This window comes from Hymenobacter negativus (genome assembly GCF_016056375.1).
Classification (GTDB): Bacteria; Bacteroidota; Bacteroidia; order Cytophagales; family Hymenobacteraceae; genus Hymenobacter; species Hymenobacter negativus_A.
This window is the reverse complement of sequence record NZ_JAEDAE010000003.1, coordinates 1-114,130: the sequence shown is the minus strand read 5'-3', so window position 1 is coordinate 114,130 and position 114,130 is coordinate 1. Positions and strand designations below refer to the sequence as shown.

The window sequence follows — 114,130 nt, the reverse complement described above, 5'->3', positions numbered from 1 at the left end:
TGCGTGCTGCGGAACATGCCGGTACGCATGGCCGAGTTGAAAACGTAGTAAAAGGCCAGCACCAGCAACAAGCTCACGCCCAGCGTGCTCCAGCCTACAAGCGAGAATAAATCCGTTTTATACAAGCCGTAATCGGCCGGGCGCTGGCTTTGGAAAATGGAAATCAGGGCCGAGTACAGGCTGGTGAAGAAGGTTTGCATAGGTTGAAAAAAGGGAGTTTAGAGCTCAGAACCGAGAACTCAGCGCTTAGACGAAAGACCTTAAATCCATGCTTCCGGATTCTTAAGCTCTCAGTTCTATGCGCTAAGTTCTAAAATCTCATTTATCGTTTTTAAGCGGCAGCTGGACCGTGAATACGGCCGGCAGCGTGGTTGGATACGATTGGCGGACGCCGGCCAGGATTTGGTCGAGGCCAAACGTGCGCGGGGCGGGCGTATTGTCGTTGGTGGTGCTCCAGGCCGCAACCCAGTCCGGCGTTTCCGGCGCGGGCAGGCTCACGGTGAGCGTGGCCGTGGGGCTGGCCAGCTTGCTCACCCGCAGGCGCACCACGTGGGTGTAGGGCGCGAGCACCGGCTGGCCGCTCTGCTCCTCATCGGTGAGCGGGCGCACCGAATTGGGCAGCAGGCTGGCCTGGCCGTTGGGCAGGCGCACCTGCAGATGTTGGGCCAAAAATGTCGGTTTCTGCCACGCGGCGGGCAATTCCTTCAAATCTAGGCCCACCGAGAAATCCACCGGGTCGTCGGAGGGGTTCAGGGTCAGCCCGTTGTTTTCGGCGTACACCGTGCCGCCGCTCGATTTTAATTTCGGGTCGGTGAGCTTGGTGAGCAGCGGGGCGAAGGCGGGCGTCTTGGTTTTCAACCCGAAAAATGCCTGCTGAGCCGGCGCATTCCGAAACACCTCGGCGGCGTAGCGGGCCACCTGCGCGGGCGGGCCAATCACCCACACATAGTAGGGCACTTTCTCGCCGTTGAGCGTGCGCTTCTGCACCGGCGTCTTCACGGCCGGGAAGTAGCTGCCGTAGAAATGCGAGGTTTCGCCGAACACGGCCACGGCCAGCTGCTGCTGGCTCACGGGCGCAATGGACGTGCGAATCAGGTTCGGCAGCTGCGAAAAGTCAGACTTGCGCGCCGGGCCGTAAATGAAGTCCGAAATCACCACGCTAACCTCCTCCCCGGCTTTGGGACGGTTCAGAATTCCTTCTAACATCTGGGGCAGTTCGGTGCCGAGGGCCGCCTGGCTCACCTCGCCCTGCACCACGTCGCGCAGCTGCTCAAACTTCACGGGCCGCGGTGCGGCGTTTTCGCAGAGGTAGTATTTGCGCTCGGCCACGGCGCCGCTCACCTGGGTTTCGGTGATGAGCGCGCCGATGCGCTGCTGGAATTCGGTGGCCGGCTTATCGGCTCCCCCGCGCGGCACGAAGCCTTTCATGCCCCCTGAATATTCCAGAAAAACACTGACGTGCAGCGGCGCGGCTTCGGCACTGGCTGGCGCTTCGGCCGGGGCTTTTGTGCCTTTGGCGGGCTTGCCGGCGGTGGTTTCGGCGGGCTCCGAGCCGCAGGCAGTCAGCAATGAAATCGTCCCAAAAAACAGGCTGGCAAGCCGGAAACAACGAAACAGACGCGGCGCGGGCACGCCCGCAAAAACGGAAATCGGCATAGAAGAAACGCTAGGCAAGGTTTTGGGGCGAAGTATAGGCATTACGCAGCGAACTCCCCGCCGGCCGAAAACCAGCCCCTTAAACGCCGGCTATCGGCAGGTGGTACGTGTACATTTGCTGCCGGCCAAAATTTTCTGCTTTCCGTAGGTGTTTTTTCCGGCCCCAGCCGCCCGGGGCGGCGGTGCCGCTGGCACATTTGCCATTTATTTCCTTCATGCCGCTCATGCGACTCATTGCCTTTCGCCCCGAATACCAGATTACCGCCGAGCCGAGTCGCAACCGCATATTTTACAAGCACTTCGCTGAGACAGCCGAAGCCCAAGAGCTGCCCGAATACCTCCACGACTGGCAGCAGGCGCTGGATGCGATGAAGCCGGGCTTCACCATTCTCAGCGACATGACCGAGCTGGACGACGTGTCGGGGACCCTGGGCCAGCTGTTCCAGCAAGTGCAGCAGCGCCTCGAGGGCCTGGGCCTGCGCATGATTGCCACCGTGCACGCCCCCGGCAACTCCCACGCGTTCGAGGCCGAAACTCCCGAGCTGCCCCGGCGCATCTTCACCGACTTATGGGAGGCCGACAAGTTCCTCGACGAGCTGGCCACCGAAGCCTAGATTCAACGGCTTTCCGACCAACGTTTTCGCGCGCCGGGCTGTTATAAACCGGGCCGCCGATTGGCGGCCCCGACCCCGACCCGTACCTTTGCGCCAACGGCCTCCTACGTTGTGGCCGCTTCAAAGCCGACGCCCGGTTAAAGGCACTTAACACTTTTATGTCCAACACCATTTCCACCGATATCTGCATTATCGGGGCCGGCCCGGTCGGTCTGTTTGCAGTTTTTGAAGCGGGCTTGCTCAAGCTCCGCTGCCACGTTGTTGATGCCCTGCCTCAGCCTGGCGGGCAGCTCTCCGAGATTTATCCGAAGAAGCCGATTTACGACATTCCGGGCTTCCCAGAAGTGTTGGCCGGCGACCTGGTCGACAATCTGATGAAGCAGATTGAGCCCTTCCACCCCACCTTCACGCTGGGCGAGCGGGTGGAGCGGTTTGCCAAGCTCGACGACGGCTCCTTCCAGCTCTTCACCACCGACGGCACCGAAATCCACTGCAAAGCCGTGGCCATTGCCGGCGGCCTGGGCTCGTTTGAGCCGCGCAAGCCGGCCGTCGAAAACCTGGAGCATTTTGAAGGCGGCAAAGGTGTGCACTACATGGTGCGCGACCCCGAGCACTTCCGCGATAAGAAAATTGTCATCGCCGGCGGCGGCGACTCGGCCCTCGACTGGACCAATTTCCTCGCCAACGTGGCCTCCGACGTGACGCTCGTGCACCGCGGCACCACCTTCCGCGGCGCGGCCGACTCGGCCGAAAAAGTGCAGAAGCTGCACGAAGCCGGCAAAATCAAGCTCGTGCTCAGCTCCAACGTGACGCACCTGCACGGCAACGGCGAGCTGAAGGAAGTGACCATCACCGGTAACGACGGCAAGGCCGAGAAGGTCCCGCTCGACTGCTTCATCCCGCTGTTCGGCCTCACGCCCAAGCTCGGCCCCATCGGCGAGTGGGGGCTGGAAATCGAGAACGATGCCGTGAAAGTGGACACGCTCGACTACAGCACCTCGCTGCCCGGCGTGTTTGCAATCGGCGACATCAATACCTACCCCGGCAAGCTCAAGCTCATCCTCTGCGGCTTCCACGAGGCCGCGCTAATGTGCCAGGGCGCATTCAAATACATTTTCCCCGACAAGAAGTACACCCTGAAGTACACGACTGTGAACGGGGCACCCAGCATGTAAAAAGGGTAAGAGGGTATGGGGGTAAGAGGGCAGGAATTTTTACGTCCTTCCACCCTCCTACCCTCTTACCCCCATACCCCTATACCCTGAATATGGAAAACGACATCCGCATTTACGTCGAAGACGCTCCCGGCCAGCGCACGGAGCTCACCGGCCCCACCGACATGGGCCTGAGCCTGATGGAGCTGCTGAAAGCCAGCGGCTACGACATCATGGCTACCTGCGGCGGCATGGCGCTGTGCGCCACCTGCCACGTGGAGGTGCTGGCTGGCCCCGCCCTGCCCGAGCCCAAAGACGCCGAGCTCGACATGCTCGAAACCCTGCCCGTGGTGCATGAAGGCTCCCGCCTGAGCTGCCAAATCCGCCTTACGCCCCGCACCGATGGGCTGGTGGTGCGCCTGGCCCCAACGGGCGCGTAAGCTGCGCCGTTCTCTTACTGCGACCAACCTGATAATTGAAAAGCCCCAGCTCTGGAATAGAGTTGGGGCTTTTACATGTTGAAGTGGATTTGTGACATCCTAAGGCTAGTTGCACGGAGAGGACGGATTGCCGCGCTTCGCTCGCAATGACAGGACGGCGCGTTACCCAGCCGCGACCAGCCGCTCCCGCATCCTTTCCTTCGCGGCTTCCGACAATACCGGGCCAGCCGTGGCACGCGCACTGGCCGAGGCCCGTGCCCACTCCGCAATCAGCACGGTTTGCTGGGCGTAGCGGTTGCAGTAGGGGCAGTAGCGCAAATGCAGCCACAGGTTCACGCGCTGCTCGCGGGCCAGGGCCTGGTCGGCTTGCTGCTCCAGTAGCATGGTGGCGTTTTGACAGTTGATAAGTCGTAGCATAGCGAATAGTTAGTTTTTGCCGAGGCCGTGCTTTTCGAGGCAGCGGCGCAGCTGGAGCTTGGCCCGGTGCACAATAACCCAATAATTGGCCGAGCTCAAACCCAGCTCCTGACAAATTTCTTCGGCCGATAATTCCTCCACGAAACGCAGGGCAAACACTGCCTCCTGCTGCGGCGGCAGCCGGTCCTGGCAGCGCTGCAGAATGTCGTGCAGCTCCTGCTGCTCCAGGGCGGCATCGGCCCGGAGCCAGCTGGCGGGAGTCTGCGGGCCGGTCCAATGGCCGTTTTCGGGCACGAAGAAGTCGGCTTCGGTGGGGCCGCCGGCCTCGATTTCGTCCAGCCCGACATGGGTGGCGCGGGCCTGCCGCCGGTAGTGGTCGATGATTTTGCGGCGCAGAATCACAAACAGCCAGGTGCGCTCGGAGGCCTCGGCCCGAAACGTGGCCAAGCCATCCAATGCGCTGAGGAAGGTTTCCTGCACCAGCTCTTCGGCCGTTTCCGAATCGGAAACGCGGCTCAGGGCAAACCGGTAAAGCTCGTCGCCGAAGCGGGCCGGCCAGGTGGCCGGAACGGGGGTATCTGGGGTCATGCGGGGCGACGGCTGGATGGGCAAAGGTCGCGTTGCAGTAATACGCTTTGCGGGATGCGCAGTTTCGCCCTTGCTGAGCGCAGCGCCGGATTAATTGCCAACCGCTGCCGTGGCCGCGCCCACTATGCGGTGCGAGGCCAGCTCCTGCACCAGCACCACGGCCCGCAGGTTGGGGCGCTTCCATTCGGCCGCCAGCTTCAGGGCCGGGCTGGCGGCAAAAGTGCCGTCGGCCCCTACCCGGCCCAGCGGCAGCAACTGGCGCACCACAGCCGCGTGGTGCAGCAGCAGGCCCGAATTTTCGCCCCGGCCAATCTGCGAACTCAGGCCGCTTTCGGTGATGGCCAGCAGCACTTCGGCGGCGGGAGTACCGGGTGGCAGGCTGCTCACGCGCACCGTGGCCATGCTGCCGGCCAGGGCCACGGCCACGGCGGCTTGCGGGGCTTTGGCGGCTTTGGCCACGGCGGCGGCCAAATCGGCGGTGCGGCTGCCCACCAGCTCGTAGCGGCCATTCACCACAGCCTGGGGCGTGTAGGAGCCCGTACCAAAGCCCTTGGCGTACTGGCGCTGCCGCTCGGTGTAGGACGGGGCCGAGAAGGCATCTTTCCACCCCAACCGGTTCCAGTAGTCGACGTGCTCCCCCAGCACAATAACCTCTGCGCCGGGCACCGACTGGGCTTTTTCAAGCTGGCGCAGCGCCGCATCGGCCGCCGGGCAACTCGAGCAGCCCTCGGAAGTGAAGAGCTCGACAATGACAGGCACCCGGCTGACTCCTGACGCCGGGGTCGTGGGCAGGGTTGGCCCCAGCGCCGCGCCGCCACTTACCAGCGGAATTGCGAACAACCAAATTAGTGCTTTCATAACAACCGAAAATAAGCAGAAACGAAGGCCATCGCGTGCAGCTGCGGTCGTTGCCTCCTCCGCCCGGCCAGACGCGACGCAGGGACTGACCTTACAACCTGTTCCAAAAAAGCCCCCAGTTCGCCGGGGCGCGCTGGGGGCTTTTCACATAAAGCGGGACCGCAAAAACTGCCGTCGGGCAAGACCGGAACTACTGGCCGCGCTTGGCCGGAAGCTGGCCGGTGGTGCCCGCCGGCACAGGTGCCGCCGCAGCTTTAGCGGCTTCGGCCGGGTTGGGGGTGAAATTGAACATCTCCAGCACAATGCGCCAGCCGGCATCGGCTTCGCGGCGCCAGATGCGCAGGAAAGTGCCGTTTTCCTCGGGGTGGTTGGTGCTGGCCGGGCGGTGCAGCGAGCCCACCACGTAGCCCAAGTCGCCGGCGGCGGCTAGGTAGCCGGTATTAGCAATGAAGAGATAGCCGCCGTCAATATTTTTCATGTTGGCCGAAGCCGCCGCGCCCTGCATCATCGACAGGCCCGAGCGGTAGAGGCGGGCTTCGGCGCTCAGGTACTGCTGGTAAGTGGCGCCCGGCTTCATGAGTTCGGCGGCGGCAAACTTGCTGTCGACTTCGAGCACAATATTGGACGGGGCAGTGCTGGGCGTAGCGGCGGCCGCTATCAGGCGGGGCCGGGCCACGGTGGCGGGCTGCGCGGGTGCGGCCCCGATGCGCTCGATGCCCATGTCCACGGCAAATTTCCACCGGCCATCCAACTGCTTGCGCCAGATGGTCACGTACTCGCCGGCCGCCACCGGGCGGTTGTTTTGCAGCATGGTCCAAGGTCCGGTGGTGTAGCCCATGTCGCCCGACTGGGCCGCGTCGGCCAGCACCGGGTACCAAGTGAGCTTGCTGCCGGGGCGCGAGGGGCGCGTGCGCCACACTTCCTGGGCATTGGCCAGCTTGCCGTTTTCGGTCACCAAGGCCGTGGGTGCACTATTGGCCAGAAACGCGGCCTCTGTACTAGTTTGCGTGGCCTGGGCCGCAAATGCCTGTTCGGCGGCTACTACTACGTCGTGGGGCGACTGGCCGAAAGCGGCCATTGGTAACAAAAAGGCTACTGCAGCACCTATAGTCAACTTATTCTTCATAAGACACAAGTAAAAGTAATTCCTGACGCTAAGGTACGCGGTACGGTATAATTATACTTTGGGTACAATTTCCACTTCGCCTTTCTGTGCCGAACTTGCGGCCCTATTGGCCTCACTAGGCCGGTTTTGACTTTTTGACGCTCTCCATTTATTCGTTTTTTTCCTTGCTTTCATGAAATTACCAGACCTCACTGCCCGGGCTCGCCGCATTCGCCTGGTTCTCACCGATTGCGATGGCGTGCTGACCGATGGCGGCGTGTATTACTCCGAGCGGGGCGAGGAAATGAAGCGGTTCAATATCCGCGATGGCATGGGCGTGGAACGCCTGCGCAACCACGGCATCCTGACGGGCATTATGACGGGCGAAATGTCGCCTTCTGTGCGCACCCGCGCCGCCAAGCTGCGCATCGAGGAGCTGCACCTAGGCATCAAGGACAAACCCGCCTGCCTGCACGAAATACTGGCCCGCACCGGCCTGACGGCCGAAGAAGTGGCCTTCATCGGCGATGACACTAACGACGTGGAAATTCTGGGCCTTGTCGGTTTATCGGCCTGCCCCGGCGACGCCACTTCCTTTGCCCGCGCCGTGGCCGACTTTCATTGCCAGACCGCCGGGGGCTACGGCTGCTTCCGCGAGCTGGCCGAATTCATCATTGCCGCGCAACGAGTAACTGAGTGAGGGAGTGACTGAGCGAGGGTTGAAAAGCACTCAGTCACTCCCTCGCTCAGTCACTCGCTACTCCGGCAGCAGGCCTTGGCGCGCGGCCATCTTGATAAGGGCAGCCGTGTTACGGGTCTGGGTTTTCTCCATGATGTTCTGGCGGTGGGTTTCGACGGTGCGCTTGCTGGTAAACAGGCGCAGGGCGATTTCGGCGTTCGTGAGGCCTTCGGCCACCAGGCTCAGCACCTCCATTTCGCGCTTGCTCAGGCCCATGCTCAGGCGGGCGGCGGTGCCGTCCACGGGCTTAGCTAGGTAGAGCCGGCTCAGCAAGGCCAGGCCGAGGGCCGAGCATAGGAAAGGCCGGCCGGCGGCTACCGTGCCCAGGCTGTGCAACAGTTCCGACAGCAGCGAATTTTTGAGGATGTAGCCGTTGGCCCCCAAGTCGAAGGCCCGGGCCACGTAGTGCTCATTGGTGAGCTCGCCCCGGGCCAGGATGCGCAGTTGGGGGTACTGTTCCCGCAGGGCCGCCAGCACCGCAAAGGCATCGGGGCCGGGCAGGCTCAGGTCGAACAGCACGGTTGTGGGGTTCAGGGTAGGCAGCTGGGCCAGCAGTTCCTCGCCGGTAGCGGCTTCGCCCACTATTTCCAGGCCTACGGCAGCTCCCAAGCCAATGCGCAGTGTTTCGCGGGTGAGGGTATCGCCATCGGTAAGAAGCAAACGAATCATGAACGAAAAAAAGGTCGAGCCGGCTGCTGAAATATATTAAATCCTCAAGATACTAATTAGCAAAATGAGAATAAACAACCCGAAACTACCGTTTTTGCTAAGCTCAACTATAATTGGCGCACTAAAAACAGTATAAATCCCTTCAAAATCCGCGATTAGTCCTGACGATTTAGTAGAAATACGTAGCGCCACATTACGTACAATAGAAAGCGCCCAACTTTGTCGCGTGGGGTTCGTTCTGCTTACTCCCAACTCTCCTGCTGCTATGACCAGACTTCTTCTTGCCGATGACCACACCATCCTGCGTGATGGCATTCGCGCCCTCCTCTCTGCCGAACCCGACCTCGATGTGGTGGGCGAGGCCAGCAATGGGGCCGAGGTGCTGGCCCTGCTCGAAACCACGCCCGTAGATGTGGTGCTGATGGACGTGCAGATGCCCGTGCTCGACGGCTTTGCCACCGTGCCGGAGCTGCGCCAGCGCTTTCCCGACGTGCGGGTGCTGGTGCTCACCATGCTCGACCACGAAAACTACGTGGCCCGCATGCTGGAAGCCGGCGCGCTGGGCTACGTGCTCAAAAACGCGGCCATCAGCGAAATCACCCACGCCATCCGCACGGTGTCGGCCGGCAACCCGTTTTTGTGCACCGAAATTGGCTTGAACATGCTTTATAAGGCCGTGGCCCAGCGCGCCGGCGCCGAAGACTCGGCCGCTGACGGCCACTCCGGAGCCGACCTCACAGCCCGCGAGCTGGAAGTGCTCAAGCTCATTGCCGAAGGCCTGACCAACGGCGAAATCGCCGACAAGCTCTTCACCAGCAAGCGCACCATCGAAACCCACCGCCAGAACATCATCGCCAAAACGCAGGCCAAGAACACCGCCGCCCTCATCAAGCTAGCCGTGAGCCGGGGGCTCATTTCCTGAGTTAAGAGTTAAGAGTTAAGAGTTAAGAGTTAAAGGTTAAGAGTTACCGGAACGACAACCGTTAACTCTTAACTCCTAACTTAATTAAGCATGCCGCCGATGGTGCCGATGGTAAGGGCCACAATGACGGTGTTGAAGATGAAGGCGATGAGGCCGTGCAGCAGCGCCGCGGCGCGCAAGCCGCGGTTGCCGATGCCGATGTCGGCGGTTTGGGCCGTCATGCCGATGATGAAGGAAAAGTAGGCGAAGTCCACGTAGTTGGGCGTGAGCTTGGGGGCCTTGTCCTGGCCCTGGTCGTCGGGGAATACGAGGCCGCCGGTGTCCAGGCCGGTGTCTTCGTCGGCATCGTAGTAGCTGTGGGCATAGCGGAGGGTGAAGACGAGGTGCACCAGCGTCCAGGCCAGTACCACGGCGGCCACGCTTAGGATTACGTGTACTTCGCGCAGGTCTTTTGAAAGGCCTTTGAGGGAGCCCATGAGACCCACCACGGCGCCCAAGCTAGCCATGGCCGCGCCCACCACCAGCACGAAAGCCTGGGTGCGGGGCAGGTCTTCGGAGGCGGCCACGCGGCGGATGTCGTCGGTGTCGGCCTGCCACATGCCCAGGATTATGAGCGCCAGGTCGGTGGTGGCGAAGCCTACCCAGCCCACCACCACGCGGGCCAGCGTGCCCAGCAGGTGCGGGGCCAGCAGCGCGGCCGCCACACCAACTATTATCGCCAGCGCCAGCCGCCAGCGCACGTCCATTGCCCGCGCCCACACACTTGGGCGCGGGCTTTTTATGTTCTTTTCACTCATTTGGCTGCCAAGGTAGTACGGCCCCGCCGATGCCAGCGCAGCGGCTGCCCCGGCCAGAATAGCCGCCGCGCCGTAAGCGAATGCGTCGTTTCGCTGTTAATTCGTTCTATGAATGCTGCTCCCCTCTCCGGCCTCTACGCGCCCTCGCTCGCCCTCGTCACCGACTTATACCAGCTCACAATGGCCTATGGCTACTGGCAGCAGGGCTTGCAGGACCGCGAGGCGGTGTTTCACCTCTATTTCCGCAAAGCTCCGTTTCAGGGAGGCTACGCGGTAGCGGCCGGGCTGGCCCTGGCGGTGGACTGGGTGGAGAACCTGCAATTTTCGGACGATGACCTGGCCTACCTCGGCAGCCTGCGCGGCAGCAAGGGCGGCGCAATGTTTCCGCCCGAATTTCTGCGCTACCTGCGCGAAATGAAATTCACCTGCGATATCGATGCCATGCCCGAGGGCACGGTGGTGTTCGGCAACGAGCCCATTATGCGGGTGCGCGGGCCGCTGCTGCAAGCCCAGCTACTGGAAACGGCCTTGCTCACGCTCATCAATTTCCAGACGCTGGTGGCCACCAAAGCGGCCCGCATCCGCGAAGCCGCCGGCCCCACCGACCAGATTCTGGAGTTTGGCCTGCGCCGCGCCCAGGGCTTCGATGGTGGCCTGGGGGCCAGCCGGGCGGCCTACCTGGGCGGCGGCGATGCCACCAGCAACGTGCTGGCCGGGCAGCGCTACGGCATTCCGGTGCGCGGCACCCACGCCCACAGCTGGGTAATGGCCTTCGAGAGCGAAGTGCAGGCCTTCTCGGCCTACGCGCAGGCATTTCCCGACGACTCGGTGTTTCTGGTGGATACGTATGACACGCTGGAGGGCGTGCGGCAGGCCATTCATGTGGCTCGCGACATGCGCGCCAAGGGACACGAGCTGGCCGGCATCCGGCTCGATTCGGGCGATTTGGCCTACCTCAGTCGCGAAGCGCGGGCCGTGCTGGACGAGGCTGGCTTTACGGAAACGCGCATCGTAGCCAGCAACGACCTGGAGGAAAACCTCATCACCAGCCTGAAGCAGCAGGGCGCGCGCATCGACACTTGGGGCGTGGGCACGCAGCTGGTGACGGCTTACAACCAGGCGGCGCTGGGGGGCGTGTACAAGCTGGCGGCCTTGCGCAAGGCCGATGATTCGGGCTGGGACTTCACCATCAAGCTCTCGGAGCAGGTGGCCAAAACCAGCATTCCGGGCATCTTGCAGGTGCGCCGCTTTCTGAATGAGCACGGCAAGGCCCGCGCCGATATGCTCTATAATACGGCCGAGGACCTGCCCATTCACCTCATCCTGATTGACCCGGCCGACAGCACCCGCCGCCTGCCCATCCGGCCCGAAACGCAGTACCGCGAGCTGCTGGAGCCGGTGTTCCGGCGCGGCCAGCGCGTGCTCGACCTGCCCACCCTGGCCGAAAGTCGCGCCCTTGCCCAGCGCGAGGTGCAGGCCCTGGACCCCAGCGTGCGCCGCTTCCTCAACCCCCACACCTTCCCCGTGGGCCTGGAAATGGGCCTTTACGAATACCGCACCCGCCTGATTCTGGAGAAGCGTCCGGTACGCCCGGCGTAGGCCTTCGGGCTAAGCCCCGCCATTGCACCTAAAGCCCCGGTGTTCTGATGCAGAACGCCGGGGCTTTGTGCTTCTACATGAGCTCGGGTCATTCCTCAATTCATTTGGAATGCGCGAAAAATTATTTTCTGCCATAGGCTATGGTATGCAGCCACTTAGGCAATAGATTTACGCGCCGCCTTGTGCGCCCAACAGCCGGTTCGTTCTTACCAATATTCCCACCCCCGCTCTTCATCCTTCACTTCACCCAATTCCTCTTTCACATGAAAAGAAGTTTTACGCGTTTGTTTAGGCCCCTGCTGTGTGCGCTGGGGGTAGGAATGAGTTACCAGGCCCAGGCCGGGTTCACGCCGGTCACCGTCACCGGCTTCACGGCCGATGTTGTGGCCAATGGCACGGGCACGGTGATGTCGTCGACCACGTCGGACATGGACGGCGGGGCGGTGAATTCGCGCTTCGCCTTCGTAGCGCCCAATTTTGTGAGCCCGACGGGGGCCACGCCCACCTCGTCGTTGCCCGCCACGGGGCTTATCAATAGCGTGGCTACTTCCGGGCTGTCGTTTCAGCTAGCGTCCTACTCGGCCAACAACTCGTTGCGCATTGCCGCTACGGGCTCGGGCACGCTCACGCTGGCCACGCCGCAGTCGGCCGGCGAAATCTACTTCCTCGCTTCCTCGGGCAATGGGGCGAGTACGGTGACCGTGACGGTGACTTTCACGGACCAGACCACGCAGGTATTTGCCGGGCAAACCGTGGCCGATTGGTTTGCGGGCAGCGGGTTTGCCATTCAGGGCATCAGCCGGGTGAACTACGACAACAACACCATCGAAAACAGCACCACCGACCCGCGCCTCTACCAAATCCGGCTGGCGCTGGCCGCCGGCAACTACACCAAGCAAATCCAGAGCATCGGCTTCGCCAAAACGTCGACCACCGGGGTGCTCAACGTGATGGCCATTAGCACCAATGCCTTGTGCACCGCGGCTCCCACGGCAGGTACGGCGGTGGCCAGCGTAACCAGCGTGTGCGCCTCCACGCCCGTGGCTCTGTCGCTCACGGGCAGCAGCGCCGATGCCGGCATCACTTACCAGTGGCAGGCCTCTACCAACGGTGGCACGACGTGGACCGATATTGCCGGGGCCACGGCCAGCACCTACACGGCCACCGGCCAAACGGTGACCACGCAGTACCGCGCCCGCCTCACCTGCACCAGCACGACCCAGACGGCCACCTCTACGGCCGTGACCGTGACGGCCACGCCGCCCACCTACGCTACCCTGCCGGTGGTGCAGAGCTTCGAGACTACCTGGATTGACGTGTGCAACACCCGCGATGCGCCCTCGGCCAGCTGGCGCAACAGCCCGGCCACGGGCAACGGCTCGTGGCGGCGCGAAGACGACGGGGCCGCCGCCGCCTGGACCAGCGTCACTTACGGGGCTTATTCGCCGGTGAGCAGCCAAGGGCTGCATTCGGCGCGCTTTCACTCGTCGTATGCTACTTCGGGCACCATCGGCACGCTGGACCTGTACGTGAACCTAAGCGCGGCCGGGGCCAAGCGCCTGAGCTTCGACTTTGTGAATACCTCGGGCAGCGACTCGCTGATTGTGCAGCTTTCGAACGACGGCGGGGCCACTTTCAGCCGCCTGGATGGCTACAAGCTCAGCGCCACGTTTGCCACGCAGGTACTGCCCATCAGCAGCACGTCGGCCACGGCGGTTATCCGCTTCCGCGCCCGCGCCGACTATGGCTCGACCGATATCGGCCTCGATAACATCATCCTCGAATCGGCCACCGGCTGCCTCACCCCGGCCAGCCTGACGGGCACTACCACCACCACTACGGCCAGCCTCTCCTGGCTGACGGGCGGCACCGGCACTTACACCGTACTCTACGGCCCCACCGGTTTCGACCCCACCCAGTCCTCCTCTACGGCCAACCCCTACACCACGGTAACGGGCCTCACGGCTCCGCCCTACAACATTACGGGCCTGGTGCCGGGCACTACCTACCAGTTTTATGTTACGCAGAACTGCTCGGCTACCACCAATTCCGGCCTGGCCGGGCCGGGCGTGTTCACGACTCAGATTGTGAACGACGACCCCTGCGGCGCGACCACCCTCACGGTGAACAATACCTGCACGGCTCTCTCCACCACGTCGCTCGGCGCGACTCAGACGGCCAGCACGGTGTATGGTACCGGCGGCCAGGGCACGGGCTGCGGCTCGATTACCGCGCCGCACGATGTGTGGTTTAAGTTCACCACGGCGGCCACTGGCCCCACCAGCACGGCCGTTCGCATCTCGGTAACGGGCGGTGCGGCCAGCGTGGTGCGCGGCTACTCAGGCACGGCCTGCGCCGGGCCGCTCACCTACATCAACTGCGCGGGCACGGCCAGCAACACGGCCGCCCCCAACCTCGACCTGACCGGCCTCACGCCCAGCACCACCTACTACGTGCGCGTGAACGAGTACAGCACCACCGGCACGCTCGGCAACTTTACCATCTGCGCCACGCCGGTGCCCAACTGCCCGGCCCCGACGGGCCTCACGGCCGGCACCCTCACCAACAACACCGCTACCGTGAGCTGGGCTTCTACAACCACGGGCAGCACCTATACCGTGATTTACGGCCCCACGGGCTTCACGCCGCCGGCCGGAGGCACCACCATCACGGGCCTCACGGCCACCAGCACCACGCTCACGGGCCTCACGGCAGCCACCAATTACTGCTTCTACGTGCAGCAGGTGTGCGGTGGCTTCAATGGCAGCAGCGCGCTGGTGGGGCCGGTTTGCTTCACTACCCCACTCACGGCCCCGGCCAACGACGAGCCCTGCGGGGCGCTGGCACTGGGCTCGGCCACGGTTTCGTCGTCGAACAGCGGCGCGACCACCAGCGTCCAGAACGGCATCAACACGCCGAGTTGCGCGGGCGGCGCCCTGCCCAAGGATGTGTGGTTCACCTTTACTCCTACCGGCACCAGCACCACGCTCACCTTCACGGGCACTTCGGCGGGGGCGCTGCGGGTATTCACCAGCCCCAACTGCTCGGCCGGGCCGTTCAACGAAGTGTTCTGCCGGGGCTCGAATACGGCCAACACGGCCCTGGGTGCCGTTAGCGTAACCGGCCTCACGGCGGGCACGCGCTACTACATGGCCGTGAGCGGCTTCACCGCCTCCGATACGCCCGGCACCTTCACGCTGGGCGGCACCGGCCTGGTGACCAGCACCAAGGCCCAGGCAGATACCGATGCCCTGCTGGTGTACCCCAACCCGAGCAACACCGGCCAGCTCACTCTGCGCCTGAACGGGCTGAGCGGCACCGGCCAGGCCACGCTGCTCAACGCCCTGGGCCAGGTGGTGAGCGCCAAAGCCCTGACTCCGGTCGCCGAGCAAACCCTGTCCACCCGCGCCCTGGCCGCCGGCCTCTACACCCTGCGGGTGACCGTGGCGGGCCAGACCTACACGCGCAAAGTGGTGCTGGAATAGCCTGCATCAGATTGAGTTGAATGAAAAGGGCCGCCCACTTGGGCGGCCCTTTTTTTGTATCGTGAATGGACGTGGCCTCGATTATCCTACGCCGAGGCCGGGCAGGCAGTACCTCGCACCGTGCCATCGGCTGAGACGCCCGGATGATACTCTTGGGTCAACCCGACACGAAAAGCAAGCAGGCAAACAACGAAAGTATTACTCCCATTGCGAGCAGTATAACCCCCATAAACTTTGTTGCAGCATTCGATTCCTTCAGCAACTTGTAGGCTGCAAAAAGTAGTAGCCCGCCCATCACCAAAGCCACGAATCCAACAGTGTTGAAAATCGGTGCTAATGAACCCAGGAGCAGAAAAGGCGTCATTGAGAACGGAAGTTATTGCAGTACTGACTATACGCCTCAACCCACTGGGTTGCTATGCATACCTTAGCTCACCCGCACCCACGCGCAGCGTCACGCCGGGCTCGGCGGTGAGGTGGCCCGCTACCTGGGCCAGGTAGCCGCTGGCGCGCAACGAGGCCACCACGGCTTCGGCCGAATCTTCATCCGTCACGAGGAGCATGCCGGTGCCCATGTTCCAGTAGAGGTAGGCGGTTTCGGCGTCGAGGCCGCCGATTTCGCAGAGCCGTTGCATGGCGGGGAAGGGCTCGAAAAGATTGTCCAGCACCGCGCCGAGGCCGTTTTTGAGCACGCGCTTGAAGTTGTCGGCCACGCCGCCGCCGGTGATGTGGGCTACGCCGTGCAGCGGCAGGCCGGCATCGAGCAGGGCGGCTACACCGGGCGAGTAGATAAGCGAGGGCTCCAGCATGGCTTCGCCCCAGTTAGCAAACTGGTCGGGGCCGTCGTAGGGTGCGTCGTGCCAGTTATCGCCGAAGAGGCGGGTGAGGGTTTTACGAGCCAGCGAGTAGCCGTTGGAGCGGAACGAGGGCGAACGCAGGGCCACCACCGCGTGGCCAGCCTGGGCAGTTTTGCCGCTTAGGGGCTGGGCCAGGCTGGGGTGCAGCACGCCGATGGCCGTGGAGCACCAGTTGAAGTTCATTTTGGCCCCCGGCCAGCCGCCGATGCGGTTGCCGAGCTCCGCGATTTCGCCGCCCGTGATGGCCACGCCCGCGAAGTTGGCGGCATCGTGCAGGCCGCGCATCAGTTGGTCCACCACGTCGTAGTCGAGGTGGTTCACGTCGATGATGTTGGAAAGATTGGTGGGCACGAAACCGGCGGCGATGAGGTCGTCGGCCGTCATGGCGATGAGGTCGTAGCCCAGCGAATCGTACTTGTTCAGGCGCTCAGCCACCTCAATCTTGGTCCCGATGCCGTCGGAGCTGATACCGAGGCGCTCGGCCCCGAAGCGAATTTCGTTGGAGAAGCCGCCATCGAGGTCCTGGGCGGGCTCGCCGGGCTTGCCACGGCGGTTAGCGAAGGTTTTTTTCGACCAGTTGTAGGCGTTGCGCGAGGCGGCATTGCCTTCTTCGATGGAGTAGCCGGCGGGGTTATTGTTGGTGTCGTTCATGCGGAGGGCCTCACCCCCCGGGCCCTCTCCGAGGGAGAGGGAGCCACGGTGGCGCTGGCGTTAAATTGATTTAACAGCTTACCTAATCAGGAAAGAACTTGTGACGATTCAGGAGAAATGACTACGGCTCTAGGGACTCTGTCGCGGTATATGAAGCCGCTGATGCCACCACCGTAACTTTTTTGGCTATAACGGTTTTTTATATAGGGCCGCCCGCCATCACCGGGGGAGAATTCTGTATTTAGATAGGCTTGCTCCTTCGCATTTAGTTCGCGCACAGTTCCATCAGACTCAACATACACAAATGGAAATCCCTGCTCTTTCCGCAGCGGAACAAAATACCTCAAGTAACCAACTACTGCTATTACAATTATCACAGCAATCAAATACAGGAATGCCGTTTTCAGGAACATGAGCGGGTGTTCCAGACTAATAAACGCCCTGATAACGACCATGCCAATAACCGATGCAAGCACGTTACCAATAACTTTTTTCGCAAACCAGCCCATTACCAAAACTTAGGTTAATGCTCCGTGGGCGCGGGCGCCTTCGCGCTCACCGACTTCTTGTCCTTTTTCTTGTCGCCCCGGTGGCTGGCGCGCTCCTCTTGAATGTGGCGCAGGTAGTGCGTCACGTCGCCCGTCGGGTACTTGCCCGAGAAGCAGGCGAAGCAGCTGCCGCCGTGGCCTTTTTCTTCGGCAAACAGCTCCTCCAGGTCGGCCAAATCCTGGTAAATCACCTTATCGGCTTCGATGTAGCGGCAGATTTCATCCTCCGTGTAATTAGCGGCAATCAGCTCGGTGCTCATGGCCATGTCGATGCCGTAGATGCAGGGCGACACGATGGGCGGCGCGCTGGAAATGAAGTACACCTCCGCCGCCCCCGCCTCGCGTAGCAGCCGCACGATGCGGCGGGAAGTGGTGCCGCGCACAATGCTGTCGTCGACCACGGCCACCTTCTTGCCCTCCACAAACTCGCGGATGGGGTTTAGCTTCTTCTTCACCACGTCCTCGCGCCCGGCCTGGGTGGGCACGATGAACGAGCGGCCCATGTGGTTGTTTTTCACCAGCGCCCGGCGGTAGGGCACCCCTATGGCCTCGGCTAGGCCGGAGGCCGCGAAGTAGCCGGAACTGGGCACATCGATTACCATATCGGGCTTCAGACCGGCATCGACCACCTTGCGGGCCAGAATTTTGCCCAGCCGCACCCGCTCCCGCGCCACCAGCCGGCCATGAATCACGGAATCTTCGCGGGCGAAGTAAATCTGCTCGAAGGCGCAGAAGTTCTTTGGCAGCGCATACTTGTTTTTGTAGTGCACCTGGTAGTTGTTGTCGATGAAAATGGCCTGGCCGGGGCCGACATTCTCTACGAACTCAAAGTCCAGGTAATCGAAGCAGGTACTTTCCGACACGAAGGCGTACACCGGGCCGTTGGGTGTTTCGCGCCGGCCCAGCGCCAGCGGCCGAATGCCCAGCGGGTCGGTGAAGGCCAGCAGGCCGTGCCCGGCAATGACGGTGATGGTGGCGTAGGCGCCCTTCACCAGCTCCTGCGTCGTCTCCACAGCGTCGAAAATGTCCACTACCGAGAGGTGGTCCAGGTCCTTCACGCGCAGCTCCGAGGCGAAGGTGTACATGATGAGCTCCAAGTCGTTGGTAGTTTTGGGCAGCACGTGGTACTTGTCGTGCAGGCGCTTGGCCACGTCGCGGAAGTTGATAACGTTGCCGTTGTGCACCATGGCCAGCCCGAAGGGGTAGCTGGTGGTGAAAGGCTGCGCCAGGTCCGAATCGTTGGCGCCCTGGGTGGTGTAGCGCACGTGGCCGATGCCGAGGTTGCCCGTGAGCTTCTTCACGTGCTTGGGCTTGAACACGTCGTTGACGAGGCCCTGGCCCTTACAAAGGTGAAACGAGTCGTCGAAGGTGGCGATGCCGGCCGCATCCTGCCCCCGATGCTGGAGGGCGGTGAGGCCGATTATCATGTCGCCTACGACGTTATCGGGACCGTGAAAACCTACTATTCCGCACATAGGATGGGTTGGTTATTTTGTACGAGAGGGGTATCTGTCATGCCGAGCGCAGCGAAACATCTTTACCGCTTCGTGGCATCAGCATTGATTACTAATGAGGTAAAGATGCTTCGCTGCGCTCGGCATGACGGCCGTGGTTGATTAGCTCAGCCAGCGCGCGGGCGTATAGTTCGTGCTCCACGGCCAGGCCGCGGCGCTCGACTTCCTGCAGCGTGTCAGCCCCGCGCAGGTCCACGGTTTGCTGGGCGAGAATGGGGCCGGTGTCGAGGCCTTCGTCAACCAGATGCACGGTGATTTTGGTTTCGGGCAGTTTGTTTTCAAACGCCCACTCATAAGCATGCAAGCCCTGGTGCTGATGGGTATCCGCCGGGTGAATATTGATGATGCGGCCCGCAAACGGCTGAATGAAAGCCGGCGACAAAATCCGCATATATCCCGCCAGCACCACCAAATCGGGCTGGTACTGCTGGAGCAATGCTACTGCGTCGGCATCGTAGGCTTCGCGCTTGCGGCCCTGGCTGGGCAGCGAGGCAATGGGGCAACCCAGAGCCGCAGCGGCTTCGAGGCCGAAGGCATCGGGCTTGTTACTGAACACGACTACGACTTCGGCCAGGCCGTGCAGCACGCCGGTTTTGGTAGCTTCCAGCAGCGCCAGCATATTGGAGCCACGGCCGGAAAGCAGAATGACCAGGCGCGCCGGCCTTCGCTCCTTCCCCTCGCCAAACGAGAGGGAATCCTGCTTGAATTGCTCGAAGGAGGCGAGGAGCTTCATCAGTTTTAATTGGGCTTCTGGTCTCAATTTACAACGGTGGCGGTGAGGACCGGCGCGGGACGCTGGGCGATGTCGGGGCGGAAATACGCATTCTGAAACGTGACGCGGGCGCAGGCTTCGTAGGCCCGGGTGGTGGCTTCTTCCAAATCATGGCCGTGGGCGGTGAGGACAAGGACGCGGCCGCCGTTGGTTACCAGCTCGCCGGCCTCGTTGCGCCGGGTGGCCCCGTGGTAGGCCCGCACGCCGCTGGGCAAATTATCGAGGCCGGTAATGGGGAAGCCGGTGGGGAATTTCGGGGCCGGATAACCACCCGAAGCCAGCACTACGCCCACGAAGGCGCCCGGCCGCTGCCGCACGCCCTGCTGGGCGAGGGTGCCATCGAGGGTGGCTTCAATCAGCGTGAGCAGGCTGCTATCCAAGGCGGGCAGCAGCACTTCGGCTTCGGGGTCGCCGAGGCGCACGTTGTATTCCAGCAGCTTGGGGCCGGTGGGCGTGAGCATGATGCCGAAGTACAGAAAGCCCCGGAACTCAAACTGTTCGGTTTGCAGGCCGCGCAGGGTGGGGTCCACGATGTCGCGGCGGATGGCGGCCAGCACGTTGGCATCGGCGAAAGGCACGGGGCAGTAGGCGCCCATGCCGCCGGTGTTGGGGCCCTGGTCGCCGGCCAGCAGCTGCTTGTGGTCCTGCGAGGTCGCCAGCAGGCGGATAACGTGTCCATCGGTGAGGCCGATGATGCTGATTTCGGGGCCGGTCAGCTTCTCTTCGAGCAGGAAGGAAAACCAGCCCGAATAGCTCGTTTGCAGGTCATCAAAAGCCGCCTCGGCTTCGGCCGGCGACGAGCACACGTACACGCCCTTGCCGGCGGCCAGGCCGTCGTACTTTATCACCACGTGCCCGCCCAGCTCGGTCGCTTTGGCCCGGGCCGCCGCGATGTTGTCGCTGCGGAACGGCCACGCCTGCGCGGTAGCCACGCCATGGCGGCGCATGAATTCCTTGCTCCACACTTTCGAGCTTTCGAGCCGCGCCGCCGAGCGGCTCGGGCCAAATACTTTGATATCTGACCCGGCAAAAAAGTCGGTAATTCCCGCTGCCAGCGGCGCTTCCGGCCCCACCACAATCAAGCGGGAATCGTGGGCCTGCGCGAAGGCGCGCACGGCCTCAAAATCCAGCGGATTTGCCTCGGGGTGGCTGTTGGGGATGCCGGCGTTGCCGGGCAGCACGTGCACCGTGGCCCCATCGCGGGTCAGCTTTTCGGCCAAGGCGTGCTCGCGCGCGCCGGAACCGAGGAGGAGAAGGGTTTGGGGAGATGTCACAGGGTTGCGGAATGTAGAGACGCAATATTTTGTGTCTCGTCGTTGAACATCGTCGTTGCACGGCGCGGTACCGCTCGTTCAACGACAAGACACAAAATATTGCGTCTCTACAGTATTTTAGCTGCTTCGTCGACGGGCAAGTCCGTCGCCTCGCTTACTACAGCGTTTTTTAACAGGCCGGCGGCCGCCAGGTTGGCCACTAGGCGGGCACGCACATCCTCACTATCGGCAGTGGGCAGGGGCTCACCCACGATGCGCTCGTAGATGTCGAGGTAGCGACGGGTGGCTTCCTGGGTTACTTCGGGCGTGAGGGCGCGGGGGTATCGGTCGTCTTTTTTATTGGCAATGAGCCACTGACGCACGTACTCCTTATCCATCTGCTCGGCCGTTTCGGGGTTGCGGGCGTAGTCCTCGGCGCTCCAGAAGCGCGACGAGTCCGGCGTGTGCATCTCGTCAATCAGAATCAGCTCACCGTTCAGCAGGCCAAACTCATACTTGGTATCCACCAGAATGATGTCCTTCTCGGCCAGCAGCTCGGAGCCGACCCGGAACAGCGCCAGCGACTTCTCCTTCATCTGCTCGTACAGCTCCCGGCTCACCCAGCCCTCGCTCACCAGGTTTTCGGGCGTGATTTCGCGGTCCGATTCTTCCTTGGTGGTCGGCGTCACGATGGGCTGCGGGAAAGCCTGGTTTTTGGTCAGCCCGTCCGGTACCGTCACGCCCGAGAAAGTGCGCTGCCCGGCCTGGTAGCCGCGCCACATCGAGCCGGTTAGGTACTGGCGCACCACCATTTCTACTTTAATGGGCTGGGCTTCCTTCACCAGCATGGCGTTGGCATCCACGAGCTTGAGGACGTGGTTCGGAATGATGTGCGAAGTCTTGTCAAACCAGAAGTTCGCTAGGCCATTCAGCACCGCGCCTTTGTGCGGGATGGCCGTTTCCAGCACCGAGTCGAAGGCCGAGAGGCGGTCGGTGACGATGATGAGGCGGTCGCCGCTGGGCGCACGGAGGCTGTCGCGCACTTTGCCGCGGTGCAGCAACGGGAGTTGGGGAGAAGCGAAGTGGGTGAGGGTGTTCATAGTTGTAGCCCCACCCCCCGGCCCCCTCCCCTGTGGGGGAGGGGAAGCCTGATGGCTGTTTTGTGGGGTGTGGTTGGTTAGCTGAAATGAATGCTTCGGTTTTAATCTTACTGCTTTTGCTAGCTGCCGTAGTGGGATTACGCGGAGGCTAATTCATGCTGTATTCTTTGAATTACCTGCGGCAACTCATTCAACACTTGCTGGTTGGTGAAGCGAATAATTCGGTAGCCGTGTTCTTGCAGCAGTTGGGTGCGCCCATGGTCATAACCGGCCTGGTCGGGTTGGTCATGAATCTCGCCGTCAACTTCTACTATCAGTTTGTCAGCCAGTGTCACGAAATCCACGATATAACCAGCTATGGCATGTTGTCGGCGAAAAGCAACGCCCAATTTTTGGCCGCGCACTTCCTGCCATAGCACATCCTCGGCAGGCGTAGGCGCCTTACGCATCTCACGGCTGAACTGCTTCAACGCCTGCCATTTACCACCAGCGCCCGCCGTAAATACGTCGTGCTCAATGGAAGTGTGCAGTGATTCTTCGCGCCGCTGCCGCCGCTCATAATACGGCCGCCCTTCCTCCGCCACGAAATGCCCATCTGGCCCCCCCTCTCCCGCAGGGGAGGGGGCCGGGGGGTGGGGCTTGCGGATGTGCGCCACGATGTTCTTGAAAATTTGCAGCCCCTCCCCTTCCTCGCTCGCGCCGGGGTTCTGGCGGCGGCGGCGGGCCCAGTCGGGGTGGTTGTAGGCGGTCAGGAAGGCTTCGGGATGCGGCATCAGGCCGAACACCTGCCCAGTGGGGTCGGTGAGGCCGGCGCAGTTCAGGTCGGCGCCGTTGGGGTTGAGGGGGTACTCGCTGGTGCCGTCACCGTTGGCGTCGATGTAGCTCAGGCAGTTCAGGCCAGCGGCTTCGATGGCAGCGCGGGTGGCTTCATCGGGCACTACCAAGCGGCCCTCGCCGTGGCGCACGGGTACCTCCAGCCGGTCGATGCCGGTGAGGAAGGGCGTGCGGGCGGCGGGATTCACGCGGAGCGTCACCCACCGGTCTTCGTAGCGGCCGCTGGCGTTGTGGGTCAGGGTCACTTCGGGGGTCACGTCGCCGCCCAAGTTGGGCAGCAGGCCCAGCTTCACCAGCACCTGGAAGCCGTTGCAGATGCCGAGCACGAACTTGCCGTCGGCAATGAACTGCTTGATGTCGTCGAGCAGCGTGCGGCCGTCGGCGCTGGTTTGGCGGTAGCGCAGCTTGTTAGCCAGCACCACGCCTGAGCCCAGGTCGTCGCCAAAGGAAAAGCCGCCGGGGAAGTTCAGTACGTCGAAATCGTGGATGCTCACCTGCCCGTGCAACACTTGGTTGAAGTGCACGATGGTAGCTTCGGCGCCAGCCAAACGGTAGGCAGCAGCAAATTCTTCCTCGCAGTTGATGCCAAAACCAGTCAGCACCAGCGCCCGCACCGGGTCGGCTTGTACTTCCGATTGAACTTTATGTGCTCCTTGAGCCGAGTCTTGTACCATTTCGAAAGTCTTTTGGGCCTATGGAAAAGGGTCTTGTGCTTTTAGAGCGAATTAGAGTGGCTGAGGTTGTCATTCGAAACCACGCCCAGCAGATTATTGACCGGCCCGTTGGTCCAGGCGGCGCGCAGAGCGGCGCTGTCAGCGGCAATAACCGTCTGGCCGTCGTGGCGCACGGTCAGCTTGCCGTCATTCGTCACGCGGCCGAGGCGGGTGGCGCGCTCGCCGAGTAGCTTCTCAAACGCCACCACGTCCTCGGGAGCCACCGTGGCCACGAAGCGCGAGTGCGACTCCGAGAAAAGCTGCGTAGCCAGCGGCAGGCCCGTGGCGGGCAGCTCGACATCAGCCCCGCAGCCGTAGCCGAACGTGGTTTCGGCCAGCGCCACGGCGAGGCCACCGTCGCTCAGGTCGTGGCAGGACTGGATGAGGGTTTGGTCGTTGGCCTGGCCTACCAGGGTGTAAAGGGCCTTGGCTTTTTCAAAATCAACCTTGGGCACATTGGCCCCCAGCTGCCCGTGCAGGGCGTAGAACTCGGAGCCGCCCAACTCATCGTAAGTCTCACCGAGCAGGTACACCACGTCGTCGGCCTGCTTGAAGTCGGAGGTGATGGCGCGGCGCACGTCTTCCATCTTGGCAGTCATCGAGTAGAGCACGGTGGGCGGCACCGAAATCTTCACGCCGTCGGCCTTGAAGTCGTTCTTCATCGAGTCCTTGCCGCTGGTGAGCGGGATGCAGTAGGCCGCCGTGGCATCGCGCAGGGCCTCACACATGCGCACCAGCTTGGCTAGCTTCTGCTTGCCGTCGGGGTTGCCGGTGGGGTCGTACACCGAATCGGGCACGCAGAAATTGTCGTTCACCGACCAGAAAATGCCGTCGCCGGGTGTCAGATTCGGGAGCTTCCCTCCCACCGCAATAATCTGGCGCACGGCCTCGTCAAACGAGCCGGCCGACATGTCATACGCGTCCAAATCGCCGTAGCGGGGCAGGATGCCGTTGCTCACGGCCACGCCTTCCCAGCTCTCGAAATTGAAGCGCACCACGGCCGCGTCCTGCGGAGCTTGGCCGGTGGCGCCCATCAGCGGCTTCACAATCGTGCGGCCCTTCACCTCGTGGTCGTACTGGCGAATCACGGATTCACGCGAGCAGATGTTGAGCGAGCCCAGCAGCTTGATGAGCGTTTCCGTGTAATCAAGAGAGGAAGGGATTGTAGGTTCAAATCCTTCTGGTTTGGTCCACTCCGCTTCAAGCACCTTGCGGGGCACTCCCTCGTGCAAGAATTCCATATTCAGCCGGGCCACCGGCGCACCGTCGAAGCGCACGTCCAGGAAGCCGTCGGCGGTGAAGAAGCCGATGTCGGTCAACTCCACTTCCATTTCCTGGCCCAGCGCCAGTAGCTCGGCCATTTTGCCGGGTTCCACCACTAGCGTAAACCGCTCCTGCGACTCGCTTACGAAAATTTCCCAGGGGCGCAAGCCGGGGTACTTCAGCGGCACGCGCTTCAACTCCACCACCGCGCCGCCCGAGATGCCCGCCAGCTCGCCCACGGAGGACGAGAGGCCGCCCGCGCCGTTATCGGTGCTGCATTTCAGCAGGCCGCGACGGGCCGCCAGCAACAGGAAATCCATGGCCAGCTTCTGGGTGATGGGCGAGCCGATTTGCACGGCCGTGGCGGGCGCGGTTTCGTCCAGCTCGATGCTCGAAAACGTGGCGCCGTGGATGCCGTCTTTGCCCACCCGGCCACCGGCCATGATGATGCGGTCACCGGCATTAATCTTCTTCTCCCACGAGTCCAGCCCGGCAAACTGCATGGGCATCACCGCGCCGGTGCCGCAATACACCAGCGGCTTGCCGGCGTACCGGTCATCAAATACAATCGCGCCGTTCACCGTGGGCACGCCCGACTTATTGCCACCGTCTTCAATGCCTTTGCGTACGCCTTCCAGAATGCGGCGTGGATGCAGCTGCCCGGTCAGCAGTTGCCCGTCAAATTCCGGATTGCCGAAGCACAGCACGTTGGTATTAAACAGCAGCCGCGCGCCCCCGATGCCAGTGGCCAAGGGGTCGCGGTTGTTGCCCAGAATGCCCGTGATGGCCCCGCCGTAGGGGTCGATGGCCGAGGGCGAGTTGTGCGTCTCCACCTTCCACACAAACAGCGACTCGGGGTTGATGCGCACCGCGCCGGCATTGTCCGAAAACACCTTAATGAGCCAGTCGTTGCCGTTGGCGCGCAGCTGCCGGTCCACTTCAGCCGTGGCGTTTTTGATGTAAGTTTTGAAGAGCGAGTCAATCTGTTTTTCCTCGCCCGTCTCAGTGTCTTTGTAATTGATGACGGCCGCAAACTCCTTGTGCTTGCAGTGCTCCGACCACGTCTGGGCAATGATTTCTAGCTCGCAATCCGTCGGGTCGGCGGGCAAGCCCGCAGCCTTCCGCTCGGCCTGCGTCTCCGCAGCGGCGAAGTAGTCGCGCACGGCGCGCATTTCCTCCAGATTCAGGGCGTAGATGTTTTCCTTCGAGAGCTGCAACAGCTCGACATCGCTGCGGCCGTTCAGGGCCACCACCTCAGTGATGGCCTCGGCGCCGCCGCCGGGGCGCGGCGTGTAGTCGCGGATGCCGTCGGCCACGCGGCCCACTTCCAGCCAGTTGATGAGCTTGTTGCCGAGTAATTCTTCCGCAATGCGGCGCAGGTCGTCGGTCGGCAAGTCGTTTTCGAGCAAATAGAGCTTCTTGCTGAAAATATGCTGAGTGTGCACGTCCAGCGGCTCGTTCAGCAGGTCGGCCAGGGCGTTTTGGGCCGAGGTGCCCTCGTCGTCGGTCACGCCGGGGCGGCGGGCCACCAGGATGTAGGTGGCGTAGCCCTCGGCGCCGGCCAGCGCGTTCAGGCGCACGTCGTGCAGCACCGGGTCGGCCAGGCAGCGGGTGGCGAAGTCGCGCAGCTGGGTTTCGCTCAGCGGGTAGCGCACGGTGTAGAGGGCGGCGCTGCGCACGCGGCCGGTGCGCAGGCCGAGGTGGCGGGCGGCGGCTTCGGCCACGCGCTGGCCGTCGCCGTCGTGCTGGCCGGGTTTCAGCGTGAGCTGGATGGTGTGGGTGGTGTTGTCGGACATTGACAATAGTGGAACGTCAGAAAAACAACGTCATGCTGAGCGAAGCGCAGCGAAGTCGAAGCATCTCTACCCCATTAGTAAATCTTATCAATTGCAACGAAGCGGTAGAGATGCTTCGGCTTCGCTCAGCATGACGTTTAGCTGAGCCCAAATTTCAACTACTTAAAACGCCTTCTCCGGCCGGCTGCCGGGCTTCACCACCGGCACACCGGCGGCACACAGCGGGCAGCTTTCCGGCGCATAGGTCGCGGCTTGCACCGAAAGCAGCGCAAAATGCGGAAAATCCAGTCCTCCCTGGCCGCCGGTGCGGTCGATGAGCGAGGCCACGGCCAGCACTTCGGCACCCATTTCGCGCAGCACTTTGGCCACTTCCAGGGTGCTTTTGCCGGTCGTCACCACGTCTTCGGCAATGACTACCCGCTCGCCTGGCTCGATGGTGAAGCCGCGGCGCATGGTCATCTGCCCATCGGCGTCGCGCTCGGTGAAGATGCCGGGCACGCCCAGCTGCCGGGCCAGCTCGTAGCCAATCACCACGCCGCCCATGGCGGGGCCTACCACCACATCGGGTTGCAGGCCGGCGGCCTGAATCTGCCCGGCCAGCGCGGCGGCGGCCGGCGCGGCCAAATCGGGCCGGCGCAGGAAGCGGGCGCACTGCACGTAGGCATCGGAGTGCAGGCCCGACGACAGCCGGAAGTGCCCGCGCAGCAGGGCGTCTTCCTGACGCAGCTGCTGCTCCAGCAGCTCGGCGTCGAGGGCAATGGGCGAATGGGGGTTGGTGGTTTCAGTCATCTGATTCAGAAAAACTAACATGCAAAAAGCCGCGGTGAAGCGGCTTTCTGGCTCAGGTGTGGGTTGGGCTCGTCACGGCCCGGAATTCGTTGATTTGTTCTTGCAATTCGCGCGCGGCGGCACCCGCGTCCTTCGCCTGCCAGATGCCGCGCGAGGAGTTTATCAGCAGGCCGCTGCCGTCGGCGCGGAGGCCGGCGCGGAGCGTGGCAGCCAGGTCGCCGCCCTGCGCGCCGATGCCCGGCACCAGAAACCACTGCTCGGGGCAGGCGGCGCGTACTTTGGCCACGGCGGCCGGCTCGGTAGCGCCCACCACGAGGCCGATGGTGGATTCGGTCAACTCCTCGTCCATCAGGCGGGCCAGGCGGGCGGCCCAGTCGCTGATGGAGCCACCGCGCGTCATGGCGGCGTCTTGCAAGCCGTGCAGGGGCTTGTTGGAGGTTTTGGCGAGCGAGAACACCATCTTGCCGGGCCGGGCGAAGGGCCGGATGGTGTCGTCGCCCATGTAGGGATTCACCGTCACGGCGTCGGCCCCCACGATGTCGTAGGCGAAGCGGGCGTACTGCTCGGCGGTGTTGGCGATGTCGCCGAATTTACCATCCAGAATCACCGGGATGTCCTGCGGGATGCTGCGCACGGTGTCGCGAAGCATGGCCACGCCGTTTTCGCGGCTCAGGAAAAAGGCCAGGTTGGGCTTGAAAGCAGCCGCATAGGGCGCGGTTTCGGCAATGACTTCGCGCAGCCGCTGTGTGGCCTGGGCGTCGTCGCCCGTGGGGTCGAGGCCCACGCACAGCAGGGAATTAACAGTTTCGACGCGGGTGAGGAGCTTTTGCATGGCGGGGTGCGAAGCGGGTTTGGGTGGGATTTGAGGAGAGTGTTGAGCAGTTATCGAGTGGCGGAAACGGTGTGGGCTACTTCGGCAGCCAGCCGCGCCGTGAGGCCGGGCGACAACCATTCGCCGCTGGCTACCTGCACGGCCTGGGCTCCTACGCGCAAGTAGTCCTGCACATCGCGCAGCGTGAAAATGCCACCCGTTCCAAATATGGGAAGCTGTAGTTTTTCGTCATTGACCAGTTCCCACACGCAGCGTAGCGACAAGGGCCGCAGTGCCTCGCCCGAGAGCCCGCCTACCAGCGGCGCGGCGGCGGGGTCGGCGGGCAGGTGCAGCACTTTCAGGGTGTTGGTGGCGGCCAGGGCGGTGGCGCCACCTTCCTGCGCGCCCAGGGCCAGGCCCCGGATGTGGTCGGGCCACGGCGGCAGCTTCACAATCACGGCCGCGTCGGGGCGCAGCTCGTTGCGCACGGCCTCGGTCGCTTCGCGCACGAAGCGGGCCGTCACATCGGCCCCGGCGCCGGCGGGCGGCACCGTGATGTACACTTCCAGCCCGGCCAGCTGCGCGCCAGCCTCGCGCTGCAGGTAGCGCGCAATCTTGCGGAAGCCCGGCACGCCCGGCGCCGTCACGCTCACAAACACCGGCACGCCGAAGCGGCGCAGGCGCGGCAGGTGCTCCTGCACCAGCAGCTCGGCCCCCTCGGTGCGCAGGTCGGTGCGATTGAGCAGGGTTTGGTCGGCCACTTGCAGGATGCCTTCGTCGCCGGGCAGGCCAGCGCGGGGCTCCATGGTCACGGTTTTGGTGAAAATCGCGCCCAGTTGCTCATAGCCTTCGCCGGCGAGGTCCCAGGGTGCCGCCGCCAGGCATACGGCATTCTGTAAGGTAATGGCGCCGAGTTTCATATCAGGAGTTGTCAGTGGTTGGTTGTCAGCGGCCTGGCCCGATACCCACAGCTGGCTTCGCTACTATAAGTTAGCACCGCGGGGGAAATAATTACGGTTTGTCAGTTGTCGGCTCGGATTGGGACCAGCGCCCAAAGGCGCAGGCAGGCTCGGTTTTTTGGCAGAAAAAAAGCCACTCCGAAAAACGAAATGGCTATAGGCAATGCGTCGGCACGACGGCCGGGCTGGGCACAAAAAAACCGTTTCGGAAAACCGGAACGGCAACGGGACAAAGACCAGAAAAAGCAGCAGAAAAATCGACAAAACCGGCGGGCGACAAGACCTGTTGGTCTCGCTGCGGAGCGTCGGGGCCGAGCATTCCGCACTTCATCAATTGGTTATTGGGGTGAAGCACGATGCAAAATTAACGAAGCATTACGCCCAGCCAATCTTTGATAATGTTAATTTTTTATTGCGCCGTTCTTTCCAGGTTTTGTTTCGGCTGTAACTGGCTAATCAGCGCGTATTTCACGGCGATTATTGGCCAATAAAAATTTTCAGCCATCTGTAACGCATTGCGCTGCAACCACAACCCACCGTAACTTTGACTGTTTATCCCAGAGAGGAAGCCGCCGGCCGCACTTGTCAGGCAATAAAAAAGGCCATGAAATACAGCGTATTTCATGGCCTTTTTTGCTTAGCGGGTAAGCGGGCTTCAGGGTCGCAACAAACCGACCCGACGCCTCCGCAGAACTACAAATCAGCTCGTAGGGCCGGTGTCAACTTTCGACTCAATTGTGGCCTGCACGGTGCTGCTCACGGCCGAGAGGATGTTGTAGCCCGTGGCCGACTCGATAGCGTCGACGGTGGTGCGGTAAGCGCCCCAGCTTGTGCCGATGGAGTTGGTGTTGGGCATGTTCACGGCGATAACGCGGGTGCTGGTCGTCACACGGCTGGCGTCGGAACTGCCTTCGGGCAGCACCACCATCACCTTCCAGCAGTTGCTGGGCACGGTGATGCGGCCCGCATCGATGGTGGTAGCGTAGCCGCTGGAGCCGGTGCCGCCGCTGCCGTAGCTGCCGGCAATGATGTAAATTTCGTAGCCCTGGCCCACCAGGGTGCGGGCGTAGTTTTCGAGGCCGGCCCAGGTTTGCTGGTTATTGGTGGGGGCCTGAGGCATCATGTTGCTCATCAGGAACGTGGCCGTGTTATCGGCCACCGAGCCGGTGCGGTCGGCGCTGGGGCAGTTGTGGCCGCGGTCGAAGCCCGAGCCGCTGTAGCTGGTGCTGCCCACGTGGTACCACGAAGAAGGCAGGGTAGCATCCGCCGCGAAATTGTCCTGGCGAGCAGTGCTGCCCAGCCAGGCGCTGCTCAGGTGCCAGCTCACCCAGTTTGGCTTGCCCTTGTCGCGGCTATACGACATGGTGTACTGGGTTTTGGTCATCAGGTAGTTGTTGGGCGAGTTGGTGGCGTCGGTCACGGCGCCGCTGGGGTTGCCCATGGCCAGGTTGCTGTCGCGGGTGGCGTCCTGGTTTACGGTGGCGGCGGTGGGCTGCTGGCTCGGGGCCACTTGCTCGGTGCGCGAACACGACGCGGCCAGGGCCAGAAGCAGCGCGGCGCTGCTGATGCGGGTAATCGTTTGCTTCATAAAAACAGGTTGAAAATGGGAGTTGATGAACAGTGACCGCAAAATTCCTGCGTTGGAATTGCCTCACTGCCACCGTAATGTTACCGCTATGTTACCAATCAACTAAATATGAGACCATCAAGATTTTGGCATTTTGCCTCCATCCACATACAATCATATTTATCCCTGCTATTATTCAGCAAAAGCCATCAAATCACGCCATATTCATTGCCATTATTGCATAAAAACCAATACATACTTATCAATTCCGTCAGACGCATCGTGCTTATGCACGAAAAAGTCCCGTTGGCTCTGCCAACGGGACTTCCTAAACTGAAGCAGCAATGTTATCGGCCGCTTACCATCAGCCGCTGCGTAGCCAGGCGCTGCCCGGCTGCATCGCGTAGCACTACGTGGTAGAGGCCGGGGGCCAGCCCGGGCAGGGCCAGCCCGGTGGTGGCTGCGCCCACGGGCTGCTGGCTCACCAGCTGGCCCATTTCCGAGTACGTTTGAACCAGGCCACCGTCGGCGGGCATATTGCTGAAGCGAACCTGCACGGCCTGGGCATTGGGGGCGGGGTTGGGGTAGGCTTCGAGCTGCGGCACGGCCATGGCTTTGCTCACCGATACCACTACCACGGGCGAGAAAGACTGGGTACCGTCGTGGTCTACCTGCCGCAGGCGGTAGTAGAGCGTGGCAACGCCCAGGGTGCCGGCTTCAGCATCGCGGAGCTTGTAGGCCAGCGGGCTGGTGCTGCTGCCGGCCGCTGCTACCTGGCCCACGGCTTTGAAGGCGGCTTCGCTGCCCGTGGAGCGTTCCACGGCAAAGTAGCTGCTGTTCTTTTCGGTGGCAGTGGTCCAGCTCAGCTCGGCCGCGCCATTGGTCCACTTGCCCACAAAGGCCGTGAGCTCTACGGGCAACGGGATGATGGTGCTGATGAGGCCGCTGGCCAGGTTGTCGGCGAAGGCCTGATATACATTGATGTTCACCCCAAGGGCCGCCGTGGAGGCCGCGCTGATTTGGACGGAAGCAAAGTTTTTGGTGGTCAGAAACGATACTTCCTGCCGGCCATCGGGCAACAGGTTCAGCGACAGGAGCGACGAGCCCGAGGCGCTTTCCAGCAGGTTGCCGGCCGCATCATACGTACTTAGGGTGAGGCGGCTAAGCAGGCTGGCATCGAGCAAGCCGCTGTTGTTGCTGATAATCATGCCGGCGCGGTAGCCTGCTTGTCCCACATCGGTTTTCACCGTGCTGCCCGGGGCACGCAGGTCCAGCTTCAGCTCGGCCGTGGAGGCGATGCCGCCGCCAATGTTGATGACGGCTTTCGTGGCGGGGTCGTTGTCGGCCGCGCCGGCGGGGTTGCTCACGCCGCAGCCAGCGCACACCACCGCCGAGGTGTTGGTGGCGTAGTTGGTGTTCGATACCGGCTGCCCAAAATCTGACAGGTAGCGCGTGGTGCCCGTGAAAGCAGCCGGCTCCACGCCAAAACCGTAGTAAATATCCAGGTTATCGAGGGCCGCCAGCGCGCCAATCTGCTCAATCTTCACCTCATCAAACGCAGACTTGGTGGGAAAGCTCACCTGGTATTTGCCATCGGGCAGCAGCTTCACATCCAGCAGGTTGGCGCCGGTGGCCGATTCCTGCTTCACCGACACCCCGTTGATGGTCTTATAAGTAGTAATGCGCAGGGCCGACAGCGCCGCCAAATCGATGATGCCGGAGCTGCCCAGCACAAAGCCCGCGTAGTAACCGGCCGGGGCCGTTTTCGAGCTTTCGAGCTTGACGCTGAGCGACGAAGGGCAATTGACCGAAATGAACGTGCCGAACGTAGCGTGGTTGGTCAGGCTGTTATCAACGGCATACTCCGGGTTGTAAATATTGGTATTGCCGCACACACTCACCACATCGCCGGGCGTGATGGCCGTGTTGTAGTAGGAAGAAAGGTCGCTGGCCGGAAAGTGCGACGTGAGCCCGCGCACCGGCTGCTGCACCAGCGACTGTATGGCGTAAGCATAATAAACATTGAGGCGATACAGCACGTCTACCGTCCCGCCTACTTCCAGCTCAATGTCATCGAATGCCTGCTTGGCCACAAACTCTAGCTGCATCGGACGGTCGGTGCCTGCCACCAAGCGCAGGCTTTGCACTACGGCCAGCGAAACCACCTGCGTTTCGACGGCGGTGGTGCCACCACGCAGATAGGTGCGCAGCGTGTACGTACCCAGCGCACTCACGCCCGCCAGGCTGGCCGGCGGAGCTACCAGCATGCCGACACGGTCGCCGGCGCTGGCCTGGCGGTCGAGCCCCAGGCGCAGGCTCACGCTTTTACCAGCGGTGACAAACTTTGTAATGGTAGCATAATCGGCCGTATTAGAGCCATTGGCGGCCTGCCCCGGGTTGGTTACTCCCCCACCCAGCAGGCTGCAAAGCGCGGGCACCAGGCAGCTGCTGCTGGCCGAGGCGACCCCACCCGTGGAATAAATTGGGTTGCCGGCGGCGCTGGCAGTGCCCATTGCCAGCACCACGAGCAGGCTGGCAAGCAGCCACGCCCGAAACCGAACCAGTGAAGCGGAAGTTAGAGTAAGGGATTCCATAATGATTAGCAAAAAATATTTAACTCTTTGGCACTGTGCCTGCCACATCCTTGCAATTCCGTGGCCATGTCGGCTCAACCCCATTCCTGGCCAACTGGCTGATTATATATAATTCTCAATATGTTTAATCTATTTCCCAATTCCGGAAAATTGTCCTAAAATGGGAATTTATTAATAATAACAGCGCAATCCGATTGCATTTTGACTTCGTATATGCCCCGTTAATGGCCTTTTTTAGCCTAATAAAATTTTTGTTACGTATTTTTGCAATATAATTTTTCCAATGAAACGCTTGTAGTATTTGTCTTGCTTCAGCGTTTCAACCGGTAGTTTTCGACTAGCGGGGCGTTATTTCGGGCATCCACACCCCTTTCTGCATGAACTCAGCTCTACCTTTCAAAATTTTTGTCGTCGAGGACAATGAGTGGTATGGCGAGTTGCTTCTGCACCGCCTGAGCCAGAACCCCAACCATAGCGTAACACGCTTTACCACGGCCCGGGCGTGCCTGGAGCAGCTGGGCGAGAAGCCGGATTTTATTACGCTCGATTACTCGCTACCCGATGCCAAGGGCGAGCAGGTGCTGCGCCAGATTCGGGAGCGGCTGCGGGGCACCGAAGTCGTGGTGATTTCAGGCCAGGAAGACGTGAGCACGGCCGTCAACATGCTCCAGCAGGGTGCTTATGACTACCTGGTGAAAGACGAGAATACCCTCGACCGCCTCTGGAACCTGGTGGGCAAGGTGGAGCAGCAGGTGAGCCTGCGCCGCGAAAACACCCAACTCCGCCAGCAGATTGGGGCCCGTCACGGGGCCGGCCAAGCCATTCTGGGCGAGCACGCGTCGATGCAGGCCGTGCAGAACCTCATCACCAAAGCGGCCCGCACCACCATCACGGTGAGCGTGAGCGGCGAAACCGGCACCGGCAAGGAATTGGTGGCCAAGGCCATCCATTTTCAGTCGAGCCGGGCCAGCCAGCCCTTCGTGGCGGTGAACATGGCCGCCATTCCGCGCGAGTTGGTGGAGAGCGAGCTGTTTGGGCACGAGAAAGGCGCGTTTACCGGGGCAGTGGCGCGCCGCGTGGGGCGGCTGGAAGAAGCGACCAGCGGCACCCTGTTTCTGGACGAAATTGCCGACCTCGACCTGAGCCTGCAGGCCAAGCTGCTGCGGGTGCTGCAGGAGCGGGAAGTGACCCGTGTGGGCGGCAGCCAGGCCATTCCGTTCGATGTGCGCCTGATAGTGGCCACGCACCGCGACCTGCTGACCGAAGTGCAGGCCGGCCGCTTCCGCGAAGACCTGTATTACCGCCTGCTGGGCCTGCCCATTGCCCTGCCCCCGCTGCGCCAGCGCGGGGCCGATGTGCTGATGTTGGCCGAGGTGTTTGTGCGCGACTTCTGCCAGCTCAACAACCTGCCGCCGCGCCAGCTCACCGACTCGGCTCGCGAACAGCTTAAGGCCCATCCGTTTCCGGGCAACGTGCGCGAACTGAAAGCCGTGGTGGAGCTGGCCACCGTGCTGGCCGACGGCGAGTTTATTCAGGGCGAAGACCTCCCCCTGCGCCCCGGCAAGGCCACCATCGGCCCCGGCAGCCAGCTTTCGCTGCGCGAGCAAACCACGGCCATCGTTCAGAACTGCCTCGATGAGATGAATGGCGACGTGCTGGCGGTGGCGGCCCGGCTGGGCATCGGAAAGTCCACTATTTATCGTATGTTACAGCAACGGGAGCTGCACATTGCCTAAGCACCGCATGGCGGGCCGGCGAGTCTTCGCCGGGTTTATTAGTCCGCATTTTATTTGCTTGCGACATTATTTACGCTTAGTCCTTTTTTGATGCGTCGCTCCCGCTATCCTCGTCTGGCCCGCCGGACAGCTGTGCCGGCTGCCCGGCGGGTAGCCGAGCGCACGATGCAGCTACCCACGCCCACCGGCAGCACCGCCCGCCAGAACGCGGGCCCGCCGGCGCAGGTGCTGGCCGACCGGGTTCCGCTTATCCTGTTCAGCTACGACTTGCGGCACCGCAAGCTGGTGCACTGCAACCGGCATTGCCACTCCGTGCTGGGCTACTCGGCGCAGATGCTACTGGACCTGGGTCCGGGCCTGACGCAGCATGTGCTGCACCCTGATTCTCTGGCGCAGCTCTTAAAATCGGACGTCAGGCAGCTGCTGGCGCGCAACAAGAAGGCCACCTGGGACTGCCGCGTGCGCCACCACGACGGCAGTTGGCGCTTGTTGCGCCTGCAGGTGCAGGCCAGCGTGCTGGGCCCCGAGGGCCAGGTTTGGGAAATTATGGGCAGTGCCGAGGACGTGACCCGCCACCGCGCCGCCGTGGATGAGCTGCGCCAGAGCCGCCACCTGCTGCGGCAGGTGCTGGACGTGGTGCCCAACCTGGTGGCTGTGTTCGACCTGCACCAGCAGCGCCCGACCTACGCCAACCGCCGCATCGAAACCTTGCTGGGCTATACCAGCCATGAGATTATGGCTTTCCCTCCGGGTGGCCTGCTTCCGCATCTGCTGCCGCCCGATTCGCTGGCGCGCTACACGGCCACCATGCAGGCAATGGCCCAACTGCCCGAGGGCCAGATGAAAACCATTGAGTTTCCGGCCCGCCACCGCGACGGCTCTATCCGCTGGCTGCACAGCACCCTGGCGGCTTTTGGCCGCGATGCCAACGGCCTGACCAGCAGCATTCTCAGCGTAACCGACGACATTACCGAGCAGCGGGCCGCCGATGAGCAGCACCGCCTCGCCACTACGCGCCTCACCGAGCAGCACCGCCTGTTCCGGCAGGTGATTGATGCGCTGCCGCATCCCATTTACCTGAAGGATGAGCACGGCAACTACCTGCTGGCCAACCGGGCGCTGGCGGCGCTGTATGACCTGACGCCCGACGAGCTGGTGCGCGCCGGCAAACCCGATATTCCGATTACGGCAGACACTGCCCGCTACCGGCAGCAGGACCTGCACGTGCTTACCACCGGCCAAGACCTGACGCTGGAAGAATCTTTTACGAACCCTGATGGCCGCATCGAGTGGTTTAGCAGCGTGAAGCGGCTCTTTGTGCAGGACGACGGCACGGCCCAGGTGCTGGGCGTGGATAGCAACATCACCGAACTCAAAAGCACGCAGCAGGCCCTGGAAAGCGCCATTGCCACGGCCCAGGTGGATGCCCAGGCGAAAGAGGATTTTCTGGCCAACATGAGCCACGAAATTCGCACGCCGCTGCACGGCATTCTGGGCCTGACGGGGGTGCTGGTGAAAACCACGCTCAGCCGCAGCCAACACGACTACCTGCGGTTGCTGGGCGAATCGGCCGAGCACCTGCTCAACGTGCTGAACGACGTGCTGACCACCGCCCGCCTTGGCGCGGGCAAGCTCCAGCCCGAGGCCATGCCCTTCGCCCCCAGCGAGCTGCTGCGCGGCTGCGCGGCCCTGCTTCGCCCCCGCGCCCGCGAAAAAGGCCTGCGCCTGCGCATCGAGAAGCCCACGCTGGCCGTGCAGGTGCTGGGCGATGCCCACCGTCTGCGCCAGGTGCTGCTCAACCTGGTCAGCAACGCCATTAAGTTCACCGAAACCGGCACCATCCGCCTGCGCTGCCGGGTGGTGCCCGCCCCCCGCCAACACACCGAGCCGGCGGGCACCGTGTGGCTGCAGTTTATGGTGAGCGATACCGGCCTGGGCATTGCCCCCGACACGCTGGACAAAATATTCGAGCCCTTCACCCAGGCCACCGCCAGCACCGACCGCGAGTACGGCGGCACGGGGCTGGGCCTGAGCATTTCGGAAGGCCTTGTGAAGCTCATGGGCGGGGCGCTGCGCGTGTGCAGCGAGGTGGACCAGGGCAGCACCTTTGCCTTCATCCTGGCCTTCCAGCCGGTGGCTACGGCCAGCTCCGTGCCCGCCGAAACCCCAGCCGAAGCTGTGCCTTTGGCCGAGGCCGGCCGCATTTTGCTGGTAGAAGACAACTTAGTAAACAGCCTGCTAGCCGAAACCGTGCTGCGCAACTGGGGCTGGCAGGTGACCACCGCCGCCAGCGGCCCGGCCGCCATCAAGCTGTTCGAACATCGCACCTTCGACCTGGTTTTGATGGATATTCAGATGCCGGGCATGGATGGCGAAATGGCCGCCCGTGCCCTGCGCGAGCACCCCGACCCCAACCAAGCTGCCACCCCGGTCATCGCCCTCACGGCCCGCGCCCAGGTCGGCGAGGCCGAACGCCTGCAGGCATCCGGCTTTGCCGGCTACCTTGCTAAGCCTTACCGCGAAGAGCAGCTTCTCGAAACCATGCACGCCGTGCTGGCGAGCCACCGCCAGGTGAGCGAACCTGCCCCTACTTACCACACCACTCCTTCTATGGCTTCTGCTCCCCCCCTCTACAACCTGAGCAACGTGCGCCAACTGGTACGCAACGACGAAACCATTGTGCGCCGCCTGGCCTGGGCCTTCATCGAAACCACGCCTGCCATCCTCACCGCCCTCGACGAGGCCCTGACCAAAGCCGACTGGGAAGCCCTCGGCGACGCCGCTCACCACCTCAAAAGCTCCCTCGATGGCCTGGGGGTAGAGAGCCTGCGCCACGTCATCCGGGAGGCGGAAGCCTATGGCGAAACGCCCCCGGCCCCGGCGCATGCCGCCCAGCAGGTCACCCTTATCCGCACCGTTACGGAGCAGGTGATGGCCAGCCTGCGCACAGAATTTCCGGAGCAGCAGGCTTAGCACTCATGCCGTTCCCTGTGCCCCCAGCCACGCCGGCCCCGCTCATTTATACCGATACCCTGGTGATTGGGGCGGGCCAGGCCGGGCTGGCGGCGGCTTACTACCTGCAACAGCACGGCGTCGATTTTCGGGTGTTGGATGCGGCCCCCACCGCCGGCCACGCCTGGGATGCGCGCTACGATTCGCTGCGGCTGTTCTCGCCGGCCTGGGCCAGTGGGCTGCCCGGCCGGCCCTGGCCCGGCAACCGGCTGCGCTACCCCACCCAAGCCGAGACCAGCGCCTACCTGCGCGATTACGCCGCTCATTTCGGGTTTCCAATCGATACCAACCAGCGCGTGACCCGGCTGATGGCCGCCCCCGGCCGGCCTGGCTACCACGCGCACACCGCCGCAGGCCGCACCTACGCGGCCCGACGCGTGATTGTGGCCACCGGCCCTTATACCACCCCCAAAATCCCGGCTTGGGCCGCCCAGCTGCCGGCCGCCGTGGCCCAGCTGCCCAGCCGCGACTACCGCCGCCCGGGCCAGCTGCCCGGCACCGGCCCGGTGGCCGTGGTGGGCAGCGGCAACTCGGCCCTGCAAATCGCGGCCGACATTGCGGCCACCGGGCGGCCGGTTTTCGTGGCCTTCGATGAGAAAACCCCAGCCATGCCCAACAACCAGCTTATGTGGGCCGCGATGGCCCTCACGGGCACTATGCGCTTCTCGCGCCACACGGCCCTCGGCCGCTGGATGATGGCCCAGACCGAGCCCGTGGTGAGCGGCGACCTGGCACGCCTGCGCCGGCTGCCGGCGGCCACGTTTATCGGCCGGGGCGTGGCAGCGCTGGCCACCGGGGCCATTCAGGGCCAGCGGGCAGCTTCGCCCCCGCTCGATGCCGTGGTATGGGCCACCGGCTACCGCCCGGATTACGGATGGATAGAATTGCCCATTCTTGAGCCCGATGGCCAGCCCCGGCACCACCGGGGAATCACGGCCGCGCCCGGCGTGGCTTTTCTGGGGCTGGGCTGGCTCGACAGTCGCAACTCGGCCTTGCTCAACGGCATTGGGGCCGATGCCCGGCGCGTGGTGCGGGCGCTATTGCAAATGCCCTAATTTTATTGAAACCCGGCCGCGTCTTTCGGGGTTGAACACCTCAGATGCAGCTTGCTGAATCTGGCTGCTTTTTATCCACCCGATTTTTCTGTCGCATTATGTTTATTTTCATGCTTGGCCTCTTGCTGGTCACCGCCATTCTCGCGCTCAAAACAGTGTCCAACGTCGAGAAAATGCTCACCCCCATCCCGGTGCGGGCCCGGTAATTTCTCCGTTTTTGACAATAAAAAAAGCAGCCCGAAAGCTGCTTTTTTTATTGTCTGATAATTGACCGAATTTGCGGTTAGCGAATAACCAATTTGCACATCTGGCTGGTATTGTCCGACTCGAGCCGCACGTAATACAAGCCGTTGGCGAACTTGCTCAAATCAAGCGTCCGCGAATATTTGTCGTTGAATTCCGTTACGGTTTCGTGGTACAACACCGAGCCGATTACGTTCAGCACGCTCAGCTCCACTTTCTTGCCCTGCAAGTTGTTGATGGTGAGGTGAACGATACCAGTACTGGGGTTAGGGTACACCAGCAGGTTTTTGTCGTCTCCGGGCCGGGCTTGCTGGCCGTGCCGGCTCGTGGCGGCAGCCGAAGCAGTGGACGTGGTGCGCATTAATGGCCCCATTCCGAGGCTAAGACAGACAAATAATAACAGAGGTAAAAGTAAGCGTTGCATCATAGTAGTAATTAGTGGGTTGGTAGAAAGAGCGGCGGGTGTTGAAGTAACGAAAAAAGTTGCTTTTGGTTGACAAAGGTACGGTGCTTATTCAGTAAGCTACACCAGAATATCCAAAAACCTCGATAGACTACGCTACTTTCGCTTCCATTGTTCGTATTCTCCCGACCAATTAAATGGACATTTTATTGATTGGCGGTGGCTTAGCCGGCCTGGCGGCAGCTCTCGACCTGGCCCGGCGCGGCCATCAGGTGGCGGTGGTGGAGCGCAAGCAGTACCCGTTCCATAAAGTGTGCGGCGAGTACGTGAGCAACGAGGTGCTCCCCTACCTGCGCCGCCTCGGGGCCGACCCGGCCGAGCTGGGGCCGGCGGCCATTTCCCGGTTTCTGTTGTCATCGCCGGGCGGCCGCATCCTCACCAGCCCGCTCGACCTGGGCGGCTTTGGGGTGAGCCGCTACGTGCTCGATGACTTTCTCTACCAGAAAGGCTTAGCGGCGGGCGTCACCTTTCACCTCAAAAGCACAGTAACGGATGTGGCCTTCGACCCCGCCGCCAACCGCCACACCGTGACCCTGGCCGACGGCCGCACCCTCGCGGCCCGTGTGGTACTGGGCACCTATGGCAAGCGCGCCAACCTCGACCGGCAGCTGCAACGGCCGTTTTTTGCGCAGCGCTCGCCCTACCTCGGGGTGAAGTACCACCTGCGCCTGCCGGGCTTTCCGCGCGATGTAATTGCGCTGCACAATTTTGCCGACGGCTACGCCGGCATCTCGGCCATTGAGGAAGACAAGCTGTGCTTTTGCTACCTGAGCACCCGCCAGAACTTGAAGACCCACGGCACCATTCCGGCGCTGGAGCGGCAGGTACTGGCCCGCAATCCGCGCCTGCGCGAAATCCTGGACGCGGCCGAAGTGCTGTACCCGCAGCCCGAAGTCATCAACGAAATATCCTTCGCGCCCAAGCAGCCCGTGGAGCAGCACGTGCTGATGTGCGGCGACGCGGCAGGCCTCATCACGCCGCTGTGCGGCAATGGCATGGCCATGGCGCTGCACGGCGCGGCGCTGGCAGCAGCCGCGGCCGACGGTTTTTTGGCGGGCCGCACCAGCCGGGTGCAGATGGAAGCGGACTACGCCCGGGCCTGGCAGGCCCAGTTTGGGGCGCGGCTGCGGGTGGGCCGGGCGGTGCAGCAACTTTTTGGCGGGCCACTGCTGAGCGAGGCGGTGGTGGGCGGCCTGCGCTACTGGCCGGGGGCCGTGCGGGCGCTGATGCGCCGCACCCACGGCCAGCCGTTTTAGCGCCGGCTGCAACGCAGGCCAGAATGTTGTTGGCGCTTTTTTGCGACGGCGGGCACTTCTGGCACTTCTTTTACCGTAGATTAAAGCAATATTAAAACCTGCCGCACGGGCCAGTAGTTGCCCCGGCAGACTTTCCGCTACCTGACTTCCTAATTTATTTCCGGCATGCCGAGCTATTTAGGTGCCATCGGCACTGCCAATCCTGCCCACCGCATCGCGCAGCCACAAATTGCCGATTTCATGGCCCAGGCCCTGCAATTTGGCGAGGACGACACGCGCAAGTTGCGGGCGCTGTACCGGGTTTCGGGCATTGCGCACCGCTACTCGGTGCTGCCCGACTACGGCCGGGCCAACGGCGACTACACGTTTTTTCCCAATACGCCCACCCTGGAGCCCTTCCCGAGCGTGGGCCAGCGCATGGCCGCGTACCGCCGCGAAGCCCTGCCGCTGGCCACCGAGGCCGTGCGCGAATGCCTGCGCCAGGTGCCCGACGCGACGTCGGCCAGCATCACCCACCTGGTGACGGTGAGCTGCACGGGCATGTACGCACCGGGGTTAGACATTGAGCTGGTGCAGGCCTTGGGCCTGCGTTCCGACGTGCGCCGCACCTGCGTGAACTTCATGGGCTGCTACGCCGCCGTGAATGCCGTGAAGCTGGCCGATGCTTTCTGCCGCGCCGATGCCGAGGCCCGTGTGCTGATTGTGAGCGTGGAGCTGTGCACACTGCACTTCCAGAAAAGCCGGGAGGAAGACCACCTCGTTAGCAACGCGCTGTTTGGCGACGGGGCGGCGGCCTGCCTGGTGCAGAGCACACCGCTGCCCAATGGCGTGCCCAGCCTGGCATTGCAGGCCTTCCATTGTGGGCTGGAACCCGATGGCCACGACGACATGGCGTGGCACATCAACGACTTTGGGTTTGAGATGACGCTAAGCAGCTACGTGCCGAAACTGATTCAGCGCGGCATCCGCAGTCTGACGGATGGGCTGCTGGCCAGTCTGCCCGTGGAGTTGGGCGACATCCGCCACTTCGCCATCCACCCGGGTGGGCGCAAAATTTTGGAAACCATCGAGGCCGAGCTGGGCCTTACCCACGACGACAACCGCCACGCCTACCGCGTGCTGCGCGACTATGGCAACATGTCGTCGGCCACGGTGCTGTATGTGCTGCGCGACGTGCTGGCCCACGCCACGCCGGCCGATAATGGCGCGCCCGTGCTCAGCTTCGCTTTCGGCCCCGGCCTGACAATGGAGGCCATGCTGCTACAGGTTTCATTCAACAATTATCATTCAACATTTAACAAGCAGGAAAGCGAGGAAGGCATTGATTCACAGGCTAACAGCGCAGTTGCTACGTCGCCACTCGAACTGTTAAATGTTAATTGATAAATGTTAAATGAACGAGCCGCCGGCCCGGAGCTGATGGACGACCTGACGCTGGCCAATGACGCCCTGCGCCAGAACCTCGACGAGCTGGAAACCATCAATACCTGGCTGGGCGGCTATGCGCCGGTGCTAAACGCGCTGCAACGCCTGAAAAGCCGGTTTCCGGCCGCCCGGCCCCTGCGGCTGGCCGACCTGGGCAGCGGCGGCGGCGACACGCTGCGCCACGTAGCCCGCTGGGCGCGCAAAAACGGCGTTTCCCTTGAACTGACAGGCATTGATGCCAACCAATTCATGCTGGAATATGCCACGGCCAAAAGCTGGGAATACCCGGAAATTAGCTACCAGCAGTTCGATATTTTCGCCCCGGAATTTCAGGCCCAGCTCTACGATGTGCTGACGTGCAGCCTGTTCTGCCACCATTTCACCGACGAGGAGCTGGTGACGCTGCTGCGGCAATGGCAGCAGCAGGCCGGCGTAGCCGTCGTCATCAACGACTTGCACCGGCACTGGCTGGCCTACCACAGCATCAAGTGGCTGACGCGGCTGCTGGGCGGCTCCTACCTCGTGCGCCACGATGCGCCGCTGTCGGTGGCCCGGGCCTTTCGGCGCCAGGACTGGGTGGTACTGCTGGCGCAGGCCGGCATCACAAATTATGAGTTGCGCTGGCGCTGGGCCTTTCGCTGGCAGGTGATAATTAGTGGTTAACGGTTAGTGGTTAACCACTAATAAAGCCCAGCCGCCACGCGGTAGGTATTGGCGTGGGCTTCCACAATGTCGATGATGCGCTCGGAGTAGCCGCCGCCCATGCACACCACCACGGGCAGGCGGTGGTGGTGACAGAGGCCAAGTACCAGCTCGTCGCGCTGGCGGCAGCCTTCGCGGGTGAGGGCCAGGTGGCCGAGCTTGTCGGTGGCCAGCACGTCCACGCCCGCCAGGTAGAACACGAAATCGGGCTGCACTTCATCAATGAGGCGGGGCAGGGTTTCGGTTAGCAGCTTTAGGTAGTGGGCGTCGTCGGTGCCATCGGGCAGGGGCAGGTCGAGGTCGGAGGTTTCTTTGCGGGCGGGGTAGTTGCGGCCGCCGTGCATGGAGAAGGTAAACACCCGGGGGTCGTGCTGAAAAATGGCGGCCGTACCGTTGCCCTGGTGCACGTCGAGGTCTACGATAAGGACCTTGCGCGCGTAGCCGTGGGCCAGCAGCCACGCGGCAGCCGCGGCCTGGTCATTCAGCAGGCAAAACCCTTCGCCCCGCGCCCTAAACGCGTGGTGCGTGCCGCCCGCGATGTTGAACGCCACGCCGTGCGCCAGCGCCCGCCGCGCCGCCTCAATGGTGCCGCCCAGGATGGTGATTTCGCGCTCAACCAGGTCCGCCGACCACGGGAAGCCGGTGGCCCGCTCTTCCTGCCGGGTGAGCTGGCCGGTGCGCAGGCGGTGGTAATAGTCGGCATCGTGCACCCGCAGAATATCCGCATCGGGCGGCGGCTGGGCCACGAAAAAATCGGCGGCTGTGGCGGTGCCTTCGTGCAGGAGCTGCTCGGGCAGCAGCTCGTATTTGAGCATGGGAAAGCGGTGGCCGGCGGGCAGTGGGTGGGCGTAGCAGGGCGCGAAAGCAATGGGCAGCATCAGGGCAAAAGTCGGTAGTACGGCCCGGGAACAGGCTGCGCAATTTTATAACATCAGAACCGGGCTGAAATGCTTGTCTTTGTGCGGCCCGGTGTGCTTCTTGCTGCTGTGAATACGGCCACCAGCTGCTGGCAAAGCTGAGGAAACCCCAGAGACATCAAAAAACGCCCCGGCGGCTGAAGTCGGGGCGTTTTCATTTGCTTTTAGCGAGGGGGGAGTGAAGTGTTAGGGCTGCTCGCCCACGCGCCGTTTCCATTCGGCCTGCGCCGCCGCGCCATACCATACCGTGCACCGCGTGAGCAGCGCGGGGTTGCCGGGCTCGGCAAACAGCTCCAGCGGCCCGATGCCCAGCAGCGGCACCTCGTCGCGGCTCACGAGGTGGAATCCGTCCAAGGCGGTGTCGATGAAAACACTGGCCGCGTAGTCGTAGAGCAGTTCCGCGTCCTCATCGGGCACGTACTCGCCGGCCGCCAGCAGCACCCGGCGCAGGGCCGTGGCCAGCGGATACTGACGGTGCCGCAGAATAGCATCGGCGAGCAATTGCTGCTCAGCGGTGACTTCGGCCATTTTTTATAACAGATTCCCCATGTCGAACAAGCCCCGCTGGTGGCTGCGGCCGCAATAAGCAAGTGCCCGGCTACCCAAACGGCGAGGCCATCGTTAACAACCCTCGGCCCCAAAAGTACCAGCCCGAAGGCCAATGCCTGGGATTGGCGCCGAAAAAGCCTTGCCGCACATTAGGCCAACCGCCCCAGGCTCAGATGTGGCGCCTATTTTCACCGCTGTTTACGGCAACACACCGGCACCACGTCGCGGGCTTCTTGCCAGGCGGCGGGCGTAGTGGTTTTCGTGCGCTGGTTACTTTTTCAGCAATTTCCCATGGCAAATAAATCAACGCTGCTAGTGCTGGTGAGCCTGGCGGCTGCCGGGTGCGGCCGGGCAACCGATGAGGAGGCCGCTATTCGGCAGGTGCTGGAACGGGAGGCGGCCACCTGGCGGGCCGGCGATGCGCCGGGCCACGCTGCCTGCTGGCACATCCAGCCCTACAGCCGCATTCTGGTGTCGACGGCCGAGGGCAAGGCGCTGGATATTCCCCCCGCCCTGATGGTTTCGGCATCGCCGGCAATGGGCCAGGGCGGCAAAGCAGTGCAATCCAACTTCAAGATGAGCATTGCCGGCAATAGCGCCTGGGTGAGCCACGACGAAGAATCGACGGCCCAAAACGGGCAGAAAACCTTTTCCCACGAAATCCGGCTGCTCGAGAAAATTGATAACCAATGGAAGCTCGTAGGGCAGTCTATTCATGCCTACAAGCCCTAAGAGGCCCAGCCCAACGAGGAAGGAAGCACCAAACCCTATCCGCGACAAAACCGGGGGCAAACAAATAAAAAACCCTCACTGCGCCGTGCAATGAGGGTTTCCGTGAGGCGTATTGGGCTCGAACCAACGACCTCCACCGTGTCAGGGTGGCGCTCTGAACCAACTGAGCTAACACCCCGGAGCCGGCCATGCCCGTGGGCCGCTGCGCCAAAGGTAGCGCCGCCTGGCGCATAGCGCGAAACGAGCCCCTTTTTTCAGGGTAAAAAGTGAAGTCAGGCAACCTTCTGGTCCCGGCAAAGTATAGGGGCAAACGGGAATAGTAATCTTCCCTGGCTTCTGGCCCATTACCCTCACTTCATTTCACCCATGAAAAAGACTCTCCTATTGTTGCTGCTGGCCATTACTTCAGCCTCTTCTGCGTTTGCCCAGGCGGCTCCCGGTGGTGCTCTTTCTTCGAAAGACTATACCGGTGGCAAAACCACCGACTCGCGCAATACCGGCTTCGGCGTGAAGGGCGGCTATAACCTCAACGGCCTGCGCGGCGATGATGTTAAGGGCATCGACCGCAACTCGCACAGCGACTTCCATGCCGGCGTGTACGGGCAGTTTGGTTTCGATGACTTCTCCTCAGTGCAGGTGGAGCTGCTGTACTCGCGCCTAGGCTTCACGGCCAATACTGGCGCTGGCAAAGCCCAGCAAACCTACCGCACTACGTACATCCAGCTGCCCATCATGTACGTGGGCAACTTCACCGACAACCTAAGCTTTCACGTAGGCCCGCAGGCCTCGCTGCTTATCAATGCCACGAAGGACGGCTCGACGCTCGGGCTGGCCGACAACGGCTTCAATACCTTTGATTTTGGCGGCGTGGGCGGTTTGGAAGCACGCATTGGCCCAGCCCGCGTAGGAGCCCGCTACAACCTAAGCCTGGGTAAGTTGTTTGAAGATAATATTCCCACCGGCAAAGCCATCGACCCGGCGTTTGGCAACGCGAAAATTTACAACAACCTGTTGCAGGTTTACGTGGGCATCGGCTTCACGCAATAGGCTCACCATCTTTCGCATCGTTTGAAAAAAAGGAAGCTCTGCCAGGGCTTCCTTTTTTCTTTCTCTCTATTCCTTTCCCAGCCATGCATGCCGCCCCTGCCGTCGATATTGCCAGCCTCTTCATGGCCCGCGAGCTGCTACTGGGCCGGGGGCTGGCGGTGCTGGCGGCCTGGGTGCTGCTGAACCTGGTGGGCAGCGGCTACTACCTGGCGCGGAGCGACCGCCGGCACGAGCCGTACTATTTCCACGGCATGAATGTGGGCTGGGGGCTGGTGAATGCCGGGCTGGCCGCGTGGGGCATTCTGCACCTGCACTTTGTGGCCCCCGCAGGGCTGGTGCCCGCCGAGTTGTTCCAAACCCAGCTCTTCAACGAAAACCTGTTTTTGCTGAATGCCGGGCTCGACGTGGCCTACATCATGACGGGCTCTTACCTGCGGGCGCGGGCCCTGGTGCCGGGGCAGCCGCGCCCAGTGCGGTTGTTAGGCTTTGGTCGCTCGCTGTGGGTGCAGGGAGGTTTTTTGCTGGTGTTTGATGCCTCGATGTGGAGTGTGCTGCACTGGCTGGGGCGCGACTGGTTCCGGCTGCTGGGCTGAAGTGTGACAGTGTCCCAACCTGGGATGATTGGCCCATTTTGAGAAAAACCAATTTTCGTTCGTGCGGCAGTAGGCGTTGTAAACCGACAGAACAGGCAGGTTCGACGGAAAAGCTGGCTGTCGGAAATTCCGGGAGGAGAGCTTTGCGTAGCTCTCCCGCCACCGCCCTCGCCCAAGGCATTGCCGGGAAGCCCGGATTTCAGCCGCCTGTTTATGCGTTTTTTCTTCTCCGTTTTCGCCTCCATTTGCCTGCTGCTGACGTTCGGTGCGCAGGCTAGCACCCTCGACCGGGTCGAGGCCGTGGTGCTCACGTCGCCCGCTGGCGGCACGCGTCTCAACGGCATTCTGCGGCTGCCCACAGGCGCCGGCCCTTTCCCGGCGGTCGTGCTGCTGCCCGAGCACGAAGCCGGCACCCTGGCTCCTAACGAGGCCGATAAGCAACTACTGAGCAGCCTGGCCGACTACCTCGTGAGCCAGGGCATGGTGGTGCTGCGCCTTCAGGAGCGCAGCGCGAGCGAAGGCCCCGGCACGGTGGCCGACCGCTCGGCCGATGCCCTGGCCGCCCTGAACTACCTGCGCACCCGCCCCCAGGTTGATGTGACGCGGCTGGGCCTCATTGGCCACGGCGAGGGCGGCAACGTGGCCCTGCTGGCCAGCGCGCAGCTACAGGCTCCCACGTTTGTGGTGGCGCTGGCCGCATCGGGCCTGCCCGGCCGCGAGCTGCTGGCCGCCCAGCCCACCATGTATGGCAAGGTGCTCGGCCAGGACTCGACCGACGCGCAGCGCCAGCGCAAGTACCGGCTCGACCAGGTGGCTGCCGAGCAGGAGGCCGCCAGGCTGCGAGCCCACGGCTCGAACAGCGCCCAGGTGCAAACCTACCTGGACCAGCAGCGCCTGCGCCAGAAAATGGCCATGCGCCGCGACGAGGAGAACTTGGTGAAGCACCAGCGCGCCATGCTGGAAATAGTGCGCCAAACGCCCGATAATGCCCAGGCCCAGGCCATTCTCAGCAACATGCTGCGCCAGCGCTACACTGGCATTGCCCCGCAGGACGTGCAGGCCAGCGTGCATACCCTGACCACGCCCGCCTACCGCAACTACCTGGCCTTCGACCCCGTGGCTGCGCTGCCGAAAGTGCAGTGCCCCGTGCTGCTGCTTCACGGCGACGACGATGCCGAAGTAAACGCCTTGGTTAACCTGGCGCTGCTCAAAAAAGGCCTCCGCGCCAATGCCCGCGTGACGGAAATGCACGTGCCCGGCCTAAACCACGCCCTGCAGATTAGCAAGGAAGAGGCCGCCGGCATGTCGCCCGCGCCGGTTTCGCCCGACGCCCAGGCCAACATTTACACCTGGATTATGAGCCAGAAATAGCATTGGCCGCTTTCCGCTTTCGTACCTGAGACAAGATGGAAAAGCCCGACAATTCAATTTGTCGGGCTTTTCCATTTCCAGCTAGTGCGGTGGGCTTGGTCAGCAAAGTTGGGCCGGTGGTCGGGCGGGCACCGGCTCAGGCCGATTACAGCGTGCTGAACTCGGCTTTTTGTAGCCTGCTTTCGTATCGGTAAACAGCTCGCATACAAACGCGGAGCAGTGTTACTGCATATGAAAATATTTTTGCCTGGCCGGGCGGCCCTGCTGCTGATACTGCTGAGCGTGGCGGCCTGCAACTCGAAGAAAAAAGACGACGAAGCCGGCGGCCCGGGTGGCAAGGGCGGCAAAGATGGCGGCCCCGCGCCCATCAAGGACTACCCGGTGCTGGTGGTGCGGCCTGATACCGTGACGCTGTTTCAGGACTATCCCGCCACCATTCAGGGGCAGCAGAACGTGGAAATCCGGCCCAAAGTAGACGGGTTTGTGGAAGCCATTTACGTAGACGAAGGCGCCAGCGTGAAGAAGGGCCAGAAGCTTTTCCACATCAGCGCGCCGCAGTACGAGCAGGAAGTGCGCACGGCCCGCGCCGGTATCAAAACCGCGCAGGCCGACGTGGATGCCGCCCGCATGGGCGTAGAAAAAGTGCGGCCGCTGGTTGAGAAAGGCATCATCAGCAAGTACCAGTTGGAGGGTGCGCAGTACACCCTTGAATCGAAGGAAGCCGCCCTGGCGCAGGCGCAGGCCACGCTGGCCAATGCTCTCACTAACCTGGGCTACACCACTATCACCAGCCCGGTGGATGGCGTGATGGGCACCATCCCCAACAAAATCGGCAGCCTGGTGAGCAGCACCTCGGCCGACCCGCTCACCACCATTTCCAGCACCGGCAACGTGTACGCCTACTTCTCGCTTAGTGAAAAAGCACTGCTGGATTTTGCCCGCCGCCGCCCCGGCAACACCCTGCAGGAAAAGCTCTCGAACGTGCCCGACGTGCTGCTGGTGCTGGCCGACGGCAGCGTGTACCCCTACCACGGCCGCGTAAAAACCGCCATCGGTCAGATTAACACCGAAACCGGCGCCAGCAGCTTCCGCGCCACCTTCCCCAACCCGCAGGGGCTGCTGCGCAGCGGCAGCAGCGGCTCGGTGCGCACCCAGCGCCCAATGGATAATGCCCTCATCATCCCGCAAAGCGCCACCTACGAGTTGCAGGGCAAGCGCTTCGCCTATGTAGTAGGCCGCGATACGGCCGCGCACGCCGCCGCCATCACGGTGGTGCCCACGCCGGATGGGGCGTCGTTTGTGGTGCAGAAAGGCCTGAAAGCAGGTCAGCAAGTGGTGCTCGAAGGCATCAGCGGACTGAAAGAGGGCGCGAAGATTCGGCCGAAAGTGGTGAAGGCCGTGCCAAAGAAAGAGGACGTTGCGGGCGGGTAACCTCTTCCCCCGGCCCCCTCTCCTTGGGGAGAGGGGGAGCCAGTCCCGCGCCTTGCTCTCGTTTTATTTTCCAAAAGATTCCCCGCGCCTGATTCGTCAGGCTCCCCCTCTCCCAAGGAGAGGGGGCCGGGGGTGAGGTTATCCGTCAGGTTTATGCTAAAAATATTCATCGAGCGCCCCGTGCTCTCCACCGTTATTTCGGTGATAATCGTGCTGTTGGGCGTGCTGGGGCTGCTGCAGCTGCCCATTGCGCAGTACCCCGACATTTCGCCGCCCACCGTGCAGGTATCGGCCAGCTACGCGGGCGCCAACGCCGACGTGGTGCTGAAAAGCGTGCTGGTGCCGCTGGAAGAGCAGATAAACGGCGTGGAAGGCATGACTTACATGACGTCCTCGGCCACCAACGAAGGCGCGGGCAGCATTCAGGTGTACTTCAACGTGGGCACCGACCCCGACCAGGCCGCCGTGGACGTGCAGAACCGCGTGGCCAGCGCCACCAGCCTGCTGCCCCAGGAAGTGACTCTAGCCGGCGTGACCGTACGCAAGCAACAGAGCAGCAACCTGCTGATTTTCGCCCTCTACTCCGACAACCCGGCCTACGACCAGACCTTCCTCCAGAACTACGCCCAGATTAACATCGTGCCGCAAATCAAGCGGGTGAACGGGGTGGGCAACTCCAATGCTTTCGGCTCGCGCGACTATGCCATGCGCGTCTGGCTCAAGCCCGATGTGATGGCCATCTACGGCCTCACGCCGGCCGACATCTCGGCCGCGCTGGCTGACCAAAATGTGGAAGCCGCCCCTGGCAAATTCGGCGAAAACTCCGACCAGAGCTTCCAGTACGTCATCAAGTACACCGGCAAGCTGGTGTCGGTGGAGCAGTTCGAGAACATCATTCTCAAGAGCACGGGCTCGGGCCAGCTGCTGCACCTCAAGGACGTGGCCCGGCTGGAGCTGGGCGCCCAGGCCTACAGCAGCAACAGCGCCACCTTCGGCAAGCCCTCGGTGGGCATTTCGGTGAACCAGACGCCGGGCTCCAATGCCCGCGACGTGATTGAGAAGTCGCTGGAGGTGCTGAAGACAGCTGAAAAGTCGTTTCCGGCCGGCATTCACTACACCAACCTGGTTAATATCAACGATTTCCTGGACGCCTCCATCAGCAAGGTGATTCACACGCTGCTGGAATGTTTTGCGCTGGTGTTCCTGGTGATTTTCATCTTTCTACAGGATTTCCGGTCCACTATTATTCACGGCGTGTCGGTGCCGGTGTCTATTATCGGCACGTTTTTCTTTCTCAAGGTCTTCGGGTACAGCATCAACCTACTCACGCTGTTTGCGTTGGTGCTGGCCATTGGCATTGTGGTCGATGACGCCATTGTGGTGGTGGAGGCCGTGCACGCCAAGCTCGAAGGCGGCTACACTTCCCCGCGTAAGGCCGCCATCGATGCCATGAGCGAGATAACCGGGGCCATTCTCAGCATCACGCTGGTGATGGCGGCCGTGTTTCTGCCGGTCACGTTCATCACCGGCTCGGTGGGGGTTTTTTACAAGCAGTTCGGCATCACGCTGGCGGTGGCCATTCTGATTTCAGCCGTGAATGCCCTGACCCTTTGCCCGGCGCTGGCAGCCCTGTTTCTGAAACCGCCCCACCACGAGGGCGAGGCTGAAACCGAGGAAGCGCAAAACGAGGAAAAAACCACCGACCCCAAAGCAGCTGCCGAAGCAAAAGATGCGCAGAAACCGCCGCAGAAAAAGGGCTTCATGAAGCGGTTCAGCATCGCCTTCAATGCGGCTTACGATGCGCTGGTGGGCAAATACACCAAGGCCGTCACGTTCCTTTCGGCCCGCAAGTGGCTGTCGCTGATTGCGGTGGCGGGCTTTGGGGCGGGGCTGTATTTCCTGATGACGACCACGCCCAGCAGCTTCGTGCCGAACGAAGACATGGGCACCATTTTCGTAAACGTGAGCCTACCGCCGGCCTCCACGCTGGAGCGCACCACGGCCGTGAACACCCAAGTCGATAGCCTGATTCGGACCATTCCGGCGGTGAAGGGCACCCTGCGCATCACGGGCCAGAATTTCCTGGCCGGGCAGGGCAGCGCCTACGGCATGGTCATCGTGCGCCTCAAGCCCTGGGACGAGCGCAAGAAGATGAACAACGAGGCCGTTATCAAGGAGATAAGCAAGCTCACGGCCAATATTCGGGCCGGTGATATCCGGGCCATTTCCCAGCCCACCATCACGGGCTTTGGCGCCACCGGCGGCTTCACCTTCCAGCTTCAGGACAAGGGCGGACACACCACGGCTGAGTTTTTCAAAGTGGCGCAGGATTTTCTGGCCGAGCTGAATAAACGGCCTGAAATTCAGTACGCCAGCACGGCCTTCAACCCCGGTTTCCCTCAGTACCAGCTGAGTGTGAACGTGGCCAAGGTGAAACAGGCCGGCCTGACGGAAAAAGACGTGCTGAATGCCATGCAGGTATTCTACGGTGGCTCCTACGCCTCCAACTTCAACCAGTTTGGCAAGCAGTACCGGGTGATGGTGCAGGCCGACTCGGCCTACCGCGCCAACCCCGAGGGCCTGAGCAAAGTCTTCGTGCGCAACGCCGACGGCGTGATGGCCCCGCTCACCGAATTCGTGACCCTGACGCGCATCTACGGCCCCGAAAGCCTCTCGCGCTTCAACCTGTTCACCTCCATTTCGGTGAACGGCTCGCCCAAGGAAGGCAGCAGTTCGGGCGAGGCGCTGCTGGCCATTCAGGAAGTGGCGCAGAAGCTGCCGGCCGGCTATGGCTACGAGTTTTCGGGCATCAGCCGCGAAGAGCAAGGCAGCGGCAAGCAGTCGCTCTACATTTTCGGGCTGTCATTAGTGTTTGTATACCTGCTGCTGAGCGCGCAGTACGAGAGCTATATCCTGCCGTTTGCGGTGCTGCTTTCGATTCCGATTGGCTTGTGCGGCACGTATTTGTTCGCCAAGCTTTTCGGCATCGATAACAACATCTACCTGCAGATTTCGGTGATTATGCTTATCGGCCTGCTGGCCAAAAACGCCATCCTCATCATCGAATTCTCGCTAGCCCGACGCCGCGACGACGGCATGGAAATCATGGAAGCGGCCATTGAAGGGGCCAAAGCTCGCCTGCGCCCTATTCTGATGACTTCATTCGCCTTCGTATTTGGCCTGATGCCGCTGCTCTTTGCCAGCGGCGCGGGGGCCAATGGCAACAAGAGCATTGGGGCCGGGGCCATTGGCGGCATGCTGTTTGGCACGCTGGTCGGGGTGTTTTTCATCCCCGTGCTCTTTGTCGTTTTTGAAGGCTTGCAGGAAGCCATCAGCGGCCCGCCGAAAACTAAAGAGCAACTGGAAAAAGAGGAAGCCGAAGGCGGCCCGCCCGCGAAGGATGGGGAGAAGAAGCCGGATAACAAACCCGAGGATAAGCCGCAGCCCGAACCCGCTGTGGCCTAGCGTTGCCAGTGCTCCACCGGCCCGCGTACCAGAATTAATTCCACTGCAATGACTGCCAGCAAATTCCTTAAGTATCTCTCTCCTGTGCTCGCGCTGGCGGCTGGCTGCCAGCTGCTGCACCCCTATAATCGCCCCGAAACGGCCACCACCGGCCTGTTCCGCGACGCGGCCACGACGGATACAACTTCCTTGGCCGCCCGCCCCTGGCAACAACTCTTCACTGACCCGCAGCTACAAAAGCTCATCGCCGAAGGCTTAACCAACAACCGTAATTTGCAAGTGGCACTGGCCCGCATCGAGCAAAACCAGGCCCTGCTGGCCCAAAGCCGCGCCGCCTTCCTGCCCAGCCTCAGCGCCCGCGCCACCACTACCCTCTCGCGTATCGGCGGCGCTTTCGTGAGCACGGGCACCGGCGGCAGCACCACGACCACCGGCACAACCACGGGCACCACGACGGGCGGAACGACCACCGGCGGCACCACTGGAGGCACTACAACCGGCGGAACGACTACCGGCACCACCACCGGCGGCACCACCACGGGCACAACTACCGGTACCACCACCGGCACGACCACCACCGACCAATCCTCCGTCGTCACCGGCGGCACGGCGCACCAATACCTGCTGGGCCTGAGCAGTAGCTGGGAAGCCGACGTGTGGGGCAAGCTGCGCAGCACCAAACGCTCCTACGCTGCCGCCGTGCGCCAAAGCGAAGCCTACCGCCGCGTGGTGCAAACCCAGCTCATCGCCGACATCGCCGACAACTATTACGCCCTGCTGGCCCTCGATGCCCAGCTCGACATCACCCAGCAAACAGTGCAGCTCCGCATCAAGGATGTGGAAACCATGCGCCTGCTGCTGGAGGGCGACGTAGTGACCGGTGCCGCCGTGGTGCAGAGCGAGGCCCAGCGCTACGCCGCCGAAGTCACCATTCCGGACCTGCAGCGCAACATCCGCGAGACGGAAAACCTGCTGGCCACGCTGCTGGGCCGCACGCCCGGCCCCATCGAGCGCAGCACACTGGCCACCCAGGATGCGGCCCCGCCCCTGCTCACCGGCGTGCCCGGCCAGCTGCTGCGCAACCGCCCCGATGTGCAGCAGGCCGAATTTGCCTTTGAGTCCACCTTCGAGCAAACCAACGCGGCGCGGGCCTATTTCTACCCCAGCTTCACCATCACGGCCAACGGCGGGCTGACCAGCACCACGCTCACCAATTTGTTCTCGCCCACGGCCATATTCGCCAGCGTGGTGGGCGGGCTGGCCCAACCCATTTTCAGCCAAGGGCTTAACCGGGCGCGCCTGCGCCGGTCGGAGGCCTTGCAGAAAGAATACCTCAACACCTACCAGCAAACCATGTTTGTGGCCGGCCAGGAGGTTTCAAACGCTCTCTTTTCCTACCAAAGCGCCGCCGATAAAGCCCGCCTGCGCGCCCTGCAGCTGGAGTCGCTCCGCAAGTCGGTCGAATACACGCAGGAACTGTTGCGGGCCGGCTTCGCCAACTACACCGAGGTGCTCACGGCCAGGCAAAACCTGCTCCAGGCCCAGCTAAGTGGGGTAAACGACCAGCTGCAGCAGCGCCAGGCTGTGACGGACTTGTACCACGCGCTGGGAGGCGGCTGGCGGTAGCGGGTTTGATTTGGTGAGAACTGTATAGCTAAAAAGTCTGTCATCCTGAGCGCAGCGAAGGACCTTATCACGTCAGAACAAGCTGTTTGAACGTGGTAAGGTCCTTCGCTGCGCTCAGGATGACAGACTTTTTCCCGGCACCAGCTGAGAAACGGCTTAGTTGTGGCCGCCGTGCTGGGGCTCCAGCATTTCCTCCACAATCTTCTTGTTGAAAGCCGGAATGTCTTCCGGTTTGCGGCTGGTGATGAGGCCGTGGTCGCACACCACTTCCGAATCTTCCCAGTGGGCACCGGCGTTTTTGAGGTCGGTGTGTACGCTGGGCCAGCTGGTTACGCGCTTGCCGCGCACCACATCGGCCTCCACCAGCAGCCAAGGGCCGTGGCAGATGGCGGCCAGCACTTTGCCCGAGCCGGCAAACTCCTTCACGAAAGCCACCACGTCCTTGTTCATGCGCAGGATATCGGGGTTCATCTGGCCGCCGGGCAGCACCAGAGCGTCGTAGTCGGCCGGCTTCGCGTCGGTGATGACTTTGTCGACGTCAACTTTGTCGCCCCAGTCCTTTTTGGGGCCGTCCCAGCCCTTGATGGAGCCGCTTCTGAGGGAAATGACGTGGGTTTCGGCGCCCTCGCCCTCAAGGTATTTCTTGGGCTCATCGAGCTCGGCCTGCTCGAAGCCGTCGGTGGCGATGATGGCAATTTTCTTGCCCTTTAGTTTGTCGCTGCTGAAAATGCTCATGGTGTTTTGAAAGAGAAATAGCGGAAATAGCAAAAGGCCGGGATTGTGCCCGGCCCTTTGCTTTACGCCCACTTTATGCCTTTCGTTGAAGAAAATTATGGCATCAGGCCCCAAACCAGTGCACGGTGAAGGTGGTGCCCGCACCCACGGTGCTGCTTACCTCCAGGTGCCCGCCGCGGCTAGCCACAATGCGCTGCACGAGGTACATGCCCACGCCGGCCCCGGCAATGTGCGGGTGCTGGCGGGCAAACGGCTGGAACACCGGGGCCCGGTGGCTGGGCAGTTTCATGCCCAGGCCATTGTCCTGCACCGCGAGGAAGGGCTGGCCGGTATTGGCAATGCCGCTGCGCACCTGGATGTGCGGCGGCCGTGTGGGGTCGGCGAACTTGAGGGCGTTGCTGAACAGGTTGTGGAGAATGGAGCGCAGGTTGGCCCGGCCGTAGGTGAGCGTGGGCGCCGCCGCAAAATCCAGGTCGATAACAGCCCCGGATTCCTGCACCTGGGTGCGCAGACCCAGTAGCACTTCGTCGGCCACGCTGCGCAGCTCCAGTGTTTCGGGGGTGGCGGAGAGGCCACGCTGGTCTTCCACAGTTTCGGCCAGCTCCTGCAGCGTGGCATCGAGCTGGCTCAGGGCCTGGTCCAACATGCCCACGATTTCGCCTTCCTCCGGGTCGTCGAAGGTAGCCGTGCGGCGCAGCTCATCAAACAGGCCGCGCAGGTTGAGCAAGGGCTGCTTGAGGTCGTGCGAGGCCGTGTACACGAAGGTGTCGAGGTCGCGGTTGGTGCGGGCCAGCTCGTCGTACTGAGTTTGCAGCACCTCGCGCAGGCGGTGCTGGTCGTCCACGTCGGTGCAGGCCCCAAACCAGCGCGGCCCGCGCTCGTCGGCCAGCTGCCGCGCCCGGATGATGTGCCAGCGGTAGCGCCCGTCGTGCCGCCGCATCCGGAACAGGCCCTCGTAGGGCTCGCCGGTAGCAATGCTGTGCACCCAGCGACGGGCGGCCCCGGCCTGCTCGCTGGGGTCGAGCAGGTTTATCCAGCCGGTGGGGCCCAGCTCGGCTTTGGTCAGGCCCGAGTATTCGGCAGTGTATTCGTTGTAGTAATCGATAAAGCCCTCGGCCGTGGCCGTCCAGATAAGCTCCGGAATGCTGTCGGCCAGGAAGCGCAGTTCGGCCTCGCCGCGGCGCAGGGCTTCGGCCAACTCGCGCTGGTCGTGCACTTCCGTGAGCGCGCCGTGCCAGAACACGGCCTGGTCAGGGCCGTGTAGCTCGGGCAGGGCGCGGCTCAGCAGCCAGCGATACTGGCCGTCGTGCCGGCGCAGGCGGTACTCGTAGCTCCAGCCAATGCCGGCCGCCCGGGCCGAATCGGACTGGTAGAGCACGCGCAGGCGGTCGTCGGGGTGAATGAGCAGGGGCCAGATGGCGTTCAAATCGGCCGTGGGCGGCTGGCCGGTGTAGTAGTACCACTGCGGGCTCACGTACTCGTACCGGCCGTCAGCATCGACAGTGAAGGTGATTTGGGGTACCGTTTCCGTCAGCACCCGCAGGCGCGTGTCGAGGCGGCGGGTTTCGATGGCCAGGTGATGAGCCTTCTGCCGGGCTTCCTCCTGCGCCGTCACGTCCATGGCAAACAGCAGCAGGCCACTCACGGGCCCGTCGCCTTCGCGCACCGGTTCCAGGGCAATGTCGAAGTAGCGGGGCGTGGGATTCTGGTCATCGGTGGCGGGCAGCGGGATGCCGTAGGATTTGGCCACGTAGGGCCGGCCCGAGCGGAACACCTGCTGCATCACGTCCAGCAAATCGGCGGGGATGGTGCCGGGATGGTCGGCCACGGCCTGGCCTTCCTGCACGGGCGCTCCCAGCACGGCTTGCATGGCTTCGTTCACGAAACCGAAGCGCAGCGCTTCGCCCTGCAGCGTGGCCACGCCCGCCGGCATGTGCCGCAGAATGTCTTGCAGTTGCTGCTCACGCATGGCCTAAGGTACTAAAAGGGACCCCACAGGCCCCACCAATGCGCACGGACTATGCATGCGCCAGCGTGGGTTCCGACGGGGTGGCGTCGGCACCGAAGACGGCCAGCTTTACTAAATCGACCAACATGGCATCGGCAATGCTGAGCGAGCTGGGAGGCGGCGGCAGGTGATGGGGCAGCAGAAACCCCTGCAAGGCCTCGAAACCACTGGGCTCGATGGGGTGAAAAGCCATCGACCAGTCCTTGAAGCTGCGGGTACTGATGGGCTTATCCACCAGCTTAACCACGTTGGAGTGCCGCCCGTCGCGCGAGATGACTTCGAACAGCGGTTCCAGCACCTCCTTTTCGCCTTCGATGAGCTGGGCGATGTTGCCGTGGCTGTAGAACAGCACGCCCGTGACGTTGCGCGCGGCATTGTCGCGGCGGCACTGGTCGAGAAGGGACTGCAAATCCTGGTCGGAGAGCGGGCGCACCGCCCGGCTCATGTACACAATATGAATCATAATCAGAGACAGCGGCGAACGCGGCGGTACCGTTGAGGCAAGTTAGGTGCGAATAGTAAGAACTGCCCTACTACGCAGTGAGGTCAGATAAGATATGCGCTTTCTGAAAATGACCGGTTCAATGGCTTGCTACTGCCTTGCGGGTTGGTAAAAGTACAGCCCCAGCTGGCATTAGCCTCGCAGTGGCAATAAGGCTGGCCGCTACTGCGAGGCTAATATCACCAGCTCGCCGACAAACCTGCTGGCAGTGAAGCTATTTTGATGCGGTCGGTTGCAGGGCGGAACTCGTCGGGACTAGCGGGCAAACGGGCGAATACGTTTTGGGGAGTAGCGAGGCCACGGGATTTTTGGGTAATTCTTCTTTCCAATAGGCTCCCCAACTACATGGTCTGGCTACGTTTTCTGTATTGTTTCCTGCGGCTGCGGCGGCCAATCTTGTGGGCGCTGGTAGCCTGGCTGAGCGTAGCGGCCGCCAGCGCCCACCCCATGCCCAACTCGGTGGTGCTGCTCGACCTGCACCCCACCGGCGTGGGGGCCGAATTGCAGCTGCCGCTGGGCGAGCTCCAGGCCGCCTTCGGCCACGACGTGGCCATGCACCCCGAAACCCTGGTGGCCCGCCTCGGCCCCGCGCTGCGCGAGTACCTAGCCCAGCACGTGCGCCCCGTGAGCCCCGATGGCAACGCCTGGACCGTGGCTGTGCGCGACCTGAGCGTGCACGCTGCCGAGCAAACCAACACCGGCCCCTACCAGCAGCTCACGGCTCACCTCTGGCTCACGCCGGCCGCCGGCGAAACGCCCCGAGCCTTCACGTTTTTCTATGATGTCATCGTGCACCAGGTCGTGACGCACGTTGCGTTGGTGTCCGTCCGCCGCGACTGGGAAACCGGTCGTGTGGGCGCGGAAGCCCCCAGCGAAGTCGGCATTATCCGGCTCGATGTGCGCGACAATTTCATTCCGCCGCTCGTCATCAACCAGGCCGCCGGCAATTGGTGGGCGGGCTTCCGGGGCATGGTGGGCCTGGGCGTGCGCCACATTGCCGAGGGCACCGACCACCTCATGTTTCTGCTGGTGCTGTTGCTGCCCGCGCCGCTACTGCTCACCAAGGGCGGGCGCTGGGGGCGGTTTGGCGGGGTGCGCTACAGCTTGGTTCGGCTGTTAAAAGTGGTGACCGCCTTCACCCTGGGGCACTCGCTTACGCTGCTGGCGGGGGCGCTGGGCTGGCTGCGGCTGCCGAGCCAACCCGTCGAGATTCTAATTGCGGTGTCCATTCTCGTGTCGGCGGCGCACGCGCTGCGGCCGTTGTTTCCGGGGCGCGAGGCGTGGGTGGCGGCGGGCTTCGGACTGGTACACGGACTGGCGTTTGCCAGCACTTTGGCCGAACTGCACCTGCCCGCCGGCCCCATGGCCCTCAGCATTCTGGGCTTTAACATCGGCATTGAATTGATGCAGCTATTCGTCATCGCCCTCACCGTGCCCTGGCTGATTTTGCTGAGCCGCACGCCCAGCTACGCTGCCGTGCGCGTGGCCGGGGCCATCCTCGCGGCCGTGGCCGCCGGGGCCTGGATTGTGGAGCGCAGCTCGGGCCAGGCCAACCTGTTCGCGGGCGTGGTGGGCCGCGTGGCACAATACGCGCCGTGGCTGCTGGCGGCGCTGGCCGTGGCAGCGCTAGCCAGCCATTGGCGGCAGCATAAAAGCCAATTGGCATAATGCAGCGTGGACTCGGCGAGTCCGCGCCTGAACGAACCTCAACCCATGCGCGGACTCGCCGAGTCCACGCTACATTCCCTCATCATCATGAACAGATTCCTACTGGCAGCGCCCCTGCTCTTCGCCTTCCCGGCCCTCGACCGGGTGGCGGAATTCTTCGCCCCCACGGCCCCGGCCGAGCACACCGCCCTGCGGATGCCCGCCGCCGCCAAAACCCTGAAAGGCACCAAAGCCACCACCGCCACCGTAACCGATGTGGTGAACGCCGCCAACGCCTTTATTGCCACGCTCAGCTCGGCCCAGCAGGCCACGCTCATCAACTCCTACACCGCCGCCAACGCCATCAAGTGGTCGAACTTGCCGTGCGGGGCCCAGTGCCGCATTGGCTTGCAGCTGAGCAACCTCACCGCCGCGCAGCAAACCGCCGCCCTGGCCGTGGTGCAGGCCGCCACGGGCACCGTGGCCGGCGACGGCTTCAACGAAATCCAGCAAATCCGGGCCGCCGACGACAACCTGAACACTGGCGGCGGTGGCAACGGCTATAACAACGGCCTTTATTTCATTGCCTTTGCTGGCACGCCCTCGCTCACCGGCACCTGGCAGCTGGAGTTTGGCGGCCACCACCTGGCCACCAACATCACCTACGGCAACGGCGCCGTGACCGGGGCCACCCCCAAGTTTGAGGGCACCGAGCCGCACAACTTCACCACTACCACGGCCAGCGTGTTTCCCATTGGCACGGCCTGCGCGCCGCTTTCCAACGAAGCGTCATCAATGCTGGCCATGCTCAATGGCCTCACCACGGCCCAGAAAACCACCGCCAAGCTCACCCAAAACTTCAGCGACGTGCTGCTCGGGCCGAACACTGACGGCCAGTTTCCGGCCATCAAAGCAGGTCTCGCCGTGAGCACTCTCACCGCCGCCCAGCAGGCCCTGGTGGTGGAAGCCATGCGCCCCTGGGTGCAGGATTCTGACGATGCCACCGCCGCCAGCCTCATGAGCACCTACACCAATCAGCTGGCTGGCACCTACATCGCCTACGCCGGCACCGGCACCCTGACCACCAACGGCGACTACGTGCGCATCGACGGCCCCAACGCCTGGATTGAGTTTGTGTGCCAGACCGGGGTGGTTTATCGTAGCCAGATTCACTACCACAGCGTGTGGCGCGACCACGCCCGCGACTACGGCGGAAACTTCTCGGGCTACGTGACAGTGACAGGCACGCAGTCGGCCCGCGCGGCGCAGTTATTTTCGGTGTACCCCAACCCCGTGGGCACCGGCCAGACTCTGCAGGTGCAGCTGGCTAGCCCCGCCAACGCTGCCACTTATACCCTGCGCAATGCCCTGGGCCAGGCCGTCCTCACCGATACCTTCCGGGGCAACGGCGTGGCCGTCCCCATCACCAGCATGGCTGCTGGCCTCTACCTGCTCAGCGTGCAGACCGACGGCAACGCCGCCGCTACGCAGCGCGTGACGGTGGAGTAGCAGTCGATTTTCTGTGATTGAAACGGCTCGTCTGGAATTTCCAGGCGGGCCGTTTTTGTGGGATGAAGCTGCTCCTGCTGACCGGCGCTGATGCTGCTTGGCTCCTCAAACAGCACCGGTATGGGATTAACGGCAGTATGGTGCAGGTGGGGAATTATGTAATTATTCAATCCACTTCTTAGTTTGAAGCCGCTGATTCTTTCTCCACCAGCGCTGAAACCATGTTTTCGGCTGAGCTTCTTGAATAGATTCGACTGGCCAAGAACTAACGTATTTATCGCCTTGATACCAAACTGCTAACATTAACTGTCCGGTACGAAGAGAACGAATGAACCCGGCTGCATCAGTACCATCGTCTGAGGGGTCGCCTTCATGCCATCCAAAATGGGTGTGATATTCGGCAAAGCCAACAGTGATTTCATTCTCTGCTGATGACACCCAAAATTCCCACCCAGACGGTGAAATCATCTTTATTTCAAAACAATCTTCTTGTTCAGTTACAAAGGGGCGCAAGTCTGGAAGTATTTCCAGCAAAAAGTCTAGGCTTTGGGAAGAATAAGATGAAAGCATAGCGCTAAAATACCCCAACGTACTGGCGGGGCAACCGCTAAAACCTGACTATTGCTAATTGCCATGAAAAAGCTTCTCCTATTTCTGCTGCTCCTGCCGGCCCTGCTGCGCGCGCAAACCCCGGTGGCGTCGGACAAGCCCCTCAACATCTTCACCCTGGGCGACAGCAACGGCACATTTCCGCACAGCTGGCCTAAGCAGCTGGAGCTGGCCCTGCCCCGCGCGCAGGTCTTCAACATCAGCAAATCGGGCCGCACCATTGGGTTCGTGAACAATGGCGACAGTACCTTGAATTCGCTGCTGGTCATTGATGAGAACCTGCGGAAAGCGGCAGAGTTTACCAAGGACCGGCCGTTTGATTTTGTGGTGCTGGAGCTGGGCACCAACGACGCTAAAGCTGTTTTTGCCGACCGCCAACGCGAAGTGCCGGCCAATCTGGAAACCCTCATCAACAAAATCAAAACCTGCCCCTACCCCGCCATCCGTCAGGCCCGCATTATCATCATTTCGCCTCCGCCGTATGGCACGAAAGCGGAAGCCCTGCCCAAATACCAGGGCGGCAACGCGCGGGTAAGTGCCATGAGCGCCGCCTTCAAAAAGGTGGCGCAGCGAACAAAATGCCTCTTCGTGAACGGCTACCAAACGCCCGGCCTGGACATCAACACCATGACCGCCGACGGCCTGCATTTGGATGCTGCCGGCTCCCGACTGCTGATAGCGCCTGTGCTGGCCATTATGGAGCGCTAGCCAGGACATTGAACGAGGTAGAGACGCATAATTGCGTCTCGTCGTTGAACGGCAAACGTTGGGTAATGCTCAACAACTTCGTTCAACGACGAGACGCAATTTTCAACGACGAGACGCAATTATGCGTCTCTACATCCCTGTGCAACGACGGCGCAGCCAGTCTAATATACCACAGCCAGCTTATCCGAAAGTCTCACTTCACCGCCACATCCCACAGCTTGGCCATGCGGGCTTTGCCGGCGGGGTCTTCCACCTCCAGCACCACGAGGTACTTGCCGGCATCTTTGTAGCGGTGCACGGGGCTTTGCTCGGTGGAGGTGCTGCCGTCGCCGAAGTCCCAGTGCCAGCGCTTGATGGCGCCGCGGCTTTCGTCGAGGAAGGTGACCTGGCGGCGGGCCATGTCCGTGACCTGAAACGACCATTGCGCCGCTAGTTTCGGCTGGTACTGCGCGGCCAGCGGCAGCAGCGTGAACACGGTGCCCAGGCTGGAATTGCCGTACATCTGGTGGTTTTTCGAGAGGTTCCAGAAGCCTTTTTTGCTTTCGTCCCGCACATCATCGTAGTCAATCACGGCCCAGGTGAGGCCGATTTTCTTGCCCTCCGTCAGCACCGATTCCACGGCGCGGGCCGGCCCCTCGGCCCCGGCGTAGTCGAAGGGCGTAATCCAGAACTCGGCCGTGAGCTTGCCGGGTTGGCCGGGCTTAAAGTCGTAGCTGTAGGCAATGTTGGAGTAGGGCAGCTGCTTTATCCAGGGCTGCGCGCCCCAAGCCAGGCACCAGTCTTTGCCCACAGCGGGCATGAAAATATGGTAGTTCTGGGCCTGCACGCCGTGAAAGGCGAAGTAGCGCTCCATCAGCGGCAGGTTTTGGTTGGGGTGCATTTCGGCCGTGAGCGGGCCGCCGGAAAGGTCGCCGTCCACCACAATTTCGAAGGTGTCGTTGTGCAGGCCGGGCAGGCTGAAATCCCAGTAGTTGTCGTAGGCTTCGTAGAGGAAATAAAGGCGGTTCAGGCCCGCCACCCAGGCCACGCGTACCTTCACGGCGAGGTTGGCAGAATCGGCTTTGGGATAGTGGCCGGAGTCGTCGCGCAGCTGGTCGGTGCCCACCACGTACTCCTTCGGGAAGCTGGCCCAATCGTCGGCCTTGCCGTCAATGCGCGGAATCATGTTGGCCGGAAACTGGTAGACTTTGAAGCCCAGGTCTTCCTGCGCGTGGGCAGCGGGGCCGAGGGCGCAAAGCAGCAGGGCCAACGAATAGAGCAGTTTCATAAGGGAACGCGGGCCGATGAAGAGACGCAAGCACCAGGTTTTTCGCCCCACAACCCTCCTGCACTGTACTGCGCAATACCCCTGTAACGGAAGTACCGGCGGCATTTTTGGCCAATTTAAGCCTACCCGGTGCGCGTGGTGCTGGCGATGCGGCAGGGCTGTATTTGGTGCGGGTCTAGCTCAGCGTCAATCCCTCGGCCGTAAATCGCCGGTAAATCCCCGCCAGAATCTCGCTTTTGGTGAGCTGCTCCTGCCGGATGTTGGTAATCCAGAACAGCACTTTGAGCTCATAAACCGGCCCGTTGATGCTGCTGAGCAGGATTTCGGGCGGCAGGTTGTGCATGGTGTAGGGGCTGGTTTTGATTTCTTCCTGGATGAGCTCGCGGGCTTTTTGCAGGTTGGTGGGGAGGTCGTCGGTGCCGGAAGTCATTTTCAGCGACAAGTCCGTGCGGATGTGGTCGTTGGTGCGCGTCCAGTTGATGACGTGGTTGGAAAGCAGGTCGCCGTTGGGCACGATGATTTCGGAGCCCGTGACGGAGGTGAGCTTGCTGGACCGGATGCCGATGTCCTGCACCCGGCCCGATTTACCGGCCACCTCAATGAAATCGCCGACGTGAAACGGCCGCTCGAAAATCAGGATAATGCCCGACACGAGGTTGTTCACAATGCTTTGCAGGCCCAGGCCAATGCCCACGCTCAGCGCCCCGAACACGATGGCAATTTTGCTCAGGGGCAGGCCCGTGGCGGCCGTGGCCAGCGCGAAACCCACCAGCACCAGCAGCAGCCGCAGCGCCACCAGCCATGAGCCGCGCTTGCGGGCCTCCGAATCGTCGTCGCCCAGCTCGCCAAAGAAGTAGCCGATGTAGCGCTGTAGCAGGGCCGAAACGTAGAGAATCAAGAAAAAAAGCCCGATGTTGCCGAACGTGAACTCGGTGCTGCCGAGGGTGTGCGGGGCCGTGAGGGCGTGCTCGAAGAAGCCGTAGATGGCGTTGTACACGTTGAGGTTGGAGGTGAATACCACCAGCCAGAGCGCGCCTGCCAGCACCGTGAGCAGGCGCATGAGCTGGGGCTCGATTTTGTCGTAGTCAAAAGCCGCCGGGCTGCCCTCGCCGCCCCGGCTGCACAGCATCTGGAGGTGGAAGGCTTCGGTGAACGACTCGATGAACACCGCCAGGCCAATGCCCTGCGTGAGCCCGAAAATGGCCGTCGTGCTGAACATCTTGGCCAAACTCAGCCGCCCCACTACGTTGCAGACAATGGCCAGCCCGTTGAGCCCGATGAACAGCCCGGTGATAGGGATGAGGAAGCGCATCTGGGCCAGCGTATCGCGCAGCCGCCACAGCAGCAGCGCGCCCACGCCCACCGCCAGCGCATTCAGGCCCAGCAGGCCCCAGCGCGCGCCCAGGCCGGTGGTGGCGTTGGCATTCGTCACGCTCAGCCACATAAAAAACGCCACCAGCCCCAGCCAGTACAGAAACAGTCGGCGCGGCCAACTGCGGGCAAATACCGCCGTGAGGGCTACTAGGAGCAATAATTGCAGCACCGCCAGGTACACGGGCGGCGGGTGCAGCTCCAGCGCCGGCGCCAGGCTGAACATCACCACCAGCGTGGCCGCCACGGGGCCGGGCCGTAGGTAGTGAAACGGCTCAGTGATGGCCAAATCCTGCTTTTTGGCCCGCCGGTAGTTGAAGGAAACCCAGCCGTAGAACACCAGCCCGATGAGGGCCATGTAGGCCCAGTTGTCCCAGTTGTTGGCGAAGTAGTAGTTGATGATTTCGCGGCGGTACTGGCCGGCTTTGCGGGCCTTGGGGTCGGCGGGCAGCTTGGGCATGGCCTGCGCTTCCCACAGCGGCGGGTAGTTGAGCTTGGCGGTGGTGCGGCTGTAGCGGCGCAGCTGGTCGCCTACCTCGTCCTGCAGTTCCATGCCCTGGATGTAGCTGGCAGCCACCTGCGTCTGCAGTTGCTTCACTTTCAGAAACCGCTTGGCCAGCAAGCCGCCAATACGCTGCTGCCGCGCCAGCAGGGCCGAGTCGGAGCGCTCCAGGGCCAGGGTGGTGGCGTCGGGGCGGGCCACGCGCGGGGGCGGCGGGGCAATGGTTTTGAGCCGGGCCTGCATGGCGGCCAGCTGCTGGTTGGCTTCGGCCAGGCTGCTGCGCCAGTCGGCCAGCTGCTCCTGCAGCGTCACGAGCATGAGCTGGCACATCTGCAGCTGCTTGATGTCAACGACTTCGCCCTTCTGCTTGAGGGTGTACTGAATGGCTTTCAGATTCTCCACCACGTCGGGCAGTTCCTCGGCCAGCGGGCGCGTGTCGAATACCTTGCGCACCTGCCCCGAAATGCCGCTGAGCGTGGTGTAGCCCACTTCGAGGCGGTAGGAATCGTCGCGGGTCACGGTGGTGTCCACGGCCATCGTGTCTTCCTTCACGACGGTGCTTTGGGCGCGGGCCGGGGCCAGCGCCAGCAGGAGCAGCACAAGGCTAAGACAGGTTATTTTCGGGAATCTCGGGCAGTTTGGAACGGACATACGTCGGCTTTAAGCCGGAAAAATACGCGGCGCTAGCGGGGAATGACCGTGGTGAATTTCGGCAAAAGATGGAGCCGGGCGTTGTGCCGCCGAAATAGACCATTGTATCGACCGGGGAGATGAACGGAACCCTGCTACCTACTTTTGCCCACTGCTGTTGCAACGCCTTCGCTTCTCCCGCGTCCCTCCTGTTCCATGAAAATAAACCGCCTCCTTCCCCTCCTCGCACTCGCCGGCATCACCAGCCAAACTGCCGCCCAAACCACGCCGCTGTACCAGCCGCGCGACATCAAGGCCGCCTTCGCCAAAGGCACCCGCAGCCCAGACGGCCGCCCCGGTCCCAACTACTGGCAAAACCACGCCCGCTACAACATCACCGTGCAGGCCGCGCCGCCCGCCCGCGACATTCGCGGCCGCGAAACCATCACTTACTACAACAACAGCCCCGACACGCTGCGCCAAGTGGTACTGCGCATCATCCAGAACATCCACAAGCCCGGCGCCTCCCGCGACGGCGACGCCAGCGCCGACTACCTCACCAGCGGCGTGGTGATTGACACCTTCCAGGTGGCCGGCCAGCTCAAGGCCCTGCCCACCAACCTGGGCACCGCGCCGGGCGTGCGTCTGCCCAAAGCGCTGGCCCCGCACGATTCGGTGAAATTCGCCGTGGCCTGGCACTTCCCCATCTCGGTAGAAAGCGGCCGCGAGGGCATGATTGACCCCACCACGTACTTCCTGGCCTACTTCTACCCGCGCATCGCCGTGTATGACGACTACAACGGCTGGGACCGCCTGCCCTTCGTGGACAGCAAGGAGTTCTACAACGATTTCAACGACTACACCCTGCGCGTACAGGCGCCGGCCAACTACATTGTGTGGGCCACCGGCACCCTGCAAAACCCCGACCAGGTGCTGCAAAAAGCCGCCGCCAAGCGCCTCAAGCAGTCGATGACCAGCGATGCGGTGCTGCACATTGCCACCGCCGCCGATTTGGCCAAGAAGAGCATCACCGCCCAGCAACCGCTGAACACTTGGATCTGGACCGCGAAAGACATTTCCGATGTCACCTTCGGCCTGAGCGACCATTACGTGTGGGACGCCGCCAGCGTGGTGGTGGATGCCAAGGCCAAGCGCCGCGCCAGCGTGCAGGCCGCCTACGCCGACTCGACGGTGGATTTTCGGCAGTCCGTTAAGAATGCGCAGTACGCGCTGGGCTGGTTCTCGAACCCCAACAACTGGCCCGGCGTGGCCTACCCCTTTCCCAAAATGACGGCCTTCCAGGGCTTTGCCGACATGGAATACCCCATGATGGTGAACGACAGCCCGCAGAAGGACCCCAAGTTTGCGCAGTTTGTGCAGGACCACGAAATCGCGCACACCTACTTCCCCTTCTACATGGGCATCAACGAAAGCCGCTACGCCTACATGGACGAGGGCTGGGCCACCACGTTCGAGCTGCTCATCGGCCGCACCGAAAACGGCGTGGAGGCAGCTGACAAGCTCTACAAAATGTTCCGCGTGAACCGCTGGATTAACGACCGCGCCACGGCCGAGGACCTGCCCATCATCACGCCCAGCAGCGAGCTGCGCGCCGGCTACGGCAACAACGCCTACGGCAAGCCCTCCCTCAGCTACCTGGCCCTGAAAGACATGCTCGGCGATGCCCTCTTCAAGAAAAGCCTGCACGAATACATGGACCGCTGGCACGGCAAGCACCCCATTCCGTGGGACTACTTCAACTCGATGAGCAACGCCAGTGGACAGGATTTGAGCTGGTTTTTCAACAACTGGTTCTTCACCAATAACTACATCGACCTGGCCGTGACGGCCAACGGTAGCACCGTCACGGTGCAGAACATCGGCGGCTTCGCCGTGCCCTTCGACATGAACGTGGAATACACCGACGGCAGCAAGGCCACGCTGCACCAGTCGCCCGCCGTGTGGCAGGCCAACCAGAAGCAGGCGGTGCTCACGCTGCCCAAAGCCGTGAAATCGGTGAAGCTGGACGGCGGCATTTTCATGGATGCCAACGAGAAGGATAATTCGTTCGGCGGGTAGGACTGCGCCGTCGGGGTCGTCTGTCATTGTGAGTGGAGCGCAGCGGAACGCGGCAATCCGTCCTCCCGATGTGACTAACTCTGAGATGTGACAAGGCCTTTTCAATAAACTAGAAAGCCCCGATACCGCGCAGTATCGGGGCTTTCTGGTAAAAGAACGGGTCTGGTTTTGAGAGGACGGATTGCCGCGCTTCGCTCGCAATGACAGACGCTCGCCTGGTCGGTCTCACCCCTCCCGCCGCAGCTTCTTCAGCTGCTGGCGCACCTCTTTCACGCGCTCATCGAAGCCGTCGGGGTCGTAGCTCACGCCTTCCACGTCGAGGTCGTCGAGCAGGTCCATCATGGCGTTGGCGTGGTCGGTGCGGGTGCCGGCGGGCATGCTCACGAAGGCCATTTCCGACCACAGCAGTGCCAGCAGGCGCTGGCCGTCCGCGCTGCGCATCTGCATTTCGAGCACCAGGTTGGAGTTGTCGAAGTGGATGAGCTGGCTCAGAATGCGAACCTGCGCGCCCTGCCGCGCCGGCTTGAGGTAGCTGATGTGGTGCTTGGTGATGACCCAGGCCGCTTTTTGTTCGCGGGCCAGCTCGCCCATGTTCAGGGCGTAGTGCTCGGTGGTATGGTCTTCGCGGGCGTTGAGGAAATAGTCGAGGTAGCGCGCGTTGTTGAGGTGGCCCAGCATGTCGCAGTCCTGGAAGTGGACGCGGTAGGTGGTTTCGGGCGTTTGGATGAGCTTGGGCATTGCTTTGGGGCAAGAAGTTTTTAGGAGGACAAAGGTCGGCAGTGTCTGCCGGTCTTGAGCCGCCCTCCGCGTGTCACCCCACCCCCGGCCCCTCTCCGGGGAGAGGGGCCGGGGGTGAGGTGACACGCGAGAACGATACCACCAAAACTACTCGGCACGCCTAACACATTGCGGAAAAACCCTTACCTTTTACCACCCAAAATTCCCGCCGCATGTTTTCGCTTACGCCCGCCCGCTCCCTTCTTCTCCAGGCCCTGGCCGACACCTTTATTCCCACCCTTCCCGATGGCAGCCCCGCCGGCTCCACCGGCCTCAATCTGGAGAAGCTGGAAGCCGCTATCCGCGAGCAGCCAGAGGGCGCGCAAAACGAATTCGGCCAGTTGCTCGACCTGCTGGAGAAGCCGCTGCTGGGCCTCACCTGGTTCGGCCCCTTGAAGTCCTTCCGCAAACTCGATACTGCCCAACGCGAGCACCTGCTGCAAAGCTGGGCCGCCAGCAACGTGCCGCAGCTGCGCAAGGGCTTCCAGGCGTTGCGCAAGCTGTGCACGCTGCTGTACTACGGCGGCAGCATGACCGAAGTGCCGGCCGCCTGGGGACACCTCGGCTACCCTGGCCCCGACGAAAAGCCCGTGGATTCGCCCAGGCCCATCCGCACCCTGCAGCCCACCGAAGACACCGTGTATGAGTGCGACGTGCTGGTGATTGGCTCGGGCGCGGGCGGCGGCGTGGTAGCCGGCGAGCTGGCTGAGGCGGGCTTTGATGTGCTGGTTATCGAAAAGGGGCCTTACTGCCACGGCTGCGACTTCACCCAGCGCGAAGTCGACATGCTGGGCACACTCTACGACGCCAAAGGCACACTCTGCACGCAGGATGGCAGCATCGGCATCCTGGCCGGCTCCTGCCTGGGCGGCGGCACCACCGTGAACTGGGCCGGCGCCTTCCGCACCCCCGACTACGTGCTGCAGGAATGGGCCCGCGAGCACAACGCGCCCCATTTCACCACGCTCGAATTCAAGGAAAGCCTCAACGCCGTGGCCCGCACCATAAGCGTGAACACCAACTACACCCGCCACAATGGCCAGAACCAAGCTCTCTGGGACGGCTCGACCAAATTGGGCCAGGAAGTAAAGCTGATTCCGCGCAACGAAAAGGGCCTCACCGATTCGGACGCCCACTTCCGCAGCCTGGGCTACACCACGCTCGGCGATGCCCACGGCATCAAGCAGGGCACGCTGAACACGTATTTGCTCACGGCTTTCGAGCACGGCGCCCGCATTCTGGCCGATACCAAAGTCGACCGCGTGACCATTGCCAACGGCCGCGCCACCGGCGCCTCGGCCGTGCACACCGCCCCCGATGGCCGCCCGGTCCAAATCACGGTGCGAGCCAGGCGTGTGGTGGTGGCCGGCGGCGCCATCCAGACGCCCGCGCTGCTGCTGCGTTCGGGCCTGAAGCACCCGCACCTGGGCCGCCACCTGCACCTGCACCCCACGGTGGTTGTGGGCGCCCGCTACCCGCAGGTAATGAACTCCTGGCACGGCCCCAGTATGAGCGTGGTGAACGATACCTACACCATGCTGCACGGCACCAACTTCGGCGCCAAGCTCGAAACCCCTCCCACCCATCCCGGCCTGCTGAGCATGGTACTGCCCTGGCTATCCGGCAAGCAGCACCACGAACTGTTGCGCGACGCCGACCACCTCGGCTCCTTCATCGTCCTCACCCGCGACCGCGACGGCGGCCGCGTCACCATCGACAAAAACGGCGCGCCGCTGATTGACTACACGCTCTCGGATTTCGACCGCGCCAACCTGCTGGAAGGCGTGCGCGCCGCCGCCCAAATCCACGTCGCGGCCGGAGCCTCAACAGTGTATCTGCCCCACGGCACCCTGCCCACACTGCACGCAAATGACGGCATTCTGCAAAACCCCGAAGTGCTCGACAAGCTGCCGCACCTGAGCTGGAAACCCAACCAGTTCGGCCTCTACAGCGCCCACCAGATGAGCACCTGCCGCATGGGCGGCGACGCCGCCACCCACCCGCTCAAGCTCAACGGCGAGACGGTGGAAGTCGAAAACCTCTTCGTGGCCGATGCCTCGGCCTTTCCCGCGTGTAGCGGCGTGAACCCCATGCTCACCATCATGGCGCTGGCCCACTTCACGGCCCAGGGCCTGAAAGCCGGCCGAACCGTGGAGCAGCAGACTGCCGCCGTGGCCTGATGCGCCCCATCGGGGGCTACCTTTGGGGTCGATTTCAGGCACTTCATGGGGAAGATTGACGATACAAAACGGCGGGTTGCGGCAGGTCTGTTTTTCGGGATTCTGCTGCTGCTCGGCCCGCTGCTGGTGCGCGACTACGGCATGGGCTGGGACGAGCGCGCCGACCGCATGGTGGGCTACATGAGCCTGCGCTACGTGGCCCAGTTGCTGGCCCCGCAGGTGCTGGCCGCCGGCCACTTCGCGGGCATCCACGAGCTGGCCACCCACGGCGACGCCGACCACGGCCCCGTGTTCCAGATGCTGCTGGCGGGGCTCGAAATCGCCTTTTTCCGCCACGACCCGCGCGGAGCCGGCTGGATGCGGCACCTGCTCACCTTTGGCGTGTTCGTGGCCGGCGTGTGGGCCGTGTACCGGCTGGGCCGGGCGCGGTTTGCCAGCTGGCGCTGGGGGCTGGTGGGGGCAGCGCTGCTGGTGCTCTCGCCGCGCATCTTCGCCGAGGCGTTTTACAACTACAAGGACATTGTGTTTCTGAGCCTGTTTGCGCTGGCCGTGCTCACGCTCACGCGGCTGCTGCACCGGCCCACGGTGCGCGGCGCGCTGCTGCACGCGCTGGTCTGCGCCCTGGCTACCGATGTGCGCACCATGGGCATTCTGCTGCCGGGCCTCACCGTGGCCTTCGGGGCGCTGGAGATGTGGGCCCGGCCGGACCGACGGGCGGCCCTGGTGCGGGCCGGAATGTGGTACCTAGGGGCACTGGCCCCGCTGGTGGTGCTGTTCTGGCCGTTTTTGTGGGAAGCCCCGGTGGCGCGGTTCTGGGCGTGCTTCGGCAGCTTCCGGCGCTACCGCCAAACCATGAAGGTGTTTTACCTGGGCGAGCTGATATCCTGCCAGCGACTGCCGTGGCACTACCTGTCGGTGTGGCTGCTGGTGACCACGCCGGTAGCTTACACGGCGCTGGCCCTGGGCGGTGCCTGGGCTGCGCTGCGCGGGCTGCTGGCCCGGCCCACGGCCTGGCTGCGCCACACCACCAACCGCCAGGACCTGCTGTTCGGCACCTGGCTGCTGGGGCCATTATCCATAATAGTCGCCATTCAATCAGTGGTCTACGATGGTTGGCGGCACGTTTATTTCATCTACCCAGCCTTGGTGCTGCTGGCCGTGCGCGGGCTGCGGGCGGGCGTGCAGGCCTGGCAGGCGGCTCCCCCGGCTTCGGCGGGCCGGCGCGTGGGTTGGCTGACGGGCGGGCTGCTGGCGTTGGGCATGGCGCACGCAGTTTTCCGGCAGATACACGACCACCCGTACCAATACGGTTACTTCAGCTTCCTGCCCGGGCCGACGGCGCAACGCCTCTTCGAGCGCGACTACTGGGGGGTATCGGGCCGCGACGGGCTGGCCTGGGTGCTGGCCCACGACCCCGGCGCCACCGTGACCGTCAGCGACACGCTGCCCCAGAAAATCACCCTGCACAACAATTCGCTGCTGCTGCCGGCTGCCCAGCGCGCTCGGCTGCGCTTCGTGCCTCACACACAGGCCCGGTATTTTCTGGGAATCTACCGCTGGCACCCCGGGCCGTATGAGGCGCAGTTTGGCACGCCGGTGCACGACATTCAGGTGAATGGCATGACGATTCTGACGGTATTCCGGCGCTGAGCCAGCCGCGCTTCAACATCTTGTTCAAAACCATTTTACCGTATGTTTGAGCAGATGAAACGTCCGGCCTTGCCCTATCTGCTGCTGCTGCCACTGTTGGCGGTGATGCTGTTTGGCAATTGTGGCGGCGGAGTACGGCAAGTAGTAAATACCATGGAATGGGAACGTCACAACCGGTTCCGGTCCATTTTCGCGCAGCGCCAGGCCCAACGCGCCCTAGCCCGAAAGCGTCTGCATGGCCGCGCCCAACGGCTTGCGCTTCAACGCCTCGACTCCATCCGCACGGCCCGCGTTGACAGCCTGTTTCGGTTCGACTCCTTTGCCAAGGACAAATACGAACACCGCCGCCGCAAGATGACGCGCCAGATGCTCTCGCCGAATAACCGCGCACTGATACCGGCCATTCGCATCCCCATCGATACCCGGTGAGGCGGCTGTATTAGCCGCTTCCACGTTTTCTGCGTATTGATAGCATTACCGCTATTAATGCCCCTGCATGCGATTCTCCCGCTTTATTACCCTGCTCACGTTTAGCCTGGCCATGGCCAGCTGCTCCATCTTCCACCGCGACAAACCCGCACCCGTGGTCGAAACGGTGCGCACTCCCGACTCGCCCACGCCACCCACCGCCGCCCGCGACCTCGCCGATGTGATGGCCACCGACCTTCAGCTCACCCCCGAACAGACCGGCCGCGTGCGTAGTATCCTCAGTAATACCGTGACGCAGGCCAATGCCGCCAAGGAAAAATTCCCGCCAAAATCGCCGCAGCTGCTGGCCGAGCAAAAGCGCATCAACGCCGCCTCCCAGCGCGAACTACAGCAGACCCTGGGCCCCGTCAAATTCAAGCAGTTCATCGCCAACCAGCGCAAAATGGCCGCTGAGATGCAGCAGCGGCAGAAGTAGCGGCGGAATGTATCGGCCAGCGGCCAGGCACCCGTCAATAACTGGACCGACAGCCGCTACAAGTACTTCACCAGCAGCGCCACCAGTTGTTTCACCCGCCCAGTATAGGGCGGGTACATAGCCTTGATGCCGGTGAAGCCCACGCGCTGCCGCAGCACGCCTTTCTCGTTGCTGAACGCCAGAAACCCCGCGTGCCCGTGCGCCTTGCCGAGGCCGGAGTTGCCGACGCCGCCGGTGGGCAGTTCGGGGTGGGCGAAGTGCAGCACCGTTTCGTTCACACCCGCGCCGCCCGCCGAGACGTTCTCGAGCAGATAGCGGCGGTTTTCGGCGCTGGTGCTGAACACGTACTGTGCCAGCGGCTTGAGGCGGGCGTTGACGTATTCCGCGGTTTCGCGCAGGGTTTTGAAGGTGAGCACGGGCAGCAGCGGGCCGAAAATCTCCTCCTCCAGCACGCGGGCCGTGGCCGGCACGTTGGTCAGAATGGTGGGCTCGATGTAGTTCTGGGTTTCATCCACGGTGCCGCCGGCGGCTACGGTGGCCCCTTTGGTCTGGGCATCCTCCAGCAGGCCGGCGAGGCGGGCGAAATGCTGCGCGTTCACGATGCGGGCCAATGAATCGGACTGCTCGATGCCCGCGCCGTCGGGGTTGTAAGCCCGTTGGATGGCGTCCGTGAGCTCGGTTAGCAGCGCGGGCTGCACGCTTTCCTGCACCAGCAGGTAGTCGGGGGCCACGCAGGTCTGGCCGTTATTGAGAAACTTACCCCACACAATTTTCTCGGCTGCGTCGCGCAGGTCGGCGGTTTCGTCCACCACGGCGGGGTTTTTGCCGCCCAGCTCCAGCGTCAGGCCCGAGAGGTGCTCGGCGGCGGCGCGCATCACAATCTTGCCCACCGCCGGGCTGCCGGTGAAGAAAATGTGGTCCCAGGGTAGCTTCAGCAGTTCGGTAGCTACTTCTTTATCGCCTTCCAGCAGCAGCACTTCATCGGGCCGAAACAAGTCTTCGCACAGCCGGCGCAGCAGCGCCGAGGTAGCCGGCGTTTGCTCGGCAGGCTTGATGACCACGGCATTGCCGGCCGCGATAGCCGAAATCAACGGCCCCACGGCCAGGTAAAACGGGTAGTTCCAGGGCGCGATGATGAGCACCACGCCCTTGGGCTCCACCTGCACCCACGAGCGGGTGCCCAGCAGGGCCATGCTCGCGCCCACTTTGCGCGGCGCCATCCATTTTTTGAGGTGGCTGCTGGTGTGCTTGAGCTCGACCAGCGAAGTCCAGATTTCCGTCAAATCGGTTTCGGTGGCGGGCTTGCGAAAGTCAGCGTAGAGAGCCTGCTGAATCTCGGTGCGGTGCGCGTGCAGCCAGCTGCTGAGCTTTTGGAGGCGGGCGCGGCGGGCCGCCACGCCCTCGCTGCGCAGGGCGGGTGTGCGCTGCCGCAGTGCCTCAAACTGCGCCTGAAATTTATTCATCGGGTTCATCAGCGCGGCGTGCTCTTCCGCAGCATCATTCACTAAAACAGCAGGTTGCATAGAAAGCGCCATTAACTCCGCCAGCCTCCGCGGCCAGCTTCGCAGAAAGATACGCGGCTTGCACAACATTTCGGGTAGCTGTGCGTCTGCACGCTTGTCTTTGGCTTGTAGGTACATCCAACGTGAAGTAGGTGTTACCTTTGCAGCTTGCTATTTGGGCTCCGGCCCGCGTTTTTTCATCCTATACCACCCGCCCCGCCGGCGCTAAAACCGGCCCGGCCCGCTGATATTACTGGTACTTTTTTTCCGTGATTTCTCTTTATCCTCGCCGCACGTCGCGGCTGTTTGTTGCGCTTCTGGTTCCCTTGCTTGCTACTTCCACCGGCCTCACGCAGGCCCGGGAGCGGCCTTCCACAGCCATTGATTCGCTGATTGTCAATAATCTGCCCGCCGACTCGCTGGCTGTGGAAACCCAGAAGTCCGAACCAGCCCGCCTGACGCCCCTGCCGATGGACTCGCTGCCGCACATCCACCCGCGCGACGCCAAAGGCCGCATCACCGACTACACCGTGGCTCCGGGCGTGACCTGGCACTACGACAAGCCCAAGCCCTTCGAGTGGGCCTACCACATTCCGCGCGATTTGGGCCAGTTTCCGGGCTTCGCGTTTCGCAAAGAGAACAAGGAGAAGCTCATTGAGCTGGCTGCCGGCTCGGTGGTGCTGTGGGCGGCCGACCAGTACATCATCGACTGGAGCCAGGACGTGGGCAAGCAACTGGGCCTGAAAGCGGCCAGCACCCAGCGCACGCTGGTGCACATCCCTTTCCACATCGGCTCGGCCAACCTGCCCTTCGAGTTCAACGTGCCCGATAACCTCAACAGCACGTTTTACTTCCTCGGCGATGGCTGGACGCACCTCACCGTGGCCAGCAGCTTCTGGATATACGGCGGCATCAACAAGGACAACCGCGCCCTGCGCACCTCCAGCCAGCTGGGCGAAGCCATTTTCAGCACCGGCCTGGTGGTGCAAACCATGAAGCGCCTCACCGGCCGCCAGAGCCCCTACGTGGCCACCAAAGACCGCGGCGAGTGGCACCTGTTCCCTTCCTACAACACCTACCAGAATTTCGTCCCGAACTACGACGCCTTCCCCACCGGCCACCTGGCCACGGCCATGGCCACGGTCACGGTCATCGCCGAGAACTACCCCGAGTACCACTTTATCCGGCCCGTGGGCTACGGCCTGATGGGCCTGCTGGGCTATTCGATGCTGAACAACGGCGTGCACTGGGCCAGCGACTACCCGGTGGGCATCGCGCTGGGCTACGCATTCGCCAAAATTGCGGTGCTCAACGGCCGCACCCGCGTCGAGCAGCCCGAAGCCGCCGACCCGGCCGTGCACGGCACCGGTTTCCAGGTGCTGCCGCACCCCAAGCCGTGGTACCGCCGGGGCTTGTTTGCGCCCTACGCCTACGGGCCGTTCACGGGGGCCAGCTGGTCGTTGCGGCTGTAGAACGAGCAAATATTGCCATTCATCTATTTATTCACTCCATAGCCTGACCGCCGGTTTAACTTGATTGTACCAATTGGGCATTTCCCCAACAGTTAGCGTTACCACCATGGCTGTTTATTCTACCTCACTTGCCACCCCAACCCTCACCGAGAGCTGTACGCAGCTGGCCGAACAGCTCGACCTGCTAGCCCGCTATTGGGAGACGTATTCCGAGGCCGACCTGGCCGAATATCCCGGCCCTGGCCGCTGGAGCCGCAAGGAAATCCTGGGGCACCTCATCGACTCAGCCCTCAATAACTACCGCCGCATGGTGCTGGCGCAGTTGGGCCCGCCGCCGCACCGGCTGCGCCCCTACGACCAGGATGCCTGGGTGCGCATCGGCGACTACCAGCACCTGCCCAGCGCCGAGCTGCTTACCCTCTGGACCAGTCAGAACCGCCTCATTCTGCACGTGCTGAACCGCCTGCCCGCCGAGCTGCTCGACTACGAGTACCTCACCGTCAACGGCAACCCCACCACCCTGCCCTGGCTCATCGCCGACTACGTGCTGCACCTGGAGCACCACGTCCGGCAGATTATTCATTATTAATCAGAACACAAAAAAGCCCGCTCCTCAACTGGAGCGGGCTTTTTTGTAGGTTGTCCTTCCGATGCGGGAGGAATCCGGGTAAAGCCATTTAAACAGCTTCTCTCAGACTCCTCCTGCGTCGGAATGACAAAAACGCTTATTTAAACAAGCCTTTCTTCACGGTGCGGTTGCCGTTTTCGTCGATTTTAATCTTCGTACCGTCGGCGCGCTTGATTTTCACCGAGCCGTCGTCGTCACGCTTGATTTTTGCGCCGTTTTCGTATTTCACCTTGTGGTCGCCGTCGTTTTCATTGTCCACTTTTTTCACGCCCGAGCCCTGGCCCACGCTGCCGCCGGAGCGGTGCACGGTGGTAGTCGTGGTGGTTACCGTGCCGGGAACCAGCGAGTAAGGGCCTTCGCCGTAGTTGGCGCGGTTGGAGGAATAGGTGTTGTAGTAGGCCGGGTTGTTCAGGTCGGTGCGGATGGCGTTATCGGCCTCGTCGTTGGCCTGGCGAATGGCGGCGTAGCGGCCGGTGGTGTCGGTGGCGTACTGGGTTTGCAGCGCGTTGATTTTGCGACCTCTCGTGTAGTAAGTGCGCTCGATGCGGCGCACCACGGTGGTATCGGTCAGCTTGAGGTCTTCGGCCACGCGGGCGGCCATGCGGCGGGCGTCGTCGTAGGCGGCCATCGTGTCGACGGTGGTCGTGGTGGTCGTGGTCGTGGCTTCCGGCGTGGTCGTGGTAGTGGTTTCAACCTTTTTGTCCTGCGTGCAGGAAGCGGTGGCCAGCGCGGCGGCGGCCATCAGGCCGAGCAATTTGAAATTCATGGAATGCAAAAATTAAGGAATTAAAAACGGCCATGTAGCCATTTTTAGGGGCTGATACGGTGGCGCTTTGGCGGAAGTTGTGCCGGCCGGCGCGGCAGCCCGGCGCCAAGGCCGAGCAGAATACCTGTTTTGTGCCCCATATAGTCACCGATGGGGCATCGGGACAGCCCCGTTTCTGCACGGCGTACCTTTGCCGGGGCGCATGTGCGTCGCGTTTCTACTTTTTGATATTTTACCTGCCCATGCCTGCTGCCTCGTACACGCGCCTCAATAAGTTCATCAGCGAAAGCGGGCTGTGCTCGCGACGCGAGGCCGACCGCTACATTGCCGAAGGCGCGGTGCTGCTCAACGGCAAGCCTGCCCAGATTGGCGACCAGGTGGGCCCGCGCGACCGCGTGACCGTGAACGGCCATAAGCTGGAGCCCAAGCAAGCCGAAGATGCCGTGTACCTGGCCTTTAACAAGCCGGTGGGCATCACCAGCACCTCGGAACCGGGCGTGCGCGGCAACATCGTGGACTACGTGAACCACGCCGCCCGCGTATTCCCCATCGGACGGCTGGACAAGGACTCGTCGGGCCTGATTTTCCTGACCAGCGACGGCGACATCGTGAACAAGATTCTGCGAGCCGGCAACCAGCACGAAAAGGAGTACGTGGTGACCGTCGACCGCATCCTCACCGACCGCATGCTGGACGAAATGGCCCACGGCATCCCCATGCTGGGCACGGTCACCAAAAAGTGCGTCATTCAGAAGGAAACGCCTTACATCTTCCGCATCACGCTGGTGCAAGGGCTGAATCGTCAGATTCGGCGCATGGTGGAGCATTTCGGCTACGAAGTGGTGAAGCTGGAGCGCGTCCGCATCATGAACATCAGCCTCAAAGGCCTGCCCGTGGGGGACTGGCGCGAAATGACGCCCGAAGAAGTCGCCGGCATCATGAAAATGGTGGCCCATTCGAGCGGCACCGAAGAAGCCTCCGGCGGCCGCAGCCGCCCCAAAACCACCAAATCCGCCCCGCAGGGTCAGAATACAAACGACGGCCGCCCCGCCCCACGCCCCCGTAAGCCCGGCCCGCCGACGATGTACAACCCATCGGGCACCGGCTGGTGGGGCCCTCGCCCCGAAAAGCCCGGCGCAGCCGGCACCAAACCCGGCCAGGGCGGCACCAAGCGCCCGGCCAAAGCTAGCCCCGGCGGTAGCGGCGGCTCACGCCCCAAAAGCGGCAGCGCGAGTGGTTCGGCCCGGCCCAAAACCGGCAATCTGGGCACCCGCCCGGCCGCCAGCGGCAAGGGCAAATCCGGCACGGGGCGCAAAGGCCCGGCCCGACCGCGCTAGGTCAGCGGCGGAATTATCACTCCCCGGTTTGCCGTTAGCCTTCGGATGAAGCATTTCTTCCTGCTACTCTGCCTCTGGCTGCCCGGCCTGGCCACATGGGCCCGCCCCGCGCCCCTGCCGCCGCTCGTCATTGCCCAGCAGTTCGTGGCACCCACCGGATGGCCCGCCATGAAAAGCTACCTCTGCTGCGAGGTGGCCGGCCAGGCCAAGCGCCAGACCCTGGGCCAGCAGATTCCGCCCCGCGTGCAGCGCGCCTGCCAGCTGGTGCGGCAGGATTCGGCCACGGCCGTGGTGGCCGTGGAGCTGCGCGACTCCGTGAGCCGCCGAGATTTTTACCTGCACTTCCGCCGCGAGGCCGAAGGCTGGAAGCTGGGCGCCATCCGCAACCTGGCCATGACGCACCTGGGGCCGCCCATGGTGGCGCTACTGGCCGCCATGCCGCCCGCCGAAGTGGCCGATTACAACCGCAAGCACCCCGACGCCAGCCACGATTTCACCATCGGCAACCTGCGCCTCTGGACCAGCGCCGACGCCGACATTGCCGCGCATTTCTACCAGCACCGGGCCGCCTTCCAGGAAGTGCTGAGCCGGGTTCAAAGCGGCCGGTTTTTCGACGCTACTATCGGGGCCGACGAAGCTACTGACGAACAAGCCGCCAACGCCGACCCGGCCGTGCACGCCCTGCTGCGGCAGCTCTATCTGGGCCGCGTCACGCGGCGCGCCACCGCCTGCGGCAGTTGCCTGGAGTTCGTCATCGGCGGCAAAATTGACAGCACGGTGGGTCTGCTCTACCAGCCCGAGGCGGCGCTGCTGCCCGCCATGCAGCCCGATGGCCTCATCGTGCTCCGGCCGCTGGGCGAGGGCTGGTACCTCTATAAAACGACGTAATTATTCCCATTAATGAAGCCTAACACTACCCCTCCCCTCGCCGAAAAAGACCAGCTGCACCCGCGCAATCCGCACCGCGCGCCCTACGACTTTCCGCTGCTCAGCAAAGTCAGCCCGGAGCTGGCGGCCTTTGTGCGGCCCAACCCCCACGGCAGCCTGTCGATTGATTTCGCCAATCCTGCCGCCGTGAAGGCCCTAAACCGCGCCCTGCTGAAGCATTTTTATAACGTCGAACACTGGGATATTCCGAAGGGCTACCTGTGCCCGCCCATCCCGGGCCGGGCCGACTACGTGCATTACCTGGCTGATTTATTGGCCGAAAGCAACGGCGGCGTGCTGCCGCCCGGTGAAGAAATTACGGTGCTCGATGTGGGCGTGGGGGCCAACTGCATCTACCCCATCATTGGCCGGCGCGAATACGGCTGGCACTTCGTGGGCTCCGACATCGACGGCGTGGCCGTGCGCGCCGCCCAGCAGATTGAGGCCGCCAACCCCGCCCTGGCCGGGGCCATCGAGGCCCGCCTGCAACCGGCCCGCACCCGCATTTTCGACGGCCTCATTCAGGCTGGCGAAGTATTCGATATGACTATGTGCAACCCGCCGTTCCATGCCTCGGCGGCGGCGGCGGCGGCCGGCTCACAGCGCAAAGCCGCGGGCCTGGGCACCGGGCGCGGCCCCCGGCCGGTCCTGAACTTTGGCGGCCAGAACAACGAGCTGTGGTGCGAAGGGGGCGAGGCCAGCTTCATCCGGCGCATGGTGCAGGAGAGCGGCCGGCGGCCCCGCACCGCCTATTGGTTCACCTCGCTCGTCTCCAAAAAAGAAACCCTGCCCGGTGTGTACCGCGCCCTCCAAACGGCGGGAGCCACCGAAGTTCGCACCATTGAAATGGCTCAGGGCCAGAAGAAAAGCCGCCTCGTGGCCTGGACTTTCCTCTCACCCGCGCAACGTGAAGCCTGGCGCAAAACCCGGTGGGCAGATTCGCATTAAGCAAGCCTTGCCGACTGTCATCCGCCGCCTAACGGTAATAATCAGGTTAACTGGCGTTTCACATAAAATCGTTTACTTGCCAATGCGCTGACCATATCATTCCGCCATTTTCTGCGCTGCCAAACCGCACCTGGTTTCCTTTCCACCCGCCTGTCGCTTACTTATGAAAATCCGGAATAAACAGTTGTTATTTCTGTATTGCAAGCTGCGATACCTGCGGAACCAACAAACACTTAAGTCCCTGAAGGTTATCAACGAAGGGCGGTTTTTCATATATGACCTGGGTGATATTCGCATCGCCAGCGAGTCATTTAGCTGGTACCTAACCCGGGCACACCTGGCTAAAGAAGTAAAGCGGGTGAGCGCGCATTACTACACCCCCCAGCCGGGCGACACCGTGGTGGACGTGGGCGCAGGCCTGGGCGAGGAAACCAGCATTTACACCGACCTGGTGGGCCCAGCGGGCAGGGTCTATGCCATTGAAGCCAACCCGGCTGTGTACCAGGTATTGCGTCAGCTGATTGAGGACAGCCAACTGCGCAATGTGAAGCTATTCAACCTTGCCATCAACGATAAGCCGGGCCCCGTCATCATTGACGATGCCCCCACCAGCTATTTGTCTTCTTCGCTCAACAGCCAAAGCGCTGGCACGGCCTACGAAGTGCCCGGGCTGCCGTTTGAGGATTTTTGCGCGGCCGAGGGCATCCGGCGAATTGACCTGCTGAAAATCAATATTGAAGGTGCCGAACGGTTCTTCAGCACCGTATTTGCCCGGCCCGAACTGGATATTCCCAACGTGGCCATTGCCTGCCACGATTTCCGGTTTGAAGAAGAAGGCAACGAGTTTTTCCGCACCAAGCAGCTTGTGATAGACTACCTGCAGGCCAATGGCTACGACACCTGGTCGCAGGAAACCGGCACCCGCTACATCGACGATTGGGTGTACGGCCGGAAGCTACCGGTTTAAGCATGGCCCCGGCAAAAGCGGAATCTTGAATGCCCTTTAGTTATTTCGTATCTTCGTCGTAATACACTCCTCCGCTTGCTTTTCTCATCAGATTTGCATCAGGCGGACACAACAGATTTAGCAGCACAGCACTATGGGTAGGTCTCAAGAGACATTTGGTAAGAAAGACAACGAGAAAAAACGCGCGAAGAAGAAAACCGAAAAGGAAGAGCGCAAAGCCGAGCGCCAGGCCAACGCCAAAAGTGGGGCGGCCTTAGAGGAAATGTTTGCTTACGTAGACGAAGACGGCAATATCACCTCCACCCCGCCCGACCCCACCAAGAAGCGGGTCATCAAGGACGAAGACATCCGCATCAGCGTGGCCAAGCAGGAAGACCGCGAGCCGGAAGACACCGTCCGCACCGGTTCGGTTACCTTCTTCAACGACTCGAAGGGCTACGGCTTCATCAAAGATTCGGTGACGCAGGAAAGCATTTTCGTGCACGCCAACGGCTTGGCCGGCGGCCCTATCTCGGAAGGCGACAAAGTGAGCTTTGAAGTGGAGATGGGCGCCAAAGGCCCCAACGCCGTGCGCGTGAAGAAAGCCAGCGCCACGCCGCCAGCCGCCGTCTAGCGGCTCGACCTGTACCGAAAAGCCCCGCTTCTGAAGCTTTCGCAGCTTCGGAAGCGGGGCTTTTCGGTGGACAGGCGGTATCAGGCATTGGCGTCCAGTGCGGCGAGGTTGTCCTCGGCGGCGGCAGTATCGGGGCTGGTTGAAGGGCCATTCTTGCCGTTGCGCTTTGCCAGCATGCCCAGGCCCACGGCCGCGAGCGCCGCACCCGCCAATACCTTCTGGGTGGTGGTGAGCTTGCTTTTGCGCAGCTTTTTGAGCGATTTGGTGGCTCCGCCGAGCAGGGTCTGCTTTTTAGCGGACTTGTTTTTGGCGGCTTTATCCTTGGTCTTTTTCATTGCGCGGGCTAATTGAGAATGACGCGGGACCGGGCGGGCACTTGCCGCCGGCTATTCTTCGGAAAAATGCTTGGGGGCTTTGCGGTGGCGGTGGGGCGCCGCAACGGCATCCGCACCATCGGTCAAGGCTTTGGCGTCGGAGCTGGCGGCCGTTTCGTCGGTGTCGCGGGTGGCCATGTAAACCAGGCCGGCGGCGGCCAGCGCCAGGCTCCCCACCAGCTTCTGGCCGGTGCTAAGCTTGGATATTTCCTTGGTCACCTTCCGAAACTTCTTGATTGACAGGGCCACAGCATCCAGAATATTCTCCGAAGCCTGGTCCTTCTTCGAGTGCTTCTTTTTGTCCTTGCCCATAAGAAGTTGCGGTAAAACGGTTTCCAGCAGGAATTGAAGAGGGAAAGCCATGGCGATAAACAACAAGCGCAGAGCCAGATGATGCAGGCGGCGTAGTTGGTTTAGGGTATTCGCAAGGGACGGACGGAAGGTTGCCGTTTTGTTGAGGCGAAGGCGCAGCGCCTCACAGCAGCAGCACGTCAATCTTGTGCGCGTGTACCTGCTGTAAGGAATCTGACCACGCGAAGACCGTGAAAAACCCATCCACCGACGCCACCAGGGCAATGGTGTCGCGCTGGTCGTGCACGAACTGGGCGGCGGCCAGGTGGCGGGTGCCGCCGTTTTGGGCGGGGTGCAGGTTGCGGGGCTCGCTGCCCACCACCGGCTCGGTGAGGACGAGCTGCTCGACGGGCGTGCTGGTTTTGGCCCGCGCCACTTTGGCCCCGAAAGCCAGCAGCGTGTATTCCCGGGTGATGACGGTGGCCCCATCCACGGCCGTGAAGCCGCCCACGATGCCAATGTTGCGCCGCAGCGCGGCCTGCCACTTGCGCCGCGACTGGCCCGGCCGCTGCACGGCCCGGATGCCGGTGTAGGCCGGAGCCACGGGATAGTTCAGGGGCTGCACGATGGATTTTTGCCACTGCTCGGAGCCGGGCGGCACCACCAGCACCAGCCCGCCCCGGCCGTGGGCGCGCATGGCAGCGGCCAGTTCCAGCAGTACGTTGTCGGTTTCGCCGGTTTCGGGCGACGGCAGGCTGCGGCCGGGCAGGAAGGCCCGCAGGGCCGCGCAGTCACTAAGGCCGCCGTGCTCTTCATCGACGAGCTGGAGGTGGTCGCCGCGCAGCACGGCCACGTTCACAAACTTGCCGAAGCCGCCGGCGCGGCGGTGCTTCACCACCAGCAGGCCGGGCTCGACCACCTCCAGCACGAAGCACAGCGGCGGCACCCGCGTGGCCGTGCCCCACACGTAGAGGCCGTCGGCATCGTGCCACACACCCAGGTGCAGGCCGGGCTGCTCCACGGCGGGAGCCAGCTTGAGCAGGTTGGCGGGCGTGAGGCGGCGGCGCTGGCCAAACACCAGCGGCTGCCGGGCTTGCTCCAGCGGCAGCAGCGCCAGCGAAATGCGGGGCGGGTGCCCCTCCTCCCGCCGCAGGCTGGCCCAGAAGGCCGCATCAATCACGGCTTCGACCCACTGCGCTTCGGGCGGGGAGGCGAGGCATTTTTCGTCCTCCACGCTGGCGGCGCGGTGCCGCGCGAAGTGGGCTTCAATCATGGGGGCGGCCATGCGGGCCGTGAGGTAGGTGGGTTCGGAAAGCATAAGGGCAAAAATATCAGGCGGGGCGAGGCAACCCGTCAGCGGTGGACGGCATTTACCGGCCCGGCGGGGCTTGACTCCGGAAGACTACTTGCCCGGCCCAATAGTTTTAGTTTTGCGCGCGGCCGCCCCGCCCAAATTTCCTCCCTCCTTTCCACTACTCCGCATGAAACACGCTTTCTTTTTTCTGTTCGCCTGCCTTGTCGCGGCTACCTGCGGGGCCCAAACCCGGCCCAGCGACATTCTGCTACTGGGCACCTTCCACTTTCACAACCCCGGCGCCGACGTCGCCAAAACCAAAACCTTCGACGTGATGGCGCCCAAGGCGCAGGCGGAGCTGGAAACCATTACCCAAAAAATCAGCGCTTTTCACCCCGATAAAATCTTTGTGGAGTGGCCCTGGGATGAGCAGCCTGAGCTGGATAAGCTTTACAACGCCTACCTCGGCAGCCAGTTTGAGCAGTTCGTCAGCACCACCTATCCCGCGAAGCGTCAAAATTTCTTTCTGAAGAATGAAATCATTCAACTGGCTTTCCGGGCGGGCAAAAAGGCCCATCTCACCCGGATTTATGCCCTCGACTATACCAAAACCAGCTTCCCGTTCGACAGTGTGCTGAAGGCCATGCAGGCGGCCAAGCAGGTAGCCCTGCTGCAAAAATCGCAGGATGCCATCAAGCACTACGAAACCAGCCAGAACCAGAAGCTCGAAACCTACACCCTCACGCAACTGCTGCTCGATGCCAACAGCCCCGGAGAGTTGGCCCTGAACAAAGGCCTCTACCTCGACATCCTCAACCGGGCGGGCACTACCGACAATTTCGCGGGCGCGTTCCTGGTGTCGGAGTGGTACCGGCGCAACTTGTACATGTATTCGCTGGTGCAAAAAACGATGACGCCCCAGGATGGCAAGGCGTTGGTTTTGGTGGGCTCGGGCCACGCCGCCATGATGCGCGAGTTCATTGCTTCGGACCAACAATTCCGACTGAAAGAGCTGAAAGACGTGCTGAAATAGCTCACGCCCATCGATGGGCGGGCCAGATTTTGGGTTATTCGCGGTCGAAATTTGCCCGCTTGCCCAGCGCGGCCATTCGCACGGCTTCGGCCACGCGGCGGGCGCGGGTTGCGGGCTGCTTCGCGCCCAGCACCCAGGTCAGAATGCCTTTGCGGGCCGAAGGCGCGAAAGCGGTGAAATGCCGGGCCGCGGCTTCATTTGCAACGAAGGCAGCAGCCAAATCTTCCGGAACCAAGCCAGCCTCGGCGGCATCGAGGCTTTCCCAAGCCCCGTTTTGCTTGGCGCGGGCAATGGCGGCCCGGCCGGTGGGCATGAGCTGGCCGGCGGCTTCGAGGCGCTCCAGCCGCTCCTTGTTCACCCGGCTCCAGCCGCTACGGGGCCGGCGCGGCGTGTAGAGATGCTGCGAGCGCTCGGCGTCGAGCTTGCGCGGGTGCGAGTCAATCCAGCCGAAGCAGAGGGCTTCCTCTACGGCTTCGGCGTAGGTTACGCTGGGCAGGCCGCTGGCTTTTTTGCAGTACACCAGCCACACGCCAGGGGCGCTGGCGTGGTGCGCGGCCAGCCACTGCCGCCACTCGGCGCGGCTGGCGGGCTGGAACTGGGGGTGGGCATCGGGGCGAGGCATGGCGGTGGTGATGGTTTAAATTTAGAAGCTGCGGTAGGATTGCAAGGCCGGGGTAGAGACGCATATTTGCGTCTCGTCGTTGGCCAGTTTTGCTCAACGACAAGACGCAAATATGCGTCTCTACATCTTTCCAACCGCTTTCATGCATGCGTAGCGCCTTCGCCACCTTCCTACTGCTTTTTGCTCTTTCGGCTACTACTGCCCACGGCCAAAGCACACCACGCCACACGGGGCCAACCAGCCCGCCACCAGCGGCGGCCTCAAAGCCCCTTACCAAAGAGGAGCTATACCAAACGGTGGCCCGGCTGGACACGGAAATGTTTGCCGCCTTCAACGCCCACGACGTGAATAAACTCATGTCCTACTTTGCCGATAACCTGGAGTTTTACCACGACAAAGGCGGCCTGAGTAACTTCACTCAAACCAAAGAAGGCTTCACGCGCCTCTTCGCCCAAAGCCCGGACATCACCCGCACGCTGGTGACGGGCACTCTGGAGGTGTACCCCGTGAAAGAATACGGCGCCATGCACATTGCCACCCAACGCTTCTGCCACCAGGAAAACGGCCGCCAGGACTGCGGCAATTCCAAGTTCGTGATGGTGTGGCAGCAGCAGGCCGACACCTGGCGCATCACCCGCGTCGTGAGCTACGACCACTGAGGCAAGGTTTGACGATAGGTGGGCTTTCGGCAGCAGCCTCGGTTGCTACCTCCCCACCCACACCAGGCGGCCGCCCTGGTAACGGTAGCGGCCGGGTTTCAGCGGCGTGAGCAAAGACGGACTCCCGTACTGGTCGGCCACTATCCTGCTCACAAGCAATTCGCGCTTCAGCCCGATACGGCGATGCGCGTCGCTCGACCCCGATTCCTGACTGTCGCCAGGTCCATGCCACGAATCCCCGGCCTCTACCAAAGCCACCAGCAACAGCCGGGGCTTGCCGCTGACGTCAATCAGGTTGACGGCGGTCCGGCTCTGGCCCCCACCCGAGCCGTAGTGGGACTGGCGAATGGTCACCAGCACTTCGGCCTCGCCCCGGTGGTCCAGGTTGCAGGTATCTACTTCAAGGTCGCCAATATCGTCGTCGTCCCAGTTGAGGGTGCCGAAGTTGAAATGGCTGGCGTAATCGGGCAATACCAGCGGAATGCTCACCCATACCGTGTCAGTCTGGTTTTTGCGGTAGAGCAACGTCGGCTTTTCGGAATGCCAGCTATAATAGTCGACAGCGGCAGCCACGCCGCGAAACCCAATAAATCGATTAGCTGAGGCCTGTATTTTGTCGCGCTGGGGCGGGTTTCGCCACCAGATTTCCCGCGTGGTCAGCAGCTCAAAAGGCAACTCCTGCACTGGCAGCACCACAGGCGCCACTTGCTTAGGTCTTTGCTTAATCGTAGCATCCGGTTTTCCGGCGGCAGCCCTACGCACCCCAACGGGCCTTTTCACTTCCCGCAGGTTGGCCGGTTTATTGGTTTTTATTGTTGGCTGCTTCTGCGCTGTTGCTTCCCCCGCATATAGTAAAGCCAAAACAAGCAGAAACAGGCGCGGCATCGTGAACAAAGCAGTTAGGACGTGGCGTTTTTTTTCGCAAAACGGTTACAGCTCCCGTAGCCTCAGCTCCTTTCGGTTTTAATAGCTACTACCTAATACGCAATACTTGGCCGCGTTGATAGCGGTAGCGCCCGGCGGGCAGCTGCGTCAGCGCTTTGCGGTCGCCCAGCTCCGGGTTGAGGCCTATTGCCTCAATCGGGCCAACCAGCAACTCCCGTCCTTGCAGCTTGATGCTACGCTCGTAGCCTTGCTCCGCTTCGCCGGCTTTCAGCGGCTCGCCGTGCATGGCTGCATAGGCCGGAAAGGCTTCATCAATGTACCGGGTATTGGCTTGCAGCAATAGTTGTGGCGGCGAACTGCTGATGTCAATAACATAGTCGCTGGCGTAGGTGGTGCCGCCGCCGCTGCCGTAAATGGCCGAGTAAAAATGAATCAGCATTTCGGGCCGCCCCTGCCCGTCGAGGTTGGCTTGCCGGATTTCAACACCAAGCTGCTGGTCGCCGTGTTCGTAGCGGTTAAGCAGCCCGTCGAGTTCCGTCCACACAGTATCGCGCTGGCTGGCGCGGTATAATACGCGCGGCGTTTCCGATAGAGGCTTCACCACCAGGAAGCGGCCCGTGATGGTATCGGCTGTCGTGTATTCTTCGGCCAGCTCGGCCCGTAGCTGCGCGGTGCCCACCCGGCTGGCTTCCATTGGCCGCGGCCCGATGCTGTCGCCCACGGCCATCACATCCAATTGCTCGGGACGGCTGGCTGCAGCAGGGCGCGGCGCGACCGCCGGGCTTTTCGGCGGCTTTGCTCCGCTTTGGCCAGACACCGGCAAACGCCCCGCCTGCTCGCTAGTGGGAGACTGACATGCGGCGGCCAAGCCCACGGCCACCCACAATACTCGAAACACTCTCATCGGCTGGCTGCTTTCATGGCCCAAAGAAAAGCGCAGAAACTTCGGGCGCTTCCTCCGCTTGGTCATAATGCAACAGTATTTATTTTCCCACCCATACCAGATGGCCATCGCGGTAGCAGTAGCGGCCAGATTTTAGCAGCGTCAGCAAGCTCTTCTGACCATACCGATTGGTTTTTATCCTGCTGACTAACAGCTCGGAAGTCATTTTTATATTTCGCATTTCGTACTGAGTTGTAAATCCGCTATCTGACGAATAGCCGACATCACGCGTTTCGATTAAAGCACTCAGCAACGATTTCGGCGCGCCATTAACATCAATAATATTGACGGCAAAATGCTCAGTATGGGACGTGTTGCCGCAACAATCCATGACTACGCCCACCAACACCTCTGCCTCACCACGATGGTCTAGATTGACGGTATCTATTCGAAAAATGTCTATTTTTCTGTATCCCTCATTTTCCCATTGGAGCGGCCCTCGAACCTCATGGCTGGCGTAGTCCGGCAGAACCAAATTGATGGCGGTCCAAACCGAGTCAGCTCGCGTTGTTCGGTATAGCAGGACAGGGGTCGCGCGGCCGTACACTTTCCCAAACGCAGTAGAATCCATTCTTTCGCCGCTGAACCCCACAAATCGTCTGTCGGAGGTCTGTACGTTGTTTCGCTCGTGCGCATCAGCCCATATTTCTCGCGACGTCAGCCGTTGAAAGCGCAATAGTTGCACGGGTAGCACCACAGCAGCTTTTTGGGGCTGCTGGGCCTGCACGCTTCTGACGCAAAAGCATATGAGAAGCAAAAGCAGCCGGCGAGCCATTGCGAATTCGGTATTCATCAGGCAGGAAATGTAACGCATAGAAAAGCTGCCGAAACTCCGGCAGCTTCCGCCGCTCTTGGTTTCGGCAGCTACTTGCCGACTCGAAACACCTTGCCGTGCTGGTAGCGGTAGCTGCCGGCGGGCAGCGGCGTCATTTCATAGCAATTATCATTGGACCCAATGTGCCTGATTGGTTCCAACTCAATATCACGTTTGAGTTTGATAGAACGAGTGCAACCTGCATATTTTTCTTGGGTCCAGTCGTGCTTTCGCAGCCCGGCAGCCAGCTCCGGATAAGGCCGGTTAAAATCTACATCATTGCGTCCAAATTGTTCATCTCCTTCCTCTACCAACGCATTCAGCAATAGTAGGGGCGTGCGGGTCACATCTAATACAACTGCCCGCCGGTATGACGAACCGAGGCGGTTGCCATATCTCGACCACCGGATGTTGATTAATAGCTCTGGCGCTCCCCGATGGTCAAGGTTGGCGGTATCGAGCGTAAATACCGCGTCTCTTAATTGGCCATCATAAAGGTTTGGAAAATCCAGGCTTACCTCTCGCCACTGTCGCGCAGTTGATGAGGCTCTGTATAGCAGCCGAGGTGCCTCGCCGTGTGCTCGCACTTGCACAAAATTCTGGAGTAAGGTATCCACTACCACTTCGCTTCTGGCGCTGTAGCGCCATTCGGTCGTGTCAAGCCATTCGTTGATGTCAACAAGGCGGCTATCCAACCTTACTGGTCCCAGACTGTCGAGCACTTCCCGGCGGGGAACCTCTATATCGGGTTCTCTGGTGATAAGTGGGGCAACAGGAGCAGAAGTTGCTACTGGGCTGTCGGCGGGCCGCACCGTTTTGGCCGCGGCCACTACTTCTTCAATGGTGCGGGGGCGCTTTCGCTCGCAAGCCAGCAGCCAAAGCAATACGGCCGCTCCCATCAGGAAGCGGCCGTATCGGACTTTTTTAGAAAACCTCATCGTAATCCTGGGATGGATTACATATGGATGGCTCGGTTCTCCGTGGCGGCCAAACACGCTTCTTTCATGGCTTCGGCGTAGGTGGGGTGCGAGTGGCTCATGCGGGCCACGTCCTCGGCGGAGGCGCGGAACTCCATGGCCGTCACGGCTTCGGCGATGAGGTCGGCGATGCGCGGGCCAATCATGTGCACGCCCAGGATTTCGTCGGTGGTTTTGTCGGCCAGCACCTTCACGAAGCCGTCGGTGTCGCCGCTGGCGCGGGCGCGGCCGCTGGCCTTGAAGGGGAAGCTGCCGATTTTATAGGCTTTGCCCTGCTCCTTGAGCTGCTCCTCGGTGTAGCCCACGCCGGCCACTTCGGGCCAGGTGTACACCACGCCGGGAATGAGCAGGTAGTTGATGTGCGGCTTCTGGCCCACGATGGTTTCGGCCACGAACACGCCTTCTTCCTCGGCCTTGTGGGCCAGCATGGCGCCCCGAATCACGTCGCCGATGGCGTAGATGCCGGGCACGTTGGTTTGCAGGTGCTCGTCGACCTTGATGCGGCCGCGCTCCTCCATCTGCACGCCGGCGGCTTCCAGGTTGAGGCCGGCGGTGTAGGGCACGCGGCCCACGGCCACCAGGCAGTAATCGCCCTCAAACTTCACCTCCTCCCCTTTCGGGTTGGTGGCGGTTACGGTCACACTGTCGCCCTCGCGGGTGGCGCCGGTCACTTTGTGGCTCAGGAAAAACTCGATGCCGATTTTGCCCAGCACGCGCTTCAGCTCCTTGCCCAGGCCGCGGTCCATGGTCGGAATTAGTGAATCCAGGAATTCAATCACCGACACCTTGGCACCGAGGCGGGCGTACACGGAAGCCATTTCGAGGCCAATCACGCCGCCGCCAATCACAATCATGTGCTTGGGCACTTCGCGGATGTTCAGGGCCTCGGTGCTGGTGATGATGCGCTCCTTGTCCTGGGCGATGAACGGCAGCACCGTGGGCTTGGAGCCGGTGGCGATGATGACGTTTTTGGTTTCAATCTGCTGGGCCTCGCCGCCTTCGCGAGGCGTGATGCTGATGTGATTTTTATCGACGAACGAACCCACGCCGGTGATGACGTCGATTTTGTTCTTCTTCATCAGGTAAGAAATGCCGTCCACGTTGGCCTTCACCACGCCGCCCTTGCGGTCAATCATACGGTTCATGTCCACCGTCAGGTTTTCGAGGCCGATGCCGTGGTCCTGGAACACTGAATGAGCGTTGTGGTAGTGCTCCGACGAATCGAGCAGGGCCTTGCTGGGGATGCAGCCCACGTTGAGGCAGGTACCGCCCAGGGTGGGGTATTTCTCGATAATGGCCGTTTTGAGGCCCAACTGGGCGCAGCGGATGGCCGCTACATAGCCGCCCGGGCCGGAGCCGATGACGGTGACGTCGTATTGATTCATAGAGCCGAAGGTTCGGTGATGGTTCGCGCCGCGAAGGTACGGCAGATGTATTGTGGACTCTGCGAGTCCGCGCTACTTAATCAACCAGCACGCCGATGTAGAAGTTGAACGTGTCGACTTCCAGCGTCTCCTTCGTCGCGCCGGCTAGCTCCTTCATCTCCGTGAAGCGGGCGGTGGGCTTGATGAACCGGTATTCGCCGCCCTTCAACCGGACGCGAACGGGCATATCAAACTTGGGCACCTCGCTCACCCAACGGGCCAGGGTTTTGCCGTCCTCGAAGCGGATTTCCAGGATGGGCAGGCTGCCGTGGCGCAGGTACTGCTCGAAGACTTTGGTGAAATCCTGGCCGCTTTCGCGGGTGATGTAGTCCATCACCTGCTGGCCGGTCACGGTTTGGTGGTAGAAGGTGCTGGAGAGGCCGCGCAGGATTTGGCGCCACTTTTCGTCGTTGTTCAGGATGGTGCGAATGGTATTGAGCATGGCGCTGCCCTTGTCGTACATATCGCCCGAGCCTTCCTTGTTCACGCCGTAGGGGCCGATAATTGGCCCGTCGTTCGAGATATTGCGGCGCTGGCCGTGAATGTATTCCTGGCCGGCCTGCTTGCCGAACTGCGTTTCCACGAACAGGCCCTCGGAGTAGCAGGTGAAGCTTTCGTGCACCCACATATCGGCAATATCCTTGGTGGTAATGTTGTTGCCGAACCACTCGTGCCCGCTTTCGTGGATGATGATGAAATCCCACTTCGTGCCCCAGCCGGTGTTGCTGCGGTCTTTGCCGAGGTAGCCGTTCTGGTATTTATTGCCATAGGCCACGGCACTCTGGTGCTCCATGCCCAGGTGCGGGGCATCCACGAGTTTGTAGCCGTCCTGGTACCACGGGTAGGGGCCGAACCAATGCTCCATGCTCTTGAGCATAGGCTTCACGTTGGCCGCAAACTGCGTTTTGGCTTTGGCTACGTTCTCGGGCAGCACCCAATAGTCAAGGGTCAGCGGCCCTTTCTCGCCCTGGTACGAATCGGAGAAGTGCTGGTAGTCGCCCACGTTCAGGGCCACGTCGTAGTTGTTGATGGGGTTGCGCACGGCCCAGTCGAAGCGGGTGTAGCCGTCTTTCAGCTTGGTGGTTTTGCGCAGGCGGCCATTGGAAACGTCTTTCAGCCCCTGCGGTACGCTCACACTGATAAGCATGCTGTCCACTTCATCGGCCTGCTGGTCTTTGGTGGGCCACCAGATGCTGGCGCCCACGCCCTGGCATGCCGAGGCCACCCAGGGCTTGCCGGCGGCATCGGTGGTGAAGACCAGGCCACCGTCCCAGGGCGCTTTTTTGGCCACCGTGGGGTTGCCGGAATACTGCACGGTAAACTCATCCTTGCTGCCCTGCGAAATGGTTTTCGGGAAGGTGACAAACACCGCGTTGGCTTCGCGGGTGAACGGCACGTCCTGGCCTTTATACAGCACCTTATCGACCTGCAGGTTGGCAAAGAGGTCGAATTGCAGCCGCGTGAAATCCCGCGTGGCCGTGAAGCGGAACAGGTTCGAGCCGCTGATGAAGCGCTTGGCCGGGTCCAGCTTCACATCAAGGTGGTAGTAGTTGATATCGTAGCAGGTGCGCAACGGCGTGGTGAGGCTGCCTCGCAGGGTGTCGGCGCGGGTGAATGCTTCGGGCTTGGGCTGGAGAAGCTGGGCGGCTGCCGGATTCAGGAGCGCCAGCGAAGCCAGCAGCGGGAGGAGAAATTTCGCTTTGTTCATCATGCAAAGCAACGACAACAAGGCACAAGGCCGGCATTTCCCGGACGCGAACTTTAGCTGCGCCAAGCTGCACGCTAAAGTCAGGCGTAATTTTGCGGCAGTCCGTACTGATTTTATGCCCGACTCTTCTTCTACCGCTGCACCTTCCAAGGCCGCACTGTTCACGGCCTTTGCCCTCGTTTACCTCATCTGGGGCTCTACCTACCTGGTAATGAAGTTTGCCGTGGCCAGCATGCCGCCGCTGCTCATGGCCGGCACGCGCTATGCGCTGGCAGGCGGGCTGCTCTACGGCTTCATGCGGTGGCGGGGCGAGCCCGCGCCCACCTTGCGCGGCTGGGGCTACGCGGTGTTTATCGGGGTGTGCTTGCTGGGTTTTGGCAATGGCGGCACCACGCTGGGCGTGATGTACCTGCCCAGCGGCATCACGGCACTGCTGGTGGCCACGGTGCCCATGTTTCTGGCAGTGCTGGGGTGGCTGAGCGGCATTTCGGCCCGGCCCACCCGGTGGGTGGCGCTGGGGCTGGGCGCGGGCATGGCGGGCATGTACCTGCTGGCCGCCCACCCCACCGCCACGCCCGTGAAGGTGCCGGGCCATCAGGACCTGGGCATGGGCATCGTGCTACTGGCCTCGCTGGTGTGGTCCATCGGCTCGCTCTATGCCAAGAACCACCAGCCCGCGCCGTCACCTTTCGCCTCGGGCGGCATGCAGATGCTGTGCGGTGGCGTGGCCATGCTCATCGTAGGCTTTGTGCGGGGCGAGGCCGATGGGTTCACGCTGGCGCAGGTCACCACCAAGTCATGGGTGGCGTATGCTTACTTGGTCACATTCGGCTCCATTGTGGCGTTCACGGCCTATATCTGGCTGCTGCGGGCCGTGGAGCCGGCCCTGGCGGGCACATATGCTTTCGTGAACCCCGTGGTGGCCGTGCTGCTGGGCTGGGCCTTCGCCGGCGAAAGCCTCAACCCCGAAATGCTGGGCGGCGCGGCCCTCATCGTGCTGGCCGTGGCACTGGTGCTGCTGGGCGGGCGACGAAAAGCGTAGCTCGGTTGTTAAAGTCCCAGTCCTCCTAACCCTGCAGAAAATGTCTACTTCCCCTCTCCCCGACCTGCACACCGAAGCCGACATCGTCCAACTGGTTGATGCTTTCTACGCCCGCGTCGATGCCGACGACCTGCTGCGTCCCATTTTTCACGACGTAGCGCAAGTGGATTGGGCCGCCCACCTGCCCAAGATGTATGATTTCTGGAGCAGCGTGCTGCTGGGCACGAGCCGCTACAAAGGGCGGCCCATGGCCCGGCATTTCCCACTGCCCATCCAATCAGCCCACTTTCAGCGCTGGCTGACGCTGTTCACTGCCACCGTCGACTCGCTTTTCAGCGGCCCTAAAGCTGACGAAGCCAAGACCAAAGCCCAAAACATCGGGGCTATGTTCGAGCACCGCATGACGCCGAACCCGCTGTCGTTGCTCGGCGGCTAGGGTTTTACAGCGGCCGCCACTCGCCGTGCGCGGGCCGCACGCCGCGCAGCAGGGCCGCGCCGCTGCCTACCACCAGCGCGTCCTCGCCCACGCCCACCAGCGCGATGGGCGTATCCGTCTGCTGGCTAATGCCCGTGCGCAATGCGAAACTCACAAACGTGGCCGCCACGGCCGCCAGTCCACCCAGCACACCGCCGCTCAGGGCGCTGCCGTGGCGCGACTTGTACCACGCCGCGCCCACCAGCGAACCTGCCAGCAGCCGGCCCAGCAGCACCGGCGGGGCCGTGCGATTGGGTGTAGTGGGTAGCTTATCCATTACCATCTCGCCGGCGGCCAGGGCTTTCAGAATTTGCGCGGTCACGGGCTTTTGCAAAAACCGCAGCGACGACCCAGCCAGGCCGGCATGCGGCTGCCGCGATAGATAGTGGCTCAGAAAGGCCGGCGCGCTCATGCTGCGCATCCCGGCCAGGGCAGCGAAGCCCATCACGGGCCAGAATTTAGCGGAACGGTGCTTGGGAGCGAGGGCTTGGGACTTTTTTTTCATCAGGCAAAAGAATGGCGGAGGCGCATGAATTGAGCTTAACGGAATTGCTCGGCTCAAGGCCATCACAGCCCACAAAAAAGGCCCGTCCAATATCGGACGGGCCTTTTTGAGAGAACCAGCAGGTGGCGCTTAGTTGATTTCTTCAACGTGAGCGCGCAGTACCTCGCGGGCAATGGCTAGGTTGGTTTCGCGTGAGTTCACCACCAGATAAATGAATTTGTTGCCATCCGAGCTCAGCTTGAGCAGGTGCAGCTGGTTGGTCAGCGTGATGAGAATGTCCTGAATCTTTTCGCCGCTGAGTTTCAGCGCCGAAATGGCCTTTAGCTTCTGTTTCACCACTTCGGTGTTGTAGGCGGCGGCCGTTTCGGGGTTGAGGCTGGGCGAGTTCGAGTGCGAGGCCAGCGCCATGCCCGAGGTAATGTCGACTACCGCCACGGCCACCAAGCTGGGCAAATCGTTGATAATTGCGTCAACTGCTTTACCAGCAGCGGTGTTTTTAGAGTAGGCCATGTCGGCTGAAGGGGAAGGGGGAATGGATAAAGAAGATTCCTGGAGCTTATTCGCAACGTGCTTTCGGTAGGTCCTTGCTTTCACTTAGGATAACCCGGATAGACAACTAACAAACAATGAATTAGAAGAACAGCCAGTGCTTGCGCTTGGCGGCGCGAGGCTGCAGTGTTACGCCGTGCTGGGAGGCGGTGCCGGCCTGCATTTCCTGGTCCTGGTAGCCGGCGTAGCCGTATTGCAGCGTGGCCGAAGCAGCCTCGGCGGCGGGCACGCGCAGGGCGTAATTGCCGTTGGCATCGGTGCTGGCCCCGAAGCGGGTGCCTTTGCGGAGCACGGTGGCGCCCACCAGGGGCTTGCCGGTCTCATTCAGAATGCGGCCCGATACCGTGACCATGCGCGTAGCGCTGGCTTCGGCCGCAGCGGCGCTGGCTGTTTCCAGGCTCGTGAGGGCCGTAACCGTCGTGGTGGGCAGCACCACGGCCTCGTGCGAGGGCAGGCGGGTGCCGGCCATCGACACGCCGGCCACCAGCGCGGCCATGCCGACCATCGAAAACGCCCGGCGACGGAACCGCTGGGGTTGCTCCCGGATAAAGAGCAACTGCTTCTGCACCCAGGTAGTGGGCACGGCGGCATCGGCCTCCTGGGTGGTCATTTCGTGCCAGCGCGTCACGGTGCTGTGGGCCTGGCTGGCGTCCTTGCGCAGGTAGTCTTCCACGGCGCGGGCCGACGACCGGGCCAGGTCGCCGCGCAGATAGGCGTCGCGGTATACCGGCAGCAGTTCGCCGGTCTGCGGGTCGAAGGGAGTAGCTGTAAGCTTCATGGGGGTTGAGAAAAAGGGTGAAAGTAGATTTGTGGCTTGACCGGCCAGCCACGGGCCTTACTACTCGTCTTCGGCGGGCTCGGCCCGGGCCATGCCGCCGCGCATCACGGCCCGGGCAATGCCCAGGTTGGTATCCCGGCAGTCCACGGCCAAGTACACGAATACCCGCCCGCTGGGCACCACCCCCAGCAAATGCAGCTGCGAGGGCAGCGTAAACAGCATTTCTTCTAGGCGCTCATGCGCCGCGCCCTGGGCCACTAGCGAGGCCTGCACCTGCCGCACTGCTTCGGCATTGAAGCCGGCCACGGCCGCCGGGCGCAGGTCGCGGGCGGTGGTGTAGGTGGCCAGGGGCTTGCCGGTTGCTACTTCTACCACGGCCGCCATCAGCAAGTCGGGCAGTTCGGCCAGCAGGTGCTGCATAGCTTGCTCAATGGGTCCGTTGGCCGGGCCCGCCGCCAGCTCTACTTCATTGGCCACCGGCCCCGTCAAGCGCTGCAACTGCTTGAGAAAGGGAATTTTCATCGTGTGCGGCGTGGTACCGGCCCGTCCTGCTGCCGACCCGGAACTCGTCTTCGGAACCTGATTAGTTGAGCTGGTCAGCAGTTGAGCGCAGCACTTCGCGGGCAATAGCCAGGTTGGTTTCGCGCGAGTTCACTACCAGATAGATGAACTTGGTGCCGTTGCTGGCCAGCTTAATCAGGTGTAGCTGGTTGGTGAGGGTGATGAGAATGTCCTCGATGTTCTCGCCGTTGAGCTTGAGGGCCGACATGGCTTTCTGCTTCTGCTTCACCACTTCGGTGTTGTAAGCGGCGGCCGTTTCGGGGTTGAGGCTGGGCGAATTGGTGTGCGAAGCCAGGGCCATGCCCGAGGTGATGTCGACCACGGCAATGGCCACTAGGCCGGGTAAGTCGTCCATTACGCTCTGTACTACTTTGCCAGCGGGGGAATTGGTTGAGTAAGCCATACTTAAGAAGGGAAATTGGTTGGATTGTGATTAATTAAAATTTTGTTATTCAATTAATTATTGATTTCAGCACTTCGCAGGCCAGGGCCAGGCTGGTATCCTGCGCTTGCACGGCGAGGAAGCCAAACCACTGCTCATTTTTGGCCAGCCGAAGCAGGTGCAGTTGCTTGCGAAAGGGAATCAGGATGTCCTCCAGTCGCTCACTGCGCATCTTCAGGGCTGCCATGGCCAGCTACTGCTGGCGCACAATAGGCCAGCACCCCGGCGGCCCCGAACTTACGCAAGCGACTCCGATGCGCCAGGCACGCGCCCGTGGCAACTTCCACCATTGCAAAAGCAGTCAAATTCGGCAGTTGAGCCGACACACATTTTATTACTTTTTCTATTGCCAAAACAGACACACCAACGGTTATTGGTGTATCGCCCCAAATAATATTGGCCTTGCTACCAGCGCGTCTCACGGGCAGCTCAGCGATAGAAACCAGGGTACTCATTCAATTAAGCAGAGGAATCAACCGACCTTATAAAACACATTAACGGGCCTTTAGCATTATTTATCACGGCCTATTATTTATTACAAAGCTCCTCCATACTACCCCCTATTAAAAATGACCTACGTCATTTTTGGTTATGATTTAGGTTAACATTTCCGCCACTACCGTGCTATATAAAATATAATTAAAACAATAAATACCAGTCTCACTTTTTGTATCCAAACCAACGAAGCCCGCCGAAGCGCCACCGAGTTGAATGACGTTCGCCGGGCTTCGGACAACCGATATAGTGGGGGTATCAAATTGGATGGCTACCCCCGCTTTTCATCGCAACAACTAATCGTACAGCGCCGCTATCTGGCTCAGCTCGCCAATATTCAAAATGGTGACTTCGCTGCCGCGCGAAGCAATGATGCCAGCTTCTTTAAACTCGGAAAGCAGCCGGATAGCCGTTTCCTTGGCCGTGCCCACCAGCGAAGCTAGGTCTTCACGCGAAATAGACATGCTGAAAATCTCCGCTTCATCGCCCTTGCGGAAGGTGCGGGCCAGCAGCAGCAGAGCGCCGGCCAGCCGCTCGCGCACCGGCTTGTAGGCCAGGTGCAGCATTTGCACCTCGGCCGCGCCTAACGCCCGGGCCATCATCTGCATCAATGAGGTAGAGAACTGCACGTTGGACTGCCACACCCGAAAAAAATCGGAGCGCGGGATGAAGCACACCACGCAGTCTTCGAGGGCTACGGCCGAAGTTGAATACCGGGTATCGGTGAGCACCGACTGGAAGCCCAGCACATCGCCGCCTTTGGCCAGCTGCACGATTTGCTCCTTCCCTTCGCCGCTGGCTTTGGTCACCTTGATTTTGCCCTGATTCACGCAGTGTAGGCCCAGCGCCGGGCTGCCCTCATGGAAAATACGCTGGCCTTTCTGATAACTCTGCGACACTTTGCTGCCGGCGATAAAGTCTAATTCCTCCAGCTGACAGCATCCCATCAGTGGCCCTTTGCGGTTGGGACAGTTCTGACAAACCGGCGTAATAAATTTTCCCATGACGTATCGATAGAGCTTTCTAATCAGGCTCAAATATAACATGCCACGGAATAAATCAATTACTCAAATTTTATTCGACAGGCTAAAAACCCTTTTCGTCGTGCGTTTTGTTTGTTATAACGCCAATAAAGCAAAAATGCCAATTCCCGCAATGGGAATTGGCATTCAAAAAATCCTAAATCCGGAATTACACTCCCAATAAGAGACGAGTGGGGTCTTCGAGCAATTCCTTCACCCGCACCAGGAACGAAACCGACTCGCGGCCGTCGATGATGCGGTGGTCGTAGCTCAGGGCGAGGTACATCATGGGGCGGATAACCACCTGGCCGTTTTCGGCCACGGGGCGCTGAATGATGTTGTGCATACCCAGAATGGCCGACTGCGGCGCGTTGATAATCGGCGTGCTGAGCATAGAGCCGAATACCCCGCCATTGGTGATGGTGAACGTGCCACCGCTCATCTGCTCGATGGTGAGCTTGTTGTCGCGGGCCAGGCCGGCCAGGCGCACCACTTCTTTCTCAATGCCGTCGAACGAAAGCTGCTCGGCGTTGCGAATCACGGGCACCACAAGGCCTTTGGGGGCCGATACGGCGATACTGATGTCGGCAAAGTCGGAGTACACAATTTCACCGTTATCAATCTGAGCATTCACGGCGGGCCACTCTTTCAGGGCCACGCACACGGCTTTGGTGAAGAAGGACATGAAGCCCAGGCCCACGCCATTTTTCTCCTTGAACTTGTCTTTGAACTTGTTGCGCAGGTCCATGATGGGCTGCATGTTCACCTCGTTGAAGGTGGTGAGCATGGCCGTTTCGTTCTTCACCGTCACCAGACGGCGAGCCACCGTTTTGCGCAGGTTGCTCATGCGCTCGCGGCGCACTTCGCGGCTGCCGCCCGTGGCGGGTGCAGCGGCCGGAGCAGTTGCAGGAGCCGATGCAACCGGAGCAGCTACCGGAGCCGCGGGCTTGGCCTGCGCGTTCTGGGCATCCTCCTTCGTGATGCGACCGTCGCGGCCGGTACCGGCTACGTCGCCAGCAGCAATGCCTTTCTCACCGAGAATCTTACCCGCAGCCGGCGAAGGCACGCCAGTAGCATAAGTAGCCGCGCCACCAGCGGCCGGAGCCGAAGCCAGCGCCGCCACGGGAGCAGCGGTAGTTACTGCCGGAGCAGCCGCCGGGGCCGGAGCAGCCGAAACACCGCTACCGCCCTCGATGCGCGCAATCACCGCGCCGATGCTGATGGTTTCGCCTTCCTTCACGGCGTGGCGCAGGGTGCCGGCCGCTTCGGCGGGCAGCTCAAACGTGGCTTTGTCTGATTCCAGCTCGGCAATCACCTCGTCGCGGCTTACCTGGGCACCGTCTTCTTTCAGCCATTTGGCCACCGTCACCTCCGTGATGGATTCGCCCACGGTGGGAATTTTCATTTCTACCGAACCTCCGCCAGCAGCGGGAGCAGCGGCCGGAACAGCCTGGGCCGCGCCCCCTGCCGGGGTGCCGCCGTAGCCGGCTTGGTCGCTGGCAGCGGGGTTTTCCTCGCCTCTATTGATGGGGTCGGCAGCCGGAGCGCTGGCGGGGGCCGGTGCGGGTGCAGCAGCGGCCGGAGCTGCACCAGCGGCGGCACCATCCAAATCGGCAATCACGGTGCCGATGCCGATGGTTTCGCCTTCGGCCACGCGGATTTTCAGGGTGCCGTCGGCTTCGGCGGGCAGTTCAAACGTGGCCTTGTCCGATTCCAGTTCGGCAATAACCTCGTCGCGCTTCACGGCCTCGCCGTCTTTCTTGAGCCACTTGGCAATGGTGACTTCGGTGATGGATTCGCCAACGGCGGGAATTTTGATTTCGAGGGCCATAAACTAGGGTGGCGTGGGAAAGTGTAGTTTCTTCTGATGTTGATTTATTGCAAGCGGCGGGCGCGGACGACAAGCCGAAACTCACCGCAAGAAGGGGTTATTCCTCCTTCTTGGCTACTTCTACCGTGGCTTTGATGTTGGCATCGGCCACGGCTTCCTTGGGCTTGTCGAAGGCGCGGGCCACGAGGTCTTTCTGCTCCTTGACGTGGATTTTGTTGTAGCCCGTGGCCGGCGAGGCCGAAGGCTTACGCGAAATCACGTCTTCCAGCTCGCGGCGCATGTAGCGCAGCATGAAGTTCCAGTACCCCATGTTTTCGGGCTCTTCCTGCACCCAGTACACCTTGGCTTTGGGGTACTTAGCCAGTTCTGCATCTAGCTGCTTTTTGGGGAAGGGGTGCAGCTGCTCCATCCGCACAATGGCCACATCCTTGCGGTCGGAATTGCGTTGCTCATCCAGCAGGTCATAATACACTTTGCCCGAGCACAGCAGCACGCGCTTCACCTTTTTGGCTTCGGCAAAATCGTCGCCCAGCACTTCGCGGAAACGGCCGCTGGTGAAATCCTCCACCGGCGACACGCACAGCGGGTGGCGCAGCATCGACTTCGGCGACATCACCACCAGCGGCTTGCGGAAGCTCCAGGTAAGCTGGCGGCGCAAGGCGTGGAAGAAGTTGGCCGGCGTGGTGATGTTGGCTACCACGATGTTGTTCTCGGCCGCCAGCTGCAAGAACCGCTCGGGGCGGGCGTTGGAGTGCTCGGGGCCCTGGCCTTCGTAGCCGTGGGGCAGCTGCATCACGAGGCCGTTCATGCGCTGCCACTTGCTTTCGGAGCTTACCACAAACTGGTCAATCATGGTCTGGGCACCGTTGGCGAAGTCGCCGAACTGTGCCTCCCAAATCACCAGCGCCGTGGGGTTGGCCATGCCGTAGCCAAATTCGAAGCCCAGCACCGCGTACTCGCTCAGCAACGAATTGTAGATGCTTAGCTTCTCGTTGTCGCCCTCCATGAAGTTGAGCGAGTTGTACGGGGCCGAAGTTTCGGCATCGTGCAGCACCGCGTGGCGGTGCGAGAACGTGCCGCGCTGCACGTCCTGGCCGCTCACGCGCACAATGTGCTTCTCGCTCAGCAGCGAGCCGTAGGCCAGCAGTTCGCCGGCTGCCCAGTTCAGCGAGCGGGTTTCGTAGAACATCTTACGGCGCTCCTTCAGCAGGTTATCAATCTGCTTGATGGGCTTGAAACCGTCGGGAATCGTGGTCAGGGCCTTAGCTACTTTCTCCACCACTTCGGCCGAAATGCCGGTTTCAGGCGACTGCTCGAAGTCTTCCGGGGTGCTGCGGCGCAGGCTGCGCCACTCGTTTTCGAGGGCCTGGTACTTATAAGGAAGCGGTTTTTGCTTCACCATATCCAATCGGGCCTGGAGCATGTCGCGGAATTCGCGGTCCATCTGGTTAGCCAATTCGGCATCCACGTCGCCGCGCTGCACCAGCATGGCGTTGTACACCTCACGCGGGTTCTGATGCTTCGAGATGATGTTATAGAGCGTGGGCTGCGTGAACTTGGGCTCGTCCGATTCGTTGTGGCCGTGGCGGCGGTAGCACACCATGTCAATGAAGATATCGGCGTGGAACTGCTGGCGGTACTCCGTAGCCAACTGCACGGCAAACACCACGGCTTCGGGGTCGTCGCCGTTCACGTGCACCACCGGCGCATCGATGATTTTGGCCAAATCCGTCGAATAAATCGACGAGCGGGCGTCCTCAAAATCGGTCGTGAAACCTACCTGGTTGTTAATCACAAAGTGGATGGTGCCGCCCGTCTTGTAGCCTTCGAGCTGCGACATCTGCGTCACTTCGTAGCCAATGCCCTGGCCAGCCAGCGCCGCGTCGCCGTGGATGAGGATGGGCAAAATCTGGTGGTAGTCGCCGCCGTACTGGTGCTCAATTTTAGCGCGCACGAAGCCTTCCACCACGGGGTTCACGGCCTCAAGGTGCGAGGGGTTGGGCGCCAGCTTCAGGTTCACTTTCTGGCCGCCGCTGGTTTCCACCTCCGAGCTGTAGCCCATGTGGTACTTCACGTCGCCGTCGCCCATGGTCAGGTCAGGCACGGCCGTGCCTTCAAACTCCGAGAAAATCTGCTCGTAAGTCTTGCCCATGATGTTGGCCAGCACGTTGAGACGGCCGCGGTGGGCCATGCCAATCATCACTTCCTTCACGCCCAGCTCCGCGCCCTTGCCGATGATGGCATCCAGGGCGGGAATGGTCGTTTCGCCACCTTCCAAGGAGAAGCGCTTCTGCCCCAAAAACTTGGTATGCAAGAAGTTTTCGAACACCACAGCCTCGTTCAGTTTCTTTAGAATGCGCTTCTTGTACTCCACGCCGGGGTTGAAGGCCAGCGAGTCGCGCTCCACTTTCTCGCGGAACCAGTCCAGTACCTGCGGGTCGCGGATGTACATGTACTCGAAGCCGATAGCGCCAGTATAAATCTTTTCCAAAGCTGCCACGATGTCGCGCAGCTTGGCCTGGCTGCCGAGGCCCAGCACTTCGCCGTTGCGGAACACGGTATCCAAATCGGCGTCGCCCAAGCCAAAATCGGCAAGGTCGAGGCGGGGCTTGCGGTCCTTGCGCTCGCGCACGGGGTTGGTTTTGGCGCGGAGGTGGCCGCGGCTGCGGTAGGCGTGGATGAGGTTGCGAACGGCCGTTTCCTTGTCGGCGGCCACTTCGCCGCTGGCCAGGGTGCCGGGCGCGTTGTTGGTCGAGGCGGAGGTGTTCAGCACGCCGTAGTCGTCGGCCTGGGGCGCGGCGGGGGCAGCAGCTTTAGCCGCTCCGTTGGTAGGGGCGGGCGCGCCGTTGATGGCCGCGCTGGGCACTACGGATGCACCTTCGGGGAACTGCTGCGAGAAGTCAAACCCTTCAAAAAACTTGCGCCAGCCAAAATCCACCGATTCCGGGTTCTGCTGGTACGCCTGATACAGGGTTTCGATGGCCGCCGCGTCGGCGTTGGCGATATAGGAATAAGAGTCCATTGGGAATTCAGCTTAGGTAAGGCTGCGTAAAAGTAAGGTGCTTATAACACAGGTAAAAACCCGCATTCGGTTATACAAATCTTTCTGATAGTCAGTAGAAATACATTAACCCTGTTTGACCCGCACGTTCACTTGGATGGTCAATTTATCGAAAAAACGGTAGGATGCCCGGCTTTATTTCTACGTAAGCCGGACAGTGATGGCCCGGCATCTCACAATTTCCAACCACAAAATTCGAGTGCGGAAAGTGGTAAAGGAGCCGTGCTTTATATAAAGTTTTTTCTATATAATACCTTCACGCGCCATCAGGCCGTTCTCGAATTGGATATTTAGATTTATCAGAACTTATCTACTAATCAAACCGTTAATAACCTCCTGCCCGTTTCAAAAGCCCGGGCAGGGCCTATACTGCCGGGCATTTTGGCGGGTGGACGAATACTATTTGGATGAACAATGTTAAATTATTAGCCGACCTACTTATTGCTGCTGCGGCCCTGACTACGCCGCTTTTTCGCAGTGCACCCGCCGTCGAAGCGAAGGGGCTCAAGGAGTTTCTGATACCGCACCGAACCATGCTGCGGCACGTGGCAAGTACCAAAAAACTGGCCACCCGCGCCCTTACCTACACGGTGACGGCCACCGCCTACCAGGCTGTAGCCAGCCAAACGGACAGCGAGCCGTTTATCACCGCCGATAATTCTCGCATCAAACCGCATTACGGGAGCAAAAAGCGCTGGATGGCTCTGTCGCGCGACTTGCTGAAGCCCTGGGGCGGCCCTTTCAACTTTGGCGACAAGGTGCGCGTGCGCGGCATCTCGCCCAAACTAGACGGCGTGTACACCATTCATGACACCATGAACCGCCGCCACCATCACTGCATGGACGTACTGACCCACCCCAGCGAGAAATACGATATTTTTCAGAAGGACGTGAAGATTCAGCCCATTGCAATGCTGTAAAAACGATTATTGCTATTCTATAAAAGCACAAAAAGCCGCTCCGTAGTCAGGAGCGGCTTTTTTGTTTTTTGAATATTGCGAGGCAACCGCTATTTCGGCAAAGCCATTTTGAAAATGCGGAAGGGCTGGCGGGGTTGGCCCACGCCCTTGTTCCAGTTAGGGGTTTTGTGGATGGCGGAGTTGGCCACGTACAGGTTGCCGTCGGCGGCAAAGCTGTAGGTATCGGGCCATTGCAAGCGGGCATCCTTGGCTACGGTTTCAATTTTGCCGGCAGGCGTGCGGCGCAGCAGAGCACTTTGCTCGAAGGACGTGAGGTAGACGTTGTTGGCGGCATCGATTTCGAGGCCATCGGAAGCGGGGATTTCGCCCACGGTTTCAACCGCTTGAGCCAGTTGGGCTTCTGTCATCTTAGCATCGCGCAGGGCGGCGGTTTTAATGCGGTAGAGGGTGTGGCCGGTGAGTGGGCAGTAGTAGAGGTAAGTGTTGTCAGTGCTTAGGGCAATGCCATCGGCGTTGAACTGGGCGGGCTTGCCCTGCGCGTCAATCATGGGGTGGCCTTCAGCTTTCACTACCAGGCCTTTTACGGCTTTGGTGGAAGGATGATTGGCCAGCAGGCGGCGCGATTTCAGCGTTTTGAGGTCGGTGACAACGAGTGCGCCAGTGCCTGATTCGGTTAGATAGGCGTAGTTGTTCTGGAGGTCGATGCGGACGTCATTGAGGTAGGACTTGCGTGGTGCTACATCAGCCGGGAAGGGAATGGTAAGCAGGACCTGGCCGGTTTTGGGGTCGGTTTTTACCAGTTTGGGGCCGCCGGGCACGGTAAATTTCAGGCCGGGCGCGGCAGGGTCAAGAATCCAGACCATGCCGGATTTATCGGCAAATACGGTTTGGGGGCAAATCCAATGCTTGAGCGGTTCGGACTTCACGGAGTCGTTCCACATGCACCAGCTGGCGTTGGGGTACGGCGTGAGGGTGTTGTTGGGGCCAACTTTGGCGATGGGATATACGGGGTTGTAGTCCCAGCGCGGAAAGCAGGCGAACATTTCGCCGCCGGGAGCCACGGCCACGCCCACCATCTGCGGGTCGGTGAACTCGGCTACCACTTGCAGGGGCGAGTTGGCAGCGGCCGTATCGGTGCTGGCGTTGGTCGAATCGGCGGCAGTGCCAGTGGCAGCCCTTTCGGTTTTGCCGCTGGGCGACGAACAGCCCGCCAGTAGCAGACCAGCGGCGGCGTTGAGCAATAAGAGTCGGGAAAGCAGCATGGTTAGCGGTGTTTAGGAGGACGGATAAGCGCAAAAGGAAACCCCAGCCGGTGCGGGCTGGGGTTTCTCATACGGCCGGTGGGCCCGCACGTTGATGCAAGCAGGGTTAAGCCCAGCCTTAAAAACAGCTGGCTTATTGGCGCGCAGCTGAATCCGAAATAGTAGTTGGCGGCGCGGTTGCGGCCGAATCGGAACGGGTGGGCGTGGCGCGGGGCTGAATGACCGGCGCGGGGTGCGCCGGGGCCACGCGCACGGTTTCGGGAGTGGCTACGGTGGCGGGCAGCGGCTCGGCCTGGGGGCCAGTCTCGACGGGCGCCGCCAATGCCAACGAATCGGCGGCGGTTTGGCTGGTGCTGGAAATGTGTTCCGATGGCGGCCGGTTGAGGTTCAGGTACAGTACCACGGCCAAAAACGCCAGCACGCCGCCGATGGCAAAAACCAGGGCCAGCGGGTTGCGGGCCGGTTCTTCGGCCATGGGCGGAAACTCGTTGCGGGTTCGCCAGGCAGGCTCAGGCTCGGGCATTGGCTCGGGGCCCGCCGTGAAGGACACGGGCTCGGGCTCAGGGGCCGGCAATTCTTCGGCAAGCGGCAAAACCGGTTCAGGGGCCATGGGCGGGCGGTTGAACCCAACCGGCATAGGTGGCGCCACGGGCTCGGGGGCGGCAGGTTCTGGCGCGACTGGAACAGAGGGAGCCGTGGGCGCAGCGGGCGCGGTGAACACGAGCCGCTGCTTCAGGGCTTCAAACTCGGTGGGCGTGATGGCCCCGGCATCCAGCATTTCCTTGAGCTGGCGGAGGGTATCGAGGGGCGAATTGGGGTTGTCCATGACCAGAATACGGCCGGCGGCGGGGCTAGTTTTTGCGGTCGAGGGCCGAAAGGCGGTCGCGGCGGCGCTGCAGGCGCAAGCGGCTTTCGTCGAGCAGCTTGTTGTTTTTGAGTTGCGAGGCCGAATCGGTGCGCGATTGCAGCAGGTTTTCGGCGTTCTTTTTCTTTAGTTCCTCGATGCGGGCCAGGTTGGCGGCGGTGTTGGCCTTCAGGGCGGCCTGCTCCTTTTCGAGGCGGTCTTTTTCCTTTTCGGTGGCTTTGAGCTTCTTCTCGGCTTCGGCAATCATGTCGCGGTAAGCCTTGAGCCGGGCCGCGCCCGCAAAGTTCTGGGCCACGGCACGCAGGGCGTCGTACTCAGCCTTAGTGCTGCTGAGGTCGAAGAACGTGTTGTCATCGAACCCGCCAAAAATGGCCACTTCGGCCACCGAATCCGACGGCGCGATGATGGTAGCGTAGAGGTCGACGAGCTTGCCCGAAATGGTGCTGGCGGGGGTTTGGCGGGCCATCAGCACGTCGCTTTTGCCCATGCCCAGCACGCCGCCGGTCTTGAACTTTACGTTGTAGCTGCTCTTCATCCAGTCCTGGAAATACTCGCGCACGTCGGTGGCCTTGCCATCGACCTGCACTTTGAGGGCGGCGCGGGGCTTTTTGTTGTAGTTCACGTCGCCGGGGCGCACGTCGTAGAGCTGGGCCGCGGCTGGAGCGGCCGAAAGCAGGCCGGCCAGTAGCAGCAGGAAGTAAATTTTAGACATAACGCAAGGGGTTGAAATCAGCGGTTAGCGCAGCTCGTGGCGGTCGAAGGCGGCCTGCAAATCGTCGCGCATGGCCTGAAAGCGGGCAATGGCGGCAGCCAAGAACTCATCATCGAGCAGCTCCCGAACCTCGGCATCGGAGCCGGTGAGCAGGTCGAGCTCGGCCACTTTGTAGGTCTGCTCCAGGTTGCCCTGCTCCAGCTTCAGCAGAAACTTGCCGTTCCAGGCCAGGAGCGTGATTTTGACGGCGGGATGAGGAATGTCGGCGACGTGGCGCATAGAAAATGGGAAATGGCCGGAACCGGGTACGAAGGTAGTAAGCTCGGCCTAACTCCCCTCCGGCACCGTGCGTAAAAACCCGGTGGCCCGGCGCCACGGGCTCTGTTTTTCCACTTTTATTTCACTACAGCCATGCCTCAGGGAGATAAATCGAAGTACACCGATAAGCAGAAACGCCAGGCCGAACACATCGAAGAAGGCTATGAGAAAAAGGGCGTTTCGGAGAAAGAAGCCGAGGCCCGCGCCTGGGCCACGGTGAACAAAAACGACGGCGGCGGGAAACAACCCGGCGGCTCAGGCCGAAAAAAGGCCGATATTTGATTCCTTGGTCCGTTTCGACGGCGCCAAGTGGCTGTCACCCCGCAAAGGAAAAACCTCCTGCAAACGATTGCGGGAGGTTTTTCTTTGAATTTGCAGTTGATTACATCGGTTTCTGGGCCACCATTTTTACCAGCCGCAACTGCTGTTTGGTGAAGTCGGCGGTGCCAATGGGCTCCTCGTAGCGCACGATTTTGAGGCCGGCGGCGGTGTATAATTTTGGCAATTCGTTGGTCTTGAAAAATACGCGGTAGTCGCCGCCCACTACCTGCAGCTTCTCGGTAGCGTCCATGTGAAATGCTTCGAGCACGACCAGGCCGCCGGGTTTCAGAGCGCGCATGATGCGGTCGGCGTAGTCGCGGCCACCGGCGTAGCTCAGCACGATGAGGTCCCATTTGTTGGTGCCCCAGTCGTATTTGGCCATGTCGGCTACTTCGGTGGTGATTTTTACGCCTAGTTTTTTTGCGCGGTTCTGGGCGTAGGCCAGGGCTTTTTCGGCCACGTCGGCGCCCGTCACCTGCCAGCCCTGCTGGGCCAGGTAAATGGCATTGCGGCCCTCGCCCATGTCGGCGTCGAGGGCGGTGCCGGGCTTGAGGTTTTTCACGGTTTCGACCAGTAGGGCATTGGGCTGCTCGTTGAGCACCCGGGCCCGCATTAGCGAATCGGTGAGCAGGTAATTCCAGCGGACGCGGGTGCGCTCGGCCAGTTCGCGGTTGTAGGCGGCCCGCTGGGCGGCGGTGGGGTTGGCGGGCAGCACCGGGTCGGGGCCGAGGCCGGGAATGGGCGGCAGGCTGCGCTTGACGGGCGCGGGGCCGGTGGGCTGCTGGGCCTTCGCGGAAGCCGCAATCAGCAGCAGGGCCACGGCTAGTAAGAGGCTGGCGGGCAGGAGGCGACGGAGGAAAACTGATTTCATAGCGCGTTCAGGACAAGTGGATTATTCTAAATGTATTGATTAAATAGCAAATCACATATATAAACTCAAGCGGCTCTCTCATACGCCATGTGCCGGCAGTCCGTAATTTTCGGGCATGAACAAGCTCTTTCTTGGCGCGCTGGCTTTGCTCCCACTCGCGGCGGCCGCCCAAACCCCTCCCCCATCGTCCGTCCTCACCCCCGAAAAGCTGTGGCAGCTGGGTCGGCTGGGCGAAATGCAGGTGTCGCCCGATGGCAAGACGGTGGCCTACACCGTGACCAAATACAACCTGGCCGAGAACAAGGGCAACGCCGATATCTGGACCGTACCCGTAGCCGGCGGTGCGCCGAAGAAACTCACCGACACGCCCGGCTCGGAAAACACCCTGAACTGGCGGCCCGATGGCAAGCTGACCTTTATCTCGGGCGAAAGCGGCACCGACCAGCTCTACGTGATGAGTGCCGACGGCAGCGGCAAAGCCAAGCTGAGCGAATTCCTCGACCAGGGCCTGAGCAACCTGAAATACGCACCGAAAGCCAACTTCATTCTCTACACGCAGGACGTGAAATCGAGCCCTACCACGCTCGACATGTTCCCGGACCTGCCCAAGGCCGACGCCAAAATCATCGACGACCTGAACTACCGCCACTGGAATGTGTGGGACGACCACCTCGCCAGCCACGTTTTCTTTCAGCCGATGAATGCCGACGGCAAGCCCGAAGGCTACGGCAAGGATGTGATGGCCGGCGAAAAATTCGACTCGCCGCTGCTGCCCGATGGCGGCTCCGAGCAGCTGGCTTTCTCGCCCGATGGCTACCGCATTGCCTACACCAGCCGCAAACTGACGGGCCGGGCCGAGGCCGAAAGCACCAACTCGGATATCTACCTCTATGATATTCACAACCAGCAAACCGTGAACCTGAGCGAGGGCCTGGGCGGCTACGACACCGAGCCCAGCTTCTCGCCCGATGGCAAGCAGGTGGCTTGGCTGAGCATGGCCACGCCAAGCTTTGAGAGCGACCGCAACGGAATTGTGGTGTATGATTTCGCCAGCAAAAAGCGCGTCGACATCACCAAAGGCTCGGAGTTGAGCGCGGCCAACGTGCGCTGGAGCGCCGATGGCAAAACCATCTACTTCATGGCCGTGGTGGAAGGCACCGAACAGCTGTTTTCGCTGCCTGGCAAGGGCGGCAAAATCCGCCAGCTCACCACTGGCGCGCACAATTACAACTCGTTTGAGCTGGTGGGCAAGGACCAGGCCGTGGCCAACCGCACTACTCTTTCGGCCTTTGCCGACATTGTGCGGCTCGATTTGAAAACGGGCAAGGAAACGCCGCTGACCACCATCAATAAAGAGGAGCTGGCCGGCATCAAAATGGGCAAGGTGGAGGACCGCCGCGTGACCACCACCGACAACAAGCAGATGCAGGTGTACGTGATTTACCCGCCCGATTTCGACCCGGCCAAGAAGTACCCCACGCTGCTCTACTGCCAGGGCGGGCCGCAGTCGCCCATTACCCAGAGCCAGAGCTACCGCTGGAATTTCCAGCTGATGGCGGCCAACGGCTACATCGTGGTGGCGCCCAACCGGCGCGGCCTGCCCGGCTTCGGCCGCGAGTGGAATGATGCCATTTCGGGTGACTGGGGCGGGCAGCCGATTCGGGACTACCTCTCGGCCATTGATGCGGTGAGCAAGGAGCCATTTGTGGACAAGGACCGGCGCGGCTGCGTGGGCGCCAGCTACGGCGGCTACTCGGTGTATTACCTGGCCGGCCACCACGAGGGCCGCTTCAAGACGTTCATCGCCCACGACGGCCTCTTCAACCTCACCAGTTGGTACCCCAGCACCGAGGAAATGTTCTTCGCCAAGCACGACATGGGCGGCGCGCCCTGGGACGTGCCCCAGGCCAAATCTTACCAGGAATTCAACCCCCAGCAGTTCGTGGGCAAGTGGGATACGCCCATCCTCGTCATCACCGGCGGCAAGGATTTCCGGGTGCCCGAGGGGCAGGCGATGGAGGCTTTCGGCACGGCGCAGTTGCGCGGCATTCCGAGCCGGTTTCTGTACCTGCCCAACGAAGGGCATTGGGTGATGAAGCCGCAGAACTCGGTGCTCTGGCAGCGGGTGTTTTTTGAGTGGTTGGGCCGCACGTTGAAGCCCGACGGCACGGCCGCTAAATAGCCGCAACTAACGCCAGTACGTTTCAATCCGGCCGCGTGGGACTGATAATCAGCCGCACGCGGCCGGATTTATTTTTTCACAGAAGATGAACCATCAATGAATTAATTGTTATTTGCCGATTCAGCAGTCATCGACTATCTGCCTATGCGGTTTTGTCTATTCATGGTACTTATGCTGAGCTGGTGGCGGGTCCAGGCGGCCCAAACCGCACCAGAACTGCACGTATTGCGCGACACACTGCTGCTGAAAGACCCCAAGGGCGCCCACATTTCGGAAGCCTACCGCTACTACACTGAGCCCTTCGGCTCCACGCCCGCCGACCCCGAGCATGCCGAAGCCGCGTGGCGCGCCGGCCGCTTCCGGCCCGGCCCCTGGCACAAAACCCTAAACCTGGGCCTGATGCACCGCCGCGTGTGGATGCGCCTGCCGGTGCGCAACACCGAGCCCCAGCGCCTGCGCTTCCTGTGGAGCATTTTCAACTTCACCGACAGCGCGGCGCTGTACTGCCGGCGGGCGGGCGAGGCCAAGTTTACCCGCCTGGGCGCGGCCAGCTCCTGGGTGCCGGCGGCCGAGCGCACTTTCCCGGCCCGTTCGCTCAGCTTCCCGTTTGCGCTGGAGCCCGGCGAGGCGGCCGTGCTCTACCTGCGCTTGGATGCCCATACGGGCGGTATCTATCTGCCCACCTACATCGAAACCACCGAGCATTTTCTGGCTTGGGAAATGGGTTTTCCATTTGAGCGGCATTGGGTGTGGCTGCTGGGCTTTTATTTGAGCAGCGCCTTATTCAACCTCGTGCTGTTTGCGTTTCTGCGCGACCGCATTCACCTCTGGTACGTGGCCTACGTGCTGGCCGTGACGCTGTTTTTGATGATGGAGGACGGGCTGGACGCCATGCTGCTGCCGGCAGGGCCGTACCGGCTGCTGTGGTCGATGGGGCAATACAACTTTATGTTGCTGGCGGGGGCAGCGGGCATCGGCATTATGCAGCTGTTTTTGCGGTTGCGGGGCGGGTGGCCGCGCCTGTACCGGGCTGGCAACTGGCTGGCGGGCATGGCCGTGGCGTTTGTGGCGGGCTACGCCGGGCTGTTTCAGTGGGCCGTGCGCCACAACCTGCCCACCGTAGAAGCGCTGAACTGGGCGCGCGAACTGCTAATGGTACTGGTGTTCGGCTACGGCTGGGTGGTGCTGATTGCCCTGCTGCTGCACCGGCGCTGGCGGCGGCTGGCGGCGTACTACGCCCTCACGTATCTGTTCTTTTTCATCGGCTACGGCATTTTCTGGCTGAATCATCTGGGCCTAACCAGCTTCAATCCCGTTTATCCCAACACGCTGGCCTGGGGCTTGGTGCTGGAACTGCTGGTGCTGAGCGCGCTGCTCACCGGCCGCTTCCGGCACACGTTGCGCCACAATGCCCGGCTGCGGGTGCAGCACCTGCGCCAGCGCAACGCCCACAGCGCCCGCCTCATCGCGGCGCAGGACGAGGAGCGCGAGCAACTGGCGCGCGAACTGCACGACGCCCTCGGCCCCAACATCGCCGCGCTGCACATGGCCTGGCAAAGCGAGGCCGTGCGCGAGGCGCTGGCCTCGGCCCCCGCGGCGGCCGCCGTGGGCCAGCTCACCGAGGAGATTCTGCGCGAACTCTACAACCAGGTGCGCCAACTCAGCCACGTGCTGCTGCCCGCCGAGTCGGTCACCAACCGCCTCACCACGTCCATCACCACGCTGCGCGATATGCTCAACCTGCACGGCACGCCGCAGGTGCACACCGATTTCGGGCCCGGCCTCGATGAGCTGCCGCCGGCCGTGCAGTCGGCCGCCTTCCGCATCGTGGCCGAGCTGGTGAACAACGCGGTGCGCCACGCCCAGGCCCGGCAGGTGCGGGTGCACCTGCGCCGCCACTCCACCGCCCTGGAGCTATGCGTGTCCGACGACGGCCGTGGTTTCGGCCGGGGCGAGGACACGCCACTCA

The 114,130-nt window shown here is 61.9% G+C and carries 102 protein-coding genes and 1 tRNA gene (1 of these 103 cut by a window edge); 43 read left to right on the top strand and 60 right to left on the bottom strand.

Annotation, left to right across the window (positions count from 1 at the left end):
* Positions 1-200, bottom strand: partial view of a hypothetical protein gene (locus tag I7X13_RS08490; RefSeq protein WP_198067622.1) — the beginning only. The gene continues 211 nt to the left of window position 1, outside the view; the window shows 200 of its 411 coding nt (coding positions 1-200); its start codon is at positions 198-200; its stop codon lies beyond the left edge, outside the window.
* 118 nt (positions 201-318) lie between these two features.
* Positions 319-1,656, bottom strand: coding sequence for a hypothetical protein (locus I7X13_RS08485; RefSeq protein WP_198075151.1), 1,338 nt, complete (start codon positions 1,654-1,656; stop codon positions 319-321).
* Between the two features lie 224 nt (positions 1,657-1,880).
* Between I7X13_RS08485 and I7X13_RS08480 the strand changes: the two genes are divergently transcribed.
* The 3 genes from I7X13_RS08480 (at position 1,881) to I7X13_RS08470 (ending at position 3,864) form a co-directional block, all read left to right on the top strand.
* A complete protein-coding gene (locus tag I7X13_RS08480; RefSeq protein ID WP_198075150.1) occupies positions 1,881-2,270 on the top strand; it encodes a hypothetical protein in 390 nt (129 codons plus the stop codon).
* A gap of 158 nt (positions 2,271-2,428) precedes the next feature.
* Positions 2,429-3,445 carry an NAD(P)/FAD-dependent oxidoreductase gene (locus I7X13_RS08475; RefSeq protein WP_198075149.1) on the top strand — a complete coding sequence of 339 codons (1,017 nt, stop codon included), beginning with the start codon at positions 2,429-2,431 and terminating at the stop codon, positions 3,443-3,445.
* Between the two features lie 92 nt (positions 3,446-3,537).
* Positions 3,538-3,864 carry a 2Fe-2S iron-sulfur cluster-binding protein gene (locus I7X13_RS08470; RefSeq protein ID WP_198075148.1) on the top strand — a complete coding sequence of 109 codons (327 nt, stop codon included), beginning with the start codon at positions 3,538-3,540 and terminating at the stop codon, positions 3,862-3,864.
* A gap of 162 nt (positions 3,865-4,026) precedes the next feature.
* Here I7X13_RS08470 and I7X13_RS08465 read toward each other — a convergent pair whose 3' ends face one another.
* From I7X13_RS08465 to I7X13_RS08450, 4 genes are all read right to left on the bottom strand, one after another.
* The gene (locus I7X13_RS08465; protein ID WP_198067617.1) at positions 4,027-4,281 is read right to left on the bottom strand and encodes an anti-sigma factor family protein; all 255 of its coding nucleotides are present in this window, start codon (positions 4,279-4,281) and stop codon (positions 4,027-4,029) included.
* A gap of 9 nt (positions 4,282-4,290) precedes the next feature.
* Positions 4,291-4,869: a sigma-70 family RNA polymerase sigma factor gene (locus I7X13_RS08460; protein WP_198075147.1), complete on the bottom strand. Its 579-nt coding sequence runs from the start codon at positions 4,867-4,869 to the stop codon at positions 4,291-4,293.
* A gap of 90 nt (positions 4,870-4,959) precedes the next feature.
* The gene (locus I7X13_RS08455; protein ID WP_198067615.1) at positions 4,960-5,727 is read right to left on the bottom strand and encodes a DUF1223 domain-containing protein; all 768 of its coding nucleotides are present in this window, start codon (positions 5,725-5,727) and stop codon (positions 4,960-4,962) included.
* 190 nt (positions 5,728-5,917) lie between these two features.
* Entirely contained in the window at positions 5,918-6,805 is an 888-nt protein-coding gene (locus I7X13_RS08450; protein ID WP_198067614.1) for a Cif family virulence factor, read from the bottom strand.
* A 220-nt stretch (positions 6,806-7,025) separates the two neighbouring features.
* On the opposite strand from I7X13_RS08450, the gene I7X13_RS08445 reads away from it, so the two are divergent.
* Positions 7,026-7,532: a KdsC family phosphatase gene (locus I7X13_RS08445; RefSeq protein WP_198075146.1), complete on the top strand. Its 507-nt coding sequence runs from the start codon at positions 7,026-7,028 to the stop codon at positions 7,530-7,532.
* Between the two features lie 57 nt (positions 7,533-7,589).
* Here the strand turns inward: I7X13_RS08445 and I7X13_RS08440 are convergent, their stop codons facing one another.
* Complete coding sequence (locus I7X13_RS08440; RefSeq protein ID WP_198067612.1) at positions 7,590-8,240, bottom strand: LuxR C-terminal-related transcriptional regulator; 651 nt, start codon at positions 8,238-8,240, stop codon at positions 7,590-7,592.
* 265 nt (positions 8,241-8,505) lie between these two features.
* On the opposite strand from I7X13_RS08440, the gene I7X13_RS08435 reads away from it, so the two are divergent.
* Positions 8,506-9,162 (top strand): response regulator, encoded by a 657-nt coding sequence (locus tag I7X13_RS08435; protein ID WP_198067611.1) that lies wholly within the window; start codon positions 8,506-8,508, stop codon positions 9,160-9,162.
* Positions 9,163-9,242: 80 nt separating this feature from the next.
* On the opposite strand, the gene I7X13_RS08430 is transcribed toward I7X13_RS08435, so the two are convergent.
* Complete coding sequence (locus tag I7X13_RS08430) at positions 9,243-9,959, bottom strand: DUF1345 domain-containing protein (RefSeq protein WP_198075145.1); 717 nt, start codon at positions 9,957-9,959, stop codon at positions 9,243-9,245.
* Between the two features lie 108 nt (positions 9,960-10,067).
* Here I7X13_RS08430 and I7X13_RS08425 point away from each other — a divergent pair, with 108 nt between their 5' ends.
* Both I7X13_RS08425 and I7X13_RS08420 read left to right on the top strand, forming a co-directional pair.
* Entirely contained in the window at positions 10,068-11,558 is a 1,491-nt protein-coding gene (locus I7X13_RS08425) for a nicotinate phosphoribosyltransferase (RefSeq protein WP_198067609.1), read from the top strand.
* Between the two features lie 263 nt (positions 11,559-11,821).
* Positions 11,822-15,043 (top strand): fibronectin type III domain-containing protein, encoded by a 3,222-nt coding sequence (locus I7X13_RS08420; RefSeq protein WP_198075144.1) that lies wholly within the window; start codon positions 11,822-11,824, stop codon positions 15,041-15,043.
* 157 nt (positions 15,044-15,200) lie between these two features.
* Here I7X13_RS08420 and I7X13_RS08415 read toward each other — a convergent pair whose 3' ends face one another.
* The 15 genes from I7X13_RS08415 to I7X13_RS08345 all read right to left on the bottom strand — a co-directional run bounded on the left by I7X13_RS08415 (position 15,201) and on the right by I7X13_RS08345 (position 33,064).
* Complete coding sequence (locus I7X13_RS08415; protein ID WP_198067607.1) at positions 15,201-15,407, bottom strand: hypothetical protein; 207 nt, start codon at positions 15,405-15,407, stop codon at positions 15,201-15,203.
* A 52-nt stretch (positions 15,408-15,459) separates the two neighbouring features.
* Entirely contained in the window at positions 15,460-16,551 is a 1,092-nt protein-coding gene (locus tag I7X13_RS08410; protein ID WP_198075143.1) for an AIR synthase-related protein, read from the bottom strand.
* 86 nt (positions 16,552-16,637) lie between these two features.
* Entirely contained in the window at positions 16,638-17,060 is a 423-nt protein-coding gene (locus I7X13_RS08405) for a hypothetical protein (protein ID WP_198067605.1), read from the bottom strand.
* A gap of 14 nt (positions 17,061-17,074) precedes the next feature.
* Positions 17,075-18,574, bottom strand: coding sequence for an amidophosphoribosyltransferase (gene purF / locus I7X13_RS08400; RefSeq protein ID WP_198075142.1), 1,500 nt, complete (start codon positions 18,572-18,574; stop codon positions 17,075-17,077).
* A 91-nt stretch (positions 18,575-18,665) separates the two neighbouring features.
* Positions 18,666-19,346 (bottom strand): phosphoribosylglycinamide formyltransferase, encoded by a 681-nt coding sequence (gene purN / locus I7X13_RS08395; protein ID WP_198075141.1) that lies wholly within the window; start codon positions 19,344-19,346, stop codon positions 18,666-18,668.
* A gap of 23 nt (positions 19,347-19,369) precedes the next feature.
* On the bottom strand, positions 19,370-20,659 hold the full coding sequence (gene purD, locus I7X13_RS08390) for a phosphoribosylamine--glycine ligase (RefSeq protein WP_198075140.1): 1,290 nt from the start codon (positions 20,657-20,659) through the stop codon (positions 19,370-19,372).
* A gap of 107 nt (positions 20,660-20,766) precedes the next feature.
* Complete coding sequence (locus I7X13_RS08385; RefSeq protein ID WP_198075139.1) at positions 20,767-21,738, bottom strand: phosphoribosylaminoimidazolesuccinocarboxamide synthase; 972 nt, start codon at positions 21,736-21,738, stop codon at positions 20,767-20,769.
* A gap of 137 nt (positions 21,739-21,875) precedes the next feature.
* Positions 21,876-23,246 (bottom strand): phosphoribosylformylglycinamidine synthase subunit PurQ, encoded by a 1,371-nt coding sequence (locus tag I7X13_RS08380; protein WP_198075138.1) that lies wholly within the window; start codon positions 23,244-23,246, stop codon positions 21,876-21,878.
* Positions 23,247-23,287: 41 nt separating this feature from the next.
* A complete protein-coding gene (locus I7X13_RS08375) occupies positions 23,288-26,344 on the bottom strand; it encodes an AIR synthase-related protein (RefSeq protein ID WP_198075137.1) in 3,057 nt (1,018 codons plus the stop codon).
* Positions 26,345-26,506: 162 nt separating this feature from the next.
* The gene (pyrE, locus tag I7X13_RS08370) at positions 26,507-27,133 is read right to left on the bottom strand and encodes an orotate phosphoribosyltransferase (RefSeq protein ID WP_198075136.1); all 627 of its coding nucleotides are present in this window, start codon (positions 27,131-27,133) and stop codon (positions 26,507-26,509) included.
* A 52-nt stretch (positions 27,134-27,185) separates the two neighbouring features.
* Positions 27,186-27,965: an orotidine-5'-phosphate decarboxylase gene (pyrF, locus tag I7X13_RS08365; protein WP_198075135.1), complete on the bottom strand. Its 780-nt coding sequence runs from the start codon at positions 27,963-27,965 to the stop codon at positions 27,186-27,188.
* A 50-nt stretch (positions 27,966-28,015) separates the two neighbouring features.
* Complete coding sequence (locus tag I7X13_RS08360) at positions 28,016-28,864, bottom strand: dihydroorotate dehydrogenase (RefSeq protein ID WP_198075134.1); 849 nt, start codon at positions 28,862-28,864, stop codon at positions 28,016-28,018.
* 448 nt (positions 28,865-29,312) lie between these two features.
* Positions 29,313-29,528 (bottom strand): hypothetical protein, encoded by a 216-nt coding sequence (locus tag I7X13_RS08355; protein WP_198067595.1) that lies wholly within the window; start codon positions 29,526-29,528, stop codon positions 29,313-29,315.
* 75 nt (positions 29,529-29,603) lie between these two features.
* Complete coding sequence (locus I7X13_RS08350) at positions 29,604-30,491, bottom strand: DNA/RNA non-specific endonuclease (protein ID WP_198075133.1); 888 nt, start codon at positions 30,489-30,491, stop codon at positions 29,604-29,606.
* A gap of 326 nt (positions 30,492-30,817) precedes the next feature.
* Positions 30,818-33,064: a T9SS type A sorting domain-containing protein gene (locus I7X13_RS08345; RefSeq protein WP_198075132.1), complete on the bottom strand. Its 2,247-nt coding sequence runs from the start codon at positions 33,062-33,064 to the stop codon at positions 30,818-30,820.
* A 377-nt stretch (positions 33,065-33,441) separates the two neighbouring features.
* On the opposite strand from I7X13_RS08345, the gene I7X13_RS08340 reads away from it, so the two are divergent.
* From I7X13_RS08340 to I7X13_RS08330, 3 genes are all read left to right on the top strand, one after another.
* The gene (locus I7X13_RS08340; protein WP_198067592.1) at positions 33,442-34,800 is read left to right on the top strand and encodes a sigma-54-dependent transcriptional regulator; all 1,359 of its coding nucleotides are present in this window, start codon (positions 33,442-33,444) and stop codon (positions 34,798-34,800) included.
* A 90-nt stretch (positions 34,801-34,890) separates the two neighbouring features.
* Complete coding sequence (locus tag I7X13_RS08335; RefSeq protein WP_198075131.1) at positions 34,891-37,773, top strand: PAS domain-containing hybrid sensor histidine kinase/response regulator; 2,883 nt, start codon at positions 34,891-34,893, stop codon at positions 37,771-37,773.
* 17 nt (positions 37,774-37,790) lie between these two features.
* Positions 37,791-38,867 (top strand): flavin-containing monooxygenase, encoded by a 1,077-nt coding sequence (locus tag I7X13_RS08330; RefSeq protein WP_213019049.1) that lies wholly within the window; start codon positions 37,791-37,793, stop codon positions 38,865-38,867.
* 283 nt (positions 38,868-39,150) lie between these two features.
* On the opposite strand, the gene I7X13_RS08325 is transcribed toward I7X13_RS08330, so the two are convergent.
* Entirely contained in the window at positions 39,151-39,483 is a 333-nt protein-coding gene (locus I7X13_RS08325; RefSeq protein ID WP_198075129.1) for a T9SS type A sorting domain-containing protein, read from the bottom strand.
* Between the two features lie 227 nt (positions 39,484-39,710).
* On the opposite strand from I7X13_RS08325, the gene I7X13_RS08320 reads away from it, so the two are divergent.
* From I7X13_RS08320 to I7X13_RS08310, 3 genes are all read left to right on the top strand, one after another.
* Positions 39,711-40,829: an NAD(P)/FAD-dependent oxidoreductase gene (locus I7X13_RS08320; protein WP_198075128.1), complete on the top strand. Its 1,119-nt coding sequence runs from the start codon at positions 39,711-39,713 to the stop codon at positions 40,827-40,829.
* A 165-nt stretch (positions 40,830-40,994) separates the two neighbouring features.
* Positions 40,995-42,212: a type III polyketide synthase gene (locus I7X13_RS08315; RefSeq protein ID WP_198075127.1), complete on the top strand. Its 1,218-nt coding sequence runs from the start codon at positions 40,995-40,997 to the stop codon at positions 42,210-42,212.
* A gap of 3 nt (positions 42,213-42,215) precedes the next feature.
* Positions 42,216-42,917 (top strand): methyltransferase domain-containing protein, encoded by a 702-nt coding sequence (locus I7X13_RS08310; RefSeq protein WP_198075126.1) that lies wholly within the window; start codon positions 42,216-42,218, stop codon positions 42,915-42,917.
* Between the two features lie 17 nt (positions 42,918-42,934).
* On the opposite strand, the gene I7X13_RS08305 is transcribed toward I7X13_RS08310, so the two are convergent.
* Both I7X13_RS08305 and I7X13_RS08300 read right to left on the bottom strand, forming a co-directional pair.
* Positions 42,935-43,834 (bottom strand): histone deacetylase family protein, encoded by a 900-nt coding sequence (locus I7X13_RS08305; protein ID WP_198075125.1) that lies wholly within the window; start codon positions 43,832-43,834, stop codon positions 42,935-42,937.
* A 225-nt stretch (positions 43,835-44,059) separates the two neighbouring features.
* Positions 44,060-44,401 (bottom strand): hypothetical protein, encoded by a 342-nt coding sequence (locus I7X13_RS08300; RefSeq protein ID WP_198075124.1) that lies wholly within the window; start codon positions 44,399-44,401, stop codon positions 44,060-44,062.
* Positions 44,402-44,713: 312 nt separating this feature from the next.
* Here I7X13_RS08300 and I7X13_RS08295 point away from each other — a divergent pair, with 312 nt between their 5' ends.
* Positions 44,714-45,154 carry a nuclear transport factor 2 family protein gene (locus I7X13_RS08295; RefSeq protein WP_198075123.1) on the top strand — a complete coding sequence of 147 codons (441 nt, stop codon included), beginning with the start codon at positions 44,714-44,716 and terminating at the stop codon, positions 45,152-45,154.
* Positions 45,155-45,257: 103 nt separating this feature from the next.
* Here the strand turns inward: I7X13_RS08295 and I7X13_RS08290 are convergent.
* Positions 45,258-45,332 (bottom strand) — tRNA-Val (locus I7X13_RS08290).
* A 188-nt stretch (positions 45,333-45,520) separates the two neighbouring features.
* Between I7X13_RS08290 and I7X13_RS08285 the strand changes: the two genes are divergently transcribed.
* The 6 genes from I7X13_RS08285 (at position 45,521) to I7X13_RS08260 (ending at position 54,687) form a co-directional block, all read left to right on the top strand.
* The gene (locus I7X13_RS08285; RefSeq protein ID WP_198067582.1) at positions 45,521-46,201 is read left to right on the top strand and encodes a porin family protein; all 681 of its coding nucleotides are present in this window, start codon (positions 45,521-45,523) and stop codon (positions 46,199-46,201) included.
* Between the two features lie 83 nt (positions 46,202-46,284).
* Positions 46,285-46,794, top strand: coding sequence for a DUF6992 family protein (locus I7X13_RS08280; protein WP_198075122.1), 510 nt, complete (start codon positions 46,285-46,287; stop codon positions 46,792-46,794).
* A gap of 213 nt (positions 46,795-47,007) precedes the next feature.
* Positions 47,008-48,165, top strand: a complete 1,158-nt coding sequence (locus I7X13_RS08275; protein WP_198075121.1) for an alpha/beta hydrolase — start codon at positions 47,008-47,010, stop codon at positions 48,163-48,165.
* A 231-nt stretch (positions 48,166-48,396) separates the two neighbouring features.
* Positions 48,397-49,596, top strand: a complete 1,200-nt coding sequence (locus I7X13_RS08270) for an efflux RND transporter periplasmic adaptor subunit (protein ID WP_198067579.1) — start codon at positions 48,397-48,399, stop codon at positions 49,594-49,596.
* A gap of 153 nt (positions 49,597-49,749) precedes the next feature.
* A complete protein-coding gene (locus I7X13_RS08265; RefSeq protein WP_198075120.1) occupies positions 49,750-53,061 on the top strand; it encodes an efflux RND transporter permease subunit in 3,312 nt (1,103 codons plus the stop codon).
* A gap of 48 nt (positions 53,062-53,109) precedes the next feature.
* Positions 53,110-54,687, top strand: a complete 1,578-nt coding sequence (locus I7X13_RS08260) for an efflux transporter outer membrane subunit (protein ID WP_198075119.1) — start codon at positions 53,110-53,112, stop codon at positions 54,685-54,687.
* A gap of 156 nt (positions 54,688-54,843) precedes the next feature.
* On the opposite strand, the gene I7X13_RS08255 is transcribed toward I7X13_RS08260, so the two are convergent.
* The 3 genes from I7X13_RS08255 to I7X13_RS08245 form a co-directional block, all read right to left on the bottom strand.
* Positions 54,844-55,422, bottom strand: coding sequence for a type 1 glutamine amidotransferase domain-containing protein (locus tag I7X13_RS08255; RefSeq protein ID WP_198075118.1), 579 nt, complete (start codon positions 55,420-55,422; stop codon positions 54,844-54,846).
* Positions 55,423-55,525: 103 nt separating this feature from the next.
* Positions 55,526-57,391 (bottom strand): PAS domain-containing sensor histidine kinase, encoded by a 1,866-nt coding sequence (locus tag I7X13_RS08250; protein WP_198075117.1) that lies wholly within the window; start codon positions 57,389-57,391, stop codon positions 55,526-55,528.
* Between the two features lie 49 nt (positions 57,392-57,440).
* The gene (locus I7X13_RS08245; RefSeq protein ID WP_198067574.1) at positions 57,441-57,893 is read right to left on the bottom strand and encodes a BLUF domain-containing protein; all 453 of its coding nucleotides are present in this window, start codon (positions 57,891-57,893) and stop codon (positions 57,441-57,443) included.
* A 384-nt stretch (positions 57,894-58,277) separates the two neighbouring features.
* Here I7X13_RS08245 and I7X13_RS08240 point away from each other — a divergent pair, with 384 nt between their 5' ends.
* Positions 58,278-59,600, top strand: a complete 1,323-nt coding sequence (locus I7X13_RS08240) for a HupE/UreJ family protein (RefSeq protein ID WP_233454721.1) — start codon at positions 58,278-58,280, stop codon at positions 59,598-59,600.
* Between the two features lie 87 nt (positions 59,601-59,687).
* Positions 59,688-61,088 (top strand): DUF3500 domain-containing protein, encoded by a 1,401-nt coding sequence (locus tag I7X13_RS08235; protein WP_198075116.1) that lies wholly within the window; start codon positions 59,688-59,690, stop codon positions 61,086-61,088.
* A 162-nt stretch (positions 61,089-61,250) separates the two neighbouring features.
* On the opposite strand, the gene I7X13_RS08230 is transcribed toward I7X13_RS08235, so the two are convergent.
* Entirely contained in the window at positions 61,251-61,658 is a 408-nt protein-coding gene (locus I7X13_RS08230) for a hypothetical protein (RefSeq protein WP_198075115.1), read from the bottom strand.
* 63 nt (positions 61,659-61,721) lie between these two features.
* Here I7X13_RS08230 and I7X13_RS08225 point away from each other — a divergent pair, with 63 nt between their 5' ends.
* Positions 61,722-62,405, top strand: a complete 684-nt coding sequence (locus I7X13_RS08225; protein ID WP_198075114.1) for a GDSL-type esterase/lipase family protein — start codon at positions 61,722-61,724, stop codon at positions 62,403-62,405.
* 193 nt (positions 62,406-62,598) lie between these two features.
* Here I7X13_RS08225 and I7X13_RS08220 read toward each other — a convergent pair whose 3' ends face one another.
* Together I7X13_RS08220 and I7X13_RS08215 are read right to left on the bottom strand one after the other, a co-directional pair.
* Complete coding sequence (locus tag I7X13_RS08220; RefSeq protein ID WP_198075113.1) at positions 62,599-63,672, bottom strand: PKD domain-containing protein; 1,074 nt, start codon at positions 63,670-63,672, stop codon at positions 62,599-62,601.
* 175 nt (positions 63,673-63,847) lie between these two features.
* Positions 63,848-66,145, bottom strand: a complete 2,298-nt coding sequence (locus I7X13_RS08215) for a mechanosensitive ion channel domain-containing protein (RefSeq protein ID WP_198075112.1) — start codon at positions 66,143-66,145, stop codon at positions 63,848-63,850.
* Positions 66,146-66,391: 246 nt separating this feature from the next.
* On the opposite strand from I7X13_RS08215, the gene I7X13_RS08210 reads away from it, so the two are divergent.
* Entirely contained in the window at positions 66,392-68,254 is a 1,863-nt protein-coding gene (locus I7X13_RS08210) for a M1 family metallopeptidase (RefSeq protein ID WP_198067568.1), read from the top strand.
* 225 nt (positions 68,255-68,479) lie between these two features.
* Here I7X13_RS08210 and I7X13_RS08205 read toward each other — a convergent pair whose 3' ends face one another.
* The gene (locus tag I7X13_RS08205) at positions 68,480-68,992 is read right to left on the bottom strand and encodes an acyl-CoA thioesterase (protein WP_198067567.1); all 513 of its coding nucleotides are present in this window, start codon (positions 68,990-68,992) and stop codon (positions 68,480-68,482) included.
* A 212-nt stretch (positions 68,993-69,204) separates the two neighbouring features.
* On the opposite strand from I7X13_RS08205, the gene I7X13_RS08200 reads away from it, so the two are divergent.
* The 4 genes from I7X13_RS08200 to I7X13_RS08185 all read left to right on the top strand — a co-directional run bounded on the left by I7X13_RS08200 (position 69,205) and on the right by I7X13_RS08185 (position 73,765).
* A complete protein-coding gene (locus I7X13_RS08200) occupies positions 69,205-71,211 on the top strand; it encodes an FAD-dependent oxidoreductase (RefSeq protein WP_198075111.1) in 2,007 nt (668 codons plus the stop codon).
* A gap of 45 nt (positions 71,212-71,256) precedes the next feature.
* The gene (locus I7X13_RS08195) at positions 71,257-72,861 is read left to right on the top strand and encodes an ArnT family glycosyltransferase (RefSeq protein WP_198075110.1); all 1,605 of its coding nucleotides are present in this window, start codon (positions 71,257-71,259) and stop codon (positions 72,859-72,861) included.
* A 54-nt stretch (positions 72,862-72,915) separates the two neighbouring features.
* On the top strand, positions 72,916-73,290 hold the full coding sequence (locus I7X13_RS08190) for a hypothetical protein (protein ID WP_198075109.1): 375 nt from the start codon (positions 72,916-72,918) through the stop codon (positions 73,288-73,290).
* Positions 73,291-73,357: 67 nt separating this feature from the next.
* Entirely contained in the window at positions 73,358-73,765 is a 408-nt protein-coding gene (locus I7X13_RS08185; RefSeq protein WP_198075108.1) for a hypothetical protein, read from the top strand.
* Between the two features lie 56 nt (positions 73,766-73,821).
* Here the strand turns inward: I7X13_RS08185 and I7X13_RS08180 are convergent, their stop codons facing one another.
* Positions 73,822-75,288 (bottom strand): aldehyde dehydrogenase family protein, encoded by a 1,467-nt coding sequence (locus I7X13_RS08180; protein ID WP_233454720.1) that lies wholly within the window; start codon positions 75,286-75,288, stop codon positions 73,822-73,824.
* A gap of 305 nt (positions 75,289-75,593) precedes the next feature.
* On the opposite strand from I7X13_RS08180, the gene I7X13_RS08175 reads away from it, so the two are divergent.
* Positions 75,594-76,739, top strand: a complete 1,146-nt coding sequence (locus I7X13_RS08175) for a phosphatase PAP2 family protein (protein ID WP_213019048.1) — start codon at positions 75,594-75,596, stop codon at positions 76,737-76,739.
* A 106-nt stretch (positions 76,740-76,845) separates the two neighbouring features.
* Positions 76,846-77,328 carry a DinB family protein gene (locus I7X13_RS08170; RefSeq protein ID WP_198075106.1) on the top strand — a complete coding sequence of 161 codons (483 nt, stop codon included), beginning with the start codon at positions 76,846-76,848 and terminating at the stop codon, positions 77,326-77,328.
* Between the two features lie 136 nt (positions 77,329-77,464).
* Here I7X13_RS08170 and I7X13_RS08165 read toward each other — a convergent pair whose 3' ends face one another.
* Positions 77,465-78,133: a hypothetical protein gene (locus tag I7X13_RS08165; RefSeq protein WP_198067560.1), complete on the bottom strand. Its 669-nt coding sequence runs from the start codon at positions 78,131-78,133 to the stop codon at positions 77,465-77,467.
* A gap of 242 nt (positions 78,134-78,375) precedes the next feature.
* Here I7X13_RS08165 and rluF point away from each other — a divergent pair, with 242 nt between their 5' ends.
* The 5 genes from rluF to I7X13_RS08140 all read left to right on the top strand — a co-directional run bounded on the left by rluF (position 78,376) and on the right by I7X13_RS08140 (position 82,925).
* Positions 78,376-79,470, top strand: a complete 1,095-nt coding sequence (gene rluF / locus I7X13_RS08160) for a 23S rRNA pseudouridine(2604) synthase RluF (RefSeq protein ID WP_198075105.1) — start codon at positions 78,376-78,378, stop codon at positions 79,468-79,470.
* Positions 79,471-79,515: 45 nt separating this feature from the next.
* Entirely contained in the window at positions 79,516-80,358 is an 843-nt protein-coding gene (locus tag I7X13_RS08155; protein WP_198075104.1) for a hypothetical protein, read from the top strand.
* Between the two features lie 12 nt (positions 80,359-80,370).
* Positions 80,371-81,345: a 23S rRNA (adenine(1618)-N(6))-methyltransferase RlmF gene (rlmF, locus tag I7X13_RS08150; RefSeq protein ID WP_198067557.1), complete on the top strand. Its 975-nt coding sequence runs from the start codon at positions 80,371-80,373 to the stop codon at positions 81,343-81,345.
* A 163-nt stretch (positions 81,346-81,508) separates the two neighbouring features.
* Positions 81,509-82,312 (top strand): FkbM family methyltransferase, encoded by an 804-nt coding sequence (locus tag I7X13_RS08145; RefSeq protein WP_198075103.1) that lies wholly within the window; start codon positions 81,509-81,511, stop codon positions 82,310-82,312.
* Positions 82,313-82,445: 133 nt separating this feature from the next.
* A complete protein-coding gene (locus I7X13_RS08140; protein ID WP_198075102.1) occupies positions 82,446-82,925 on the top strand; it encodes a cold-shock protein in 480 nt (159 codons plus the stop codon).
* An 80-nt stretch (positions 82,926-83,005) separates the two neighbouring features.
* On the opposite strand, the gene I7X13_RS08135 is transcribed toward I7X13_RS08140, so the two are convergent.
* The 3 genes from I7X13_RS08135 to I7X13_RS08125 all read right to left on the bottom strand — a co-directional run bounded on the left by I7X13_RS08135 (position 83,006) and on the right by I7X13_RS08125 (position 84,908).
* Entirely contained in the window at positions 83,006-83,260 is a 255-nt protein-coding gene (locus I7X13_RS08135; RefSeq protein ID WP_198067554.1) for a hypothetical protein, read from the bottom strand.
* A 51-nt stretch (positions 83,261-83,311) separates the two neighbouring features.
* Positions 83,312-83,662 carry a hypothetical protein gene (locus I7X13_RS08130; protein ID WP_198075101.1) on the bottom strand — a complete coding sequence of 117 codons (351 nt, stop codon included), beginning with the start codon at positions 83,660-83,662 and terminating at the stop codon, positions 83,312-83,314.
* 112 nt (positions 83,663-83,774) lie between these two features.
* Positions 83,775-84,908, bottom strand: a complete 1,134-nt coding sequence (locus I7X13_RS08125; RefSeq protein ID WP_198075100.1) for a putative sensor domain DACNV-containing protein — start codon at positions 84,906-84,908, stop codon at positions 83,775-83,777.
* Between the two features lie 163 nt (positions 84,909-85,071).
* Between I7X13_RS08125 and I7X13_RS08120 the strand changes: the two genes are divergently transcribed.
* Positions 85,072-85,917 carry a DUF5694 domain-containing protein gene (locus I7X13_RS08120; RefSeq protein ID WP_198075099.1) on the top strand — a complete coding sequence of 282 codons (846 nt, stop codon included), beginning with the start codon at positions 85,072-85,074 and terminating at the stop codon, positions 85,915-85,917.
* 34 nt (positions 85,918-85,951) lie between these two features.
* Here I7X13_RS08120 and I7X13_RS08115 read toward each other — a convergent pair whose 3' ends face one another.
* On the bottom strand, positions 85,952-86,539 hold the full coding sequence (locus I7X13_RS08115) for a YdeI/OmpD-associated family protein (protein ID WP_198075098.1): 588 nt from the start codon (positions 86,537-86,539) through the stop codon (positions 85,952-85,954).
* 146 nt (positions 86,540-86,685) lie between these two features.
* On the opposite strand from I7X13_RS08115, the gene I7X13_RS08110 reads away from it, so the two are divergent.
* Entirely contained in the window at positions 86,686-87,198 is a 513-nt protein-coding gene (locus I7X13_RS08110) for a nuclear transport factor 2 family protein (RefSeq protein WP_198075097.1), read from the top strand.
* A 45-nt stretch (positions 87,199-87,243) separates the two neighbouring features.
* Here the strand turns inward: I7X13_RS08110 and I7X13_RS08105 are convergent, their stop codons facing one another.
* The 6 genes from I7X13_RS08105 to I7X13_RS08080 form a co-directional block, all read right to left on the bottom strand.
* A complete protein-coding gene (locus I7X13_RS08105) occupies positions 87,244-87,903 on the bottom strand; it encodes a hypothetical protein (protein ID WP_198075096.1) in 660 nt (219 codons plus the stop codon).
* A gap of 268 nt (positions 87,904-88,171) precedes the next feature.
* The gene (locus tag I7X13_RS08100) at positions 88,172-88,900 is read right to left on the bottom strand and encodes a hypothetical protein (protein WP_198075095.1); all 729 of its coding nucleotides are present in this window, start codon (positions 88,898-88,900) and stop codon (positions 88,172-88,174) included.
* A 166-nt stretch (positions 88,901-89,066) separates the two neighbouring features.
* A complete protein-coding gene (locus I7X13_RS08095) occupies positions 89,067-89,819 on the bottom strand; it encodes a hypothetical protein (RefSeq protein WP_198075094.1) in 753 nt (250 codons plus the stop codon).
* Positions 89,820-89,890: 71 nt separating this feature from the next.
* Complete coding sequence (locus I7X13_RS08090) at positions 89,891-90,778, bottom strand: hypothetical protein (RefSeq protein WP_198075093.1); 888 nt, start codon at positions 90,776-90,778, stop codon at positions 89,891-89,893.
* 17 nt (positions 90,779-90,795) lie between these two features.
* The gene (gene lpdA, locus I7X13_RS08085; protein ID WP_198067544.1) at positions 90,796-92,202 is read right to left on the bottom strand and encodes a dihydrolipoyl dehydrogenase; all 1,407 of its coding nucleotides are present in this window, start codon (positions 92,200-92,202) and stop codon (positions 90,796-90,798) included.
* 76 nt (positions 92,203-92,278) lie between these two features.
* Positions 92,279-93,949 (bottom strand): M1 family metallopeptidase, encoded by a 1,671-nt coding sequence (locus I7X13_RS08080; protein ID WP_233454719.1) that lies wholly within the window; start codon positions 93,947-93,949, stop codon positions 92,279-92,281.
* Between the two features lie 115 nt (positions 93,950-94,064).
* Here I7X13_RS08080 and I7X13_RS08075 point away from each other — a divergent pair, with 115 nt between their 5' ends.
* Both I7X13_RS08075 and I7X13_RS08070 read left to right on the top strand, forming a co-directional pair.
* Positions 94,065-94,991 (top strand): EamA family transporter, encoded by a 927-nt coding sequence (locus I7X13_RS08075; protein ID WP_198067542.1) that lies wholly within the window; start codon positions 94,065-94,067, stop codon positions 94,989-94,991.
* A gap of 40 nt (positions 94,992-95,031) precedes the next feature.
* On the top strand, positions 95,032-95,427 hold the full coding sequence (locus tag I7X13_RS08070) for a group III truncated hemoglobin (RefSeq protein WP_198067541.1): 396 nt from the start codon (positions 95,032-95,034) through the stop codon (positions 95,425-95,427).
* A gap of 4 nt (positions 95,428-95,431) precedes the next feature.
* Here the strand turns inward: I7X13_RS08070 and I7X13_RS08065 are convergent, their stop codons facing one another.
* The 9 genes from I7X13_RS08065 to I7X13_RS08025 all read right to left on the bottom strand — a co-directional run bounded on the left by I7X13_RS08065 (position 95,432) and on the right by I7X13_RS08025 (position 104,671).
* Positions 95,432-95,971: a DUF4126 family protein gene (locus I7X13_RS08065; RefSeq protein WP_198075091.1), complete on the bottom strand. Its 540-nt coding sequence runs from the start codon at positions 95,969-95,971 to the stop codon at positions 95,432-95,434.
* A 129-nt stretch (positions 95,972-96,100) separates the two neighbouring features.
* Positions 96,101-96,481, bottom strand: a complete 381-nt coding sequence (locus I7X13_RS08060; protein ID WP_198067539.1) for a hypothetical protein — start codon at positions 96,479-96,481, stop codon at positions 96,101-96,103.
* 121 nt (positions 96,482-96,602) lie between these two features.
* Complete coding sequence (locus tag I7X13_RS08055) at positions 96,603-97,298, bottom strand: carboxypeptidase-like regulatory domain-containing protein (protein WP_198075090.1); 696 nt, start codon at positions 97,296-97,298, stop codon at positions 96,603-96,605.
* A gap of 60 nt (positions 97,299-97,358) precedes the next feature.
* Positions 97,359-97,820, bottom strand: coding sequence for a hypothetical protein (locus I7X13_RS08050; protein WP_198067537.1), 462 nt, complete (start codon positions 97,818-97,820; stop codon positions 97,359-97,361).
* A 61-nt stretch (positions 97,821-97,881) separates the two neighbouring features.
* Positions 97,882-98,262, bottom strand: coding sequence for a hypothetical protein (locus I7X13_RS08045; protein ID WP_198067536.1), 381 nt, complete (start codon positions 98,260-98,262; stop codon positions 97,882-97,884).
* A 49-nt stretch (positions 98,263-98,311) separates the two neighbouring features.
* Positions 98,312-98,488, bottom strand: a complete 177-nt coding sequence (locus I7X13_RS08040) for a hypothetical protein (protein WP_198075089.1) — start codon at positions 98,486-98,488, stop codon at positions 98,312-98,314.
* A 604-nt stretch (positions 98,489-99,092) separates the two neighbouring features.
* On the bottom strand, positions 99,093-99,695 hold the full coding sequence (locus I7X13_RS08035; RefSeq protein WP_198075088.1) for a Crp/Fnr family transcriptional regulator: 603 nt from the start codon (positions 99,693-99,695) through the stop codon (positions 99,093-99,095).
* Between the two features lie 292 nt (positions 99,696-99,987).
* Positions 99,988-101,649 (bottom strand): 2-oxoglutarate dehydrogenase complex dihydrolipoyllysine-residue succinyltransferase, encoded by a 1,662-nt coding sequence (gene odhB / locus I7X13_RS08030; RefSeq protein WP_198075087.1) that lies wholly within the window; start codon positions 101,647-101,649, stop codon positions 99,988-99,990.
* A gap of 97 nt (positions 101,650-101,746) precedes the next feature.
* The gene (locus I7X13_RS08025; RefSeq protein ID WP_198075086.1) at positions 101,747-104,671 is read right to left on the bottom strand and encodes a 2-oxoglutarate dehydrogenase E1 component; all 2,925 of its coding nucleotides are present in this window, start codon (positions 104,669-104,671) and stop codon (positions 101,747-101,749) included.
* 446 nt (positions 104,672-105,117) lie between these two features.
* On the opposite strand from I7X13_RS08025, the gene I7X13_RS08020 reads away from it, so the two are divergent.
* Entirely contained in the window at positions 105,118-105,630 is a 513-nt protein-coding gene (locus I7X13_RS08020) for an RlpA-like double-psi beta-barrel domain-containing protein (RefSeq protein WP_198075085.1), read from the top strand.
* Between the two features lie 89 nt (positions 105,631-105,719).
* Here the strand turns inward: I7X13_RS08020 and I7X13_RS08015 are convergent, their stop codons facing one another.
* The 4 genes from I7X13_RS08015 to I7X13_RS08000 all read right to left on the bottom strand — a co-directional run bounded on the left by I7X13_RS08015 (position 105,720) and on the right by I7X13_RS08000 (position 108,748).
* Positions 105,720-106,892, bottom strand: a complete 1,173-nt coding sequence (locus I7X13_RS08015; RefSeq protein WP_198075084.1) for an L-dopachrome tautomerase-related protein — start codon at positions 106,890-106,892, stop codon at positions 105,720-105,722.
* Between the two features lie 133 nt (positions 106,893-107,025).
* Positions 107,026-107,718 (bottom strand): SHOCT domain-containing protein, encoded by a 693-nt coding sequence (locus I7X13_RS08010; protein ID WP_198075083.1) that lies wholly within the window; start codon positions 107,716-107,718, stop codon positions 107,026-107,028.
* A 25-nt stretch (positions 107,719-107,743) separates the two neighbouring features.
* Complete coding sequence (locus tag I7X13_RS08005; protein ID WP_198075082.1) at positions 107,744-108,469, bottom strand: hypothetical protein; 726 nt, start codon at positions 108,467-108,469, stop codon at positions 107,744-107,746.
* A 24-nt stretch (positions 108,470-108,493) separates the two neighbouring features.
* The gene (locus I7X13_RS08000; protein WP_198075081.1) at positions 108,494-108,748 is read right to left on the bottom strand and encodes a hypothetical protein; all 255 of its coding nucleotides are present in this window, start codon (positions 108,746-108,748) and stop codon (positions 108,494-108,496) included.
* A 132-nt stretch (positions 108,749-108,880) separates the two neighbouring features.
* On the opposite strand from I7X13_RS08000, the gene I7X13_RS07995 reads away from it, so the two are divergent.
* Positions 108,881-109,069 (top strand): hypothetical protein, encoded by a 189-nt coding sequence (locus tag I7X13_RS07995; protein WP_198067526.1) that lies wholly within the window; start codon positions 108,881-108,883, stop codon positions 109,067-109,069.
* Positions 109,070-109,169: 100 nt separating this feature from the next.
* Here I7X13_RS07995 and I7X13_RS07990 read toward each other — a convergent pair whose 3' ends face one another.
* Positions 109,170-109,979 (bottom strand): class I SAM-dependent methyltransferase, encoded by an 810-nt coding sequence (locus I7X13_RS07990; RefSeq protein ID WP_198075080.1) that lies wholly within the window; start codon positions 109,977-109,979, stop codon positions 109,170-109,172.
* Between the two features lie 115 nt (positions 109,980-110,094).
* Between I7X13_RS07990 and I7X13_RS07985 the strand changes: the two genes are divergently transcribed.
* The gene (locus tag I7X13_RS07985) at positions 110,095-112,161 is read left to right on the top strand and encodes a S9 family peptidase (RefSeq protein ID WP_198075079.1); all 2,067 of its coding nucleotides are present in this window, start codon (positions 110,095-110,097) and stop codon (positions 112,159-112,161) included.
* A 144-nt stretch (positions 112,162-112,305) separates the two neighbouring features.
* The coding region (locus I7X13_RS07980; RefSeq protein WP_233454717.1) for a sensor histidine kinase at positions 112,306-114,130 on the top strand (1,825 nt) is incomplete at its 3' end.

Coding starts and splice junctions, on each gene's coding strand:
- I7X13_RS08485 (WP_198075151.1), bottom strand. CDS start 1,656: ATGCCGATTTCCGTTTTTGCGGGCGTGCCCGCGCCGCGTCTGTTTCGT.
- I7X13_RS08480 (WP_198075150.1), top strand. CDS start 1,881: ATGCGACTCATTGCCTTTCGCCCCGAATACCAGATTACCGCCGAGCCG.
- I7X13_RS08475 (WP_198075149.1), top strand. CDS start 2,429: ATGTCCAACACCATTTCCACCGATATCTGCATTATCGGGGCCGGCCCG.
- I7X13_RS08470 (WP_198075148.1), top strand. CDS start 3,538: ATGGAAAACGACATCCGCATTTACGTCGAAGACGCTCCCGGCCAGCGC.
- I7X13_RS08465 (WP_198067617.1), bottom strand. CDS start 4,281: ATGCTACGACTTATCAACTGTCAAAACGCCACCATGCTACTGGAGCAG.
- I7X13_RS08460 (WP_198075147.1), bottom strand. CDS start 4,869: ATGACCCCAGATACCCCCGTTCCGGCCACCTGGCCGGCCCGCTTCGGC.
- I7X13_RS08455 (WP_198067615.1), bottom strand. CDS start 5,727: ATGAAAGCACTAATTTGGTTGTTCGCAATTCCGCTGGTAAGTGGCGGC.
- I7X13_RS08450 (WP_198067614.1), bottom strand. CDS start 6,805: ATGGCCGCTTTCGGCCAGTCGCCCCACGACGTAGTAGTAGCCGCCGAA.
- I7X13_RS08445 (WP_198075146.1), top strand. CDS start 7,026: ATGAAATTACCAGACCTCACTGCCCGGGCTCGCCGCATTCGCCTGGTT.
- I7X13_RS08440 (WP_198067612.1), bottom strand. CDS start 8,240: ATGATTCGTTTGCTTCTTACCGATGGCGATACCCTCACCCGCGAAACA.
- I7X13_RS08435 (WP_198067611.1), top strand. CDS start 8,506: ATGACCAGACTTCTTCTTGCCGATGACCACACCATCCTGCGTGATGGC.
- I7X13_RS08430 (WP_198075145.1), bottom strand. CDS start 9,959: ATGAGTGAAAAGAACATAAAAAGCCCGCGCCCAAGTGTGTGGGCGCGG.
- I7X13_RS08425 (WP_198067609.1), top strand. CDS start 10,068: ATGAATGCTGCTCCCCTCTCCGGCCTCTACGCGCCCTCGCTCGCCCTC.
- I7X13_RS08420 (WP_198075144.1), top strand. CDS start 11,822: ATGAAAAGAAGTTTTACGCGTTTGTTTAGGCCCCTGCTGTGTGCGCTG.
- I7X13_RS08415 (WP_198067607.1), bottom strand. CDS start 15,407: ATGACGCCTTTTCTGCTCCTGGGTTCATTAGCACCGATTTTCAACACT.
- I7X13_RS08410 (WP_198075143.1), bottom strand. CDS start 16,551: ATGAACGACACCAACAATAACCCCGCCGGCTACTCCATCGAAGAAGGC.
- I7X13_RS08405 (WP_198067605.1), bottom strand. CDS start 17,060: ATGGGCTGGTTTGCGAAAAAAGTTATTGGTAACGTGCTTGCATCGGTT.
- purF (WP_198075142.1), bottom strand. CDS start 18,574: ATGTGCGGAATAGTAGGTTTTCACGGTCCCGATAACGTCGTAGGCGAC.
- purN (WP_198075141.1), bottom strand. CDS start 19,346: ATGAAGCTCCTCGCCTCCTTCGAGCAATTCAAGCAGGATTCCCTCTCG.
- I7X13_RS08385 (WP_198075139.1), bottom strand. CDS start 21,738: ATGAACACCCTCACCCACTTCGCTTCTCCCCAACTCCCGTTGCTGCAC.
- I7X13_RS08380 (WP_198075138.1), bottom strand. CDS start 23,246: ATGGTACAAGACTCGGCTCAAGGAGCACATAAAGTTCAATCGGAAGTA.
- I7X13_RS08375 (WP_198075137.1), bottom strand. CDS start 26,344: ATGTCCGACAACACCACCCACACCATCCAGCTCACGCTGAAACCCGGC.
- pyrE (WP_198075136.1), bottom strand. CDS start 27,133: ATGACTGAAACCACCAACCCCCATTCGCCCATTGCCCTCGACGCCGAG.
- pyrF (WP_198075135.1), bottom strand. CDS start 27,965: ATGCAAAAGCTCCTCACCCGCGTCGAAACTGTTAATTCCCTGCTGTGC.
- I7X13_RS08360 (WP_198075134.1), bottom strand. CDS start 28,864: ATGAAACTCGGCGCCATTACCTTACAGAATGCCGTATGCCTGGCGGCG.
- I7X13_RS08355 (WP_198067595.1), bottom strand. CDS start 29,528: ATGAAATACGCTGTATTTCATGGCCTTTTTTATTGCCTGACAAGTGCG.
- I7X13_RS08350 (WP_198075133.1), bottom strand. CDS start 30,491: ATGAAGCAAACGATTACCCGCATCAGCAGCGCCGCGCTGCTTCTGGCC.
- I7X13_RS08345 (WP_198075132.1), bottom strand. CDS start 33,064: ATGGAATCCCTTACTCTAACTTCCGCTTCACTGGTTCGGTTTCGGGCG.
- I7X13_RS08340 (WP_198067592.1), top strand. CDS start 33,442: ATGAACTCAGCTCTACCTTTCAAAATTTTTGTCGTCGAGGACAATGAG.
- I7X13_RS08335 (WP_198075131.1), top strand. CDS start 34,891: ATGCGTCGCTCCCGCTATCCTCGTCTGGCCCGCCGGACAGCTGTGCCG.
- I7X13_RS08325 (WP_198075129.1), bottom strand. CDS start 39,483: ATGGGGCCATTAATGCGCACCACGTCCACTGCTTCGGCTGCCGCCACG.
- I7X13_RS08320 (WP_198075128.1), top strand. CDS start 39,711: ATGGACATTTTATTGATTGGCGGTGGCTTAGCCGGCCTGGCGGCAGCT.
- I7X13_RS08315 (WP_198075127.1), top strand. CDS start 40,995: ATGCCGAGCTATTTAGGTGCCATCGGCACTGCCAATCCTGCCCACCGC.
- I7X13_RS08310 (WP_198075126.1), top strand. CDS start 42,216: ATGTTAAATGAACGAGCCGCCGGCCCGGAGCTGATGGACGACCTGACG.
- I7X13_RS08305 (WP_198075125.1), bottom strand. CDS start 43,834: ATGCTGCCCATTGCTTTCGCGCCCTGCTACGCCCACCCACTGCCCGCC.
- I7X13_RS08300 (WP_198075124.1), bottom strand. CDS start 44,401: ATGGCCGAAGTCACCGCTGAGCAGCAATTGCTCGCCGATGCTATTCTG.
- I7X13_RS08295 (WP_198075123.1), top strand. CDS start 44,714: ATGGCAAATAAATCAACGCTGCTAGTGCTGGTGAGCCTGGCGGCTGCC.
- I7X13_RS08285 (WP_198067582.1), top strand. CDS start 45,521: ATGAAAAAGACTCTCCTATTGTTGCTGCTGGCCATTACTTCAGCCTCT.
- I7X13_RS08280 (WP_198075122.1), top strand. CDS start 46,285: ATGCATGCCGCCCCTGCCGTCGATATTGCCAGCCTCTTCATGGCCCGC.
- I7X13_RS08275 (WP_198075121.1), top strand. CDS start 47,008: ATGCGTTTTTTCTTCTCCGTTTTCGCCTCCATTTGCCTGCTGCTGACG.
- I7X13_RS08270 (WP_198067579.1), top strand. CDS start 48,397: ATGAAAATATTTTTGCCTGGCCGGGCGGCCCTGCTGCTGATACTGCTG.
- I7X13_RS08265 (WP_198075120.1), top strand. CDS start 49,750: ATGCTAAAAATATTCATCGAGCGCCCCGTGCTCTCCACCGTTATTTCG.
- I7X13_RS08260 (WP_198075119.1), top strand. CDS start 53,110: ATGACTGCCAGCAAATTCCTTAAGTATCTCTCTCCTGTGCTCGCGCTG.
- I7X13_RS08255 (WP_198075118.1), bottom strand. CDS start 55,422: ATGAGCATTTTCAGCAGCGACAAACTAAAGGGCAAGAAAATTGCCATC.
- I7X13_RS08250 (WP_198075117.1), bottom strand. CDS start 57,391: ATGCGTGAGCAGCAACTGCAAGACATTCTGCGGCACATGCCGGCGGGC.
- I7X13_RS08245 (WP_198067574.1), bottom strand. CDS start 57,893: ATGATTCATATTGTGTACATGAGCCGGGCGGTGCGCCCGCTCTCCGAC.
- I7X13_RS08240 (WP_233454721.1), top strand. CDS start 58,278: ATGGTCTGGCTACGTTTTCTGTATTGTTTCCTGCGGCTGCGGCGGCCA.
- I7X13_RS08235 (WP_198075116.1), top strand. CDS start 59,688: ATGAACAGATTCCTACTGGCAGCGCCCCTGCTCTTCGCCTTCCCGGCC.
- I7X13_RS08230 (WP_198075115.1), bottom strand. CDS start 61,658: ATGCTTTCATCTTATTCTTCCCAAAGCCTAGACTTTTTGCTGGAAATA.
- I7X13_RS08225 (WP_198075114.1), top strand. CDS start 61,722: ATGAAAAAGCTTCTCCTATTTCTGCTGCTCCTGCCGGCCCTGCTGCGC.
- I7X13_RS08220 (WP_198075113.1), bottom strand. CDS start 63,672: ATGAAACTGCTCTATTCGTTGGCCCTGCTGCTTTGCGCCCTCGGCCCC.
- I7X13_RS08210 (WP_198067568.1), top strand. CDS start 66,392: ATGAAAATAAACCGCCTCCTTCCCCTCCTCGCACTCGCCGGCATCACC.
- I7X13_RS08205 (WP_198067567.1), bottom strand. CDS start 68,992: ATGCCCAAGCTCATCCAAACGCCCGAAACCACCTACCGCGTCCACTTC.
- I7X13_RS08200 (WP_198075111.1), top strand. CDS start 69,205: ATGTTTTCGCTTACGCCCGCCCGCTCCCTTCTTCTCCAGGCCCTGGCC.
- I7X13_RS08195 (WP_198075110.1), top strand. CDS start 71,257: ATGGGGAAGATTGACGATACAAAACGGCGGGTTGCGGCAGGTCTGTTT.
- I7X13_RS08190 (WP_198075109.1), top strand. CDS start 72,916: ATGAAACGTCCGGCCTTGCCCTATCTGCTGCTGCTGCCACTGTTGGCG.
- I7X13_RS08185 (WP_198075108.1), top strand. CDS start 73,358: ATGCGATTCTCCCGCTTTATTACCCTGCTCACGTTTAGCCTGGCCATG.
- I7X13_RS08180 (WP_233454720.1), bottom strand. CDS start 75,288: ATGCAACCTGCTGTTTTAGTGAATGATGCTGCGGAAGAGCACGCCGCG.
- I7X13_RS08170 (WP_198075106.1), top strand. CDS start 76,846: ATGGCTGTTTATTCTACCTCACTTGCCACCCCAACCCTCACCGAGAGC.
- I7X13_RS08165 (WP_198067560.1), bottom strand. CDS start 78,133: ATGAATTTCAAATTGCTCGGCCTGATGGCCGCCGCCGCGCTGGCCACC.
- rluF (WP_198075105.1), top strand. CDS start 78,376: ATGCCTGCTGCCTCGTACACGCGCCTCAATAAGTTCATCAGCGAAAGC.
- I7X13_RS08155 (WP_198075104.1), top strand. CDS start 79,516: ATGAAGCATTTCTTCCTGCTACTCTGCCTCTGGCTGCCCGGCCTGGCC.
- rlmF (WP_198067557.1), top strand. CDS start 80,371: ATGAAGCCTAACACTACCCCTCCCCTCGCCGAAAAAGACCAGCTGCAC.
- I7X13_RS08145 (WP_198075103.1), top strand. CDS start 81,509: ATGAAAATCCGGAATAAACAGTTGTTATTTCTGTATTGCAAGCTGCGA.
- I7X13_RS08140 (WP_198075102.1), top strand. CDS start 82,446: ATGGGTAGGTCTCAAGAGACATTTGGTAAGAAAGACAACGAGAAAAAA.
- I7X13_RS08135 (WP_198067554.1), bottom strand. CDS start 83,260: ATGAAAAAGACCAAGGATAAAGCCGCCAAAAACAAGTCCGCTAAAAAG.
- I7X13_RS08130 (WP_198075101.1), bottom strand. CDS start 83,662: ATGGCTTTCCCTCTTCAATTCCTGCTGGAAACCGTTTTACCGCAACTT.
- I7X13_RS08125 (WP_198075100.1), bottom strand. CDS start 84,908: ATGCTTTCCGAACCCACCTACCTCACGGCCCGCATGGCCGCCCCCATG.
- I7X13_RS08120 (WP_198075099.1), top strand. CDS start 85,072: ATGAAACACGCTTTCTTTTTTCTGTTCGCCTGCCTTGTCGCGGCTACC.
- I7X13_RS08115 (WP_198075098.1), bottom strand. CDS start 86,539: ATGCCTCGCCCCGATGCCCACCCCCAGTTCCAGCCCGCCAGCCGCGCC.
- I7X13_RS08110 (WP_198075097.1), top strand. CDS start 86,686: ATGCGTAGCGCCTTCGCCACCTTCCTACTGCTTTTTGCTCTTTCGGCT.
- I7X13_RS08095 (WP_198075094.1), bottom strand. CDS start 89,819: ATGAATACCGAATTCGCAATGGCTCGCCGGCTGCTTTTGCTTCTCATA.
- I7X13_RS08090 (WP_198075093.1), bottom strand. CDS start 90,778: ATGAGGTTTTCTAAAAAAGTCCGATACGGCCGCTTCCTGATGGGAGCG.
- lpdA (WP_198067544.1), bottom strand. CDS start 92,202: ATGAATCAATACGACGTCACCGTCATCGGCTCCGGCCCGGGCGGCTAT.
- I7X13_RS08080 (WP_233454719.1), bottom strand. CDS start 93,949: ATGAACAAAGCGAAATTTCTCCTCCCGCTGCTGGCTTCGCTGGCGCTC.
- I7X13_RS08075 (WP_198067542.1), top strand. CDS start 94,065: ATGCCCGACTCTTCTTCTACCGCTGCACCTTCCAAGGCCGCACTGTTC.
- I7X13_RS08070 (WP_198067541.1), top strand. CDS start 95,032: ATGTCTACTTCCCCTCTCCCCGACCTGCACACCGAAGCCGACATCGTC.
- I7X13_RS08065 (WP_198075091.1), bottom strand. CDS start 95,971: ATGAAAAAAAAGTCCCAAGCCCTCGCTCCCAAGCACCGTTCCGCTAAA.
- I7X13_RS08060 (WP_198067539.1), bottom strand. CDS start 96,481: ATGGCCTACTCTAAAAACACCGCTGCTGGTAAAGCAGTTGACGCAATT.
- I7X13_RS08055 (WP_198075090.1), bottom strand. CDS start 97,298: ATGAAGCTTACAGCTACTCCCTTCGACCCGCAGACCGGCGAACTGCTG.
- I7X13_RS08050 (WP_198067537.1), bottom strand. CDS start 97,820: ATGAAAATTCCCTTTCTCAAGCAGTTGCAGCGCTTGACGGGGCCGGTG.
- I7X13_RS08045 (WP_198067536.1), bottom strand. CDS start 98,262: ATGGCTTACTCAACCAATTCCCCCGCTGGCAAAGTAGTACAGAGCGTA.
- I7X13_RS08040 (WP_198075089.1), bottom strand. CDS start 98,488: ATGGCAGCCCTGAAGATGCGCAGTGAGCGACTGGAGGACATCCTGATT.
- odhB (WP_198075087.1), bottom strand. CDS start 101,649: ATGGCCCTCGAAATCAAAATTCCCGCCGTTGGCGAATCCATCACCGAA.
- I7X13_RS08025 (WP_198075086.1), bottom strand. CDS start 104,671: ATGGACTCTTATTCCTATATCGCCAACGCCGACGCGGCGGCCATCGAA.
- I7X13_RS08020 (WP_198075085.1), top strand. CDS start 105,118: ATGAACAATGTTAAATTATTAGCCGACCTACTTATTGCTGCTGCGGCC.
- I7X13_RS08015 (WP_198075084.1), bottom strand. CDS start 106,892: ATGCTGCTTTCCCGACTCTTATTGCTCAACGCCGCCGCTGGTCTGCTA.
- I7X13_RS08010 (WP_198075083.1), bottom strand. CDS start 107,718: ATGGACAACCCCAATTCGCCCCTCGATACCCTCCGCCAGCTCAAGGAA.
- I7X13_RS08005 (WP_198075082.1), bottom strand. CDS start 108,469: ATGTCTAAAATTTACTTCCTGCTGCTACTGGCCGGCCTGCTTTCGGCC.
- I7X13_RS08000 (WP_198075081.1), bottom strand. CDS start 108,748: ATGCGCCACGTCGCCGACATTCCTCATCCCGCCGTCAAAATCACGCTC.
- I7X13_RS07995 (WP_198067526.1), top strand. CDS start 108,881: ATGCCTCAGGGAGATAAATCGAAGTACACCGATAAGCAGAAACGCCAG.
- I7X13_RS07990 (WP_198075080.1), bottom strand. CDS start 109,979: ATGAAATCAGTTTTCCTCCGTCGCCTCCTGCCCGCCAGCCTCTTACTA.
- I7X13_RS07985 (WP_198075079.1), top strand. CDS start 110,095: ATGAACAAGCTCTTTCTTGGCGCGCTGGCTTTGCTCCCACTCGCGGCG.